This window comes from Streptomyces sp. NPDC056144 (genome assembly GCF_042264145.1).
Classification (GTDB): Bacteria; Actinomycetota; Actinomycetes; order Streptomycetales; family Streptomycetaceae; genus Streptomyces.
In genome coordinates this window covers 1-90859 of sequence record NZ_JBHJVF010000019.1, presented here as the reverse complement: position 1 = coordinate 90859, position 90859 = coordinate 1, and the positions used below count along the sequence as shown (strand labels likewise).

Here is a 90859-nt window from a genome sequence, read left to right as displayed (position 1 = left end):
CAAACGCCGGGCGGGCTGGAAAATCCAGCCCCGCCGGCGTTTGAGGCGCGGGGTCCGGGGCGGAGCCCCGAACGCTTCAGCCCGTCGGGCGTCAGTGGACCGGGGGGCCCGGGGCGGAGCCCCGAGTGCTTCAGCCCGTCCGGCGTTTGAGGACCGGGGTCCGGGGCGCGGCCCCGGCACCCCAGCCCCGCCGGCGCTTGAGGCGCGGGGTCCGGGGCAGCGCCCCGGTTTCGGGAAGGGGCGGGGTGGGGTGAAGGCCCGCCGCAGGCGCCCCGCCCCGTGCCACCAGCGTCAGCGCCCCCGCCAGCCCCGTCGCCGCCAGCGCCGGCAGCAGGACGTGGACGTCCACCAGGCCCACCAGGCCCGCGCCGAGCGCGATCGCCAGGGCGTTCGGGGCCATCACCACGGTGTGGGCGGTCGCCGCCATCCGGCCGATCGCCTCCGGCGGGGCCTCCTTCTGGACGGCTGTCATCGTGGCGATGAGGACCCAGGGCATCCCCAGGCCGATGACCGCGCTCGCGGCCAGCGCCGTCGCCTCGTACGGCAGCGCCCGTACCCCGATCGCCGTCGCGAACAGGGCCAGACCGGCGACGGCGAGGGTCCGTTCCGGCATTCTGCGGAGCAGCGGGCCGGTGAGGAGGCCCGCGAGGACGGAGCCGACGCCCTGGACCGCGTACAGCACACCGGCGTACGCGGGCGCGTGTCCGAGCCCGTCGTCGACCACCGCGTAGATCGCCGCGCCGTTCACCCCGGCGAGCAGCATGGTGAACGCGCCCGTCGCCACCAGCGGCCGCAGTGCCCGCGAGGAGCGCAGGAGCCGTACGCCCTCGGCCGTCTCCGCCCACCAGTTCCGCCGCGCGGGCGGCGTGGGGCGGGCCTCTCGTACCGGCATCAGCGCGAAGACCAGCCCCGCCAGCGCGAAGCTCGCCGCGTCGAGGAGGGCGACGGGCCCTCCGCCGTACTGGGCGAAGAGCCCCGCCGCCACCAGCGGCGCGACGAGTTTCATCGACTCGTTCGCGGTCATCCGCCACCCGTTGAGGGTGCCGAGCCGCTCCTCGTCGACGACCGTCGCCACCAGTGCCTGCTCGGCCGCCTCGTGCACGGCGCCCTGCGTCCCGTACAGCACGAGCACCGCGAAGAGCAGCCACACCCGGTCCGCCGAGTCGACCCGGAGGAGGAGGGGGAGGAGCAGGGCCATCGCGGCGTTCAGGGCGACGAGGAGGGGGCGGCGCCGGACCCGGTCCGCGAGCGTGCCGAGGAGCGGTCCGGCGAGGACCGGCGCCCAGAGGGCGAAGGCGGCGAGCGCCGCCAGACTGTCCGAACCCGTGAGGGACTTGACCCAGATCCCGGAGACCAGCCACATCGCCGTCGTCCCGAAGCCGGACACGACGATGCCTGTCAGATACCAACGCGTGAGCATGGCCGCAGCCTGGTCTCTGAGGTGGGTCCCGGGGATCGGGCACCTGCCCTAGCTCCGGGCGGCCGTCCGCTGCTCGTACCTCAGGGCCAGCCCCGTCGCCAGGGCCCCGAGCCCCTCCCACAGGCCCACGCCGAGGAAGCCGGCCGGGGCGCGCCCGGTGACGACGGCGAGGGTGAAGACCGCGCAGGTCAGGAGCCGGAAGGGGACCGTCCACCGGAAGAACGGCTTCCAGTCGGCGAGCGCGGCGAGGACGTAGTACACGCCCATGTTCAGCGCGGCCATCGACGAGGCGGTGAGGAAGACGAGGGTGTGGTCGCCGTCCGCGCGCTCACCCGTCGGTATGGGCTCGAAGCCCATGACCGTAAGGAGGGCGTCGGGGACGACCAGCCCCACCACCCCGAGTGCGCCGGCGAGCACGCCGAAGACGGCCATCGTCCAGCCGGACAGGGAGCGGGGCAGGCGCACGACGGTCCTCCGAGGAGCGGAAGCAGAGTGGAACAGCAGGGGCACGGCCCGGGATTCGCGTACGCGTGCGAATCGCGGGCCGTGCCCCTGCATATCGTGCGCGAGGGCCTTACGGCCAATCGCCCGCCCTCACCGGTCACTTCACCGCAGCGCCGCCTCCATCATCTTCTGCGCCACCGGCGCCGCCAGACCGTTGCCGCTGACCTCCGAGCGCGCCGCGCCCGAGTCCTCGATCATCACCGCGACCGCGACCTGCTTCCCGGTCGACGGGTCCTTGGCGTAGGACGTGAACCAGGCGTACGGGGTCTTGCTGTTGTTCTCGCCGTGCTGCGCCGTGCCCGTCTTTCCGCCGACCTCGGCCCCGGACACCGCCGCGTTGGTGCCGGTGCCCTTCTCCACGACGGTCTGCATCGCGCTGCGCAGCTGCTCCGCCGTCGCGGAGGAGACGACCCGGTCGGTGTCCCCGTCCTTGTACGACTGGAGCGCGTCGCCGTCCGAGTCGACGACCTGCGAGACCATGTGCGGGGCCGCGAGCAGGCCGTCGTTGGCGATCGCCGCCGAGACCATGGCCATCTGGAGCGGGGTCGCGGTCACGTCGAACTGGCCGATGCCGGTGAGCGCGGTCTGCGCCTTGTCCATGCCCGACGGGTAGACGCTCGCGTACGCGCGGACCGGGACGTCGAGCTCGTCGTCGTTGAAGCCGAACTTCTCCGCCATCGCCTTCACCTTGTCCTGCCCCAGGTCGACCGCCATCTTGGCGAAGACGTTGTTGCAGGAGTACTGGAGCGCGGTGCGGATCGTCGCGTTCTCGCAGGGCGCCGAGGGGTTCTCGTTCTTGAGGACGGTCCGCGTGTTCGGCAGCGTGTACGGGTTCGGGCTGTCCGTCGCCGTGTCCACGTTCCCGTACAGGCCGTCCTCCAGGGCTGCCGCCGCGACGACCAGCTTGAAGGTGGAGCCGGGCGGCAGCGGCTGGCGCAGGGCCCGGTTGACCATCGGCTTGTCCTCGTCGGTGTTGAGCTCCTTCCACGCGGCGCCGTCGTTCGTCCCGGAGATCGTCGACGGGTCGTACGAGGGGGTCGACACCATCGCGAGGATCCGGCCGGTCGCCGGGTCGACGGCCACGGCCGCGCCCTTCGTGGAGCCGAGCGCCTCGTAGGCGGCCTTCTGCACGGCCGGGTCGATCGTCGTGACGACCGTCCCCGGCTTCTGCTGCTCCCGCGTGACGGCGTCCACCGGGCTCTTCAGCCGGGTGTCGGTGCCGTCGAGGACGTCGGCGTAGATGCCCTCCAGCTGCGTGGCGCCGTACGCCTGCGAGCTGTACCCGGTGACCGCCGAGTAGAGCGCGCCGTCCGTGTAGGTCCGCTTGTACGCGAGATCGGATCCCTCCGTCTTCTTCGAGCCGGTGACCGGAGAACCGGCCACGACGATGTCACCGAGCGGCTGCGCGTACTGCGCGATCGTCTTCCGCCGGTTCTTCGAGTCGTCCGCGAGCGCCTTGCCTTCGTAGGCCTGCACCCAGGTGGCCCGGCCCAGGAGGGCCAGCACGAGGATGAGGACGAAGACCGACGTGTGCCTGATCGTCTTGTTCATCGCACTAAGGGGGACGAACGGGCCGGTGGCGGACGTTCCGGTTGTGTTCGGATTCTCAGGGAACCTTCATGTCCGGGGACGGGCCGCCGCGATGCCGGAAGCCGGGAATCCGGGAAGTCAGAGTGTCGGACGCGTGTGCGATCATGCGGGCCCCTGAGGGGCGAGAGACGGACGAGGCGGGAGCGGGAGCGGGACGTGGGCGGGGAACGGGAACGGGACGGGTCGTCGGTGCCCGACGAGGTCTGGGAGGAGTTCCTCCGGAGCTCCGTCGAGGGCGGGAAGGACGCGCCGAAGGAGCCGTCCGCGCGGGCCCGTGAGGTGACCGCGCGGCTGCGGAACGAGCCGCCGACGACGACGGCCTGGCGCGCCTACGAGCCCCCGCGCGCCCGGTCGCGCCGCAAGGGCTGGTACGTGGCCGGGTTCCTGGCCGCCCTCGCGCTGCTCTTCGTGGCCGTCGACCCCGGCGGCCTCGTCGGCTGGTCCTCGGGGGACGGCGGCACGGACGGCAAGCCCCTCGCGCAGGAGTCGGAGCGGCCCACGCAGGCGCCTCCCGCCGAGCCGGGCGGCCGCGCCACCCTCGCCGAGCCCTTCCGCGGCTCCCCGGCCGCACGCTGGGCCGACGGCACCGCCGGCATCACCCTGCCCGCCGCCCGGGCGACGGGGTGGATGACGAAGGACGAGGTCGGGACGGCGCTCGCGCGCACCCGCGACTTCCTCGCCGGGGCCTCCCTCGACCCGGCGGTGCTGCGCGGCGCACGCCCGACGAAGGCGATCGCCCTGATGAACCCGCACCAGCGGGACATGACGGACTTCGTGTCGGTCTCGCTCGCCACCCCGGACGAGGAGCACGACCCGCTCGTGCTCTTCAGCCGCTTCGACCCGGCGCAGGCCCGCCTCGTCGGCGACGTGGTGAAGACCCGCGGCCGGATCTCCTACCGGGAGGGCAAGCGCGGGGCGGTCGAGGTGACGGCCGACGTCACGTACGTGTACCCGGTCGCCCCGGCCGGCGGCGGCGACGAGGTCGTCCGCGTGATCGTGCGGCGCGAGACCGTCGTGAGCTGGGACGACCCGGCGAAGGTGATCACCGAGAAGGGGACCTTCAGCCTCGTGTCGTACGCCACCGACACCACGAACGGCGGCTGCGAGGACTCCACCGGCTACTTCCGGCCGCGGTTCGGCGGGGGCGGACCGGCCGCGGGTACGGGCGGCGAGGCGTCCGACCCGTACGACCGCACGGCCCCGATCACCGACGGCGGCGGGCGCTGCGGGACCGCCACGAGGTCGTGACACGGCCGCGTCGTACAGTGCGGCCATGATCGAGGACGCGGTGCCGGAGGAGTACAGGACGTCGGGGGAGTCCGCCAGGTGGGCGGTGCTCGTCGAGGAGGAGTCCACCATGCTGGGGGACACCCGGTGGGTGCTCGCCCGGCGGGAGGACGTGACGGAGGGCGGCCGGGCCGCCGCCGAGGAGCTGGCGCGGAAGCTGGCGATGGAGCACGTGCCCCGTGAGGTCCGGCCGCTGGACGGCGCGACCGCCGGGCGCAGGGTCTTCCGGGTCTCCGACGGGTCGTGGCTCGTCGATGTGCGGGGCGCCGGTTCCGCCACCGCCCTGTGCCGGATCACGACCGCCGAGCAGGTGCACGTCCAGCCGTTCGTGGCCGCGCCGAGGGAGAAGGCGGCCCCGCCCGCCAAGCCCCGCCGCCTGTTCGGGCTCGGCTGAGTCGCTCCCCGGGACCCCCGGTCAGCCCGCCCTCACGAACCCCGATTCGTACGCCACGATGACCGCCTGCGTCCGGTCGCGGGCGCCCAGTTTCGCCAGGACCGCCGCCACGTGGGTCTTCACCGTCGCCGGGCCCACGCCCAGCCGGGACGCGATCTCGGCGTTCGTGAGGCCCGTCGCCATGTGCCGCAGGACCTCCGCCTCGCGCTCGGTCAGCCGGGCCGCCCAGGCGGGGGCGGCCGGGGTGCGGCGGGCGTGCTCGGCGGCCAGGGCGCGGACGGCCGCCGGGTAGAGGAGCGAGTCGCTGCGGGCGACCAGGCGCACCGCGCCGACCAGTTCCTCCGCCGCCGCCCGCTTCAGCAGGAACCCGGCCGCGCCCGCGCGCAGCGCGTCGTACACGTAGGAGTCGTTCTCGAAGGTCGTGACCACGACGATCCGGGGCGGCTCCGGCATCGAGGCGAGGATCCGCTCGGTGGCCCGGATGCCGTCGATCTCCGGCATCCGCACGTCCATCAGGACGACGTCCGGCCGCTCCGCCCGCACCACCGACACCGCCTCGGCGCCCGTCGCCGCCTCGCCGACGACCTCCAGGTCGGGTTCCGCGTCGAGGATGACCCGCAGGGCCGTCCTGACCATCCGCTCGTCGTCGGCCAGGACGACCCGTATGGCACCCGTCGCCGCGCTCACCGGGGGATCCGCACCGCGAGCCGCCACACGCCGTCCGCCGGGCCCGCCTCGGCCGTGCCGCCGAGCAGCCGGGCCCGTTCGGCGACGCCGAGCAGGCCGCGCCCGCCGTCCGGTCGCGCGACCGGGGGCCGCTCGGGCAGGGGGTTCTCCATCGTGATCTCCACCTTCTCGGTTCCCGCCGTCAGTCGTACGGTCACGGGCGCGCCGCCCGCGTGCCGGGCCGCGTTCGTCAGGCCCTCCTGGACGATCCGGTACGCCTCGCGGGACACCGTCTCCGGTACGGAGTCCAGGGCGCCGGTCACGGTGAGGGCGACGCGCGGCCCGGCACCCCGCACCAGGGCGTCCAGGGCGTCGAGCCCCGGGCCGACGCCCATCGCCTCGCCGGTCTCCACGCCTTCCCCGCCCACCCCTTCCGAGCCTCGCCGCAGCAGGCCGAGGGCCCGGTCGAGCTCCCCGACCGTGCGCCGGGTCGTCTCCTCGATGGCGGTCAGCGCCTCCTGGACGAACTCCAGGTCCGCCGGGTCCCCCGAGGCCAGGACCCGGCGTGCCGCGCCCGCCTGGAGGGTGACCGCGCTCAGCGCGTGCCCCACGGAGTCGTGCAGTTCGCGGGCGAGCCGGTTGCGGGCCTCCGCCTCCGCCGCCCGTCGCTCGGCCGCCGCGAGCCGGTCCGCCGGGCTCGGCCCGAGCAGCCGGGGCGCCTCCCGGGCGAGGAGTGCCCCGACGGCGGCGGCGCCCGCCGCGAGCGCGAGCAGCATCAGGAGCGCCGCCGGGACCGCCGCCCACACCCACCAGGGCCGGTCGAGACCCCAGAACCGGCCGAGCTCCGACTCCCGCAGCGCCGAGGAGAACGGCAGCGCGAGGACCGACAGGGCGAACGGCGGCAGGGCGAGCGTCGCCCCGCTGACCAGCGCGCCCGCGCCCAGGTGCAGCGTGAACCAGCCGGCCGTCCTGGCCTTCGCGTCCCGCCCCCGGGCCGGGCCGTCGGCGAACCGGTCCGCCGGTACCCCGCACAGCGCCCGCGCCGCCGCCACCGACATCGGCCGGGCCAGCGGGAAGAGGGCGGTGACGGCGGCGAGCGGCAGCCCGACCGCGTACGCCCCGAACTGCACGGCGAGGCTCCCGGAGAACATCCCGGAGGTGTCGAGGAACGCCCCCATGGCCAGCGAGCCGACCATCCAGTACGGCATGAACAGGGCGCCGCCCAGGATCAGATGCAGCCAGCGCCGTCTGGCCCGCTGCCCGAGGAGCGCCCCCGTCCACCGCCTCACGCCTCGGCGCTCCGCCGCCGCAGGAAGACGGCCAGGCAGGCGGCGAGCAGGAACCCCGTGATCATCTGCCCAGCGTAGGACAGCCGTGCGAGGTCCGTGATCTTGTCGGAGACATCGCCCGACGGCTGGAGCGAGACGAGCGTCAGGTACGCGCCCCAGCAGCCGACCGCCCCCGTGGACACCCAGGCCGCGGCGAGGACGGGCCGCACGCCGAACCGGGCGGGCCCGCGCAGGACGAGGAGGAGCGTGGAGACGGCCGCGGCGACGAGGAAGACGAGCCGGACGGCCTCCAGGACCGCCTGGTCGACCGAGTCCGCCTCCGCGAGCCACCGCACCTGGAGCACCGCCGGGACGACCGAGACCACCGCGCCGGCCAGCGCCGCCGCCCGCACTCCGGGCCCGGACACCCGCGCGGACACCGCGCCGAGCCGCCCGCGCCACACACGGCCCCAGCGGTCCCGCGCGTACAGGAGGAAGAGGGTGCCGAGGGCGAGGCCCTGGAGGATGAAGCCGCCGTAGACGACCCCGAAGACCCATGGATCGAGGAAGGGCTCGCTCGGCGCGGCCGCCGGGTCGTCGGTGAGGAGACCGGCGAGGAGCTGCGCCGGGAATCCGGCCGTGATGGGGGCGAGGAGGCCGGTCGCCGCCCAGGTCGGCAGGGTGAGCAGCGGGCCCGGCACCCACGGTCCCCGCTCCCGTGTGAGCAGCACGGCGAGGGCGATGACGGCGGCGTCGGCGAGGAGGGTGAGCGTGTTGGCGACGGCCATCATCACGGGGTGGTCGAGCAGCGGGCTCCCGGCCGGGATGCCGAGCTCGCCGCCCGCGATCCAGACGGCCTTGAGCACGATGTACGGGAGGCAGGCGAGGATCGCGAGGAGGCGCAGCGCCCGGCGGGCGGCGGGGAGGAGCGGTGTCGTGGTCATGGCTCCACGCTCCCGTCCGGGACGGGGGTGCCACGTCCTGCCGGACGCCGATCCGCCTCCGCCGCGCGGGGGAGGGGCCCCTCCCCCGGGGGACGGGACGGCGCCGAATTGACCCGGAAAACAGAAGATCAATTGACCCTTCGACCGGGGTCAATGGCTGCCTAGAGTAGTGCTCATGAACGAGAACGCGACCTTCGCCCCGCTCCTGACCCGCGCCGCCACCGCCGAGACCACCGCCGACCCCAGCAGCGTGATGACGCTCCTCGCCGACTCCGACGCCACCGGCGGGCAGCTCACGAGCTACCGCTCCTCGTTCGCGAAGGGCGCGGTCGGCGCCCCCGCGCACTTCCACACCAAGGCCTCCGAGATGTTCTTCGTCCTCGGCGGCTCCCTCCAGGTGCTCGTCGGCGAGGAGTTGACCGTCCTGGAGCAGGGCGACTTCCTCCTCGTCCCGCCGCACACCCCGCACGCCTTCGCGGCGGCGCCCGGCGCCGAGGCCGACGTCCTCTTCGTCTTCACGCCCGGCATGGCCCGCTTCGACTACCTGCGGCTGCTCGGCCGGGTCATGCGCGGCGAGGCGAGCTTCGAGGAGATCAAGGCGTCCTCGGAGCAGTACGACAACCACTACGTGGACAGCCCGGTCTGGCAGGCGGCCCTCGCCGAGCGCTGACGGGCCTCGCCACGGCTCGGAGACGGCGGGTCGTCTCAGAGCCGGCGGGTCGCCAGCGTCAGCCGGTCCCGCGCGTCGAACAGCGCGTCCTTGATGGTCTGCTCGTGGGCCGGGGTGAGCCGCGCCGCCGGCACCGAACAGCTGAGCGCGTCCCGCGCCGGAGTCCGGTACGGCAGGGCGACCGCGAAGCAGCGCAGCCCGAGGGTGTTCTCCTCGCGGTCCACCGCGTAGCCCCGCTCGCGGATCGCGCGCAGCTCCCCGATGAGCTCCTCGCGCTCCGTGACCGTGTGCTCGGTCATCGCCGGCAGCGCCTCCGGGAGCAGGGCCCGTACCTGCTCGTCGGTGTGGGTGGCGAGCAGCGCCTTGCCCAGGGCCGTCGAGTGCGCGGGCAGCCGCCGCCCGACCCGGGCGAACGGCCGCAGGTGGTGCGGGGACTGGCGGGTCGACAGGTAGACCACGTTGGTGCCGTCGAGCCGCGCGAGGTGGATCGTCTCGGCGGTGTCGTCGGAGAGCCGGTCGAGCGTCGGCCGCGCCGCCGCCACGACCTCGTCGCCGTCGATGTACGAGGTCCCCACGAGCAGCGCCCGCACCCCGATCCCGTACCGCGTGCCCGTCGCGTCCGTCTCCACCCAGCCGAGCTCGACCAGGGTGCGCAGCAGCATGTACAGGCTGGACTTGGGGTAGCCGACGGCCTCCTGGACGGCGGCGAGCGAGTGCATCCCGGGGCTCCCGGCGAAGTACTCCAGCAACTCCACGGTCCGCACCGCGGACTTGACCTGTGCCCCGCCCGCGTCGGTGTTCGCGATGGCCATGCGTCCCCCCAGCCCTTGTGGAGACCGTCCGGTCGTCCATAGAGTCGCCCGCAGATCGTTCACCTACGGGAACGGCGTTCAGAATAGCGAACAGGGGTGTGACGATGGCGTCGACGGCGGCAGAACCAGTGTGGAGTGTGGACCCCCGGACGGGGAAGCCGCGCGAGCAGGTCGCGGTGGAGGCCACGGCCGAGGAGGTCGACCTCGCCGTACGGGCCGCCCACGCCGTCCGCGGCAGCCTCGCCGACCGGACCGCGCGCGCCGCCTTCCTCCGCACCGCCGCCGACCTCCTCGACGAGGCCCGCGAGCACGTCATCGAGGCGGCCGACGCCGAGAGCGCCCTCGGGCCCGTCCGCCTCACCGGCGAACTCGCCCGCACCACCGCCCAGCTGCGGTCCTTCGCCGACGTCGTCGACGAGGGCTCCTTCCTCGACATCCGGATCGACCTCCCGGACCCGGCCGCCACCCCGCCCCGGTCCGACATGCGCCGCTGGAAGATCCCGCTCGGCGTCGTCGCCGTCTACACCGCCAGCAACTTCCCGCTCGCCTTCTCCGTCCCCGGCGGCGACACCGCGAGCGCCCTCGCGGCCGGCTGCCCCGTCGTGATCAAGGCCCACCCCGACCACCCGGCGACCTCCGAGCTCTGCGCCGCCCTGCTGCGCCGGGCCGCCGTCAAGGCCGGCCTGCCCGAGGACGTCGTCGTCCTCGTCCACGGCTTCGACGCGGGCGTCGAGCTCATCCGCCACCCGCTGGTCGCGGCCGCCGGCTTCACGGGCTCGGTACGCGGCGGGCGGGCGCTCCTCGACGCCGCCAACGCCCGGCCCGTACCCATCCCCTTCCACGGCGAACTCGGCTCCCTCAACCCGGTCGTGCTCACCCCCGCCGCCGTCGCCGAGCGCGCCGAGGAGATCGGCGCGGGCCTCGCCGGGTCCATGACCCTCGGCGCGGGGCAGTTCTGCACCAAGCCCGGCTTCGTCCTCGCGCCCGAGGGCGAGGCGGGCGACCGGTTCCTCGCGGCGCTCACCGCCGGGGTCAGCGAGACCGAGCCCGCCGTCATGCTCGACCACCGCATGCGGGACGCGTTCGTCGCCGGGGTCGCCGAGCGCGCCGCGCTCGACGGCGTCCACAGCCCCGTCACGCCCGGCGCGGGCGGCGCGCACACGGTCAGCGCCGGGGTCCTCGCCGTCGCCGCCGACCGGATCACCGCCGGTGACCACCACCACCTCCTCCTGGAGGAGTGCTTCGGTCCCGTCACCGTCGTCGCCCGCTACGGCTCCCGTGCGGAGATCGGCGAGGTCCTCTCCCGCCTGCCCGGCAACCTCACCGCCACCCTCCACATCGCCGAGCAGGGCCAGGACGAGGACGCGGCCGCGCTCCTCGCCGAGCTCACCCCGCTCGCCGGACGGGTCCTCGTCAACGGCTGGCCCACCGGCGTCGCCGTCGCGGCCGCCCAGCACCACGGCGGCCCCTACCCGGCCGCCACCTCCACCAGCACCTCGGTCGGCGCCACCGCCATCGAGCGCTGGCTGCGCCCCTTCACGTACCAGTCGACTCCGCAGCAGCTGCTCCCGCCGGAGCTGCGCGACGGGAACCCGCTGGGTCTTCCGAGGCGCTGAGACCCGCCGGGATCAGGATCAGAAGCAGGATCGGACTCGGGATCAGGTCATGATCAGATTCGCGACCCCCGCCGACCTCGACGCCGTCACCGCCGTCCACGCCGCGTCGGCGCCCACCGGTCCCGAGGGGCTCGCCCGCTCCCGGGCCGGCTGGGCGGCGGCCATCGAGCACGGGCTCGCGCTCTGCGCCGTGCTGGGCGACGAGGTCGTCGGCGCCGCCGCCTGGGCCGAGCGGGGCGACGCCGTCGTCCTCACCCGGTTCCACGTGAGCCCCGCCCACCGGCGCAAGGGCATGGGCCGGCAGCTCCACACCGGCTGTGTCGACGTCTGGAACGCGGACCGGTTCACCCACGCCACCGCCGCGGTCCTCGGCGAGGACGAGCGCGCCCTGGCCTTCGGCGCGGCCCAGGACTGGTTCCCCGACCCCCGCGCCCCCCGCTCCGGCGACCGGGTCGTGCTCCGGCTCACACTGGCCGCCGCACCGGAATGAACCGGCCACCCCGGCGTGTTTCCGCCGAGGAACACCCACCGGGCCCCGCCCGGCCACCGTCGACCCTCGGAGAGAAGTCACATGCGCGTCGAGATCTGGAGCGACATCGCCTGCCCCTGGTGCTACATCGGCAAGGCACGCTTCGAGAAGGGCCTCGAGGCCTTCGCCCACCGCGACGACGTCGAGGTCGTGCACCGCTCCTTCGAGCTCGACCCGAACCGCGCCAAGGGCGACACCGGCCCCGTCCTGGAGATGCTGGCCACGAAGTACGGCCGCACCCTCGACGAGGCCCGCGCCATGGAGGCGCACGTCGCCTCCAACGCCCACTCCGAGGGCCTCGGCTACCTCGCCGACGGCCGCGACCACGGCAACACCTTCGACATCCACCGCCTGCTCCACCTCGCCAAGGAGCGCGGCCGCCAGAACGAGCTGCTCGACCTGGCCTACCGCGCCAACTTCGCCGAGGAGCGCTCCGTCTTCGAGGACGAGACCCTGGTGACCCTCGGCGTCGAGGCCGGTCTCGACGAGGCCGAGGTCCGCGCCGTCCTCGCCGACCCGACCGCCTACGCCGACGCCGTCCGCGCGGACGAGCGCGAGGCCGCCGAGCTCGGCGCCAACGGCGTCCCGTTCTTCGTCCTGGACCGCCGCTACGGCATCTCCGGCGGCCAGCCCGCCGAGGTCTTCACCCAGGCCCTCGAACAGGCCTGGCAGGGCCGCGTCCTCCAGCCGGTCGGCGGCGCGGACGAGGCCGGGGTCTGCGGCCCGGACGGCGCCTGCGAGGTCCCGCAGTCCTGACCACGTACGCCTCCGAGTACGCCTCCGACGGCTCTGACCTGCGGAGATAAGCGGACCTTGGATCTCCCCACGCGCGATTCGCGATTGACGGGCGTGCGTGGGGAATCCAGGGTGGGCCCATGGATTCCCTGCACCAGCCGCTCGGCGGAGCCGAGTTCGCGCCCACGAAGACGTATCTGAACACCTCCGTCTGCGGTCTGATGCCCCGCAGGACCGTCGAGGCCGTCACGCTCCTCGCCGGGCAGACCGCCGACGGCCGCCCCGACGGCGCGGGCGACTTCGACATCGTCGACGAGGCGCGGGCGGCCTTCGCCCGGCTCGTCCACGTCCCGCACGAGCGGGTCGCCCTCGGCAGCTCCGTCGGCGTGCACACCGGGATGATCGCCCAGTCGATGCCCGCGGGCGCCGAGATCCTCTTCCCCGAGGGCGACTTCTCCTCCCTCATCACCCCCTTCACCGTCCGCGGCGACCTCAAGGTCCGCTTCGCGCCCCTGGAAAGCCTCGCCGAGTCCGTCCGCCCCGGGACCGCGCTCGTCGGGTTCTCCGCCGTGCAGTCCTCGGACGGCCGCACCGCCGACTTCGCCGCGATAAGGGCCGCCGCGGCCGCCCACGGCGCCCGCACGCTCCTCGACGCCACGCAGTCGGCCGGCTGGCTGCCGCTCCACGCGGGGGACTGGGACTTCACCGTCGCCGGGGCCTACAAGTACCTGCTCTGCCCGCGCGGCGCGTCCTTCCTCACCGTCACCGAGGAGGCGCAGGACGCGCTGCTCGCCATCCACGCCAACTGGGTGACGGGCGAGGAGCGGTACGCCAACAGCTACGGCCCCGTCCGTGAACTCGCCCGCTCCGCCCGCCGTTTCGACGAGCCCCCGGCCTTCCTCTCGTACCACGGGGCCGCCGCCTCGCTCGCGCTCCTGGAGGAGATCGGCATCGAGACCATCGAGGCCCACAACAAGGGTCTCGCGGCCCGCTTCCGCGCCGGGCTCGTCTCCCTCGGCCACGCCCCGGTCGCGGACGACTCGACGGTCGTCGGCGTCCCCGGCCTCGGCGACCGCGCCGACGCGCTGGGCGCCGCCGGCGTGCTGATCTCCTCCCGCGCGGGCAACCTGCGGGTCTCGTTCCACCTCTACAACACGGCGGCCGACGTCGACCGGGCCCTGGACGTCCTGGCGGGCTGACCCGCGGAGCTCGTACAAGAAGAAGGGGGACGGGGCCCGTCGACCGGCCCCCGCCCCCCTCTCTGTACGAGGTGTTACGCCCAGGCCTCCGCCGCCGCGCGGCGCGCGCCCTCCAGGTCCACCGGCCGCCCGGTCTCGCCGAGCGCCGCGCCCAGGGCGGCGAGCGAGGACTGCACGGCACCCGGGGTCGCGTCGACGCCGTAGTGGTTGACCCGGATCATCTCCTTGGCGAGGGCACCGCCGCCCGCGATCAGCGGCAGCGACGGGTCCGCCGCCAGGGCCTTCGCGACCAGTTCGGAGGCGTCCACGCCCTCCGGGGAGCGCAGCGTCGTCGCGACCGGGGCCGCGTCCCGCGCCTCGTGCACGTACGGCTCAAGGCCGCCGCCCAGGGCCAGCGCGCCCGCGCGGGTCGCCGCCGCGGCCTTCGCGTGCCGGGCCATCAGCGCGTCCAGACCCTCCGTCTCGATCCGCTCCACACACGCCTCCAGAGCGAGCATCTCCAGCTGCGCCGGAGCGTGCAGGAGCGCCTTGCGGCCGCCGTCGATCCAGCGCTCCTTCCAGTCGAGGAGGGAGAGGTACGAGCGGCGCGGCGCGGCCGGGTTGGCGGCGAACCGCTCCCACGCCCGTGCGCTCACCGACACCGCCGACACACCGGCCGGACCGCCCATCGCCTTCTGCGCGCCGATGATGCACATGTCGACGCCCCACGCGTCCGGCAGCACCGGCTCCGCGCCGATCGACGCGACCGCGTCCAGGTAGAAGAGCGCGCCGTGCGCCCGGACGACCTCGCCGATCTCCGCGACCGGGTTGGTGTTGCCGGTCGCCGCCTCGGCGTGGACCAGCGACACGAAGTCGATCTCGGGGTGCTCGGCGAGCGCCCGCTCGACCTGCTCCGCCGTCACCGCCGTGTGGAAGGGCACCTCCAGGTCGACGACGGTCGCGCCGCAGTCGCGCAGCCAGTTGCCGAAGGTCTGGCCGTACGGACCGGTGACGACGTTCAGCGCGGTCGAACCGGCCCGCGCCCCGCTGCGGATGCACCCCTCCAGGGGCAGCAGCGCCTCGCCCTGGGTGATCACCACGTCCTGCTCGGTGGAGAGCAGCGCGGCCACCCGGCGCTCGATCGACGCGAAGTGCGCGGCGGTCAGCGGGGCCAGGTCCAGGAGCGGGTGTGTCACGGTCACGGCGGTGCCTTCTTCGGGGTCGGAACAGGGTCGTCACGGGGGCGAACTCCTGATCAGAGTACCCAGTGGTACGCGTGGGGCCCCTGGGGCCATCCGCACAACACCCCCACAAAAGGGACCTTCGTTCCGGTGCAACCTTCTCCGGACAGGACGAGTCCCAGTGGACGACGGACCGGGCACGGGCCCCGTCCGGCAGACCCCCGCAGCCGCCCGGAACCCTCCGACTCGGGAGCCGCTCCATGCGCAAGCACCGTTCCGCCGCCGCCCTCGCCGCGGCCGCGCTCCTCCTCCTCACCGGCGCGGGCATCGCGACCGCACCCGCCGCCTGGGCCGGTGTGCCCGGCGGCACCCGCGCCGACGACCGCAACCACGACTTCGACGGCGACGGCTTCGACGACGTCCTGATCGGCGCCCCCGGCGCGACCGTCGGCGGCAAGCGCGGCGCCGGCCTCGTCACCGTCCAGTACGGCTCGCCGAACGGCATCGACACCCGCGCCGCCACCGTCGTCAGCCAGAACACGTACGGCGTGCCCGGCGGCGCCGAGGCCGGCGACTCCTTCGGCGCGGCCGTCGCCACCGGTGACCTCGACGGAGACGGCTACGACGACGCGGTGATCGGCGCCCCCGGCGAGGACATCGGCACCCGCGCCGACGTCGGCGGAGTGATCATCCTGTGGGGCTCCCCGCACGGCCTCGTCGGCACCGAGAGCCGCTGGCTCGACAGCCTGCTCGGCCCGGTCGCGGGCGCCCGCTTCGGCTCCGCCTTCGCCGCCGCCCGGTTCACCGCGGACACCCCGGGCGACCAGCTGATCGTCCTCGACCGGCGGGCCGTGGAATGGCACCAGTTCGGCTCGGCCGACCTCCGTGTCGTCGACGCCCGCGCCCACCACGCCAGGGCCCTCGACCGGGCGGCGTTCGCCCGGGAAGGGGCGCGCACCACCGCGGCACAGGTCCGCGACCTCGTCGCCAAGTCCGCCACCACCGGCGACTACGACCGGAACGGCTACGCGGACCTGGTGGTCAGCGGTGTCACCGCCGGCGCCGAGCCCGGCCACGGCTGGTCCTGGTACCTCGCGGGCGGCCCCGACGCCCTCGACTACCGGCGGGACCTGCGGGGCGGCCCGGTCGCCGCCTCCGGGGACATCGACGGCGACGGCTACGACGACCTCGTCACCGGCGAGCCGCACAGCCCCGACGACGGCGGCGACACCATGACCGGCGGCCTCGTCGGCGTCTACAAGGGCGGACCGGGCGGCCCCGCCGGAGCCACCGGCGTAGGCACCCCGCCGCAGTGGTGGACCCAGAACTCGCCGGGCGTCCCCGGCGCCAACGAGCGCGGCGACGGCTGGGGGAGCGACCTCTCCCTCGGCGACACGAACAAGGACGGGTACGCGGACCTCGCCATCGGCGCCCCCGGGGAGGACAACGGCACGATCGCCGACGCCGGCATGGTCACCGTCCTGCGCGGCAACTCCCGCGGCCTGACCGCCACCGGCGCCGCCTCCTGGACGCAGAACTCGCCCTCCGTCCCGGGCGCGGTCGAGAGCGGCGACCGCTTCGGGGCCCAGGTCCGCCTGGTCGACCCCAACGGCGACGGCCGCTTCGGACTCCTCACCGCCGCGCCCGGCGAGGACACCGGCGACGGCTGGGTCTGGGTCCTCCCGGCCCGTACGGGAGGAGTCACCGCGACCGGCTCGTGGAACTTCAACGCGGCGTCGTTCGGCGGCCCGTACCTGGACGCCCGCTACGGCTCCGCGATCGACGAGTGAGCCCGTGTCCGGGTCCCCCCGATCGGGGGTCCCGGGCGCGCACCCGCCCTCGTACAGTGCGGACATGACTGAACACGCGGTGCTGCACGTGAAGGGGCGGGTGCTCGTCGGCCCGGAGGACGTACGCGACGAACTGTGGTGCGTCGACGGGCGGATCACCTTCGAACGGCCCGCCGCCGCGGCCGTCGCCGAGGCCGTCACCGTCGAGGGCTGGGTGCTGCCCGGCCTCGTCGACGCCCACTGCCACGTCGGTCTCGACCGGCACGGCCCGGTCGACGAGGCCACCAGTGAGAAGCAGGCCCTCACCGACCGGGACGCCGGCACCCTGCTCATCCGGGACGCGGGCTCGCCCTCCGACACCCGCTGGATCGACGCGCGCGAGGACCTCCCGAAGGTCATCCGCGCCGGCCGGCACATCGCCCGCACCCGCCGCTACATCCGCAACTACGCCCACGAGATCGAGCCCGCCGACCTCGTCGCGTACGTCGGCCGCGAGGCCCGGCGCGGCGACGGCTGGGTCAAGCTCGTCGGCGACTGGATCGACCGCGAGGCCGGCGACCTCACGGCCTGCTGGCCCCGGCCCGAGGTCCAGGCGGCCATCGCCGAGGCGCACCGGCTCGGCGCCCGTGTCACCGCGCACTGCTTCGCCGAGGACTCGCTCCGCGACCTCGTCGAGGCCGGAATCGACTGTATCGAGCACGCGACCGGCCTCACCGAGGACACCATCCCGCTCTTCGCCGAGCGGGGGGTCGCCATCGTGCCGACCCTGGTGAACATCGCGACCTTCCCGCACCTCGCCGACGGAGGCGAGGCGAAGTTCCCGCGCTGGTCGGCCCACATGCGGCGGCTGCACGAGCGGCGGTACGACACCGTCCGCTCGGCCTTCGACGCGGGCGTGCCCGTCTTCGTCGGCACCGACGCGGGCGGCTCCCTCGCGCACGGCCTGGTCGCCGAGGAGGTCGAGGAGCTGACGAAGGCCGGCATCCCGGCGCTCGACGCCCTCGCCGCCACCACCTGGTCGGCCAGGTCCTGGCTCGGCCGCCCCGGCCTGGAGGAGGGCGCTCCGGCCGACCTCGTCGTCTACGCCGAGGACCCGCGCGCCGACGTCAGGGCCCTCGCGGCGCCCCTGCGGGTGGTGGTGAACGGGCGGGTGGCGGCGTGATCTTGGCCTGATATCGCTTGGCCGTTTCGCCGCTGACAGTGACGGAGAGTCCAGCTCTAGCCTGAGCCGCGCGCGCATCTCTCATCCGCTCACACCCAGAGGGGGTACCCATGTCCGCTGTGCGAAAGACCTTCGCCGTGCTGGCCACGACCGTGCTCATGTCCATGGCGTTCGCCGGCACGAGCGAGGCCGCGACGAGCGACTGCGAGTGGTGGTTCGACCCGAGCTCGTTCTACTGCCAGAAGTACTAGGCCTGAACGCGGAACGGCCCGCCGGCGGGGACCGGCGGGCCGTTCGCGTACGTCTTCGTCCGGTCAGGCGCGGCGCAGGAACGCCAGCCGGGCCCGCTTCTCCGGGATGAAGACCTCCGGCAGGTCGACCTCGGGCAGCACGACCTCGGGGCCCAGCTCGAAACCGGCCCGCGCCATGCGGGCGATCGCCTTCTCGTTGGCGGCGTCCGGCTCGACCACGATCCGGGTGCGCTCGCGCAGGCTGAAGGCGATGAGCGCGGTGAGCAGACCGGCGGTGAAGCCGGGGCGCGGGGCGGCGCCGGGCGCGACGAGGAGGTGCACGCCGATGTCGCCCTCCTCGACCTCGTAGCACTCGCTGACCCGGTCGGCCTCGGGGTCGTACGTCTGGAAGAGCGCGGCCGGCTCGCCGTCGAGCTCCACGAGGAAGCCGTGGTGGGTGGTGAGCGAGTCCAGGTGGGCGTAGATGTCGCGGACCTGCTCGACGGTGGTGCCGTTCATGCCCCAGAAGCGGGCCCGCTCCTCGTTGACCCAGCCGTGCAGGAGCACGGCGTCGCCGTCGGGGTCGACGGGCCGGACCGTGACGGTCCCGAACCCCTCGACGGTGTGCGCGTAGAAGGTGTTCGACGTGGGGGCGGTGGTCATCCCTGCTCCTTGGTGAGGTACTGCCAGTCGGTGGTGACGGGGGCGAGCTCGCCCCGCAGCCACAGGGGGAGCTGATCGCGGTGGTGCGGGTCGCCGGGCACGCCGGAGGCGCCGAACGGCACGATCCAGCGGCTGCGTTCGCGGTCGGCGAGGTCCCAGACGTACCGCGCGGCGGAGGCGCGGGCGCTGCGGTCGGTCCAGCCGGGCACGCTCGACGTCGACAGGACGCAGTCGTGGTCGCCGGCGAGCCCCGGCCACTGGTCGTCGTCGGCGTCGGGGAGCGCCTGCCAGGGTGCGAGCCGGTGCGTCACGCCCCAGGCGGCGGGCGGTTCGCCGGCGCCGACCTCCTCCAGGGCCTCGCGGACGGTCCGCTCGACGTCCCCGGCGGGCACGGGCCCGGCCGTCAGGAGGGTCTCCAGGGCGAAGGCGACGCGCGGGCCGAGGGCCAGCCAGGGGCGGAACAGCTCGGGGTACGGGGCGGGCTCGCGCAGCGGCACGAAGGCCTCGTGCGCGGCGAGCCGCCGCACGACGGCCCCGCGCACGGCGGCGTACAGCCCGGCGTCGGCGCTGTCGGCGTCCATCCGCCGGTCCCAGGCGAGCAGCCGCGCGCGGACGGCGGAGGCGGCGGGCGAGAGACCGTCCGCGTTCCGCCCGACGGCGGCGAGGAGCGGGGCGGCCGAGGGGTTGTCGGTGTCGCCGTGCACGGCGGCGGTGGTCTCGGGCGTCCACTCCGCCGAGGCGTCGAGGAGCGCGCCGATCCGGGCGGCCCGGTGCCGGGGCGCGAACTCGACACCGAGGGGCGCGGCGAGCCCCCGGGCGTTGGCCATGACGGCGTGGCCGTCGACCTCGGCGCGGGGCAGCGGCGCGGGCTCGGGGGCCCACGCGTGCGCCGGGTCCCAGGCGGGCACGATCCGCAGGGAGTTGGTCCGGTGGCGTACGGGGACGTGGCCGGCGACCCGGTGGAGGAGCCCGCCCTCGGTGTCGGCGGCCTGCACGACGTTCACCGGCTCGACCCAGCCGTCGAGGGCGGCGTCCACGTCGGCGACGGTCCGGGCGCGCAGCAGCGCGGGCAGCACGCCGAACCCGAGCTCGCCGGTGACGCGCGGCGGGTACCGGAGAGCGACGGCGACCCACTCGGGGGCGCCCTCCGCTCCGGCTCCGCCCTCTGCTCCGGGCTCGCCGTCCGGCCCGGCTGCGTTCTCCGCTCCGGGCTCGCCGTCCGGCCCGGCTCCGTCCTCCGCTCCGGGCTGGTCGTCCGGCCCGGATGCGTTCTCCGCTCCGGGCTCGTCGTCCACGCCGATGACCACCGGACCGCGTTCCGTCTCGACGACCTCGATCACGACCGGCTCCGCGCCCGCGACCTCGATCTTCTCCGTGTGCGCGGCGGCCGGGGCCCAGCCCCCGGGGCCGTACGCCTCCACGCTCCCGTCCGGGAGCCGCCGCAGCCGCTCGCGGTACAGGTCCTGGTAGTCGGCCATGGCGTTGGTGATGGCCCAGGCCACCGACCCGGTGTGGCCGAAGTGGGCGAGGCCGGGGACGCCGGGGACGGCGAGGCCGACGACGTCGAACTCGGGGCAGGAGAGCCGGATCTGCTGGTAGACGCCGGGCGCCTCGATGAACCGGTGCGGGTCGCCCGCGACCAGGGCGGCGCCGCTCGCGGTGCGCTCGCCGGCGACCACCCAGCCGTTGGATCCGGCCGTGCCGGGCCCGTCGGTCGCGAAGAGCTCGGTCCACTCCTCGCCGAGACGGCGGGCGACCTCCTCCCGCCACAGCTTGGTGGGGAACCCGGCGAAGAGGATGTGGGTCGACAGCCAGACGGCGAGCGGGGTCCACGGCTCCCACCGTCCGGGCGCGAGGCCGGTCGTGGCGAACTCGGGCGCGCGCGAGGCCCCGTCGGCGAGGCCGTCGTTGACCCCGTCCACGTACGCCCGGAGCCACGCGGCCGCCGGGGCGTCGGTCTCCTCCAGGCGTGCGAGGCACCGGCGGGCGGTGCCGGCGAGCCGGGCGCGCCGGACGAAGGTGTCCCAGCCGAGCTCGGCGGCGCCGAGGAACGCGGCCGTGGTGCCCTGTGCCCGGTGCCGCTCGACCTCCAGCTGCCAGGCGCGGTCGCGCGCGGTGACGCGGCCCTGGGCGAAGGCGAGTTCCGCGGGGTCCGCGGCGCGCAGATGAGGGACGCCCCAGGCGTCCCGGTAGACCTCGATGCTCACGCGAGACCCCGATCCCGTCCGTGTTCCTCAGAGCAGCCTTAGGTTAGGCTGACCTAAGTAATTTACAGGAGCGCGGGGGAGGAGAACACGGTGGGGCATGGCTGGCAGGGGGCGGTCCTCAGGCTGATGCGCGGCAAGGACTTCACGTTCACCGTGACGGGCGCCGAGCAGGTCACCGAGGACTACCGCAGGGTCCACTGCACGGACGGCGGCCTGCTCGCCGCCGCCGGGGTCCACCCCACGATGTGGGTACGGCTCTGGTTCGACGACCACGGCAAGCCGCACCAGCGCGCCTACACCCTGGTCGACCCCGACCCGGCCGCCGGCACCTTCAGCCTGGAATTCGCCCTCCACGACGGCGTGGCCAGTCACTGGGCGCGCGGCTGCGCCCCCGGCGACACCGTCGACGCCACCCTCCAGGGCACCGGCTTCGAGCCGCTCGACCCGCCCCCCGCCCGGCTGCTCGTCGTCGGCGACCCGGCCTCGCTCCCCGCCGTCAACTCCCTGCTCGACGCGCACCCCGAGACCCCCGCCACCGTCTGGTTCGAGACCCAGCACGCCTCCGACGAGGCGCTCCCCTTCCGCCTCGACCCGGCGCGCCACGAGCTGCGGCCGGTGCCGCGCGAGGGTGGCGGGCTCGTCGCCCGGGTGAAGGCCGAACTGCCCGCGCTCCTGGTCCCCGGCGCGTACGTCTGGATCGCCTGCGACACGGCGACCACCCGCGGCCTCGCCGCGTACGTCCGCAAGGAGCTCGCCGTCCCCAAGGAGCGCGTCCACGCGCTCGGCTACTGGCGGGCGGACTGAGCGCGGGGGTGAGCGCGGACTGAGCGCGGGGCGTCGGGTGCCGGGTTGACGATCCGTTACCAGGCGCCGCCGCCGATCGTTCTTCCCCTTGGCCTGTGCGTCGGCTCGTGCGAAAGACGCGGGGCGTGCGGGAACGGTTGTGTCGAGAAGATTCGAAAATGAGCACGGAAACCCCCCTTTGGAGTGAACTCACGTCAGGCGACTGCCGGTTCACTCTCCGTGCGTAAAGATTCCGGTGTCTCAAGTCGCCGAGGCCGCGCGGACCCACCGTCCCCGTGGTGAGCGGCCCGGCGACGCCGTGTTCTCTTGTGGGGGTTCCACCATCTTGAACAGCAACACCTTCCGCGTGCCCGTACGCCGCACCGCCGCGGCCGCGACCGTCGCCGCCCTGGCCGCCGGTCCCGTGCTCCTCATGGCCCCGGCGGCGCACGCCACGGGCGGCGAAGGGCGGGCCACCGCCGTCGTCCTGCGGGCGGGCCTGGACGTCAAGCTCCTCGGGGAGACGGTGAAGGTGCCGCTGCGCACCTCCTTGAACGAGGTCACGGCACCCCGGTCGGAGGACGCGACCGCGCTCTCCGTGAAGGTGCAGGGTGCCGAGGGCGGCGAGCCGATCGACATCCTCGCCGCCGATGTCGCCACCTCCACGGCCACCGTCGACGAGGAGAAGTCCGAGGGGCTCGTGAACCTCGTCAAGGCGAGGGTCCATGTTCCCGGCCTTCCACTGCTCTCCCTGATCGAGGTCGAGAAGGTCACCTCCAAGGCCCTGTGCGAGGTGGGGAAGGAGCCGGTCGCCGAGTCCAACGTCCTGGGACACGTGACCGTCCTCGGCAAGAAGACCACCCTGTCCACGTCCGGGCGCACCGAGATCGCCGTGCCGGAGGTCGGCACGGTGACCCTCGACCTCTCCCGTACGTCCACGACCTCCCGTACCGCCGCGGCGACCGCCCTCGAACTCGCCGTGAAGGTCGACCCGCTGAAGCTGGGGGTCGCGGCCGTGGACGGCACCGTGACGCTCGCCGAGGCCACCTGCGAGACGCCCGAGGGCCCGGCGCCGACCGAGAAGCCCACCGCGGAACCGACCGACGAGCCCACGGAGAAGCCCAGCGAGCGGCCCTCCGAGCAGCCCTCGCCCTCCGTCAAGCCCAGCGGCGACGGCGGCGTGAAGACCAACAACGGCGGCGCCAAGCCCGCCGAGCACCTCGCCGAGACCGGCGGCAGCTCCACCACCCCGTACGTCGCCGGGGGCGCGCTCGCCCTCCTCGTCGCGGGCGGCGGCGCGCTCGCGCTCACCCGCAACCGCGCCCGCTCGCGCGGCTGACGGCCCGAGGGGGACGCGCCGGGGGGCGCCGGAGGGGGAGCGGGGGGCGCGGGACGGGCGACGGTGACGACATCGCCCGCCCCGCGCCCCCTTTCCCGGGTACGGCTGTACGGCTCAGCCGGCGAGCAGCAGCGCCTGGTCCAGGGCCTGGAGGAAACGATTCGTCGTCACCCGGTCCCGGACCGCGAGCCGCAGCCAGTTCCGGTCGAGCCCCGGGAACGTGTCACCCCTGCGGGCCGCGAAGCCGAGCAGCCGCAGCTTGTCCCGTACCGCGTCCGCCCCGTCGATCCGTATCAGGACGAACGGACCCTCCGCACCCGGCACCGTCCGCACCTCGTCGAACTCCGCCAGACCGGCGAGCAGATGCGCCCGCTCCACCCCGATCAGATGCGCCGCGTACTCCGCCTCCGCGAGCGCCGCCCGCGTCATGCACGCCTCCGCCGCCACCAGCGCCGGCGTCGACACCGGCCACAGCGGCTGCGCCCGTTCGAGCAGCGCGATCGTCTCCGGCGCGGCCAGCGCGTACCCGATCCGCAGCCCGGCGAGCCCCCAGGTCTTGGTGAGGCTCCGGAGGACGATCAGCCCCGGCACGTCCGTCCGCGAGGCCAGCGACTCCCGCTCGCCCGGAACCGCGTCCATGAAGGCCTCGTCCACGACGAGGAACCGCCCCGGGCGGGCCAGCGCGGCGATCGCGGCGGCCGGGTGCAGCACGGAGGTCGGGTTCGTGGGGTTCCCGATCACCACCAGGTCCGCGTCCTCCGGCACCGCCGCCGGGTCGAGCCGGAAACCGTCCTCCTCGCGCAGCAGCACCCGCCCCACCTCGTGCCCGGCGTCGCGCAGCGCCGCCTCCGGCTCGGTGAACTGCGGGTGCACCACCACGGGCCGCCGCACCGGCAGCGCCCGCGCGAGCAGCACGAAGGCCTCCGCCGCGCCCGCCGTGAGCAGGACCCGGTTCGCCGTCAGGTCGTGCCGCTCGGCGACGGCCGCACGCGCGGCCCGGCCGTCCGGATAGGCCGCGAGGCCGGTCAGGGAGTCGGCGATTCTTCGGCGCAGCCAGTCCGGCGGGGTGTTCGTCCGGACGTTGACCGCGAGGTCGATCAGCTTCTCGTCGCGGACCTCGGCGTCGCCGTGGTGCCGCAGGTCGTGGTTGTCGGTCCCCGAGGGAGCGGGGGAGGGGGTGTGCGAGGAAGTGTGCGTGTCCATGGCCGCCGTCGTGTGGGGGGTGGGGATGGTGGGGGTGAACAGAGTGGGGGATGAGCCGGGCTCGTCTGCGATGTACCCGTGAGCCGAGGGCAACAACCGTGCGTCCGAAGCGAGTTCGTTCGGACAAACAGGGACGCACGTGACGAGGGCGCAGGTTACGCGCCGGGTCTTCCGCTTCGGCACCCGCAGCACGGCCCGCGGCGTGGACACCGTCCCCGCCGACAGCAGCGCCGCCGCCTCCGCGACCGAGGCCGTCCCCGCCGAGGCCAGCGGCACCGACGACGGATGCGGTACGGGGACGGCCGCGAGCTCCTCCACCGTGAACCCCCGCACCGGCACCCCCAGCTCCACGGCCGCGCCCGCGATGCCCGGGTGCGCGGCCCGCGCGTCGAGCGTGGCGAGCGAGCGGACCGCCGTCCGGCTCAGCCCCGCTTCCCCGAGCACCGCGTCGACCAGGCCGAGCACCTCGTCCGCCGAGGCCCCCGAGCGGGCCCCGACGCCGAGATGCGCGCACACCGCGCCATCCGATACCAAAGGCCCATGGCTGTAGTCGTCGCGCTCGGCGCGTTCCTCATGACGCTCTTCGGCGGCTGGGTCGCCGGGCGCGTCACCGACCGCCGGCACCTCGTCCTCGGCCTCGCCGGCGGACTCATGCTCGGCGTCGTCGGACTCGACCTCCTGCCGGAGGCCCTGGAGGCCGCCGGGCGCGAGGTCTTCGGCGTCCCCGAGGCCCTGCTCCTCTTCGTCGGCGGCTTCCTCCTCGCCCACATCGTCGAGCGACTCCTCGCCGTACGCCGGGCGGGGCACGGGGTCGGCGCCGACGAGAGGGTCCCGCAGGTCGGCCTCACCGCCGCCGGCGCGATGGTCGGCCACAGCCTCATGGACGGCATCGCGCTCGGCGCCGCCTTCCAGGTCGGCGGCGGCATGGGCGCGACCGTCGCCCTCGCCGTCATCACCCACGACTTCGCCGACGGGTTCAACACCTTCACCATCACGAGCCTGTACGGCAACGCCCGCCGCAAGGCCGTCGCCATGCTCGTCGCCGACGCCGTCGCCCCGGTCGTCGGCGCCGCCTCCACGCTCCTGTTCACCCTTCCGGAGGAACTCCTCGGCGGCTATCTCGGCTTCTTCGGCGGCGTCCTGCTCTACCTCGCCGCCGCCGAGATCCTGCCCGAGGCCCACCACGAACACCCCGCCCGTTCCACCCTGCTGTGCACGGTGGCGGGCGTGGGCTTCATCTGGCTCGTGGTCGGAGCCTCCGGAGGCTGAACTCACGCGAGCGGCCCGCCGCCCGCGGAACGCCCCGCGCAGTGCGCGACGAAACGGCTCGCGGCGCCCGGCGCCCCCGCCCAGTGGGTGTGCACGTAACTCGCGTGCACCCCGCCCTGCACGAAGCCCTCGACGCGCCGCTCGGGCTGCCGCAGCCCCCACGCGGGGAGCGCGCCGGCGCCCGGCTCGATCACGGTCCGGTGGAACTCGTGCCCGCGCATCCGCGCCCCGGCGGGCGCGAGCACGCTGTCGCTGACCGCGACGGCGTCCCGGTACCCGAGCGTGAGCCGCTCCGACATCCGGGCGTCCGCGTCGAGCACCCCGCACATCGGGTTGCCGTCGAGCGACCGCGCCAGATACAGCAGCCCGGCGCACTCGGCGGCGACCGGCGCGCCCGACGCGGCGAGCTCGGCGACGGCCTTGCGCAGCGGCAGGTTGGCCGACAGCTCGGCTCCGTACATCTCGGGGAACCCGCCCCCGACGACGAGCCCCGAGGTCCCCTCGGGCAGGCTCTCGTCCCGCAGCGGATCGAAGGTGACGACCTCGGCCCCGGCGGCGGACAGCAGCTCGGCGTGCTCGGCGTACGAGAACGTGAACGCGGCCCCACCGGCGACGGCGACGACGGGCGCCGGCCCGGCGGCCACGTGCTCCGATCCCTCCGGCGTCCACGGCTCGTCGTGCAGTTCCGGAGCACTGCGCGCCAGCGCGAGCAGTGCTTCCATGTCGCACCCGGCAAGCACCTGCTCCGCCTGCGCCGCCACCGCCTCCACCGCCGCCGCCTGCCGCTCGGCGACGGGCACAAGACCCAGGTGCCGCGACGGAGTGGCGACGGCCGCCGCCCGCCGCAGCACGCCCAGCACCGGCACGCCCGACTCCCCGAGCGCCTCCCGCAGCAGGTGCTCGTGCCGGTCGGTCGCGACCTTGTTGAGGATCACGCCCCCGAGCCGCACCTCCGGGTCCCAGGACGCGAAGCCGTGCACGAGCGCCGCCACGGACCGCGACTGCGAGGACGCGTCGACGACGAGCACCACCGGCGCCTTGAGAAGCTTCGAGACCTGCGCGGTGGACGCCAGCTCGCCCTGGTCGGCGGCGCCGTCGTACAGGCCCATGACCCCCTCGACCACGGCCAGGTCGCAGCCGCGCGCCCCGTGCAGGAAGAGCGGCGCGATCCGCTCCGTACCGCACATGTACGCGTCGAGGTTGCGGCCCGGGCGGCCGGTGGCGAGCGCGTGGTAGCCCGGGTCGATGTAGTCGGGCCCGACCTTGTGCGGGGAGACGGCCAGGCCACGGCCGGCGAACGCGGCCATGAGGCCGGTCGCGACCGTGGTCTTGCCCGCGCCGGAGGACGGCGCGGCGATGACGAGACGCGCTACCACTCGATGCCCCGCTGGCCCTTCTGACCGGCGTCCATCGGGTGCTTGACCTTGGACATGTCGGTGACGAGATCGGCGAAGTCGAGGAGCTCCTGCGGAGCGTTGCGCCCCGTGATGACGACGTGCTGGGAGCCCGGACGGTCGCGGAGGACCTCGACGACCTCCTTGACGTCGATCCAGCCCCAGTGCAGGAGGTAGGCGAACTCGTCGAGGACGTAGAACTTGTACGTCTCGGCGGCGAGGTCCCGCTTGACCTGCTCCCAGCCCTGCCGCGCCTTCTCCTCGTGCGGGATCTCGCCCTCGGCGACCTCGCGCTGGATCCAGGACCAGCCCTCGCCCATCTTGTTCCAGGTGACCGTGCCGCCCTTGCCGGTCTCGCCGAGCGCCTTGAGGGCGTTCTCCTCGCCGACCTTCCACTTGGCGGACTTCACGAACTGGAACACCCCGATGGGCCAGCCCTGGTTCCAGGCGCGCAGCGCCATGCCGAACGCGGCGGTCGACTTCCCCTTGCCGACGCCCGTGTGCACCATCACGAGCGCCCGGTTGCGGCGCTGGCGGGTGGTGAGGCCGTCGTCGGGCACGACGGTCGGCTGTCCCTGCGGCATTAAGCGGCCCTCCTCATAGTCCGTTCTCCTGCCTGTACGTCCCTGACGAGCCCGGCGATCGAGTCGGCGCGCAGTTCGTCCAGGGTGACGGCGGTGCCGCCGAGTTCGCGTGCGAGTTGCCCCGCGAGCCCGAGCCGTACGGGCCCGGTCTCGCAGTCCACGACGACGCTGGCCGTGCCGTCGGCGGCGTGCAGCCGCGCGGCGCGGGCGGCGAGCCCCACCGGGTCGGCGCCGCCGCCGGTGGCCCGGCCGTCGGTCACGACGACGAGCAGCGGACGGCGCGAGGGGTCCCGCAGCCGTTCGATCCGCAGGACGTCGTGGGCCTTGAGCAGCCCGGCGGAGAGCGGCGTACGCCCTCCGGTCGGGAGCTGTTCGAGCCGGGTGGCCGCCGCGTCGACGGACGAGGTCGGCGGCAGCGCGACCTCGGCGGTACGCCCCCGGAAGGTGACGAGGCCGACCTTGTCGCGCCGCTGGTAGGCGTCGAGCAGCAGCGACAGCACGGCGCCCTTCACGGCGCTCATGCGCTGCCGGGCGGCCATCGACCCGGAGGCGTCCACGGCGAAGAGCACGAGGTTCCCCTCGCGGCCCTCCCGGGTCGCCTGCCGCAGGTCGTCCCGCCGGACGACGAGCCCGGGCCCCGACCGGCCGCGCGCCCGCTGGTGCGGGGCGGCGGCCTGGACGGTCGCGGCCAGGTGCAGCTTGGTGAGCGCGCCCCTGGGCCGCGTGGACCCGGTGGTACGGCCGTGCTCGGTACGGGCCCGGGAGCGGCGCCCGGCGGCGCCCTCGCCGAGTCCGGGCACGCTCAGCATCCTCGTACGGAAGGGCTCGGCGGCCTTGACGGCGGCACGCTCGCCGGCGCCGGGGCCGGAGCTCTGGGGGGCGGGCGACTCCTGCGGAGCCGTGCCCGTGTCCGGTACGTCCTTGGCCGGGGGCCCGTCGCTCTGCGGCGGAACCCCGCCACCGTCGGGTCCGCCACCGCCGGGACCGCCACCGCCGGGACCGCCGTCACCGGGCCCGTCCGGATCGGTCTCCGGGTCGGGCTCGGGGTCCTCCTCCGGTTCGTCGTCCCCCTTGAACTGCTCCAGGGTCTCGTCGAGCTTGTCCTCGTCGAGACCGGGCGCGTCGAAGGGGTTGCGGCGACGGCGGTGGGGGAGCGCGAGCAGCGCGGCCTGCCGCACGTCCTCCGACGTGACCTCGGTCCGCCCGTCCCAGGCGGCGAGCGCGGTGGCGGTGCGGGCCATGACGATGTCGGCGCGCATGCCGTCGACCTCGAAGGCGGCGCAGGTGGCGGCGATCTGGAGCAGCACCGCGTCCCCGAGCGTCACCTGCGGCAGCAGGGCGCGGGCGGCGACGATCCGCGCGCGCAGCGCGCTCTCCTCGCCGGCCCAGCGCGCCGCGAAGCCCGCCGGGTCGTCCTCGAACGCGAGCCGCCGCCGGACGACTTCGACCCGCTGCTCGGGCACGCGGGAGGCGGCGACCTCGACGGTGAGCCCGAACCGGTCGAGCAACTGGGGCCGCAGCTCGCCCTCTTCGGGGTTCATGGTCCCGACGAGGAGGAACCGTGCGGCGTGCCGCACGGAGACGCCCTCGCGCTCGACGTGGGAGGACCCCATGGCGGCGGCGTCCAGCAGGTGGTCGATCAGGTGGTCGCTGAGCAGGTTGACCTCGTCGACGTACAGGATGCCGCGATGGGCGGCGGCGAGGAGCCCCGGCTCGAAGGCCTTGACGCCGTCGGCGAGCGCCTTCTCGATGTCGAGCGCGCCGACGAGCCGGTCCTCGGAGGCGCCGACGGGCAGTTCGACCATGCGGGCGGCCCGCTCGTCCCCGCCGGCGGTCTCGTGCGGCCCGTCGGGGCAGCCGGGGTCGGGCGATGCGGGGTCACAGCTGAACCGGCACCCGGCGACCACGGGCACGACGGGCAGCAGCTCGGCGAGCGCCCGCACGGCGGTCGACTTGGCGGTCCCCTTCTCCCCCCGGACGAGCACACCGCCGACGGCCGGGCTGATCGCGTTCAGCAGCAGCGCGAGCCGCAGATCGTCCATGCCGACGACGGCGGTGAACGGATAGCGGGTGCTCATCGGGAGGTCCTTTCCTCAAGTGTGATCGGCCGGCGCCCCAGGGGAGCCGACAGGGCAGCGCCGCACGAAGTGCGGCCGCTGCGCGTGGGGACGGGGCCGTGCGACCCCACGGCGCACGAAGTGCCGCCGTTCGCGCCGACCACGGCGCCGAAGGCCGCCGACGGCGAGCGGCCACCCACAGGGGCCACCCGCAGGTGAGTCTCCGAGCCGCACGGGTGGTGCGGGTGGGAACCCAAGCCCGTCCGGAGGGCGGGCGCAGCCCCCGCGCGGCGAAGCCGCGCCCGAACCGCCCCGCCCGCCCACCGGCTCACGGCGCACCCGGCGGCACGAACGGCAGCCCCTCCGGGGCCCCCTCCTCGATGAGCCGCAGCAGCGCCCCCGTGTCGGCGTGCTCCTCGATCAGGTCCCCGAGCCGGTCGAGCTGCTCCTCCCGCAGGGTGCCGAAGGCCGTGTCGGGCGCCGGCACGAACCGCCGCCCGGACGCCGCCGCGACCTCCCGCAGGAACGCCCGCCGGAAGCCGTCGCTCTCCAGGGAGCCGTGCCAGTGCGTCCCCCAGACCGCCCCCACCCGGCACCCGTCGAGGAACGGTTCCCCGCCTTCGACCGTCGCGACGCCGTGGTGGATCTCGTACCCCTCGACCCGCTCCCCGAGCGCCTCTCCGACGGGCCGGGCGAGCGTCTTCTCGGGCGCGAACCGGATCCGTACGGGCAGCAGCCCGAGCCCGTCGACGACGCCCGCCCTCGACTCGACCTCGTCCTCGATCCGCTCGCCGAGCGCCTGGAAGCCGCCGCAGATGCCGAGCACCGGCCGCCCCTCGGCGGCCCGCCGCACGAGCGCGTCGGCGAGTCCCCGTTCCCGCAGCCAGGCGAGCGCCTTGACGGTGCCCCGGGTGCCGGGGACGACGACGAGGTCCGCGTCGACGAGTTCCTCGGGCCGGTCGACGAAGCGGACGACGACGCCGGGTTCGGCGGCGAGCGCGTCGACGTCGGTGAAGTTGGACATGAGCGGTACGGCGCAGACGGCGACCCGCAGGACGTCCTCGCCGACGGGCGGCGCGACGACCGACTCGCGGACGGTGCCCCGCAGGGAGACCCGGAGGCCGTCCTCCTCGTCGATGCCGAGCCCGTGCGCGTACGGGAGGACGCCGAAGGTCCGGCGCCCGGTGAGGTCGTACAGCATGTCGAGCCCGGGTTCGAGGAGCGTCACGTCGCCCCGGAACTTGTTCACGAGGTAGCCCGCGACGAGGGCCTGGTCCTCGGGCGAGAGCAGCGCCGTCGTCCCGAAGAACTGGGCGAAGACCCCGCCCCGGTCGATGTCGCCGACCACGACGACGGGCAGCTTCGCGGCCCGCGCGATGCCCATGTTGACGATGTCGGTGCGCCGCAGGTTGATCTCGGCGGGGCTGCCGGCGCCCTCGCAGATGACGGCGTCGTACGTGCTCCGCAGCTCTTCCAGGCAGGCGAGGACCGGTTCGAACAGCTCCTTCTGCCGTCCGCCGTGGTAGCCGCGGGCCGACAGTTCGCCGACGGGCTTGCCCATGAGGACGACCTGGCTTGACCGGTCGCTGCCGGGCTTGAGCAGCACGGGGTTCATGAGCGCGGTCGGCTCGACGCGCGCGGCCTGTGCCTGCATGGCCTGCGCGCGCCCGATCTCGGCGCCCTCGCGGGTCACGAAGGAGTTGAGGGACATGTTCTGTCCCTTGAACGGGGCGACCTTGATCCCCTGCCGGACCAGCCAGCGGCAGATCCCGGCGGTCACGACGCTCTTGCCCGCGTCGGACGTGGTCCCGGCGACGAGCAGTCCGCCACCCCTCGTGCGGCCACCCATCAGACAACCCTCCGCTTCAGCGCGTTCACGATCAGCCGGCCGCCCACGCAGGCGGCCAGCGAGACGGCGGTGACCCGGCGGGAGAGCCGGACCGCCCGGTCGATGTCGGCGACCTCGACGGGCCGCCCCTCCCCGTTGAGGACGGGCCGGTGCTCGACCCGTCCGCCGTACGAGAGGGTCCCCCCGAGCCGTACGCCGAGGGCGCCCGCGAAGGAGGCCTCGACGGGGCCCGCGTTGGGGCTCGGGTGCTTCGCCGCGTCGGCCCGCCAGGCCCGTACGGCTCCGCGCGGGTCGTCCCCGGCGAGCGTTGCGGCGACGGCGGTCAGCCGGGCGCCGGGCCAGCCGGCCACGTCGTCGAGGCGGGCCGAGGCCCAGCCGAAGCGGCGGTAGCGCGGGGACTTGTGGCCGACCATCGCGTCCAGGGTGTTGACGGCCCGGAAGCCGAGCAGCCCGGGGACGCCCGCGACCGCGCCCCAGAAGAGGGCGCCGATCACGGCGTCGGAGGTGTTCTCGGCGACGGACTCGACGACGGCGCGGGCCATCGCGGGACCGTCGAGGGACTGCGGGTCGCGTCCGCAGAGGTGCGGCAGCCGCTCGCGGGCCACGTCCAGGTCCCCGACGGCGAGCGCCCCGCCGATCGCGTGGGCCTCGCGCCCCAGGGTCGTACCGCCGACGACGGCCCAGACGGACGCGGCGGTGAGGGCGACGGCGGCGGCGGGCCGGTTCCGTACGGCGCGGGCGGCGAGGGCGCCGGCGGCGACGGTCGTCCCGGCGCAGACGGCGGTGTGCAGGGCGCCCCAGGCGCGGTCGTCGCGGTGCAGGCGCTGTTCGACGGCGGCGGCGGTGCGGCCGAAGAAGGCGACGGGGTGGCCCCGGCGGGGATCGCCGACGAGACGGTCGACGGCCAGCCCGAGGGCGGCTCCGTACGCGAAGGCACGGGTGGCTCTGATGCGGCCGGTCATGGCGCATGTCCTCACTCAGGGTCCGCGCCCTGGATCGACGTGACCGGCGGCGAGAGTTCCTGACTTCCGGACCCTGGGGGCCCGGTCACAGTGGCGGGACCGCGCCGGATTCGCACCGGACTTCCTCTGACTGCCGCCGTATTGGCCTCGGCAGTCCACCACGCGCCGCGAACACCCGTCAACCCACGCTTGACCTGCGACGGGTCACTGTGCGAAGCACCACAAACACGGCACCGGGCACACGGCGGACGGCCCCCACCCGAAGGTGAGGGCCGCCCGCCGTGGAGAAGGGGTGGGACCGTCAGGCGACGATCAGGTAGATGCCGTAGGCCACGGCCGCCGCGCAGAGGGCGAAGCAGGCGTAGGCGCCGGTGCGGGCGAGGGCGGCGGAGCCGCCGTTCGCCTCGGCCTCCTCCTGCTTGCCGAGGCCGACGATCCCGAGGGTGAAGAGGCCCACGAGGGCGACGGTCGCCACGAGGCTGACTCCGAAGACGGAGCCGAGAGCTGCCCAGTCGATCTTCATGTCGTTCGTTCCTTACACCGCAGCGGCGGAGGCCGGGGGGGCGGCCGGGTCCGTGGGGACCGGCGCCGGGATGGTGGTCTTGAGGTCCTCGTCCGCGACGGCGGCGACGGAACCGGCGGCCGGCGGCGGGGTGACGGCCGCGATGGCGGTGGTCACGACGCCCGCGGGCTCCTCGTCGAGGTCGTCGGCGGTGACGTTGTGGTGGTCGACCGGCTTGCGACGGGAGAGCGTCCAGATGACGCCCGAGCCGGCGACGAGAAGGACGGCGACGGCGGCGATGCCCCAGGGGCCCTGCTTGGTGAGGAACTCGGCGCCCGCGCCGACGATCGCGGCGGCCGGGAGGGTGAGGCCCCAGGCGACGAACATCCGGGTGGCGGTCGACCAGCGGACGACACCGCCCTTGCGGCCGAGGCCGGCGCCCATCACGGCACCCGAGCAGGACTGGGTGGTGGAGAGGGAGAAGCCGAGGTGAGAGGAGGCCAGGATGACCGTCGCGGCGCTGGTCTGGGCGGCGAAGCCCTGCTGCGGCTGGAGGTCGGTGAGGCCCTTGCCCATGGTGCGGATGATGCGCCAGCCGCCGAGGTAGGTGCCGAGCGCGATGGCGACACCGGCGGAGACGACGACCCACAGGGGCGGGTTCGAGCCGGGGGCCACGACACCCTGGGTGACCAGGGCGAGGGTGATGATGCCCATCGTCTTCTGGGCGTCGTTGGTGCCGTGCGCGAGGGAGACGAGACCGGCGGAGGCGATCTGGCCGGCCCGGAAGCCCTTGGCCGTGGCCTTGGCGTCGGGGTTGGCCTTGATCTTGTACGTCAGCTTCGTGGCGGCCATCGCGGCGAGGCCGGCGACGATCGGCGCGGCGACGGCCGGGATGAGGACCTTGGTGACGATCGTCGGGCCGTTGACCGCGGACCAGCCGGCGGACATGACGGCGGCGCCGATGAGGCCGCCGAAGAGGGCGTGGGAGGAGCTGGACGGCAGGCCCAGGAGCCAGGTCAGCAGGTTCCACAGGATGGCGCCCACGAGCGCCGCGAAGATCACTTCTGTGCGAATGCCCTCTTCGTTGATGATCCCGCCGGAGATCGTCTTGGCGACCTCCACGGACAGGAAGGCTCCGACGAGGTTCAGCACGGCGGACATGGCCACCGCCGTCTTGGGCTTGAGCGCACCGGTCGAGATGGTCGTGGCCATCGCGTTGGCGGTGTCGTGGAAACCGTTCGTGAAATCGAACACGAGAGCTGTCACGACCACAATGGCGAGCAGCAGCGTGATGTGTTCCATTTACCCAGGCAATCGTTTGACGTCAGTGGCTCGTCGAACGTAGGCAACCTGAGTGAACGGAAGGTGAACTGGGGCGGGCGACGTGGTGTCCCCATCCGGTGTCAAGAGATTCCGCTTCGCTCTCCGGCGGGCAAGGTGTCCACGATGCGGTCACCCTGCGACCGCCGGTAATCCTGGCCCCCAACGGTCCCGTGCGCCCCGGCCCGGCCGACCCTCCCGGCCGCCGTTCCGTTCCCTGGACGAGACCATCCGACCGGGGGACGCCGGTGAGGAGACCCTTGTCACTCGCGAGAGGCACACCGGCGGTCTCCCGGTGGCAGGCGGCCCGCACTCTGCGGACACTGGGAGCGTGCGCACGGTGACAGCGACGGCAGCGGCCGTCACGACTCTGATAGGTATCGGCGCGGCCGCGGTGGCGGCCGGTCGGTACGCCAGCGACGTCGCCCTCAAGGCGCCGTCCGGACGACCACTCCCGGGCGATCCCAAGCTGACCGTGCACGCCACGGGCCCGGACCGGATCACCCTCACCCGGAGCCTCGCCTCCCTCCGCCCCGGTACGTACGGGATGGCGGGCCACGGCCTGCACGCGGTCCTCGGCCCCGTCCTCGACCGGGCCCCGCACTCCGCGGACACCGTCGTCCGGCGGCTCGAACGCGTCGAGCTCGGCGCGATCGCCCCCGGCGTCCGGGTCAGGCTGACCCCGGCGCTCCACCGGGGCACGCCGCAGTCCGCCCTCGGGATCGCCCACGAGGACGTCGAGATCCCCGGCGAGCTCGGGCAGCTGCCGGGCTGGCTCGTGCCGGCGGCCCGCTCGACATGGGTGATCGCCCTGCACGGCCTCGGCACGACCCGCGAGCACCCGCTCAACGTCGTCCCCTTCTTCCACCGCCGCAAGATCCCCGTCCTCGTCCCCGCCTACCGAGGCGACGAGGGGGCCCCGGAGTCGCCGGACGGTCTCGCGCACCTCGGCGACTCCGAGTGGCGGGACGTCGACGCGGCGATCCGGTACGCGGTCCGGCGCGGCGCGGAGAAGGTCGTCCTGCACGGCTGGGGGACCGGCGCGTCGATGGCGCTGCGGGCCGCCGCCGAATCGGGGGTACGGGACCGGATCGCCGGCCTCGTCCTCGACTCCCCGGTCCTCGACTGGGAGGCCACGATCCGCAACCTCGCCGCGGCCCACCGCGTCCCGTCCCCCCTGCTCCCGCTCGCGGTCCGCTCGGCGGAAGGCCGGACGGGCCTCCACGGCGACCGCCTCCAGGCGGCCTCCGAACCCGGCGCCCTGAAGGTCCCGGCCCTCCTCTTCCACGGCCCGGACGACACGATCGCCCCCTGGGACCCCTCCGTCGAACTGGCCGTGCGCCGACCCGAGCTCATCACCCTCCACACCGTCCGCCAGGCGCCCCACGCCGCCATGTGGAACGCCGACCCCTCCCGCTACGAGGAAGCCCTCCGCCGCTTCCTGACCCCTCTCCTCTGATTCCGCCGGGGCGCCCGGACGGGCGTTCGCGCGCCCCTTCCCGCGGTCGATCCGACGAGACCGTGCATTCCGATTGGGCTTTCGGGCCGTCAGCGGGAAGACTGCCCCCGTGACGTCTCGAAAGCCCGATGAACCATTGGCGCGCAACTCCAGACTCCGACTCGTCCGTCCGCGGGCGCTGGCCACTGCCCGGCGGGCCGTGACGAACCGGCGGACCCGCCCGGCGCCGCGCCCGCCCGAGGGCACTCCGCCCCGCGCGGAACTCGCCCGCCAGGCCCGGCACGTCCTCGCCGACGCCGTCCGGATCGCCCGCTGGGCCGCAGCCCCCCGCGGGCCGCGCTCCCTCTCCCGCACCGGCCTGCCCCCGCGGGAACGGGCCGCGATCGAACTCGACCTGACCCCCGGCCAGGTCAAGACCGGCTGGGACCGGGCCCGGCTCGCCGGCCTCGTCGAGCTGCACGGCGACACCGCCCGCCCCGGCTGGCGACTGCACGCCTGGGACCGGGACGACTCCGCCGTCCTGCGCGGCTGGGTCGCCCTCTTCGACGCCTGGTCGCTGGTCCACCCGGCCCCCGAGGACGTCGCGCCCAGCGCCGTCGCCGAGGTCGTCGAGGCCGTCCCGCAGGTGCTCTCCCTCCTCCAGCTCTCCCAGGGCCCGGTCCCCGTTCCGGCCCTCCTCGACCTGCTCGGCCAGCGCGTCGAGGAGCTCCGCGAGGAGCGCTGCGAGGTTCCCGCGCCCGGCCAGACGCCCGGCCGGGCCCCCGAGCCGCCCACCGAACCCCCGGCCGGCCTCCCCGGCCTCCTCGACTGGGCCCTCGACGGCCTCGCCGCCGTCGGCGCGCTCACCCTCGACCCCGGCGCGGACGGCCGTCAGGCCACCCTCACCCCCCTCGGCAACTGGGCGGTCTGGGTCAAGCTGGAGCAGATCTGCGTCGCCGCGCAGAGCCCCGCCGGCAACATCGAGCAGTCCGCCGAGGACATGCTCCGCGGCTGCGCCCGGCTCACCCCGGGACCGGCCCGCGCCGAGTACCGCGCCTGGCTCGCCGCCCGCACCCTCTCCAGCGCCGTGGGCGAGCTCCTCGCCGTCGCCCGCGGCGAGGACGCCCTCCTGCGCGGCCTCGCCTTCGAGGCGCTCCGCGTCGTCGGCGCCCCCGCCGAGGCCGAGGTCCGGGCCACCGTCACCGAGCCCTCCCTCCGCCCGTACGCCCTGCTGTGGATCGCGGAGTACGAGGGAGCGGACCCCGACGACGCCCCGGAGGTCCTCACCCGCGAGGAGGCCACCTGGCTCTGGGTCGACACGGCCGCCGCCGTCGCCGACCACGGCGAGAGCGAGCTCCTCGTCCGGCACCTCGAATCCGCCGTCCAGGGCACGGTCCCGGCGCTCCTCGACGAGGTCAGGGCCGTCGGCCACCCCCGTACGGTGCAGGTTCTCGTCGCCCTGGCCGCCGCCCACCCGGACCCGGCCCTCTCGAAGGCCGTCCGCCGGGCCGCCTTCCAGGTCCACACCGGCAGCGCCTGACCGCCCGGAGCCGGGGCGCCGGACGCGCCCCGGCCGCCCCGGCGTCGCCCCGCTACTCCGCGGCGGCGCCGGGCACGTACGTCCCGAAGCTCCAGATGTTGCCCTCGGCGTCTCTCGCCAGGTAGTCCCTGGCCCCGTACTCCTGGTCCGTCGGCGGCATCAGGATCTCCACGCCGTGCGCCACCGCCCGCGCGTGGTGCCCGTCCACGTCGTCCACGTGCACGAAGACGCCCGTCGGCCCCGCGTCGGCCATCAGCTTGTCGAACTCGCTGCCGGTGCCCTTGCTGCCGAGCATCACCATGCCGTTCCCGTACGCCAGCTCGGCGTGTGCGATCCGGCCGTCCTCCGCCTCGTACACCGCGCTCGCCGTGAAGCCGAAGCCCTCCGTGAGCAGGGTGATCGCGCCCTTCGCGTCCTCGTACGACAGCGTCGGGCAGATGTGGGGTGCCTCGGCCATGACGACCACGTCCTCTCGCTCGCGTGTGACCCTGAATGTGACCTGGATCTCATCCTCGCAGCCGCCACTGACAACGGGTCCGCGACTCAGCGGAAGGTGTTGCACTGGGCCATGTCGCCGGTCTTGTACCCCTGGTAGAACCACTGCTGCCGCTGCGCCGCCGAGCCGTGCGTCCAGCTCTCCGGCGTCACCCGGCCCTGGAACTTCTCCTGGATCCGGTCGTCGCCCACCGCGGCCGCCGCGTCGAGCCCGTCGCGGATGTCCTCGTCCGTGAGCCGCGTCAGCAGCAGCCGCCCGGTCTTGTCGTCGGGGGTGGTCGTCGCGTGCCGGGCCCACACCCCGGCGTAGCAGTCCGCCTGGAGCTCGACCCGCACCGCGTTGGAGTTCGCGCCGGTCCGTCCGTCCTGGGCGCGGCTCAGCGTCCCCATCAGGTTCTGGATGTGGTGGCCGTACTCGTGCGCCACCACGTACGCCTGGGCGAAGGGCCCGCCGCTCGACCCGAACTTGGTCCGCAGCTCCTCGAAGAAGCCCAGGTCCAGGTAGACCTGCCGGTCGCCGGGGCAGTAGAAGGGGCCGACGGCCGAGCTCGCCGTGCCGCACGCGGTCCCGACCCGGTCGGTGAACATCACGGTCTGCGCGTTCGCGTACGTCCCGCCCCGGCGCGCGTACTCGCTCCGCCAGAAGTCCTGGACGCTGTTGACCACGGCGACGATCCGGCAGTCCTGGCGGGCGTTCGCGTCCGAGCCCTTCTTGCAGGTCTGGCTGACCTGCGCCGCCGAGGACGAGGTCGCCACCGGCTGGTCCTCGCCGCCCGAGGAGAGCCCGAGCTGATCGGGTCCGACCCCGAAGAGCACGCCCAGGATCAGCGCGATGAAGCCGATGATCCCGCCGCCGACGGTCGCCCGGCCGCCCGGGATGCGGCTGCTCCGGACGTCCCGTACCTCCGAGGTGTCCAGATCGGCGTCGTCGTCGAACTGCACGGTCCACCACCCTCCGCGTCACCGCTGCTCAGTGCCGCGGCAGTGGCCGCCGCCCTGCGCCGAGTATCGGATGATCCGGCACGTGCCGCCCCTTTTGAGGAGTACGGGGGGATTCGCGAGGACCGGGTCTGGCGGTGTTCCGTGCCCCACATGGCCGAAAACCAGTTGCAGGTGCCCGTTAGACTGGCCGTATGGACATTCTTCCCTGGGACCTGATCCCCTGGGACATTCTTCCCTGGGTGCATTAGCGGCGTCGAAGCCTGCCACCAGTCGTTCTTCCGCCGTTTCCCACCGCCTGGAGTCTGTCCGTGATCACCGCCACCGGCATCGAGCTGCGCGCCGGCGCCCGCGTCCTCATCGAATCCGCTTCCTTCCGCATCGCCAAGGGCGACCGCATCGGCCTCGTCGGCCGCAACGGCGCGGGGAAGACCACCCTCACCAAGTGCCTCGCGGGCGAGGGGCAGCCGGCCGCCGGCTCCATCACCCGCTCCGGCGAGGTCGGCTACCTCCCGCAGGACCCGCGCACCGGCGACCTCGACGTCCTGGCCCGCGACCGCATCCTCTCCGCCCGGGGCCTCGACACCCTCCTCAAGAAGATGCGGATGAATGAGGAGCGCATCGCCAGCGGCTCCGGCGCCACCCGCGACAAGGCCATGCGCCAGTACGAGCGCCAGGAGACCGAGTTCCTGACCAAGGGCGGGTACGCGGCCGAGGCCGAGGCCTCCACCATCGCCGCCGCCCTCGGTCTGCCCGACCGCGTCATGGGCCAGCCGCTGCACACCCTCTCCGGTGGTCAGCGCCGCCGCGTCGAGCTCGCCCGGATCCTCTTCTCGGACGCCGACACGCTCCTCCTCGACGAGCCCACCAACCACCTCGACGCCGACTCGATCGTCTGGCTGCGCGACTACCTGAAGACCTACCGCGGTGGCTTCATCGTCATCTCCCACGACGTCGACCTCGTCGAGACCGTCGTCAACAAGGTCTTCTACCTGGACGCCAACCGCTCCACGATCGACGTCTACAACATGGGCTGGAAGCTCTACCAGCAGCAGCGCGAGGCCGACGAGAAGCGCCGCAAGCGCGAGCGCCAGAACGCCGAGAAGAAGGCCGCGGCCCTCAACTCGCAGGCCGACAAGATGCGGGCCAAGGCGACCAAGACCGTCGCCGCGCAGAACATGGCCAAGCGCGCCGAGCGCCTGCTCTCCGGCCTGGAGGCCGTCCGCGTCTCCGACAAGGTCGCGAAGCTCCGCTTCCCGGAGCCCGCGCCCTGCGGCAAGACCCCGCTGACCGCCGAGGGGCTCTCCAAGTCCTACGGCTCGCTGGAGATCTTCACCGACGTCGACCTCGCGATCGACAAGGGCTCCCGCGTCGTCATCCTCGGCCTCAACGGCGCCGGCAAGACGACCCTGCTCCGCCTCCTCGGCGGCGTCGAGACGCCCGACACCGGCGAGGTCACCCCCGGCCACGGCCTGAAGCTCGGCTACTACGCCCAGGAGCACGAGACGCTCGACCCCGAGCGGACCGTCCTGGAGAACATGCGCTCGGCCGCGCCCGACCTCGATCTCGTCGAGGTCCGCAAGACGCTCGGCACCTTCCTCTTCTCCGGCGACGACGTCGACAAGCCGGCCGGGGTGCTCTCCGGTGGCGAGAAGACCCGTCTCGCCCTCGCGACCCTGGTCGTCTCCTCGGCGAACGTGCTCCTCCTCGACGAGCCGACGAACAACCTCGACCCGGCCAGCCGCGAGGAGATCCTCGGCGCCCTGCGGACGTACAAGGGCGCGGTCGTCCTCGTCACCCACGACGAGGGCGCGGTCGAGGCGCTCGACCCGGAGCGGATCATCCTGCTCCCGGACGGTGTCGAGGACCTGTGGGGCCCGGACTACGCGGACCTGGTGGCCCTCGCCTGACCCTCGCCGGGCCCTCCGAGGGCCCGGTGATCATGTGGAGCTGGATCATTCGGCTCATGGGTGATCCTTCATCTGAGTGAGGATGTCTCGTACATCCCGGCGCGGTGCTCTGCCGAATCCTTCCGGCAGACCCGCGCCGCACGTGTGTTCCCCCGACGTCGCTGACCTGGCACTTCCCGGGCCCCCTCGTCCGGAAGCGATGTCCCGCGCGCCCGGAATCGGGGACTCCGATCGTGATGAGCGCGTACGCCTCCGCAAACCGGGCGGGACGGACCTTGTCGAATGGGTGGCCAGGACGCCGGGGAGGGGTGATCATGAGAAGTCCAGAGCGCACTTCCCATGAGGAGGCACGGGTGGCCGAGACTCTGAAGAAGGGCAGCCGGGTGACCGGCGCCGCGCGCGACAAGCTCGCGGCAGACCTGAAGAAGAAGTACGACTCCGGTGCGAGCATCCGGGCGCTGGCCGAGGAAACCGGCCGCTCCTACGGATTCGTCCACCGGATGCTCAGCGAATCCGGAGTCACGCTGCGTGGACGCGGCGGAGCGACCCGGGGCAAGAAGGCGGCCTCGGTCTGACATCGGGGCGGCTCGTTCGGGCCACCGGGTCTCTCGGTGGCCACCCGGTCGACCCCCGGGTCGGCCAGGTGGTTACTGTGCAGTCACTTAGCATCCCGTTATGCAGTGCTGCACCGGAACCGGAGGCGCCCCATGACTACGCTCGACGATTCCGAGTTCGATACCGAGCTCGTGTTCGACAAGGACGGTGTACGGCTCACCGTCGAGGACGCCGTTGCCACGGTGACCCTGACCAACCCGGCGAAGCGCAACGCCCAGTCTCCCGCTCTGTGGCGGGCGTTGACGGAAGCCGGCCGGTCGTTGCCCGGCAGCGTGCGGGTCGTCGTCCTGCGCGGTGAGGGAAAATCCTTCTCCGCGGGACTCGACCGGCAGGCGTTCACGCCCGAGGGCTTCGACGGAGAGCCGTCCTTCCTCGATCTCGCACGCGGTTCCGACGAGGACCTCGACGCCGAGATCGCCGAGTACCAGGAGGCTTTCACCTGGTGGCGCCGGAGCGACCTCGTCTCCATCGCGGTCGTCCAGGGCCACGCCATCGGCGCGGGCTTCCAGCTCGCCCTCGCCTGTGATCTGCGGATCGTCGCCGAGGACGTGCAGTTCGCCATGCGCGAGACCAGCCTGGGGCTCGTCCCGGACCTGACCGGGACGCATCCGCTCGTCTCGCTCGTCGGCTACGCCCGCGCGCTGGAGATCTGCGCCACCGGCCGCTTCGTCCACGCGGAGGAGGCCGAGCGCATCGGTCTCGCCAACATCGCCGTGCCCGTCGGGGAACTCGACGCGACGGTACGGGACCTGAGCGCCGCCCTGCTCGCGGCGCCGCGCGCCGCGGTCAACGAGACCAAGGCGCTCCTCCAGGGCGTCTCCGGTCGCTCGTACGAGGAGCAGCGCGTCGCCGAGCGCGCCGCCCAGGCCCGTCGCCTGCGCGACCTCGCGGGCATCGGCGACTGACCCGCTCGCCGGAGCGGCCTTACCGCAGCTCCGAGACCAGCACCGTGACCGCCGTCGCCCCCTGGGTGGCGGCGGTCACGGCCGTCCGGACGGCCCGCGCGACCTCCAGGGGGCGGCGGCCGGCGGTCACGGCGACCTCGACCCGTACGTGACCGGGGGTGCGGCGGACCGGCGGGCCGAGCGTGTCCGTCACGCCCGCCACCCCCTCGACCCGCAGCGCCGCGAGGGCGGCCGGGTCGTCGGTGGCGGGGGAGGGTCGCCCGGACGGCGCAGCGGGGGCCCCGGCGTTCTCCGGTGCCGCGTCCAGCAGCTCCGTCACCCGCAGGTCCACCGATCCGACGACGAGCCCGAGCCCGTCCTCCGCCGCCCTCAGCAGGGCCGCGCGCAGCTCGGCGGCGAGCTCGGGCAGTGGCCGGGACCCCGCGACGGCGGCGAACCCGCCGGAGATCCGCACGGCCCCCGGCGCCGCCCCGTCCGCGTACTCCACGCCGACCCTGAGCTCACCCGGCACCGCGCCCACCACGGCCCCGGCGGCCGCCTCCAGCACGCCCCGCACCGCGCGCTCCGCGATCCACGCGTCCTCCGCCTCCGCCCCGAGCGGCAGCAGCCTGCCCGGCGCGAGGCGGTCCCGTACCGCCGCTGTCCAACCCTCAGCCGTCGTCATGACACCAGACTGCCGTATCCCCCGGGGCGGGATCGGGAAGCCGCCCTTAGTGTGGGCGAAGTACCCCGAAATATCCTGAAAGGGGCGAAACGCCATGACGGACACCGCACACTCGGACACCGGAGCGAGCGAGGAACAGCGCGAGGGGCGCCGTACCTCCGTGACCAAACGGGGCGGCGGCGACCCGGCCTCGCGGGGCCGCACCACGATCGCCGACGGCGTCGTGGAGAAGATCGCCGGTCTCGCCGCACGCGACGTCGTCGGCGTCCACGCGATGGGCAGCGGCCTCTCGCGCACCTTCGGGGCCGTACGGGACAAGGTGCCCGGCGGCGGGAAGTCGAACGTCACCAGGGGCGTGAAGGCCGAGGTCGGCGAGGTGCAGACCGCGCTCGACCTGGAGATCGTCGTCGAGTACGGCGTCTCCATCAGCGACGTCGCCGGAGCCGTACGGGAGAACGTCATCACCGCGGTGGAACGGATGACCGGCCTCGAGGTCGTCGAGGTCAACATCGCGGTGAGCGACGTGAAACTCCCGGACGAGGAGGAGGACGAACCGGAGTCGAGACTCCAGTAGGCCCGAGACTCCAGTAAGGGGACGCAATGAACATGGCGGTGGTCGGCCTGGTGGCCGGCATGGCCCTCGGTTTCGCCGGGTACTTCGGCGGCTTCGGGGCGTTTCTCCTGGTCGCGGCCCTGGGCGCGATCGGCTTCGTGGTCGGCCGCTTCCTCGACGGCGACCTCGAGTTCGGCGACCTGTTCCGGGGTCGCGAGCGCGGCGACCGGCGGCGGTGACGCGGGTGGCAGGAGACGCGGTCCGCGACCGGGGGGCGACGACGATCGCCGACCGGGTCGTCGCGAAGATCGCCGCCCAGGCGGCGCGGGAAGCCCTGGGCACCGTCCCGGCGGGCGCCTCCGCGCCGCACGCCTCGGTGGTCGTCCATCGGGACGCCGCCCGGGTCGCGGTGAGCCTCGAACTCCCCTACCCCTCCGACATCGGCCGCCAGTGCGGGGCCGTACGGGGCCGGGTCCGCACCCGGGTGGAGGACCTCGTCGGCATGGAGGTCCACGAGGTGTCCGTCCACGTGGAGCACCTGCACTCCCCGCACACCCGCAGCACCGACCCGAGGGGCCGCCTCTCATGACGACCACCCCGGACCCGGCCCCGGCACCCCCCCTCGGGACCGCGTCCCCCGACACCGTTCCCGTGCTCGCCGGTGAACCCGGCCCCGGCGGGCCCGTCCGGCGGTTCTGGGCGGTCCGGCGCGTGCCCGCGGCGATCGTCGCCGCCGTCGTGCTCGGGGCCGCCGGGCTGCTGCTCTACGACGTCGCGGCGGTGCGGGCCGAGCGGGACGCCATGGCGTGGCGGCGCGAGCTCGCCGACGCGCTGGCGACGAAACCGCTCGACAGCACCACCGTGGTCGCCGGCGCCGCCCTCGCGGTCCTGCTCGGCCTCTGGCTGCTGGTCCTCGCGGCGACCCCGGGGCTGCGCGCCGTCCTCCCCATGCGCCGCGGACACGCCGACGTGCGGGCCGGTCTCGACCGGGACGCCGCCGCGCTCGTCCTGCGCGACCGCGTCATGGAGGTCTCCGGTGTGCGGTCCGTCCGCGTGAACGTCGGCCGGTCCAAGGTCGCCGTCCGCGCGGTCTCGCACTTCCGGGACCTCGACGAGGTCCGCACCGACGTCGAGAACGTCCTCGCCACCGGGGTCGACGAACTCGGCCTCGCCCACCCGCCCGCGCTGACCGTCCGGGTCACCCGACCGCCCGAGAAGGGGTGACCCCGGTGACCGTCGTCCTCCGCCGCGTCAACCGCTTCCTGCTCGGCCTCGCCGGGCTGCTCCTCGTCCTCGGCGGCGGTGCCGTCCTCGCCGCCGCGCTCGACCTCTCGGTGCCGTCCTGGTGGCCCTGGTCGGGCCCGGACGACGTCCTGCTCTCCGCCGCCGACCGGCAGCGCTGGCGGGAGGAGGGCTGGTGGTGGCCGGTGGTCATCGCGGCCCTCGCGATCGTCGTCCTGCTCGCCCTCTGGTGGCTGCTCGTCCAGTTCCGCCGGGCCCGTCTCCGCGAGGTCGTCGTCGACACCGGCGACGGCGAGGAGGCCCTGGTCCGCGCCCGGACGCTGGAAGCGGCCCTGGAGGCCGACGCCATCGCCCAGGAGGGCGTGGCCCGGGCGAAGATCTCCCTCACGGGCCGCCGCACCGCGCCCCGGACGCGCGTCGCGCTCCTCCTGGAGCCGCACGCGGCCCCCGGAGACGCCCTGTCCGCCCTCGGCGACGAGGCCCTCGCCCACGCCCGTGCGTCCACGGGCCTCGCCACGCTTCCCACCGAGGCCCGCCTGCGGGCGGTGCGGCACCGCGCCCGCAGGGTGACCTGACAGAGCCCGTCAGAAACCGGAGCGCGCCCCGCCGTCCACCGGCAGCATCACGCCCGTCAGGTACGAGGCGGCGGGAGAGAGGAGGAAGGCGGCCGTGCGGCCGAACTCCTCCGGCGTGCCGTAGCGGCGCAGCGGGATCGTGGCCTCGTTCGCCGCGCGGGCCGCGTCCGCGTCCCCCGACAGCGCGTCGAGCGAGCGCACCCGGTCCGTGTCGATGCGGCTCGGCAGCAGCCCGACGACCCGCACCCCGCGCGGCCCCAGGTCGTTCGAGAGCGACTTGGCGAAGCCCGCGAGACCCGGCCGCAGGCCGTTCGAGATGGTCAGGCCGGGGATCGGCTCGTGCACGGAGCCGGAGAGCACGAAGCCGATGACCCCGCCCTCGGTGAGCGTCTCGGCGGCCGCGCGGGCCAGCCGTACGGCCCCGAGGAAGACGGTGCCGAAGGCCGCCGCCCACTGCTCGTCGGTGTTGTCGGCGGCGAAGCCCGGCGCCGGGCCGCCGACGCTGATCAGGATGCCGTCGAAGCCGCCGAACCGGGCCCGCGCCTCGGCGATCAGCCGGGCCGGGGTCCCCGGGTCGTCGTTGTCGGCGGCGACGCCCGCCGCACCCGCCCCGAGCTCGGCGACGGCCTCGGCGACCGTCTTCTCCTCGCGCCCGGTGACCAGCACCTTCGCGCCCTCGGCGAGCAGCGCCTCCGCCGAGGCGCGCCCGAGTCCCCGGGTGGCGCCGGTCACGACGTACACGCGGTCCTTCAGTCCAAGATCCATGGATCTATCCTGCCGGGTCCGGCTCCCCGGGAGCCAGCGCCAGCGCCGTGCCCACCAGGCCGATGTGGCTGAACGCCTGCGGGAAGTTCCCCAGCTGACGGCGGGCCACCGGGTCGTACTCCTCCGCGAGGAGACCCACGTCGTTGGTGAGGGCGACGAGCCGTTCGAACAGCTCGCGCGCCTCCGCCTCGCGCCCGGTCAGCCGCAGCGCGTCCGCCAGCCAGAACGAGCAGACGAGGAAGGTCCCCTCCTGCCCGGGCAGCCCGTCGACCGCCCCCGAGTCGACGGTGTAGCGCCGCAGGAAACCGCCGTGCGAGAGCTCCGCCCGCACCGCGTCGACCGTTCCGACCACCCGCGGGTCGTCCGGCGGAAGGAAGCCGACCCGGGGGATGAGCAGCGTGGCGGCGTCCAGCTCCCGGGAGCCGTACGACTGCGTGAACGTGTTCCGGTCGGGGTCGTACGCCTTCGCGCACACCTCCGCGTGGATCTCGTCCCGCATCGCCCGCCACCGCGCCGGGTCCCCGGGCAGGGTGGGGTCCGCCTCCAGGGTCCGTACGGCACGGTCGGCGGCGACCCAGGCCATCACCTTCGAGTGGGTGAAGTGGCGGCGCGGCCCGCGCACCTCCCACAGGCCCTCGTCGGGGTTCCGCCAGCTCGACTCCAGGAAGCCGAGCAGGCTCAGCTGGAGGTTCCAGGCGTGCCGCACGGGCGGGATGCCGGCCTCCCGCGCGAGGTGCAGGGAGTCCATGACCTCGCCGTACACGTCGAGCTGGAACTGGTCCACGGCCGCGTTCCCGGTCCGCACCGGAGCCGAGTCGGCGTACCCCCGCAGCCACGGCAGGGTCGTCTCGGGCAGCCGGCGCTCCCCGGCGGGGCCGTACATGATCTGGAGGTCCGCCGGGTCGCCGGCGACGGAGCGGAGCAGCCAGTCGCGCCAGGCGGCGGCCTCCTCGACGTATCCGGCGGCGAGCAGCACGCCGAGGGTGAGGGAGGAGTCGCGAAGCCAGCAGGCGCGGTAGTCCCAGTTCCGTACGCCGCCGAGCTCCTCCGGCAGGGAGGTGGTGGGGGCGGCGACGATCCCGCCGGTCGGGGCGTAGGTGAGCGCCTTGAGGGTGATGAGGGAGCGGAGCACGGTCTCCCGGTGGGGACCCCGGTAGGTGCAGCGGGCCGCCCAGGCCCGCCAGTCCGCGACGGAGAGCTCCAGGGCCTCGAAGGGGTCGACGAGGTCGGGGCGCGGCTCGTGGGAGGGGTGCCAGGTGAGGACGAAGGCGACCTTCTCGCCGGCGGCGACGGTGAAGGAGGAGCAGGTGGCGAACTGCTGGCCCCAGGTCTTCACGGGCGGCTCGCTGCGCAGCCAGACCGCGTCGGGTCCGGCGACGGCGACGCGGTGGCCGGCGGAGCGGCGCACCCAGGGCACGATCGAGCCGTAGTCGAAGCGGAGCCGGAGGACGGAGCTCATCTCGACGGTGCCGCTGACGCCCTCGACGATCCGCATGACGTCGGGGGCCCTGTCCCGCTGCGGCATGAAGTCGACGACCTTGACCGTGCCCGTACGGGTCTCCCAGAAGGTCTCCAGGACGAGGGTGTCCTCGACGTACCGGCGGTCGGTGCAGCTCGTGGCGCCCTTGGGGGCGATCCGCCAGTGGCCGTTGTCCTCGTCGCCGAGGAGGGCGGCGAAGCAGGCGGCCGAGTCGAAGCGGGGGAGACACAGCCAGTCGACCGATCCGTCGCGGCCGACGAGCGCGGCGGTCTGGAGGTCGCCGATGAGGGCGTAGTCGTCGATACGTTGCGTCACGCTTTGGGCTGTTCCCGGAAGCGGCCGCCGTCAATCAGGGAGCGGGGGCCACCCGGGCCTCCGCGTCCTCCTCCGCCTCCGCCGAAGCGCCCTGACCTGCCGCCGCCTCGGCGCGGTCGCGCTTCTCGCGGCGGACCAGGATCACCCAGCCGACGGGCACCCCGAGGGTGAAGAGCCACCACTGCACGGCGTACGCCATGTGCGCGCCGATCGAGTCGTGGTCGGGCTCGGCGATCTGCTCCGGCGTGCCGCCGGCCGCCCGGGGCGCGGTCTGCTCGACGTACCCGCCGAGGACCTCGCGCCCGATGAGCGCGGACTGCTGCTCGCTGCTGATGAGCATGACCTGCCGGTCCGGCAGGCCCTTGAGGTCCTTGATGCCGCTGGCGCCGGTCGTCTCGTCGGCCTTGAGGCGGCCGGTGACGGTGACCTCGCCCTTCGGGGCGGGCGGCACCTCGGGATAGGCGCGCTGGTCGGACGCGGCCGGCACCCAGCCGCGGTTCACGAGGAGGATCTTGCCGTCCTTCAGGACCAGCGGGGTCAGGACGTGCACGCCGACCCGGTCGTCGGAGGAGGTGCGGCGGCGGACGACCACCTCGTGGGCGGTGTCGAAGGTGCCGGTGGCCGTGACCTGGCGCCAGTAGTCGGCGCGCGGGACGGTGTGGCCGGGGGAGGTGAGCTCCTCGACCGGGACCGGCTTCGCCTGGAGGTTGTCCGCGATCAGGGCGTTCTGGGCGACCCGGCGTTCGTGCCGGTGGAACTGCCAGAAGCCCAGCTCGATCATCGTGGGGATGAGGACGAGGGCGACGAGGGTGAGGATCACCCACTGCCGGGACAACAGGAAGCGGTACACGCCGTCGACGGTACCTTGCGCCGAAAGGCCCCCTTGCGGCGGGTTGCCGGAGGGGGCCCGGTCTGGTCCGCATCCTGTCCAGGATCGTTTCCTCACACGCGGTCGACGATGCCCACCTTCCCTTCGGCGCGGGCGCAGTGGGCGCCGCAGTACCAACTGCCCTCGACCTCGACACCCTGGCCGATGATCTGGACCCGGCAGTGCTCACAGATGGGCGCCATGCGGTGAATGGCGCAGGAGAAGCAGTCGAAGACGTGGATCGCGCCCTGGGCGTGAACCTCGAAGGACATGCCGTAATCGTTTCCGCAGACCTCGCAACGTGCCATGCGCCACAGGGTGAGGCTCCGGCCGGGCGCGCGCCGCGTGCCACGCCCGCCCGGGCCCCGCGCGTCACCCGTCTGCCGGGGCCACGTCCCGCAGGAGCTGCGTGTAGGCCGCCTCGTCGACGACCGGCGTACCGAAGGACTTCGCCTTGAGGGTCTTGGAGGTGGGCGCGTCGGGGTCGTTCGTGACGAGGAGGCTCGTCAGCCGCGAGACGCTCGTGGCGACGTGCAGCCCGGCCTCGACCGTGCGGTCCTCCAGGAGCTCCCGGTCGACCGAGGTGTCCCCGGAGAACGCGACCCGCATGCCCTGCTTGAGCGGCCGGTCCGCCTCGTAACGCCCGGGGTTCGGATAGGGGCAGGCCGGGCGCTTGCGCGAGGGCCGCCAGCTGTTCATGCGGTACGCGGACGGGGCCCCGCCCCCGTACGAGGACTGGTGACCGACGCGCGGCCGCTCCGGTGCCGCCGAGGAGGCCCACTCCGTCAGTGGCCGGCACTCCAGCAGCGGGAGCCGGACGTTCCGCTCGGCCGCCGCGTGCAGGCTCGGCCGGAAGGCCTCGGCGAGGACGCGGGCGTCGTCGAGCGCGTTGTGCGCGCGCTGCTGGACGACGCCGAAGTGCGCGGCGAGCGTCGCGAGCTTGTGGTTGGGCAGCGGCAGCGCCAGCTCCTTGGCGAGCGCGATCGTGCACAGGCGCTGGCGGACGGGCGCGGTGGACTCGGCCCGCGCGTACTCCCTGGCGATCATCTGCCAGTCGAACATCGCGTTGTGCGCGACGAGGACCCGGCCGTCGAGGCGGGCCGCGAACTCGGCGGCGATCTCCGGGAAGAGCGGCGCGTCCCCCAGGACGTCGCTGGTCAGGCCGTGGATCCAGACCGGGCCCGGGTCGCGCTCGGGGTTGACGAGCGTGTACCAGTGGTCCTCGACGTTCCCCTGGGCGTCGAGCCGGTAGACGGCAGCGGACACTATCCGGTCGTCGCGGGCGAGGCCGGTGGTCTCCACGTCGACGACCGCGTACCCCTGTGGGTAGGCGGTCGGCCACGTCACTGCTGTCGTACGGTCGTCGGGCATAGCCCATGAGAATACGGCCCGCCACGGACACTCCCGTCCCCGGCGTCCGCTCAGGCGCCGTCCAAGGCCGCCCCGGCGCCCGCGAGCAGCCCCTCCACCAGGGCCCGTACGGACTCCGTGAAGAGCGCCTCGGTGTCGACGGGGACGGCCAGGGCCTCGGCCAGGACCGGGTCCGAACCGGTGGACGGCTCCTCGCGCCACAGCTCCTCCTCGCCCGGCGACTGGGCGGGGGACCGCTCGCGGGCGCGCTCCACGAGGACGTACCCGACGACCTGGAACTGGACCGCGCGCACCGCCCGCGCCGCGTCCGCCCCGCGCAGTCCCGCCGCGTGGGCCTCGTGGACGAGGGCCCGCTGCGCCGGCAGGAACATCCGCTCGGTCAGGCCCCGCTCGTGGACCATCGCCACCAGGTGCGGCCGCTCGCGCAGGGAGCGGCGCATCGCGCGGGCGACCGAGACCATCCGCTCGGCGGGGGTCGCGCCGTGCGGGCGGATCGTGCCGAGGTCGGTGACCGTGCGGTCGACGAGGGCGTCGAGGAGGGACTCGCGGTTGCCGACGTGCCAGTAGATCGAGGTGACCGCCGTGCCCAGCTCGGCGGCGAGCCTGCGCATGGTCAGGGCCGCCGGTCCGTGTTCCTTCACCAGTGCGGCGGCGGTGTCCAGGACCTCGTCGCGGCTGAGCGCCGAACGTGCCATCGCTTCCCCCTCAACTCCTCTGCGTGCACGGGTCTTTACCCGTCATCGGTGAGCGTGTAACTGTGTTACAGAGCCACCTGACGCCACGTCAGGTCGACTGTTGTCCAGAAGGGCGGTACGTCATGGCACGAGTACGGTACGGGGCGCGCAGCGACGCCGAGGCGGCGGCGGCCCGCGAACGGTCCGCGAAGCTCCCCGACATCTGGTCCACCGGAGTGGTCGCCGTCTGGGAGACCGACCCCGACGTCGTCGCGGCGGTCCTGCCGCCCCCGCTGAAGCCCACGGCCCGCCCGCTCGTCCGGGCCAACATCAGCCAGGTCGACCTCCCCGGCTACCCCCTCGGGGCCGGCTCCGTCGCCGTCGCCGCCGCCCACGGCGACCGCGAGGGCTGGTACCCGCTCGTCATGCCGATGACCCACGAGCGCGCCCTGATCGGCGGCCGCGAGGTCTTCGGCGAGCCGAAGAAGCTCGGCGACGTGAAGGTCGAGCGCGACGGACTCGTCGTCAACGCCTCCCTCGCCCGCCACGGCATCGCCTTCGTCGAGGTGCGCGGCGCCGTCTCCGGCGAACTGACCGCCCCCGCACCGGCCGAGAAGACCGACTTCTACTTCAAGTTCCTGCCCGCCGTCGACGGCACCGGCTTCGACGGCGACCCCGTCCTCGTCCACGTCGTCCGCAACGAGAAGGTGCGGAAGCTGGAGGCCGTCACCGGCGACGTGATCCTCCGCGAGTCCATGTACGACCCCGTCGCCGACCTCCCCGTCCGCCGGATCGTCGAGATCACCATCGGCGAGAAGACCACCGACCAGAAGGGCACGGTCGCCGAACGCGTCTCCGCCCAGGCCCTCCTCCCGTACATCCACCAGCGGTACGACGACCCGCTCCAGATCCTCGACGGACCGCCGGAGGGGAGCGCCTGATGGAACTGCGCGCAGGACAGGTAGCCGTCGTCACCGGCGCGGCGAGCGGCATCGGGCTCGCCATGGCCCGCCGCTTCGCCGCCGAAGGCCTCGCCGTCGTCCTCGGGGACGTCGAGCAGGACGCCCTCGCGGCCGCCGCCGAGGAACTGACCGAGAGCGGGGCCCAGGTCCTCGCCCGTACCGTCGACGTCTCCGACCAGGACGACGTCCGGGCCTTCGCGGACGCGGCCTACGACACCTTCGGGGCCGTCCACGTCCTCTGCAACAACGCGGGCGTCGGCTCCGGCGCCGAGGGCCGCATGTGGGAGCACGAGCCGAACGACTGGAAGTGGGCCTTCTCGGTCAACATCTGGGGCGTCTTCCACGGCATCCAGGCCTTCGTCCCCCGCATGATCGCGAGCGGCGAACCCGGCCACGTCGTCAACACCTCCAGCGGCGACGGCGGCATCGCCCCGCTCCCCACCGCCTCCGTGTACGCGGTCACCAAGGCGGCCGTCGTCACCATGACCGAGTCGCTCTACGCCCACCTCAAGGCCGAGGGCGCGAACGTCGGCGCCTCCGTCCTCTTCCCCGGCCCGCACATGCTCCGCACCGGGCTCTGGGAGTCGCACCGCAACCGCCCCGAGCGGTACGCGAAGCAGCGCCCCCGCAAGACCCCGTACCGCAGCCTCGACCAGTTCGAGGCGGCCATGAAGGAGGCCGGCAAGGAGGTCGCCTTCACCCCGGTCGAGGACGTCGCCGAGCACGTCGTCGACGGCATCCGCGCCGACCGCTTCTGGATGCTGCCGGCGAGCGAGCACAGCGACCGCCAGATCCAGGCGCGCTCCCGCTCGATGCTCGACCGCGCCAACCCGTCGTACCTGGAGAGCTTCATCCTCGACTGAGGACAGGACCGAGCTGTGAGGACACCGTGACATGACGTACGAGGACCCGTACCTGATCATCTCCTCCGACTGCCACGCCGGCCTGCCCACCGAGCAGTACCGGCCCTACCTGGACTCCCGCCACCACCGCGCCTTCGACGAGTTCCTCGCCGGGCGCGACGCCCGCCGGGAGGCGATGACCCGCCTCGGGGTGCGCAACGAGGCCTTCGCCGACAAGTGGTTCAGCGACAACGAGGAAGGCCTGCGCGGCGGCTGGGACGCGGCCCAGCGGCTCAAGGAGCTCGACGGCGACGGCGTCGCGGCCGAGGTCGTCTTCCCCGACGCGGACGCCGTCGACAGCCAGACCGCCGCCCCCTTCGGCGTCGGCCTCGGCCTCTCCGGCGACCAGGACCCCGAGCTCGGCATGGCGGGCGCGCAGGCGCACAACCGCTGGCTCGCCGAGTTCGTCGGACAGAACCCGCAGCGGCACTGCGGGGTCGCCCTGCTCCCCGTCACCGCCGAGCCCGACAAGGTCGTCGCCGAGATCCACCAGGCCAAGGAGTCCGGCCTCGGCGCGCTGATGATCCCCTCGATGTGGGTGGACAAGGCCCCGTACCACGACCGGCGTTACGACCCCGTGTGGGCCGCCGCCGCCGAGACCGGCATGCCCGTCGTCACGCACTCGGGCGCCGCACCCCGCGAGGAGTACGGCGACCACCTCGGCATCTACGTCTCCGAGGTCACCTTCTGGCCGGCCCGGCCGCTCTGGTTCCTGCTCTGGTCCGGGGTGTTCGAACGCCACCCCGGCCTGAAGTTCGGCGTCGCCGAGTCCGGCTGCTGGTGGCTGCCGAACCTCCTGTGGTTCATGGACCGGCTCTACCTGGGCGCGCACGGCGGCAAGAAGCTGTCGCCGTTCGCGGAGCTGAAGCGCCCGCCGAGCGAGTACCTCGACCGGCAGGTCTTCGTCTGCGCGACCAACACCAAGCGGCGCGAGCTGGCCCAACGGTACGAGATCGGCGTCGACAACATCCTCTGGGGCTCGGACTTCCCGCACCCCGAGGGCACCTGGCCGGCCACGCGCGCCTGGCTGCGGAACACCTTCCACGACATCCCGGTGGAGGAGACCCGGCGGATCCTCGGCCTCGCGGCGGCGGAGGTCTTCGGCTTCGACACGGCCGCGCTCGAACCGATCGCCCGCCGGATCGGCCCCACCCCGGCCGAACTGGGCCAGTCGCCCGACCAGGCGGCGGTGGAGGCGTCCTGGGCGAGGTCGAGGGAGGTGGGCCGGCACTGGCTGACGGACCACGACTTCCCGGTCCTCGGAACGAACTGAGAGGACCGTCGGGACCATGGACAGATACACCGTCATATCGGCGGACTGCCACGCGGGCGCCGACCTCCTGGACTACAGGCCGTACCTGGAGAAGAGGCACCACGACGACTTCGACGCGTGGGCGGCGACGTACGTCAACCCGTACGAGGACCTCCTCGCGGACACCGCCGACCGCAACTGGAACTCGGGGCGCAGGCTGCGCGAGCTGGAAGAGGACGGAGTCGTCGCGGAAGTCGTCTTCCCCAACACGATTCCGCCCTTCTTCCCCAAGGCGTCCCTCATGGCGCAGCCGCCGACCCGCGCCGAGTACGAGAAGCGCTGGGCCGGACTCCAGGCGCACAACCGCTGGCTGGCCGAGTTCTGCGCGGACGCCCCCGGGCGGCGGGCGGGCGTGGCGCAGATCCTCCTCAACGACGTGGACGCGGCGGTCGCGGAGATCCGCCGCACCCGCGAGGCGGGCCTGACCGGCGGCATCCTGCTCCCCGGCGTGCCCCCGGGTTCGCCGGTCCCCGAGCTCCACTCGGACACCTACGACCCGATCTGGGCGGTCTGCGCGGAGCTGGACGTCCCCGTCAACCACCACGGCGGCTCCGCGTCCCCGCCCCTGGGCGACGAGCCGGCGGCACGGGCGGTCTTCATGGTGGAGACGACGTGGTTCTCCCACCGGGCCCTGTGGCACCTGATCTTCGGCGGCGCGTTCCGCCGCCACCCGAACCTCAAACTGGTCCTCACGGAACAGGGATCGGGCTGGATCCCCGGCGTCCTGGACATGCTGGACTACTACCACGGCCGTCTGGTCTCGGCCGCGACGAAGGCGAGCACGGCCGAGTCCAAGTTCGGCGCCGGACTGGCCGCATCCATGGGCAAGGGCCCCAGCGAGGTCTGGCGGGACAACTGCTTCGTCGGCGCGAGCTTCATGCGCCCCCACGAGGTGCCGCTGCGCGAACGGATCGGCCTCGACAAGATCATGTGGGGTACGGACTACCCGCACGACGAGGGCACGACCCCGTACTCCCGCGAGGGCCTGCGCATCGCCTACGCGGGGCTGCCGAAGGAGGAGGTCGCGGCCATGGTCGGCGGCAACGCCGCCCGCGTCTACGGCTTCGACCTCGCGTTCCTCGACGGACTCGCGGCCGTCCACGGTCCGACGGTCGAGGAGATCGCCGAACCCCTCAAGGAGGTCCCGGCCGGCGCCACCAGCCCGGCCTTCGCCCTGGGCGGGTCGGTCCGCGTCTGGTGACCCGGCGGGTGCGACCCTCCTGAGGTGACCGACGCCCCTGATCCCCCCGTCCACGACGAGGCCCACGGCGGAGGCCTCGGCTCCCGTCTCAACTGGCTCCGGGCCGCCGTGCTCGGAGCCAACGACGGAGTCGTCTCCACCGCGGGCCTCGTCGTCGGAGTCGCGGGCGCCACCGAGTCCCAGGCGGCCCTCCTCACCGCCGGCCTCTCGGGCCTCCTCGCCGGCTCGATGTCGATGGCGGCGGGGGAGTACGTCTCCGTCTCCACCCAGCGCGACTCGGAGGAGGCGGCCCTGGCGCAGGAGAAACGCGAACTCCGCGAGAGCCCGGAAGCGGAACTCGCCGAACTCACCACCCTCCTCACGGCCCGCGGCCTCTCCCCGGACGTGGCCCGGGAAGCCGCCGAACAACTCACCGAACGCGACGCCCTCCGCGCCCACGCGCGCGTGGAACTCGGCATCGACCCCGACGACCTGACCAACCCCTGGCACGCGGCCTGGGCGAGCTTCCTCGCCTTCACGGTCGGCGCCCTGCTCCCCCTCCTCGCGATCGTCCTGCCGCCCGCCTCGTCCCGCCTCTGGATCACGGTCGCCTCGGTCCTGGCCGCCCTCACCCTCACCGGCTGGTGGAGCGCCCGCCTGGGCAACGCCCCGGCGGCCCGCGCGATCCTCCGCAACGTGGGAGGCGGGGCACTGGCGATGGCGGTGACGTACGCGGCGGGCTCGCTGCTGGGGGCGGCGGGCGTCTGAGGTGCGGGCCCTTGTGGGAAGGGGCTAAAAGCGGCTGACCACGGGTCTCGCATACTTGTCGGTAACCGTCCTGGCGAGCCCCGGCACCCACGCCTACCGTCGACGCCACGAGAACAACGGCACCGGAGGTCGTCGCCGCATGAGCACCACCACTGCCCCGCCCCTCGCGGCGACGGCGTCGACCGCCTCGCGCGTGCTGCTCGCGGCGTTCGCCGCCGCGGCGGCGGTGGACCTGGGGTCCCTCCTCGTCGGAGCGGACCTGGGCCACCTGCTGGCCAAGCCCCTCCTGATGCCGCTGCTCGCCGCGTACGCCGCCGTGCGAGGCGCCCCGAAGCTCCTCATATCGGCGCTGCTCCTCGGCTGGGGAGGCGACGTCTTCCTGCTCTCGGACGCGGACTGGGCCTTCCTCGTGGGGATGGGCTCGTTCGCGGCGGGCCACGTCTGCTACCTGGTCCTCTTCGGACGACGGCGTACGTCGAAGGCGCTCGGCGCGGCCTACGCGGCGGCCCTGGGAGCGACCCTCGCCCTCCTGATCCCGGACCTCCCGTCCGACCTGCGGGTCCCGGTGGCCGGCTACTCGCTCCTCCTGGCGGCGATGGCCTACCGGTCGAGCTCCCTCGGCCTCGTGGCGGGCCTGGGCGGAGCGCTCTTCCTGCTCTCCGACACCCTCATCGCGACGGGCATCGCGGGATGGCCCCAGCTGCCGGTGCCGGACTTCTGGGTCATGCTGACGTACATCGCGGCGCAGTACCTGCTGACGAGGGGAGCGCTGCGAGCAATGTACGGTGAACGTCGTACAACCGTCTGACAGCGAGGACCGTCCACCATGCGCGCCACCACCATCCACGCCCCGTTCGACATGCGGGTGGAAGACGTGCCCGACCCGGTGATCCAGGACCCCACGGACGTCGTCCTGCGCGTCCTGCGCGCCTGCATCTGCGGCAGCGACCTCTGGGCCTACCGCGGCGAGGCGGCCCGGCAGCCGGGCCAGCGAATCGGCCACGAGTTCCTCGGCGTGGTCGAGGCGGCCGGCTCCGAGGTCACCGGCTTCTCCGCCGGCGACCTCGTCGTCGCCCCCTTCGTCTGGTCCGACGGCACCTGCGACTACTGCGCCGAAGGCCTCCAGACCTCCTGCCCGCGCGGCGGCTTCTGGGGCTCGGTCGGCTCCGACGGCGGCCAGGGCGAGGCCGTACGCGTCCCCTTCGCCGACGGCACCCTCGTGAAGCTGCCCGCCGAGGCGGCCACCGACGACCACATGCTCACCGCTCTCCTCGCCCTCTCCGACGTCATGGGCACCGGCCACCACGCGGCGCTCGGCGCGGGCGTCAAGCCCGGCTCGACGGTCGCGGTCGTCGGCGACGGCGCCGTCGGCCTCTGCGGCGTCCTCGCGGCGAAGCGCCTCGGCGCGGAGCGGATCATCGCGCTGGGCCGCCACACGGCCCGCACGGACATAGCCCGCCTCTTCGGCGCGACGGACGTCGTCGCCGAGCGCGGCGAGGCGGCCGAGGCGGCCGTCCGCGAACTGACGGGCGGCCAGGGCGCGCACGGCGTCATCGAGGCCGTCGGCACCGAGCAGTCCATGCGCACGGCGGTCGCGATCACCCGCGACGGCGGCTCGATCGGCTACGTCGGCGTCCCCCACGGCAGCGGCACCGGCCTCGACCTCTCGGTCATGTTCGACCGCAACATCGCCCTGCGCGGCGGCGTCGCCCCCGTCCGCGCCTACCTCGCCGACCTCCTCCCCGACGTCCTCGAAGGCCGCCTGGACCCGTCCCCGGTCTTCGACGCCACGGTCACCCTGGAAGACGTCCCCGCCGGCTACAAGTCGATGGACGACCGCACCGCCCTGAAGGTCCTGATCAAGCCGTAACGGCCACCGACCCCGAGACCGCCACCGTCGGCCACACCCAGGCCGACGGGGACGCGGGCAAGACCGACGCCAAGGCCGTCAAGCCGCCGCCGCGCGGCCGAGGCCGCAGGCCCGGCGGGCGGAGCAGGGCCTCCGGGCGCCGGGCCGTGTGCGTTGCCGGCCTCTGAGCCTCCGGCGCCCGTGCCTCCGCCTCCGGCTCCCGCGCCCGTGCCTCCGGCCCGCGCCTCCGCCTCCCGTGCCCGTGCCCCCGCCTCCCGTGCCCGTGCCCCCGGCTCCCGCGCCCCGGCTCCCGCCTCCCGCGCCCCGGCTCCCGCCTCCCGCGCCCCGGCTCCCGCCTCCCGCGCCCCGGCTCCCGCGCCGGGGTCCCGGCGCGAAGCCGCCGGAGGCGGGCTGCTCGGCGCGGAGCGCCCGAGCTTCGGCGGGGGTCCCGGGGGCGCAGCCCCCGGGAGACACCACCTCACCCCCCTCCCGCCCCCGGCAGGGTTTCGGGAAGGGGCGGGGAGGGGGAAATCCAGCTCCGCCCCCGCAGGGCCCACCGCCCACCCGGCACCCCCCGTCACCGCGACGCCCCGCCCCTCACGCGGTCGCCCTCACACCTCCCACCCCGCCACGTCACCCCCGGCGACCCCCACCGCCCGCGCCCACCCCTCAGGCCCGCCCTCGTACGAGACCGGTGACACCGCGTGCCGCACCAGCCCGAGCGGGCTCGCCGTGTCCGTGAGGTAGCGGGCCGGCTCGTACCGGGGGAGCGCGTGGGTCAGCCAGTGGCCCGTCTGCGCGAGCGCGAGCCGTACGAGCCGCGTCCCGCCCTCCCGCTCCTGCTCCGTCAGCGCCCGCAGCACCGCCGCCGCCAGCAGGTACCCCGTCCCGTGGTCGAGCGCCTGCGCCGGCAGCGCCCCCGGCTCCTCCGCCGATCCCTCCGTGACCGCGATCCCCGTCGCCACCTGCACCAGCGAGTCGAAGCCCCGCCGCTCCGCCCACGGCCCGTAGTCGCCCCAGGCGGAGAGCCGCGCGGTGACGAGCCCCGGCCGGTCGAGGCCGAAGCGGTCGAGCGCGCCGGGCCGGTAGCCGGTGACCAGGACGTCGGCCGAGTCGAGGAGTTCGTCGAAGGTACGGCGGTCCGACGGCCGGTCCAGGTCGAGCGCCGCCGTCCGCTTGCCGACGTCCGTGTCCGCGTGCTGGTCGGGCAGTTCGGGGTTGTCCGGCGGATCGATCCGCAGCACGTCCGCCCCGAGCAGCGCGAGCGTCCGTGTCGCCACCGGCCCGGCGATCACCCGGGTCAGGTCCAGGACCCGCAGCCGTCCGGTGCGCCGCCGGGGCGCCGCGTCGTCGAGCCGTTCCCGCGTCAGCAGGGGCCGCCCAGCCACCTCTCGTCCCTGCGCGCTCGCCGCCCACTCCTCGGGCGTCCGCAGGGCCACGGCCAGGCCCCCGGCCGCGTACACCGCGGTCTCGACCTCGACGGCCTTCCGTTCGGCAATGGCCGCGGCGACCGCCTCGACCGCCTCGACCGCCTCGACCGATTCGTGGACGCCGAGCGCCGACAGCAGCGCCGCCCGGTGGTGCGGATAGTTCGCGTGCGTCCGTACCCACCCGTCCGCCGCCCGCCAGAACCGCGACAGCGGCGCGAAGTTCACGGGGACCCGCCCGTCCACCCGCAGGTGACGTTCGCTCACGAACGCGGTGGCGACGGCCCCGTCGTCGACCCGCACACGCGGCACCCCCGGTACCCCCGCCACCCCCGCGACCCGTTCCGCCGCCGCCAGCGAGCACACCGCCACGGCCGCCCGCGCGAGGTCCATCACCGGCAGCCGCGCCGGCAGCAGCCCGGAGACCCCGCCGTACTCCACGCGGTCGACGAGGGCGGGGTCTCCGCCGAGGGCCGACCACAGCGCTTCCGTGCCTGTACGCACTCCGTTGTCCATGACCGCACTATGCACAAAGGGTGGCACTGAGTGCCACCCTTTGCCTAGCTCATGCGGCCGCAGCCGCACGTACCGCTTACTTCACGGCGTCCAGCGCGTCGACGATGCCGGCGCCGTAGAAGCCGTTCTTCCACTTGCCGCCCTCGCAGACGGCGTCGATGGTGCCGTTCCCGTCGATGTCGTACGGGTTCGTGCACTCACGCTTGTCGGCCTGCACCGCGAGGAGCGCCTTGAGGGCCGCCGGGCTCGCGTACGGGTGCGTCGACTTGAGCAGCGCGAGGACGCCCGCCGCGTGCGGCGAGGCCATCGACGTGCCGGCCTTGTAGTTGTAGCCGCCGTTGACCGTGGTCGACAGGATGCGGCCGTTCACCGCCGGGGCGTCCGGCGTCTGGTACTCGGTACGGTCGCCACCGGGGGCGGCGACGTCGATGACGCCGAGACCGTAGTTGGAGTACGACGCCTTCAGGTCCTTCGCACCGGTCGCGGAGACCGTCACGACGCCCGGCAGCTGCGCCGGGTAGTCGAAGCACTCGCGCGGGTTGATGATCCGGTCACCAGGGGTGGTGTCGTTCGGGCTGCTGTTGTCGAGGATCTCGTCGGCAGCCAGGTCGAACTTGGAGTTGCCGGCCGCGGCCACATTGACCGTGCCCTTCTTCTCCGCGTACCGGGTCGCGCGGGTGACCGCCTCGATGAGGGCCTTCTGGTCCTCGTCGGTCTTGCAGGCGAACATCCACGGGTCGGTGTAGTAGCTGTTGTTCGTGATGTCGACGCCGTGCTCGGCCGCCCACACGAAGCCACAGACCACGGCCTCGGTGTAGAAGAAGCCGTCCGGGGTCGACACCTTGATGCCGGAGACCTTGACGCCCGGGGCGACACCGGTGATGCCGATGCCGTTCTTGGCGGCGGCGATGGTGCCGGCGACGTGCGTGCCGTGGTCGCTCTCGCCCGGGTTCGGGCGCCACGAGCCGGCGGTGGTGTCCGGCTTGCCGGACACGCAGTTGGCGGACGCGGCGGCGTCGAAGTTCGGCGCCAGGTCCGGGTGGGTGTCGTCGACACCCGTGTCGATGACGCCGACGGTGACGCGCTTGCTGCCGAGCGTCTTCTCGTGCGCCTTGTCGGCCTTGATGGCCGGCAGGTCCCACTGGAGGGGCTCGAGCGGGTCCTGGCCGTCCGCGGCGGTGGCCGCGGCGGCCTGGGCCTCGGCGGCGGACAGCGCCTGGGCGCCTTCGCCGACCGAGTCGTCCGACTGGACGGAGAGCGGGGCGGTGCGGGTCGCACCGGCCGACAGCACGCCGCGCGCCTGCCGGATCGTCTTCGCGAACTCGGGGTTCTGCGAGTGGACGACGATGACGCCTATCTGGTCGTACGAGATGACCACTTCGCCGCCCGCGGCGGCTATCGCCTTCCGCACCGAGTTGGCGGTCCAGCGACCACCCTCGACGTTGACGACGTACGAGAGCTGCGGCCCGTTCGTCGCCGCCACGGCGGCGGCGGGAGCGTCACTCAGTTCCGCGGCGGAGGCGGCGCCGGAGGGAAGGAAGCCGAGCGAGGCCGTGAGCGCGAGACCAGCAGGCAGAGCAAGAGCTCGGCCGCGCCTCGATCCCAGATGAGCCATGGGTTCTCCACATCATCCGATGTACTGCCCATGCGCGGGTTTGCGCGCGGGCAGGTGCATGACGAGTGAAGTTATCGCTGATCAACCCATCCCTTCAATGAGTTGAGAAGACTTCATGAAGATCTGTTCGAAGATGTCACCCGTCTGAACCATTACTCCGTGGCGTCCGTGCCGTTGGACAGGGGAGGTGCTCCGAACCGGAGCCCTGGTTTCCACACCCCCGGTGAGGCCCCCTTGACCCAGTCCTCCGTCCCCGCGTCACGAGGAGATTCCGTGGCTACCGAAGCCCCGCCGCCGCCCAGAAACGGAGCGGAGGCCGACCGCGTCCCCGGCCGGCCCACGACGGAACAGTTCGTCGAGGTCCAGCAGGGTGAGGAGTTCGGCGAACTGCGCCGCACGTACCGCTCCTTCGCCTTCCCCCTCACGATCGCGTTCATCGCCTGGTACCTGCTCTACGTGCTGCTTTCCAACTACGCGGGCGGCTTCATGGGCACCAAGCTCTTCGGCAACATCAACGTCGCACTGGTCCTGGGCCTCGGCCAGTTCGTGACGACCTTCCTCATCGCCTGGCTGTACTCGCGCCACGCGGCGAACCGTCTCGACCCCCGAGCCGAGGCGATCCGGAACCGTATGGAGGGCGACGCATGAGCACCCCCGTGACCCTCATCGCCGCGAGCGGCGCCGCCGGCAACGCCACCAGCGAGCACCGCACGCTGATCATCGCCCTCTTCGGCGCCTTCGTCATCGCCACCCTGTGCATCACCGTCTGGGCCGGCCGCCAGACCCGCAGCGCCGCCGACTTCTACGCGGGCGGCGGCCAGTTCACCGGCTTCCAGAACGGCCTGGCGATCTCCGGCGACTACATGTCCGCCGCGTCCTTCCTCGGCATCAGCGGCGCCATCGCCCTCTACGGCTACGACGGTTTCCTCTACTCGATCGGCTTCCTCGTCGCCTGGCTCGTCGCCCTCCTCCTGGTCGCCGAACCCCTGCGCAACTCCGGCCGCTTCACGATGGGCGACGTCCTCGCGTACCGCATGCGCCAGCGGCCCGTCCGCACCGCCGCCGGTACGTCCACGATCGTCGTCTCGATCTTCTACCTGCTCGCGCAGATGGCGGGCGCCGGCGTCCTCGTCTCGCTGCTCCTCGGCATCACCAGCGACGGCGGCAAGGTCGCGATCGTCGCCCTCGTCGGCGTCCTGATGATCGTCTACGTGACGATCGGGGGGATGAAGGGCACCACCTGGGTGCAGATGGTGAAGGCCGTCCTGCTCATCGCGGGCACCCTCCTCATCACCTTCCTCATCCTCCTGAAGTTCGACTTCAACCTGTCGGACCTGCTCGGCGCCGCCGCCACCAACAGCGGCAAGGGAGACGCCTTCCTGGAGCCCGGCCTCAAGTACGGCGCCACCGCCCTCTCGAAGCTGGACTTCATCTCCCTCGGCATCGCCCTCGTCCTCGGCACCGCCGGCCTGCCCCACATCCTGATCCGCTTCTACACGGTGCCGACCGCCAAGGCCGCCCGGAAGTCGGTCAACTGGGCCATCGGCATCATCGGCGCGTTCTACCTGATGACGATCGTCCTCGGCTTCGGCGCCGCCGCCCTGCTCAGCGGCGACACCATCAAGGCCTCCAACAAGGCGGGCAACACGGCCGCCCCGCTCACCGCCCTCGAAGTCGGCGGCGGCGCCGACTCCACCGGCGGCGCGATCCTCCTCGCGGTCATCTCCGCCGTCGCCTTCGCCACCATCCTCGCCGTGGTCGCCGGACTCACCCTGGCCTCCTCCTCGTCCTTCGCGCACGACATCTACGCGAACGTGATCAAGCGAGGAAAGGCCACCGAGCAGGAGGAGATGCGGGCCGCCCGCTGGTCGACCGTCCTCATCGGCATCGTGTCGATCGCGCTCGGCGCCCTCGCCCGCGACCTCAACGTCGCCGGTCTCGTCGCCCTCGCCTTCGCGGTCGCCGCCTCCGCCAACCTGCCGACGATCCTCTACTCGCTCTTCTGGAAGCGGTTCACCACCCAGGGCGCGCTCTGGTCGATCTACGGCGGACTGATCTCCTCCGTGGTCCTCGTCCTCTTCTCCCCGGTCGTCTCCGGCGGACCGGCCTCCATGTTCAAGGGTGTGGACTTCCACTGGTTCCCGCTGGAGAACCCCGGCCTCGTCTCGATCCCGCTCGGCTTCCTCCTCGGCTGGGTCGGCTCGCTCCTCTCCAAGGAGGAGCCGGACGCGGGCAAGTACGCCGAACTGGAGGTCAAGTCCCTCACCGGCGTCGGCGTGGCCGCCGCCGTCAAGCACTGACCGGGAACGGACCGTATACGTTCCGCGACCGAACGGAGGCCGCGTCGTAGAGTTCTACGACGCGGCCTCCCCGCTCCTCGTGACAATCTGGCCTGCTGCTTGTCCGAGAGCTCACGTAGGCTCGAACCAACAGCAACGACGACACCGGTTTCTCGGGGGAGGGGGCCCACAGTGCTCATCGACACCTACGGCAGGGTCGCCACCGACCTGCGCGTCTCACTCACCGACCGGTGCAATCTGCGGTGCACGTACTGCATGCCGGAAGAGGGCCTCCAGTGGCTCGCCAAGCCGGACCTGCTCACCGACGACGAGATCGTCCGGCTCATCCGCATCGCGGTCACCGACCTCGGCGTCACCGAGGTCCGCTTCACCGGCGGCGAGCCGCTGCTCCGCCCCGGCCTCGTCGGGATCGTCGAGCGCGTCGCCGCCCTTGAGCCCCGCCCCCGGATGTCCCTGACGACGAACGGCATCGGGCTCAAGCGCACCGCGACCGCCCTCAAGGCCGCGGGTCTCGACCGGGTCAACGTCTCCCTGGACACCCTGCGCCCGGACGTCTTCAAGACCCTCACCCGCCGCGACCGCCACCAGGACGTCCTCGACGGCATGGCCGCCGCGCGGGACGCCGGCCTCACCCCGGTGAAGGTCAACGCGGTCCTGATGCCCGGGCTCAACGCCGACGAGGCACCCGACCTGCTGGCCTGGGCGATCGAGGAGGGGTACGAGCTCCGCTTCATCGAGCAGATGCCGCTCGACGCCCAGCACGGCTGGAAGCGCGACGGCATGATCACCGCGGGGGACATCCTGGAATCCCTGCGCACCCGCTTCACCCTGACCGCCGAAGGCGCCGACGAGCGCGGCTCGGCCCCCGCCGAGCGCTGGGTGGTCGACGGCGGACCGCACACGGTCGGCGTGATCGCCTCCGTCACCCGCCCGTTCTGCCGGGCCTGCGACCGGACCCGCCTCACGGCCGACGGACAGGTGCGCACCTGCCTCTTCGCCACCGAGGAGACGGACCTCCGGGCCGCGCTCCGCTCGGAGGGCTCGTCCGCATCGGACGCAGCGGTCGCGGAGATCTGGAAGAAGGCCATGTGGGGCAAGAAGGCCGGCTCGGGCCTCGACGACCCGAGCTTCCTCCAGCCCGACCGCCCGATGTCAGCGATCGGCGGCTGACCCGCCGCCTTCCGCCGCGGAGGGTTCCTCCCAGGCGCTGAGCTCCACGACGTCCTTGAGGAATCCCCGTACGCCCAGGAACTGGGAGAGGTGCTCGCGGTGCTCCTCGCACGCGAGCCATGTCTTGCGCCGCTCGGGCGTGTGCAGCTTGGGGTTGTTCCACGCGAGGACCCAGACGGCGTCGGCGCGGCAGCCCTTGGCGGAACAGATCGGCTTCTCTTCGCTCACCCGATCATTGTCTAGCAACAGCGATGCCGAGCAGCCACGGGGGGAGCTGCCCGGCATCGGTCCGTCGCTCCGACGGGGGATGCGGAGCGCGTAGGCAGTATGTCACGGCACATGGGGTGCGGTGCACTGGAACTTCATGATTGATCTGAGCTTTATCTGAGGTTTCCGGCCACGGTGCGTGATCAGTTCCGGCCGTAGGAGTCGTCGCTCCCTGAGCCCTCAGCGGGCTCCGCCGCGCCGAGCGCCGGGCGGATCGGAGCCGGTACGAAGGTGGAGGGAAGGCCCGGAGCCGACTCGCGGCCCGCGTTGGCGATGACCACGGCGATGTACGGCAGCAGGACGCCGAGGGCCAGCGCCACGATCGCCACGTGCCGTTCCACGTTCCACAGCACCGCGGCGGCGATCACGGACAGTGTCCGGACCGTCATCGAGATGACGTACCGCCGCTGCCGTCCACGGACGTCGTCCGCGAGCCCCTGACGAGCCCCCGTGATCCGGAAGACCTCGGTTCCGCCGCGCTTCGGCATCGCCGTCCACCACCCACTGGTCGTGCCGGACTCTCCCCGGTCCGGACCTCGCTCCACCGTACGCCCGCCCCCACCCGCCGACGAGACCGGGGCACGGATGGCGCCGCCCGACATGCGCCGTATGGCCCAGGGGCCGAGACTGGGCCCACATGCGTACAAGGAGGCGACGATGAGTTGGTTGTGGGCGATCATCGTGGGATTCGTCCTCGGTCTGATCGCGAAGGCGATCCTGCCGGGGAAGCAGCAGATCCCGCTCTGGCTGACGACCGTGTTCGGCATTCTCGGCAGCGTGCTCGGCAACGCGGTCGCGACCTGGATCGGTGTCAACGACACCAAGGGCATCGACTGGACCCGGCACCTGCTCCAGCTGCTCGGCGCCGTCGCCGTCGTCGGTGTGGGCGACATGCTGTGGGTGTCCCTCAAGGGCAAGCAGCGAGCCTGACGAACAACGAAGGGCCCGGTACGGCGCACAGCGCGCGTACCGGGCCCTTCGCCCGTCCTGTACGGGGACTACCGGAGGACTAACCGGCGACGAACTCGATCGCCGCCAGGTTCTTCTTGCCGCGCCGCAGCACCAGCCAGCGGCCGTGCAGCAGCTCCTCGGCCGCCACCTCGGCGTCCTCGGCGGTGACCTTCACGTTGTTCACGTACGCACCGCCCTCCTTCACCGTGCGGCGCGCGCCCGACTTGCTCGGCGCGAGGCCGACCTCGGTGAACAGGTCCACGACCTGGCCGAGCTCGGTCACGCGCGCGTGCGGCAGCTCGGACAGGGCGGCGGCCAGCGTCGCCTCGTCCAGCTCCGCCAGGTCGCCCTGACCGAACAGCGCCTTGGAGGCGTTGATGACGGCCGCGCACTGCTCCGCGCCGTGCACCAGCGTCGTGAGCTCCTCGGCGAGCGCACGCTGCGCGGCGCGCGCCTGCGGCCGCTCGGCGGTCTGCGCCTCCAGCTCCTCCAGCTCCGCACGGGACTTGAAGGAGAGGATCCGCATGTACGTCGAGATGTCGCGGTCGTCCACGTTCAGCCAGAACTGGTAGAACGCGTACGGCGTCGTCATCTCCGGGTCCAGCCAGACGGCGCCGCTCTCGGTCTTGCCGAACTTGGTGCCGTCCGCCTTGACCATCAGCGGGGTGGCGAGCGCGTGCACCTCGGCGCCCGGCTCCACGCGGTGGATCAGGTCGAGCCCGGCCACCAGGTTGCCCCACTGGTCCGAGCCGCCCTGCTGGAGCGTGCAGCCGTAGCGGCGGTACAGCTCCAGGAAGTCCATGCCCTGGAGCAGCTGGTAGCTGAACTCGGTGTAGCTGATGCCCTGCTCGGACTCCAGGCGGCGGGCCACGGAGTCCTTGGTCAGCATCTTGTTGACCCGGAAGTGCTTGCCGATGTCCCGCAGGAACTCGATCGCCGACATGCCGGCGGTCCAGTCCAGGTTGTTCACCATGATCGCCGCGTTCTCCCCCTCGAAGGAGAGGTAGGGCTCGATCTGCGTGCGCAGCCGGTTCACCCAGTTCGCGATCGTCTCGGGATCGTTCAGGGTGCGCTCGGCGGTCGGCCGCGGGTCACCGATCTGCCCGGTGGCCCCGCCGACCAGCGCCAGCGGCCGGTGACCGGCCTGCTGGAGCCGGCGCACGGTGAGCACCTGGACCAGGTGACCGACGTGGAGACTGGCCGCGGTCGGGTCGAAACCGCAATAGAACGTGACGGGACCGTCCGCGAGAGCCTTGCGCAGTGCGTCCTCATCGGTGGACTGGGCGAAGAGCCCACGCCACTTCAGCTCGTCGACGATGTCCGTCACGTCGTCCGTCTCCTCATGATGTACAGGTGGAATGGTCGTCTCAGTCTAGGTGGGTCAGACCCCCTTGCTGACCGAGCTCATGTTGAAGTCCGGCACCCGCAGGGCGGGCATGGCGGTACGGGTGAACCAGTCGCTCCACTCGCGCGGCAGCGTCTTCTCGGTCCGGCCGGCCTCCGAGGCCCGCGACAGCAGGTCCACCGGCGACTCGTTGAACCGGAAGTTGTTCACCTCGCCGACGACCTCGCCGTTCTCGACGAGGTAGACGCCGTCCCGGGTCAGCCCGGTCAGCAGCAGCGTCGCCGGATCGACCTCGCGGATGTACCAGAGGCAGGTCAGCAGCAGTCCGCGCTCCGTGGAGGCCACCATCTCCTCCAGCGAGCGCTCGCCGCCGCCGTCCAGGATCAGGTTCCCCGCCTCGGGGGCCACGGGCAACCGAGTAAGTCCCGCGGTGTGCCGGGTGGTGACCAGGTGGGCCAGGCTGCCCGCCTTCACCCAGTCCACGGGACCGATCGGCAGACCGTTGTCGAAGACGGAGGAGCCGTCGCCCGAGGCGTGCGAGATCACGAACGGCGCGGACTCCAGGCCCGGCTCGTTCGGGTCGCTGCGCAGGGTCAGCGGCAGCGGCGAGAGCGTCTCGCCGAGCCGGGTGCCGCCGCCGGGCTTGGAGAAGACCGTCCGGCCCTCGACCGCGTCCCGGGCCATGGACGACCACAGCTGGTAGATCAGCAGGTCCGCGACGGCGGTCGGCGGCAGCAGCGTCTCGTACCGCCCGGCCGGCAGCTCGATACGGCGCTCCGCCCAGCCGAGCCGGACCGCGAGCTCGGCGTCGAGCTCGCCGGGGTCGACGTCCTTGAAGTCCCGCGTCGAACGACCGGCCCAGGCGGAGCGCGAGCGGTCCGGGGACTTCGCGTTCAGGTCGAGGGTGCCGTTGGGCTGGTCGTGGCGGAGCCGCAGGCCCGTGGACGTCCCCAGGTAGGTGGAGGTCATCTCGTGGTTCGCGAAGCCGTACAGCTCGCGGCCGCCGGCCCTGGCGCGGGCGAAGGCCTCGCCGAGCGCCGGAGCGAAGTCGGTGAAGACGGCGGAGGAGGTCTCGGCCGGCGCCTCGGTGAAGTCGGCGGAGACCGGCAGGCCCTCGACGAGCGGCTGCGCGTCCTCGGCGGGCCCGGCCGCCCGCGCGGCGGCCTCGGCGGCCCGGACCAGCGGCTCCAGGTCGTCGAGGGTCACGGCGGAACGCGAGACGACGCCGGACGCGGTGCCCTGCCCGCCGTCGACGGTCGCGACGACCGTGACCGTACGGCCCCGGGTGACGCCGTTCGTCGTCAGCGCGTTCCCCGCCCAGCGCAGGTTGGCGGACGACTCCTCGTCGGCGATGACGACACACCCGTCGGCACGGGACAGCTCAAGGGCCCGCTCGACGATCTCGTACGGCTTGCTGACGCGGCTCATCGACCGGCCTCCTGCGTCGTGTTCAGGCTGTGCTTGCCCGGGGGGCGACCCCCGGACCCCCGGCAAATCTGGTGGCGAACGCTCATCGACCGGCCTCCTGCGTCGTGTTCAGAATGTTGACGCCCCGGAAGAGGGCGGAGGGGCAGCCGTGCGAGACCGCGGCGACCTGGCCCGGCTGGGCCTTGCCGCAGTTGAAGGCGCCGCCGAGCACGTACGTCTGCGGGCCGCCGACCTGCTCCATCGAGCCCCAGAAGTCGGTGGTCGTCGCCTGGTACGCGACATCCCGCAGCTGCCCGGCGAGCCGGCCGTTCTCGATGCGGAAGAAGCGCTGCCCGGTGAACTGGAAGTTGTACCGCTGCATGTCGATCGACCACGAGCGGTCGCCGACCACGTAGATGCCCCGCTCGACGCCGCCGATCAGGTCCTCCGTCGAAAGACCGCCCGGATCGGGCTGGAGCGAGACGTTCGCCATCCGCTGCACCGGCACGTGCCTGGGGGAGTCGGCGTAGGCGCAGCCGTTCGACCGGCCCAGGCCGGTGAGCCGCGCGATCCGCCGGTCCGTCTGGTAGCCGACGAGCGTGCCGTCCTTCACCAGGTCCCAGCTCTGCGCCTCGACGCCCTCGTCGTCGTACCCGATCGTCGCCAGGCCGTGCTCGGCGGTCCTGTCGCCCGTCACGTTCATGACGGAGGAGCCGTACGCCAGCTTGCCCAGCTGGTCGAAGGTGGCGAAGGAGGTGCCGGCGTAGGCCGCCTCGTACCCGAGGGCCCGGTCCAGCTCGGTCGCGTGACCGATGGACTCGTGGATCGTCAGCCACAGGTTCGACGGGTCCACGACCAGGTCGTACCGCCCGGCCTCGACGCTCGGCGCCCGCATCTTCTCGGCGAGGAGCGCCGGGATCTCGTCCAGCTCCTTGTCCCAGTCCCAGCCGGTGCCGGTCAGGTACTCCCAGCCCCGTCCCGCCGGCGGCGCGATCGTCCGCATCGAGTCGAACTCACCGGTCGTCTCGTCGACGGCGACCGCCGTGAGCTGCGGGTGCAGCCGCACACGCTGCTGGGTCGTGACCGTGCCCGCCGTGTCCGCGTAGAACTTGTTCTCGTGGACGGTGAGCAGTGACGCGTCCACGTGCGCCACGCCCTCCGCCCGCAGCAGCCGCCCGCTCCAGTCGGCGAGCAGCGCGCTCTTCTCCTCGGCCGGTACGGAGAAGGGGTCGATCTCGTACGAGGAGACCCAGGTCCGCTCGGCGTGCACCGGCTCGGCGGCCAGCTCCACGCGCTCGTCCGAACCCGCCGCGGCGATCACCTTCGCCGACAGCTTGGCCATGGCCACCGCCTGCGAGGCGACCCGCGCGGCCGCGTCCATCGTCAGGTCCACCCCGGACGCGAACCCCCAGGCCCCACCGTGCACGACGCGGACCGCGTACCCGAGGTCGGTGGTGTCCGAGGAACCGGACGGTTTGGCGTCGCGCAGCCGCCAGGAGGCGCTGCGCACCCGCTCCAGGCGGAAGTCGGCGTGCTCGGCGCCGAGCGCCCGCGCCCGGGCGAGCGCCGCGTCGGCGAGCGCCCGCAGCGGCAGCGCGACGAACGAAGGGTCGATCTGGTGGACCACGAGCGGCCTCGCTCTCGGTGATCGGAAGAGGGTCGGAAGATCAAGGTGGGGCTGTTCCGGAAGTCAACCACGGGACGGCCGACCGAGTGGGCGCATCCGGCCGGACCTGTGGATAACTCGCCCCGAGACCGCTCCTGGACCGCTCCGAGGCCGCTCCCGGCCCGCTCCCGGACCCCTCCCGCACCCGCTGCGCACCGCTCCCCGAGCTGTAGGGACCCGACAGCGAGGCCCGGGCGCCACTGTCGGAGGTCGATTCCTCATGCAGCAACTACAACCGATAGGTTTTCGGGTATCAGACCGCTATCGAAAGGGTGATCCGTTGAGCCGCTCGGTTCTCGTCACCGGAGGAAACCGGGGCATCGGCCTCGCCATCGCCCGCGCGTTCGCCGAGGCCGGCGACAAGGTCGCGATCACGTACCGCTCCGGCGAGCCCCCGGCCGAGCTGGCCGATCTCGGCTGCCTGGCCGTCCGGTGCGACATCACCGACGCGGAGCAGGTGGAGCAGGCGTACAAGGAGATCGAGGAGAAGCACGGCGCGGTCGAGGTCCTCGTGGCCAACGCCGGCGTGACGAAGGACCAGCTCCTCATGCGCATGTCCGAGGAGGACTTCACGTCCGTCCTCGACACCAACCTCACCGGCACCTTCCGGGTCGTCAAGCGCGCCAACCGGGGGATGCTGCGTGCCCGGAAGGGCCGCGTCGTCCTGATCTCCTCGGTCGTCGGTCTGCTGGGCTCCGCGGGCCAGGCCAACTACGCCGCCTCCAAGGCCGGCCTGGTCGGTTTCGCCCGTTCCCTCGCGCGTGAGCTCGGCTCGCGCAACATCACGTTCAACGTCGTCGCCCCCGGCTTCGTCGACACCGCGATGACCGCGGTCCTCACCGACGAGCAGCGCGCGGGCATCGTGTCCCAGGTGCCGCTCGGCCGCTACGCGCAGCCGGAGGAGATCGCCGCGGCGGTGAAGTTCCTCGCCTCCGACGACGCCTCGTACATCACTGGAGCCGTCATCCCGGTTGACGGCGGATTGGGCATGGGTCACTGATCACATGAGCGGAATTCTCGAAGGCAAGCGCATCCTGATCACCGGTGTGCTGATGGAGTCCTCCATCGCTTTCCACGCCGCGAAGCTGGCCCAGGAGCAGGGCGCGGAGATCATCCTCACCGCCTGGCCCCGGCCCTCGCTGACCGAGCGCATCGCCAAGAAGCTCCCCAAGCCCGAGAACGTGAAGGTCCTGGAGCTCGACGTCACCAACGACGAGCACCTCGCCCGCCTCGAAGGCCTGGTCCGCGAGAACCTGGGCGACCGCCTCGACGGCGTCGTGCACTCCATCGGCTTCGCGCCGCAGGACGCCCTCGGCGGCAACTTCCTGAACACGCCGTTCGAGTCCGTCGCCACGGCCATGCACGTGTCCGCGTACTCCCTGAAGTCGCTGACCATGGCGGTCCTGCCGCTCATGTCGGAGGGCGGCTCGGTCGTCGGCCTCACCTTCGACGCGCAGTACGCCTGGCCGCAGTACGACTGGATGGGCCCGGCCAAGGCCGCTCTCGAGGCCACCAGCCGCTACATGGCGCGCGACCTCGGCAAGCAGGACATCCGCTGCAACCTGATCTCGGCGGGCCCGCTCGGCTCCATGGCCGCCAAGTCCATCCCGGGCTTCAGCGATCTGGCCGCCGTGTGGGACAGCCGTTCCCCGCTGGAGTGGGACCTCAAGGACCCGGAGCCGGCCGGCCGCGGCATCGTCGCGCTGCTCTCGGACTGGTTCCCGAAGACGACCGGCGAGATCATCCACGTCGACGGTGGTCTGCACGCGATCGGCGCCTGAGCCGACCGGCGCCCCCGCGCACACCAGGGCCCGTGCGTTCACCCATTCGGGTGGGCGTGCGGGCCCTCGGCGTTCCCCGACCCGTTCGACTCGAAAAGTCGCGCGAATCGCCCCAGACTGGTGCGGAGCGTGAGGTTCTGCTGCTGACGGGGAGGAGGTACGGGCATGCGCGCGATACGTGACGGATTCGGGGCCTTCGCCCTGGTCGCCGCTCTGCTCGCAGGAACCGCCGTCGCCGCCGAGGTGCGCGACGTGCCCGCCCCGGCCGAGGAACTCCCGGCCGGAAGCCGCTCCACCGCCCACGAGCCGGAGAGCGGCGAGCCGGAGAACTTCGGGGCCTCCTGCCGCACCGTCGTCCAGGGCTCCCGTGTCACCGCCTACTGCCAGAACCCGTATCCCGGCACCGACCGCGTCCGCCTCCACGTCGAGTGCGACCGCTGGTGGGACGTCGACACCGACAGCGCCCCCGTCGAGGTCGGCGCCGCGGACTACGCCCGGATCAGCGGCCGCTGCTGGAAGGAGGTCGGCTCCGCCTGGGTCACCCACGAGCAGGTGGAACCGGTCAGTCCGTAGCCGTAGCCGTGGCCGTAGCCGTAGCCGTAGACGTGGCCTCCGGCGGGTTCCCGCCCCCGAGACACGTGAAGGGGTACGCGGCCGCCTCCGTGCCCGCCCGCTCCGCGTCGCCCGCGCGGATCGCGTCCACCAGGCGTGCGTGGTCCATGTGGTTCTCCGGCCGCAGCTCCTGGCCCACGTCCCCGCGCAGCCACTCCCGCAGGAGATCGCCCAGGTCCGCGTACAGCTCGGTCAGGACGTCGTTGCCGGAGGCGGCGACGACCGCGTGGTGGAAGGCGGCGTCGGCCGTCACGAACCGCTCCGCCTCTCCCGACTCCCAGGCCTCCTCGCGCCGCGCGAGCAGCGCGTCGAGCTGCTTCAGGTCCCGCTCCGAGCGCCGCTCCGCCGCGAAGCGCGCGGCGGCGGACTCCAGGGTCGAGCGCAGCTCGGCGACGTGCCGGGGATCGGCGCCGGCGAACCGCCGGTGCATGACGCCCGCGAGCTCGCTGGTGGCGACGACGTACGTCCCCGAGCCCTGGCGGATGTCGAGGAGCCCGTTGTGCGCGAGCGCGCGGACCGCCTCGCGCACGGTGTTGCGGGCGACGCCCAACTGCTCGACCAGTTCGGGTTCGGTGGGGATGCGCGACCCCACCGGCCATTCGCCCGAGGTGATCTGGTTCCGCAGTTCGGCGATCACCTGATCGGAGAGACCTGCGCGCCGTGGGTGGCCGAGAGCCATGGAACACCTTCCCTTGAAGGGCGACGGAAGAGCGACTGGTTCGAGATTGGACAACCAATCATCCCATGATTCTATGATGGGGTCATGCCTGCCGAGCCGAAGACCCTCCCCACCGATACCAAGGCCCCCACCGGGTCCTCCTCCGCCCACACCCCCGTGCCCGGCGGCCCCGCCCGCTGGACCCTCGTTCTCGTCCCCCTCGGCCTGGTCCTCGCCGCCCTCAACCTGCGCCCCGCGATCACCAGCCTCGGCGCGCTCCTCGAAGAGGTCAGCGCAGGCCTGCACATGAGCGGCAGCGTCGCCGGTGTGCTCACCTCGGTCCCACCGCTCTGCTTCGCGGTCTTCGGCATCACCGCACCGCGCCTCGCCCGCCGCTTCGGCCCCGCCGCCGTCGTCTGCGCGGGCATGGCCGCGATCTTCCTCGGCCTCGTGCTCCGCCCCTTCGCCTCCGGCACGGCCGCCTTCCTCGCCGCCAGCGCCCTCGCCCTCATGGGCATCGCCGTCAGCAACGTCCTGATGCCGGTGATCGTCAAGCGGTACTTCCCCGACCGCGTCGGCACCATGACCGGCCTCTACTCGATGGCGCTCGCCCTCGGCACCTCGCTCGCGGCCGCCGCGACCGTCCCCCTGACCGAGGCCCTCGGCGGCGACTGGCGTCTCGGCCTCGGCGTCTGGGCAGCCCTTGCCGCGCTCGCCGTCCTCGCCTGGATCCCGCTCGTCGTAAGGGACAGGGGCCGGGGCCGTACGGAGCAGGTGACCGTGACGGCCCCGTCCGGCTCCTCCGCACAGGTCGCGACCGACGCCCCGCGCGTCACCCGCAGCCGCACCGCCTGGGCCCTCGGCTGCTTCTTCGGCCTCCAGGCCACGGGCGCGTACATCACCATGGGCTGGATGCCGCAGATCTTCCGCGACGCCGGCGTCCCCGCCTCCACCGCGGGCGTGCTCCTCGCCGTCACCATGGTCATGGGCGTCCCGCTCGCCTTCGTCATCCCGCGGCTCGCGACCCGCATGCGGACCCAGGGACCGATCGTCGTCGCCCTCGCCCTCTGCGGCCTCACCGGCTACACCGGCCTCTTCTTCGCCCCGGCCGCCGGAGCCTGGGCCTGGGCCGTGCTGCTCGGCATCTCCAACTGCGCCTTCCCGCTCGCCCTCACGATGATCGGGATGCGTTCGCGGACCGGCGCCGGCGTCGTCCGGCTGTCCGCCTTCGCCCAGAGCGTCGGCTACCTCATCTCGATCCCCGGCCCCCTCCTCGTCGGCGTGCTCTACCAGCACAGCGGCGGCTGGGGACTGCCCATCGCCCTCATGGGCGGCCTGATGATCCCGCAGATGATCGTGGGAACCCTCGCCGGGCGGGACCGGACGATCGAGGACGAATGCTGAGATGCGAGACTGGCTCCATGCCAGTCCTCGAACCCAATCCCCAGAACGGCCAGAAGAAGCTGCTCGTCGTGCTCGGCGCGATGCTCGGCATCACCGTGGTCATCGCCCTCATCGCCTCCTTCGCCTCCCCCTGACGGGTAGGCGAAGGTGGGGGAAACCCCCCATCCCCTAGGGGGAGAGTCTCAGGGTGAAGTGGGTGGATCACCTGATGGGCCCGGGGCCGCCCGATCCGTACGGTGAAACCAGCGTCGGAGACGGCGCGGATCTCGGTTCCCCATCCCACGGAGGCGGCCATGTCGGCCCGTTCGCACCTCAGCACCCGGCCCCTGCCGGCCGCGGTCGGCACCCGACTGCCCTGGTGGGCCCTCGCCCTCCCCGTCGCCGCCTTCCTCGTCCTCCTCTTCCTGCTCATATCGGGGCCTGGTGGGGCGCAGGCGACCGCTGGTGACCTGGGAGTCACGGGGGTCCTCGACCAACTCCGGCAAACGCTCTCTCTCTGAGTCACCGTGGGCCTTTTCGTGCAAAGCTGTTGACCATGAGCGTCGATACACCCCGCAGGATCGTGCTGCTGCGTCACGCCAAGGCCGACTGGGGCCAGGAGTCCGACCACGAGAGGCCCCTCGCCGACCGGGGCCGCAAGGACGCCCCCGTCGCCGGCCGCTGGCTCGCAGGGACCGGCATCCCGATCGACCTGGCCCTCTGCTCGACCGCCGCCCGCACACGCGAGACGTGGAAGCTGGCCGTCCCCGAACTGCCCCAGCGACCCAGGACCGTGTACGAGGACCGGATCTACGAGGCCTCGCTCGGCGAGCTCATCGCCGTGCTCAACGAGACCTCCGACGAGGTGGCGAACGTCCTCCTCATCGGCCACAACCCCGGGGTGCACGCCCTCGCCGACGCCCTCGCCGGCGACTCCGAGGACGACCTGCTGCCCCGGATGAACCGCAGCGGCTTCCCGACCTCCGCCATCGCCGTCCTCACCTTCACCGGCAGCTGGAAGTCGGTGGAGCACGGCGTCGGCCGGCTCGTGGACTTCTGGACGCCGCACGCCTGACGTTCCCGGGGTACGGGAAGGGCCCGGCCGTCCACGGACGACCGGGCCCTTCCTCGTACGGACGACGTGCCGACGACGTGCCGACGACTCAGTGCAGCAGGTCCTCGCCGCCGTCGGCGACCTCGACCTCTTCGCGCGTGATCCCCAGCAGGTACAGCACGGTGTCCAGGAACGGCACGTTCACCGCCGTGTGGGCGGCCTCGCGCACCACGGGCTTGGCGTTGAAGGCGACACCGAGCCCGGCCGCGTTCAGCATGTCCAGGTCGTTCGCCCCGTCGCCGATGGCCACCGTCTGCGCCAGCGGCACCCCCGCCTCCTGGGCGAAGCGACGCAGCAACCGCGCCTTGCCCGCGCGGTCGACGATCTCGCCGGTCACCCGCCCGGTGAGCTTCCCGTCCACGATCTCCAGGGTGTTGGCGGAGGCGAAGTCGAGCCCGAGCCGCTCCTTCAGGTCATCGGTGACCTGGGTGAACCCGCCGGAGACGACACCCACCTGGTAGCCGAGCCGCTTGAGCGTACGGATCAGGGTCCGGGCTCCCGGCGTCAGCCGTACCTCCGCGCGGACCTTGTCGACCACCGAGGCGTCGAGGCCCGCGAGCAGCTCCACGCGCGCGTGGAGGGACTGCTCGAAGTCCAGCTCGCCGCGCATCGCCGCCGCCGTCACCTCGGCGACCTTGTCCTCGCACCCCGCGTGCGCCGCGAAGAGCTCGATGACCTCGTCCTGGATCAGCGTCGAGTCGACGTCCATGACGACGAGCCGCTGCGCCCGCCGGTGCAGCCCGGCCGAGACCACGGCCACGTCCACCCCGATGGTGTGGGCCTCGGTCGCGAGCGAGGTCCGCAGCGGCTCGGTCTCGCACCCGGAGACGGCGAACTCCACGGCGGTCACCGGGTACTTCGCGAGACGGAAGATACGGTCGATGTTGCCGCCGGCCTCCGCGATCCTGGCCGCTATGGCCGCCGTCTGCTCGGCCGTCAGCGGGTTGCCGAGCACGGTGACGTGCGAGCGGCCCTCACCGCGCGGGCGGTTGTCACCCGTACCGGAGATGATCTCGGCCTGGAGCTTCAGGGACTCGGCCCAGCTGTGGATGGTCGCCCGCAGTTCGCCCTGCGAGGCGACGGTCGGCTCGGTGACGAGCGCGCACAGGACGAGGCGGCCGCGGGAGACCACCTGCTCGATGTCCACGACGTCGACGGAGTAGGCGGCGAGGGTGTCGAAGAGCCCGGCGGTGATCCCGGGCCGGTCCTTCCCGAAGATCTTGACGAGAAGGGTGGGAAGGTCTGAGGTCTGCGATGCGCTCATGGTGGTTCCACCGTATCGGGCACCGCGTGCCACCCGGCCCCCCGTCCCGCCCAGCGGACACCCGACTGGCCGGTGAACTCGCCGTACACCTCTTCCAGCAGCCCGACTTCCGGAGACGGGACCGGGCCTGAAATAGTTCCCCAGGATGATTCGCCATCCCTGGACTCCCGAAGACGGGGGGACATCGGGGGACAAGTAGTGGGGCATGGAGTGCCAGAACTCGTACTGGAATTGAACGGCAGGACCTGGACGCTCGATCCGTCCCGGTCGTACACCCTGGGCAGGGACCCGCAGGGTGACCTGGTCATCGACGACGCCAGGGTCTCGTGGCGGCACGCCACCATCAGCTGGGGCGGCCGGAGCTGGGTCATCGAGGACCACGGCTCCACCAACGGCACCTTCGTCCAGGGGCAGCGGATCCACCAGCTGGAGATCGGCCCCGGCTCGGCCGTCCACCTGGGCAACGCGACCGACGGCCCGCGGCTGAATCTCGCCGCCGCCGGCGCCCCTGCCCCGCAGCGGGCCCAGCAGCCGGCCCCGCACCAGGCCCCCGCCCACCAGGGCGCCCCGGCCCAGGCCGGCGCCCAGGCCGAATGGGCCGCGCACCAGCCGCAGCAGCACCAGCCGCCGCAGCCGCACCAGCAGCAGGGCTGGCAGCAGAACCCGCAGCAGGCGCAGCCGCACCTCCCGCAGCAGCAGGGCGGCCCCCAGGCCCCCCACGCGCCGCAGGGTTCCCCGGCTCCCCAGGGCTCCCCGGTTCCTCAGGGGCAGGGCGGCGCCTCGGGGGCGTCGTCGGCCTACGCGGACCGCAGCCCCACCACGTTCCACCAGCTGGCCCTCGGTCACGTCATGCGCATCGGCCGTGCCCTGGAGAACGAACTGGTCGTCTCCGACCTCCAGGTCTCCCGGAACCACGCCGAGTTCCACGCCACGCCCGACGGCCGCTTCGAGATCCGCGACCTCGGCTCGCACAACGGCACGTACGTCAACGGCCAGCCGATCCCCAAGGGCGGCACCGCCCTCCTCGGCCCGCAGGACATCGTCGGCGTCGGCCACTCGACGTTCCGGATCGTCGGGGGTCAGCTGGAAGAGTTCGTCGACACCGGTTCCGTCTCCTTCTCGGCCCGCCACCTCACGGTCACCGTCGACGGCGGCAAGCAGATCCTCAAGGACGTCACCTTCGGCGTCCCCGAGAAGTCGCTGATCGGCGTCATCGGCCCGTCCGGCTCCGGCAAGTCCACCCTCCTCAAGGCGCTGACCGGCTACCGCCCGGCCAACGAGGGCGACGTCCTCTACGACAACCGCAGCCTCTACAAGCAGTTCGCCGAGCTGCGCCAGCGCATCGGTCTGGTCCCGCAGGACGACATCCTGCACAAGGAGCTGACCGTCGTGAAGGCGCTCCGCTACGCGGCCAAGCTACGCTTCCCCGGCGACACCGCCGAGGCCGAGCGCGAGGCCCGCATCGACGAGGTCCTGCGCGAGCTCAAGCTCGACATCCACAAGGAGAAGAAGGTCACCTCCCTCTCCGGTGGCCAGCGCAAGCGCGTCTCCGTCGCCCTGGAGCTCCTCACCAAGCCCTCGCTGATCTTCCTGGACGAGCCGACCTCCGGCCTCGACCCGGGCATGGACCGCGACGTCATGCAGCTGCTCCGCGGCCTCGCGGACGACGGCCGCACGGTCCTCGTCGTCACCCACTCGGTCGCCGAGCTGGGCCTGTGCGACAAGCTCCTCGTCATGGCCCCCGGCGGCTCGGTGGCGTACTTCGGTCCGCCGGAGGAGGCGCTGAACTTCTTCGGCTACTCCACCTGGGCCGACGTCTTCTCCGCCTTCGAGAACTACCGCGACTACGACTGGGCGGGCCGCTGGAAGGGCTCGCAGCACTACCAGATGTACGCCGCCGAGATCGACGCCGTCGCCGCGCAGCCCGTCCAGATGCCGCAGCAGGCGATGGCCAGGCCGCCGAAGCCGCAGGGCTGGGGCTCCCAGCTGTGGACCCTGATCCGCCGCTACGTCTCCGTCATCGCCTCCGACAAGGGCTTCATGGCCCTGATGGTGATCCTGCCGGCCGTCCTCGGCGCCGTCTCCGTCGTCATCCCCGCCGACTTCGGCCTCGGCAGACCCACGCCGCCGTCCCGCTTCAACGGCGACGCCGGCACGATCATGCTGATCCTCGCGGTCGGCATGTGCTTCTCCGGCGCGGCCAACTCGGTCCGTGAGCTGATCAAGGAGCGGGTCATCTACGAGCGGGAACGCGCCGTCGGCCTCTCCCGCTCCGCGTACCTGATGTCCAAGGTCATCGTCCTCGGCCTGATCACGGCCTTCCAGGGCGTGATCATCTGCGGCATCGGCTTCTCCACGCGCGCGCTGCCCGAAGAGGGCCTGTTCATGCCGCCGGCCGTCGAGCTCTGCGTCCAGGTCATCGCCCTCGGCCTGACCTCGATGATGGTCGGCCTGGTCATCTCCGCCCTGGTGAAGACCGCCGAGAAGACCATGCCGCTGCTGGTCATGTTCGCGATCATCCAGGTCGTCTTCACCGGCATCCTCTTCCAGGTGTACGGCTCGCCGGGCCTGGAGCAGTTCGCCTGGCTCATGCCCTCCCGCTGGGGCATCGCCGGCGCCGGCACCACCCTGGACCTGGCCGTCCTCATGCCGCCGTGGGACCACAAGGACCCCACGAACACCGACCCGCTGTGGGAGCACACGGTCGGCCAGTGGAGCCTGGACCTCGGCATCCAGCTGCTGATGGCCACGGTCTGCTGCGTCCTCGTGGCCCGGCTGCTGCGCCGCCACGAGCCCGAGGTCATGCGCAAGTAACGACCGAGGCCGTACGTACGCCGAAGGGCGGCGCCCCGCGCGGGGGTGCCGCCCTTCGGCGTACAGCGGACCAGGTGTGATCAGTACGCGCTGTTGACGTTGTCGATCGAGCCGTAGCGGTCGGCCGCGTAGTTGGCGGCGGCGACGATGTTGGCGACCGGGTCGTACTGGTCGAACTTGGTGCCGGGCACGTGGTACGCCTTGAAGGTCGGGTAGATGACCTGGAGCAGACCCTTGGACGGGATGCCGTTCATGGCGTTCACGTCCCAGTTGTTGATGGCGTACGGGTTGCCGCTGGACTCGCGCATGATGTTCTTGTGCAGGCCGTTGTAGCTGCCCGGGATGTTGTGCTTGTCCATGATGAACAGCGCCTCGCGGATCCAGCCGTCGAGGTTGTTCGCGAACACCGGGGTGCGGGCGACGGAGCGGCTCGCGGCGGTCTTCTCGGCGGCGCGCTTCTTCGCGTCGGCCTTCGCCTTCGCGGCGGCCTTGGCCCGCGCGTCCGCCTTGGCCTTGGCCGCGGCCTTCGCCTTGGCGGCGGCCTTGGCCTGCGCGTCGGCCTTCGCCTTGGCGTCCGCCTTGGCCTTGGCGGCGGCCTTGGCCTTCGCCGCGGCCTCCTGCTGGGCCTTCAGGCCCACGGCGGTGTGCTGCTCGGTGAGGCTGGTGGCCAGCGCCTTCGCCTGCGGGCTGGCGGCGTCGTACGACCAGGCGACCTGCTGCGTACCGGCGGCGAGGGCCACCGGCTCGGTCTCGGTGGAACCGTTGCCCTGGACGAGGGAGAACGTGAGGGCCGCGGCGCTCAGGGCGGCGACACCGGCGATCGAGGCCTTCTGGGTCTTCTTCAGACCACGACTGTGGCCAGGGGTCTTCGCAGTCATGCTCGGCTACCTCTTCGAATCGCTGGGGGTCGCTCCGCCGGGGCGGCGCTGCGCCTGCTGGGCGGCGACGGGGGCAATTCTTAGCGGCAGCAAAAAGCCGTGGCAAAGGTGTGACGTACGATCCGGGATAGTGGATCAGGGACTCGTGCACGACCCACCGAACGGCCGCTACGACCCCGCCACCCCATGGATTCCGCCCTCCGGGGTTCCACTAGGCGCCTTCGTAAGTGATGTGCGTCCTATGCGCGGGCTCACATCGGCCACGTAACGAACTCACCGACCGTTGCGGCAGCAACGCACACGGTGAGAGTCCGTACTCCTCCGGTAGGAGAGGGACCGGCGGGCCCTACGACCTAGGTCCCGCGACCCCCACCCGGCGGTCCCCGGACGGATACGGACGGTCACACCCCGCCGGTACGGTGACCACATGAGCCACCGACCCGGCTCCGGCCTCGCCGCCGTGAGCACCGCACTCCTCGCGATGAGCCGCCGCCTGGAGGTCCGCGACGTCCTCAAGACGATCGTCGCCTCCGCCCGCGAGCTCCTCGACGCCGAGTACGCGGCCCTGGGCGTCCCCGACGACCACGGCGGCTTCGCCCAGTTCGTCGTCGACGGCGTCAGCGACGCCCAGTGGAAGGCGATCGGCCCCCTGCCCCGCCAGCACGGCATCCTCGACGCGATGCTCCACCAGGCCCGCCCCGAGCGTCTCGCCGACGTCCGCGAGGACCCCCGCTTCGGGGGCTGGCCGGCCGCCCACCCCGAGATGTCCGACTTCCTCGGCCTCCCCGTCAGGGACGGCGACGAGATCCTCGCCGCCCTCTTCCTCGCCAACAAGAGAGGACCCAAGAGCGACGGGGAGGGCGGCTTCACCGCCGAGGACGAGGAACTGCTCGGCATCCTCGCCCAGCACGCGGCCATCGCCCTCACCAACGCCCGTCTGTACGAGCGCAGCCGCGAGCTCACCATCGCCGAGGAGCGCTCCCGCCTCGCCCACGAGCTGCACGACGCCGTCAGCCAGAAGCTCTTCTCGCTCCGCCTGACCGCCCAGGCCGCCGCCGCCCTCGTCGACCGCGACCCGGCCCGCGCCAAGGGCGAGCTCCAGCAGGTCGCCGCCCTCGCCGCCGAGGCCGCCGACGAGCTGCGCGCCGCCGTCGTCGAGCTGCGCCCCGCCGCGCTCGACGAGGACGGCCTCGTCCACACCCTGCGCACCCAGATCCAGGTCATGGACCGCGCCCACACCGCCCGGGTCACCTTCGAGAGCGCGGGCGTGCGCGCCCTGCCCGCCGCCCAGGAGGAGGCCGTCCTCCGCGTCGCCCAGGAAGCCCTGCACAACGCCCTGCGCCACGCCGACGCGGAGCGCGTCACCGTCGCCCTCACCCGCAGCGGCCAGGGCGCCCGGCTCACCGTCACCGACGACGGCAAGGGCTTCGACCCACGTACGGTCCGCAGCGCCGGACGCCACCTCGGCCTGGTCTCCATGCGCGACCGGGCGAGCGGCGTCGGCGGCGCCCTCACCGTGACCTCGGCCCCGGGCGAGGGCACCACGATCGAGATGGAGGTTCCCGGTGGCTGACAAGCCGATCCGTGTCCTGCTGGTCGACGACCACCAGGTCGTCCGCCGAGGTCTGCGCACCTTCCTGGAGGTGCAGGACGACATAGAGGTGGTGGGGGAGGCCGCCGACGGAGCCGAGGGCGTGGCCCTGGTGGAGGAGCTCCGCCCGGACGTGGTCCTCATGGACGTGAAGATGCCCGGCATGGACGGCGTCGAGGCGCTCAAGCGGCTCCGTGAGCTCGCCAACCCGGCCAGGGTCCTGATCGTCACCAGCTTCACCGAGCAGCGCACGGTCGTCCCCGCGCTTCGCGCCGGCGCCTCCGGATACGTCTACAAGGACATCGACCCCGACGCCCTGGCCGGCGCCATCCGCTCCGTCCACGCGGGGCACGTCCTGCTCCAGCCCGAGGTCGCCGACGCCCTCCTCAGCCAGGACGACACCCCCAGCGGTACGGGACGGGGCTCGGTCCTCACGGAGCGCGAGCGCGAGGTCCTCGGCCTCATCGCGGACGGCCGCTCCAACCGCGAGATCGCCCGCGCGCTCGTCCTCTCCGAGAAGACGGTCAAGACGCACGTCTCGAACATCCTCATGAAGCTCGACCTGTCCGACCGCACCCAGGCCGCCCTCTGGGCCGTCCGGCACGGCCTCACCGACTGACGCGCCCCCTGTGCGCCGGGGCGCACGACCGTTCAGTACTTCATACGGTCGTGTGTACATCCCCCGTTCGGCGCAACCGGACGGGGGCGGCGGCGTTCTCCATGGCGTGCTGCGGCGGACCTGCCGCAGCGATGACCAGGAGGATGTACCAAGTGAAGAACCTCAAGAAGGCCGCTGCCCTCACCATGGTCGCCGGTGGCATCGTCGCCGCCGGTGCGGGTGTCGCCTCCGCCCACGGCGCCGAGGCCACGGGCAAGGCCCTCAACTCGCCGGGCGTCGGCTCCGGCAACCTGGTGCAGGTCCCGGTCCACGTCCCCGTGAACGTCTCCGGCAACACGGTCAACGTGATCGGCCTGCTCAACCCGGCCTTCGGCAACGGCGCCGTCAACGCCTGACCCCCCAAGCAAACCGGCCCCCGGGCGATCCCCGGGGGCCGGTCCTTTTGTGGGTGGGCCGGCCGGTTGTGGGCAGTCGTTCCGCAGGGCGGAACGGGTGGGCACAACCCCTTAGGGCGTCGCCCGTCCCCGCACCCCCACCCGACGCGCGTCCCTGGCCCCCGAGCCCCGACCCCCAAGGGACCAGCAACCCATACAGGACCAGGCGGGCCTAGGGCCCAAGGCTCAGGCGAGGTCAGGCAGGGCCAGGAACGCGGGACCAGGGGGCAGGCCCCGAGGCCTCCCGACCCGCAAGGGTCAGACCCCCCGCCCCCGCTCCCTCTCCTCCACGTACGCGTTGTACGCGGCGACCTGCGCCCGTCGAGCCACCCGCTCCACCGGCCGCAGCGCCTCCCCCCGCGCCGCCATTTCGGACGCGCTCACCGCGCCCCCGTGCCCGTTCCCGTACGCCAGGTCCACCATCAGACCCACCCGCTGGGCCAGCTCGAGGACCCGCACCGCCCGCGGCGGATACCCGGGGGCCAGGACCTCGCGCCCCACCTCCGCCCGCGCCCGGTACGCCTCGCGCGCCGCCTCCGCCGCCGGCCCCGACGCCGCCACGTCCAGCCGCGTCAGTACCGCCGTCGCGTCCCGCAGCGCCTCCGCGAGCTCCCGCTCCGCCTCGCTGAGCGACGGTACGTCCGCGGGGGGCGCCTCCCGCACCGCGAGGCAGCGCCAGACGACCTCGACGTGCACGTCACCCGCGGGACCCGCCTCCGAGACCTCCGGCACGAGCCCGTACGGCGCGCCGAAGCCCACCACCGCCTCCTCCGCCTCCAACGCGCGCGCGTTGAAGTCCGGCGGCCCGCTCAACCCGAGCGGATGCCCCGGCGCCGGTAGCGCGACACGCCACCCGGTCACCCCGAGCCGCCGCAGCCGCCCGAGGGCCAGCGTCAGCCCCACCGGCCCCGCCTCACCCGGCAGCCCCTCGACGCGGTGCACCGCGTCATCCCCGACAATCGCCAGCGCCGCGTCGTCCGGCGACACCGCCCCGGCCAGCAGGGCATTGCCCCAGGCGGCCAGGCGTCCTGAACGTGGTTCGACAAGCATTCCCCAAGACTAGGGCGCGTGCGGCGGGCCCAAACGAAGCCCTACGGACCGGCCCGCCCGCTCGATAACGTAGGTTTTCCCCTGGACGCCGCGCCCATCGGCGCAAGGCGACGACACGACTCGACCGCAAGGGGAGACAACGCGCTCATGAGCGATGTACTGGAGCTGGTGGACGTATCCGTGGTCCGCGACGGACGGGCTCTGGTGGACGAGGTCTCCTGGTCGGTCAAGGAAGGCGAGCGCTGGGTCATCCTCGGACCCAACGGCGCCGGCAAGACGACCCTTCTGAACATCGCCTCCAGCTACCTCTTCCCCACCAAGGGCACCGCCCACATCCTGGGCGAGCAGCTGGGCGGCGTCGGCACCGACGTCTTCGAGCTCCGCCCCCGGATCGGCGTGGCCGGCATCGCGATGGCGGAGAAGCTGCCCAAGCGGCAGACCGTCCTCCAGACCGTCCTCACCGCCGCGTACGGCATGACGGCGACCTGGCAGGAGGACTACGACCCGGTCGACGAGCAGCGCGCCAAGGCCTTCCTCGACCGCCTCGGCATGAGCGACTACCTGGACCGCAAGTTCGGGACCCTCTCCGAGGGCGAGCGCAAGCGCACCCTGATCGCCCGCGCGATGATGACCGACCCCGAGCTCCTCCTCCTCGACGAGCCCGCCGCCGGCCTCGACCTCGGTGGCCGCGAGGACCTCGTCCGCCGTCTCGGCCGCCTCGCCCGGGACCCGTACGCCCCCTCCATGATCATGGTCACGCACCACGTCGAGGAGATCGCGCCCGGCTTCACCCACGTCCTGATGATCCGCCAGGGCAAGGTCCTCGCCGCCGGCCCCGTGGAGATGGAACTCACCTCCCGCAACCTCTCGCACTGCTTCGGCCTCCCGCTCGTCGTCGAGCGCGTCGGCGACCGCTGGACCGCGCACGGCCTGCCGCTGAAGTGACCCGCCCGGGGGACCGGCGACCCGCACAGCCGCCAGAACCCCCACAGCCGCCGCCATAACAGCGGCGCGCGCCAACTTCCGCGCCCTGTCACGGAACAGCCCCACCGCCCTACCATTGACCACGTGGACATCGACGCGTGGGTCTGGTGGTTGATCGGCGCGGTGGGGCTCGGCATTCCGCTGGTCCTGACCGCGATGCCGGAGTTCGGCATGCTGTCCGTAGGCGCCGTCGCGGGCGCGGTCACCGCCGCACTCGGCTTCGGTGCCGTCGCCCAGGTCGTCGTCTTCGCCGTCGTCTCGACGGCCCTCGTCGCCGTCGTCCGCCCGATCGCCGCACGCCACCGCCACGACCGGCCCCGACTCGCCACCGGCGTCGAGGCCTTGAAGGGCCGTCAGGCCGTCGTCCTGGAAAGGGTCGACAGCGACGGCGGCCGCGTGAAGCTCGCCGGCGAGGTCTGGTCCGCCCGGACCTTCGACACCGGTCAGACCTTCGAACCGGGCGAGCGGGTCGACGTGGTGGAGATCGACGGCGCCACGGCCGTGGTCATGTGACGGAACCGCACCCATTGGCCGAACCTCACCCATGACGTTCCGCCGTCTGGGAAACTGGATCATCGAAAGCAACCCGGCAGTCAACCGGCAGCGAAGGGTACGGGGAACACGATGTCAGCAGTCATCATCGTCCTGATCATTCTGGTGGTGCTCGTCTTCATCGCCCTGATCAAGACGATCCAGGTCATCCCGCAGGCCAGCGCGGCGATCGTGGAGCGCTTCGGCCGCTACACTCGCACGCTGAACGCCGGTCTGAACATCGTCGTCCCGTTCATCGACACGATCCGCAACCGCATCGACCTCCGCGAGCAGGTCGTCCCCTTCCCGCCCCAGCCGGTCATCACCCAGGACAACCTCGTCGTCAACATCGACACGGTCATCTACTACCAGGTGACCGACGCCAGGGCCGCGACCTACGAGATCGCCAGCTACATCCAGGCGATCGAGCAGCTCACCGTCACCACCCTGCGCAACATCATCGGCGGCATGGACCTGGAGCGGACCCTCACCTCCCGCGAGGACATCAACGTCGCCCTGCGCGGCGTCCTGGACGAGGCCACCGGCAAGTGGGGCATCCGCGTCAACCGCGTCGAGCTCAAGGCGATCGAGCCGCCGACCTCCATCCAGGACTCGATGGAGAAGCAGATGCGCGCCGAGCGCGACAAGCGCGCCGCGATCCTCACCGCCGAGGGCACCCGCCAGTCCCAGATCCTCACGGCCGAGGGCGAGAAGCAGTCCGCGATCCTCCGCGCCGAGGGCGAGGCCAAGGCCGCCGCGCTCCGAGCCGAGGGCGAGGCCCAGGCCGTCCGTACGGTCTTCGAGGCCATCCACGCCGGTGACCCGGACCAGAAGCTCCTCTCGTACCAGTACCTCCAGATGCTCCCGAAGATCGCCGAGGGCGACGCCAACAAGCTCTGGATCGTGCCCAGCGAGATCGGCGACGCCCTCAAGGGCCTCTCCGGCGCCTTCGGCAACCTCGGCGGCGGCGTGCCCGGTTTCAACACCAAGGACGGCGTCCCGTCCGCCAGGCGAGAAGAACCCCAGGTCGACTGACGCGTACACGCACATCTCCTGCATGATCAGTGCGAGCCCCTCGACTCCGACGACCTCGGGGCGGGGAGGCGAACCACTGACCCTGTAAGGAGATGGCGTTGTCCATCTGGGAAGCCCTGGCAGTCTTCGCCGCCGGCATCGGAGCCGGCACCATCAACACGATCGTCGGATCGGGAACGCTGATCACGTTCCCGGTCCTCCTCGCGACCGGACTCCCTCCGATCACCGCGAACGTCTCCAACGCCCTCGGCCTCGTCCCCGGCTCCATCAGCGGAGCCATCGGCTACCGCCGCGAACTCGCGGGCCAGAAGAGCCGCATCCTGCGCCTCGGCGGCGTGGCCCTCGTCGGCGGCCTCATCGGCGCGATCCTCCTCCTCGCCCTGCCGTCCGACGCCTTCGACGCGATCGTCCCCGTCCTCATCGGCCTCGCGCTGGTCCTCGTCCTCCTCCAGCCCCGCATCGCCGCCGCCGTCCAGCGCCGCCGCGAACAGACCGGCACCGAGGCCCACCCCGACGGCGGCCCCGTCCTCCTCGTCGGCCTCCTCCTCGCCAGCATGTACGGCGGCTACTTCGGTGCCGCCCAGGGAGTCCTCTACCTCTCCCTCATGGGCCTGCTGCTCCACGACACCCTGCAGCGGATCAACGCCGTCAAGAACATCCTCGGCGCCCTGGTCAACGGCGTCGCCGCCGTGTTCTTCCTCTTCGTCGCCGAGTTCGACTGGACGGCCGTCCTCCTCATCGCCGTCGGCTCCACCATCGGCGGACAGATCGGCGCCAAGGTCGGCCGCAAGCTTCCGCCGACGGTCCTGCGCGGAGTGATCATCGCCGTCGGCATCGTCGCGATCCTCCAACTGACCCTCAAGTAGCGGGCGTACGCGAAAGGGCCCGCCCCCTGACACAGGAGGCGGGCCCCTTTCCGTACCCGTTACGCCGCCGAGTCGCCGGCCAGCCACTGCGGCAGCGCCGACCGCTCACTCGACCTCATCGCGAGCAGCATCGCGTCCGCCGGCGTCGGCACGAACGGCTCGTGCAGCAACGGCATCCCCGCCTGCTCCGGCGTCCGGTCGGCCTTGCGGTGGTTGTCCTCGGCGCAGGAGGCGACCGTGTTCAGCCAGCTGTCCCCACCACCCTGCGCCCGCGGCACGACATGGTCCACGGTCGTCGCCCGCTGCCCGCAGTACGCGCACCGGTGTTGGTCCCGTATCAACACCCCGCGCCTCGACCACGGCGCGTGTCTTCGGAACGGCACCCGCACGTACCGGCAGAGCCTGATCACCCGCGGCACCGGAAGATCGACGGCGGCACCCCGCATCCGCAGATCGGGATGGGCCTGCTCGACGACGGCCTTGTCCGTCAGGACAAGCACCACCGCACGGTTGAGAGTGACCGTCGACAGCGGCTCGAAGCTCGCGTTCAGTACCAGCGTGTCCCGCATTGTGCCCACCTCCCGTGTGCCGGCCCCGCCCCGGAGCAGGGCGTGGAGCCTGGATCAACGATGGCCGGGCCGGCCGGGGTCGGACAACGCAATTTCCCGCGCAACAAAAGATGCCCGCTTCTGATCTCTCCAAGACCAGAAGCGGGCAAACAACAAACGAACGATCAGACCGCCGCGGGAGCCGCGTACTCGCCGATCAGCTGGGCACGCCCCAGCGTGTGGAACCGCAGGTTGAAACCGATCGCCGCCGGCGACGTGTCCGCGTCGGGGCCGAGCTTCTCGCTGTCCACCGCGTACACCGTGAAGACGTACCGGTGCGCCGGGTCCCCGGGCGGGGGAGCGGCGCCACCGAAGTCCCGCGACCCGTAGTCGTTCCGCACGTGCACGGCACCGGCCGGCAGGCCGGGGAACGATCCGGACCCGGCACCCACGGGCAGCTCCGTGACCTCCACGGGGATGTCGATCAGCGACCAGTGCCAGAACCCGCTGCCCGTAGGGGCGTCCGGGTCGAAACAGGTGACGGCGAAACTCCGGGTCCCCTCGGGGAACCCCTCCCACCGCAGGTGCGGAGAGGTGTTCCCCTCCGCGTACACCTGGGCGTCCTTCAGCACCCCGCCCGGCGCGATGTCGTCGCTCACCACGGTGAACGCGGCCACCGGCGGGTGGAAGTCATGAGGAAGCGGGGCCCGCTTAGCCTCGGTCACGTCGAGTACCTCCCGAATCGTCCGTCAACGCTGGCGCTGTCGAGCCTAGAGCCAGTTGCGACGGCCGCCGACCTCGGCGAGCCACTGGTTGAGGTACGCCGACCAGTCGGTGGCGTGGAAGTCGTTCAGCCCCACCTTGAAGGCACGGAAGGAGTCGCTGCCCTCACCGAAGAGACCCGGCTTCTTGTCCATCTCCAGGACGACGTCCATCTCGTGCTCGTCGGCGATGAAGCTGACCTCGACCTGGTTCAGCCCGCGGTACTGCTGCGGCGCGAAGAACTCGATCTCCTGGTAGAAGGGCAGCTTCTGCCGGGTGCCCCGGATGTGCCCGCGCTCCATGTCCGCGCTCTTGAAGCGGAAGCCCAGGTTGATGAAGGCGTCCAGGATCGCCTGCTGCGCCGGCAGCGGGTGCACGTTGATCGGGTCCAGGTCACCGGAGTCCACCGCACGGGCGATCTCCAGCTCGGTCGTCACACCGATGTCCATGCCGCGCAGCTGCTGACCGGCGACCGTCGTCACCGGCGTCTCCCACGGGATCTCCAGACCGAACGGCACCACGTGCACGGCCCCGGCCTTCACCTCGAAGGCACCGCCCAGACGCACCTTGACGAACTCGATGTCCTGCTTGTGCTCCTGGTCACCGCCCTCGACCTCGACCCGGGCCTGGAGCCCGACCGAGAGCCCCTCGATCTGCTGGTCGACGCTGCCGCCCTGAATACGGACCTCGCCCTGGACGACACCGCCCGGAACGACGTTCGCCTCGGTGAGCACGGTCTCCACGGTGGCCCCACCGGAGCCCAGGCTCGCGAGCAGCTTCTTGAATCCCATGACTTCCACTCCTTCTCGGTACTGCCCCTACATACGCGCGACGACGGTAGCCGGTTCCCCGCCGCCCGCCACTACCCTCGGACGCCATGAGCGAGAGCCCCGGCCGTACGCCCCTCCCGCGGTCCTTCTTCGACCGCCCCGTCCTGGAAGTGGCCCCCGATCTCCTGGGCCGCACCCTCGTCCGCAATACACCCGAAGGCCGTATAGAGGTGCGCCTCACCGAGGTGGAGGCGTACGCCGGCGCGATCGACCCCGGCTCGCACGCCTTCCGCGGCCGCACCGCGCGCAACCACGTCATGTTCGGCCCACCCGGACACGCGTACGTCTACTTCACGTACGGCATGTGGCACTGCCTGAACCTGGTCTGCGGCCCCGAGGGCGAGGCGAGCGGGGTCCTCCTGCGCGCCGGCGAGATCCTGACGGGCGCCGAGCAGGCCCGCCCCCGCCGTCGCTCGGCCCGCAACGACAAGGAGCTGGCCAAGGGCCCCGCCCGCCTGGCCACCGCCCTGGACGTCACCCTCTCCCTCAACGGCACCGACACCTGCGCCGACGAGAACGCCCCCCTCGCCCTCCTCACGGGCACCCCACCCACCCGCGACCTCGTCGAGAACGGCCCCCGAACGGGTGTGGGCGGCGACGGCGCTCCCCACCCCTGGCGCTACTGGATCACCGGCGACCCCACCGTCAGCCCCTACCGCCCCCACACTCCCAGGAAGCGCCCCCTTGACTCGGGGAAGCGACTCGTCTAACGTAGCCCGAGCAACTGGTCACGGGCCTGCTTATCGAGCACCCCGCAGCCGCCACCCACTACACACGATGATTCCCCAAACGGGGCTTATTTCGGCATGCCGGAATTCGAATCGAAACCCTCGATTATGAGGCGCCGAGAAAATCAGCTAACGTAGTGGACACGCCGAAAGGCCCCCGGAGTGAAAACAAAAGGGACCGGAAAGCGCCGAGGAAATCGGATCGGAAAGATCTGATAGAGTCGGAAACGAAGGAAGCGCCCGGAGGGCCTGGAAACAGGAACAAAGGAAGCGTCCGCACCTT

The 90859-nt window shown here is 72.9% G+C and carries 91 protein-coding genes and 1 riboswitch; of the genes, 50 read left to right on the top strand and 41 right to left on the bottom strand.

What is annotated here, in order from left to right:
* Nucleotides 1-130: 130 nt before the first annotated feature.
* The 3 genes from ACFC0Z_RS34320 to ACFC0Z_RS34310 all read right to left on the bottom strand — a co-directional run bounded on the left by ACFC0Z_RS34320 (nt 131) and on the right by ACFC0Z_RS34310 (nt 3475).
* Nucleotides 131-1420, bottom strand: a complete 1290-nt coding sequence (locus ACFC0Z_RS34320) for an MFS transporter (RefSeq protein WP_376446557.1) — start codon at nt 1418-1420, stop codon at nt 131-133.
* A 48-nt stretch (nt 1421-1468) separates the two neighbouring features.
* Nucleotides 1469-1852 (bottom strand): hypothetical protein, encoded by a 384-nt coding sequence (locus ACFC0Z_RS34315; protein WP_376446566.1) that lies wholly within the window; start codon nt 1850-1852, stop codon nt 1469-1471.
* 174 nt (nt 1853-2026) lie between these two features.
* Nucleotides 2027-3475, bottom strand: a complete 1449-nt coding sequence (locus ACFC0Z_RS34310; protein WP_376446554.1) for a peptidoglycan D,D-transpeptidase FtsI family protein — start codon at nt 3473-3475, stop codon at nt 2027-2029.
* 195 nt (nt 3476-3670) lie between these two features.
* Here ACFC0Z_RS34310 and ACFC0Z_RS34305 point away from each other — a divergent pair, with 195 nt between their 5' ends.
* Together ACFC0Z_RS34305 and ACFC0Z_RS34300 are read left to right on the top strand one after the other, a co-directional pair.
* On the top strand, nt 3671-4762 hold the full coding sequence (locus ACFC0Z_RS34305) for a hypothetical protein (RefSeq protein WP_376446551.1): 1092 nt from the start codon (nt 3671-3673) through the stop codon (nt 4760-4762).
* Nucleotides 4763-4787: 25 nt separating this feature from the next.
* Entirely contained in the window at nt 4788-5195 is a 408-nt protein-coding gene (locus ACFC0Z_RS34300; RefSeq protein ID WP_376446548.1) for a hypothetical protein, read from the top strand.
* Nucleotides 5196-5216: 21 nt separating this feature from the next.
* Here ACFC0Z_RS34300 and ACFC0Z_RS34295 read toward each other — a convergent pair whose 3' ends face one another.
* From ACFC0Z_RS34295 to ACFC0Z_RS34285, 3 genes are read right to left on the bottom strand one after another with little or no spacing between them, the layout of a single operon-like run.
* Entirely contained in the window at nt 5217-5831 is a 615-nt protein-coding gene (locus ACFC0Z_RS34295) for a response regulator (protein ID WP_376446563.1), read from the bottom strand.
* 47 nt (nt 5832-5878) lie between these two features.
* Nucleotides 5879-7150, bottom strand: a complete 1272-nt coding sequence (locus ACFC0Z_RS34290; RefSeq protein WP_376446545.1) for a sensor histidine kinase — start codon at nt 7148-7150, stop codon at nt 5879-5881.
* Nucleotides 7147-8073 (bottom strand): hypothetical protein, encoded by a 927-nt coding sequence (locus ACFC0Z_RS34285; protein ID WP_376446543.1) that lies wholly within the window; start codon nt 8071-8073, stop codon nt 7147-7149. The genes ACFC0Z_RS34290 and ACFC0Z_RS34285 overlap by 4 nt, the downstream gene beginning before the upstream one ends.
* 175 nt (nt 8074-8248) lie before the next feature.
* Between ACFC0Z_RS34285 and ACFC0Z_RS34280 the strand changes: the two genes are divergently transcribed.
* On the top strand, nt 8249-8743 hold the full coding sequence (locus ACFC0Z_RS34280; RefSeq protein WP_376446540.1) for a cupin domain-containing protein: 495 nt from the start codon (nt 8249-8251) through the stop codon (nt 8741-8743).
* Nucleotides 8744-8778: 35 nt separating this feature from the next.
* Here the strand turns inward: ACFC0Z_RS34280 and ACFC0Z_RS34275 are convergent, their stop codons facing one another.
* Nucleotides 8779-9555 carry an IclR family transcriptional regulator gene (locus ACFC0Z_RS34275; protein ID WP_376446537.1) on the bottom strand — a complete coding sequence of 259 codons (777 nt, stop codon included), beginning with the start codon at nt 9553-9555 and terminating at the stop codon, nt 8779-8781.
* 104 nt (nt 9556-9659) lie between these two features.
* On the opposite strand from ACFC0Z_RS34275, the gene ACFC0Z_RS34270 reads away from it, so the two are divergent.
* The 4 genes from ACFC0Z_RS34270 (at nt 9660) to ACFC0Z_RS34255 (ending at nt 13634) form a co-directional block, all read left to right on the top strand.
* Entirely contained in the window at nt 9660-11171 is a 1512-nt protein-coding gene (locus ACFC0Z_RS34270; protein WP_376446534.1) for an aldehyde dehydrogenase (NADP(+)), read from the top strand.
* A 49-nt stretch (nt 11172-11220) separates the two neighbouring features.
* The gene (locus ACFC0Z_RS34265; RefSeq protein ID WP_376446531.1) at nt 11221-11661 is read left to right on the top strand and encodes a GNAT family N-acetyltransferase; all 441 of its coding nucleotides are present in this window, start codon (nt 11221-11223) and stop codon (nt 11659-11661) included.
* 81 nt (nt 11662-11742) lie between these two features.
* Nucleotides 11743-12456: a DsbA family oxidoreductase gene (locus tag ACFC0Z_RS34260; protein ID WP_376446529.1), complete on the top strand. Its 714-nt coding sequence runs from the start codon at nt 11743-11745 to the stop codon at nt 12454-12456.
* Between the two features lie 119 nt (nt 12457-12575).
* Complete coding sequence (locus ACFC0Z_RS34255) at nt 12576-13634, top strand: aminotransferase class V-fold PLP-dependent enzyme (protein ID WP_376446527.1); 1059 nt, start codon at nt 12576-12578, stop codon at nt 13632-13634.
* A gap of 74 nt (nt 13635-13708) precedes the next feature.
* Here the strand turns inward: ACFC0Z_RS34255 and ACFC0Z_RS34250 are convergent, their stop codons facing one another.
* A complete protein-coding gene (locus ACFC0Z_RS34250; RefSeq protein ID WP_376446560.1) occupies nt 13709-14809 on the bottom strand; it encodes a pyridoxal-phosphate-dependent aminotransferase family protein in 1101 nt (366 codons plus the stop codon).
* 245 nt (nt 14810-15054) lie between these two features.
* Between ACFC0Z_RS34250 and ACFC0Z_RS34245 the strand changes: the two genes are divergently transcribed.
* The 3 genes from ACFC0Z_RS34245 (at nt 15055) to ACFC0Z_RS34235 (ending at nt 17997) form a co-directional block, all read left to right on the top strand.
* The gene (locus ACFC0Z_RS34245; protein ID WP_376446524.1) at nt 15055-16584 is read left to right on the top strand and encodes an esterase; all 1530 of its coding nucleotides are present in this window, start codon (nt 15055-15057) and stop codon (nt 16582-16584) included.
* A 64-nt stretch (nt 16585-16648) separates the two neighbouring features.
* Nucleotides 16649-17746, top strand: coding sequence for an amidohydrolase family protein (locus ACFC0Z_RS34240; RefSeq protein WP_376446521.1), 1098 nt, complete (start codon nt 16649-16651; stop codon nt 17744-17746).
* Between the two features lie 110 nt (nt 17747-17856).
* The gene (locus ACFC0Z_RS34235) at nt 17857-17997 is read left to right on the top strand and encodes a hypothetical protein (RefSeq protein WP_376446519.1); all 141 of its coding nucleotides are present in this window, start codon (nt 17857-17859) and stop codon (nt 17995-17997) included.
* 63 nt (nt 17998-18060) lie between these two features.
* On the opposite strand, the gene ACFC0Z_RS34230 is transcribed toward ACFC0Z_RS34235, so the two are convergent.
* Together ACFC0Z_RS34230 and ACFC0Z_RS34225 are read right to left on the bottom strand one after the other, a co-directional pair.
* A complete protein-coding gene (locus tag ACFC0Z_RS34230) occupies nt 18061-18639 on the bottom strand; it encodes a GNAT family N-acetyltransferase (protein WP_376446517.1) in 579 nt (192 codons plus the stop codon).
* The gene (locus ACFC0Z_RS34225; protein ID WP_376446514.1) at nt 18636-20846 is read right to left on the bottom strand and encodes a penicillin acylase family protein; all 2211 of its coding nucleotides are present in this window, start codon (nt 20844-20846) and stop codon (nt 18636-18638) included. Before ACFC0Z_RS34225 ends, ACFC0Z_RS34230 begins: the two co-directional genes overlap by 4 nt.
* A 90-nt stretch (nt 20847-20936) precedes the next feature.
* Here ACFC0Z_RS34225 and ACFC0Z_RS34220 point away from each other — a divergent pair, with 90 nt between their 5' ends.
* Together ACFC0Z_RS34220 and ACFC0Z_RS34215 are read left to right on the top strand one after the other, a co-directional pair.
* Nucleotides 20937-21650 carry a siderophore-interacting protein gene (locus ACFC0Z_RS34220; protein ID WP_376446512.1) on the top strand — a complete coding sequence of 238 codons (714 nt, stop codon included), beginning with the start codon at nt 20937-20939 and terminating at the stop codon, nt 21648-21650.
* A 325-nt stretch (nt 21651-21975) separates the two neighbouring features.
* Nucleotides 21976-22968 carry an SCO1860 family LAETG-anchored protein gene (locus ACFC0Z_RS34215; RefSeq protein ID WP_376446509.1) on the top strand — a complete coding sequence of 331 codons (993 nt, stop codon included), beginning with the start codon at nt 21976-21978 and terminating at the stop codon, nt 22966-22968.
* Between the two features lie 114 nt (nt 22969-23082).
* Here the strand turns inward: ACFC0Z_RS34215 and cobC are convergent, their stop codons facing one another.
* A complete protein-coding gene (gene cobC, locus ACFC0Z_RS34210; RefSeq protein WP_376446506.1) occupies nt 23083-24687 on the bottom strand; it encodes an Rv2231c family pyridoxal phosphate-dependent protein CobC in 1605 nt (534 codons plus the stop codon).
* A 24-nt stretch (nt 24688-24711) separates the two neighbouring features.
* Here cobC and ACFC0Z_RS34205 point away from each other — a divergent pair, with 24 nt between their 5' ends.
* Complete coding sequence (locus ACFC0Z_RS34205) at nt 24712-25440, top strand: ZIP family metal transporter (RefSeq protein ID WP_376446505.1); 729 nt, start codon at nt 24712-24714, stop codon at nt 25438-25440.
* A 2-nt stretch (nt 25441-25442) separates the two neighbouring features.
* Here ACFC0Z_RS34205 and ACFC0Z_RS34200 read toward each other — a convergent pair whose 3' ends face one another.
* The 7 genes from ACFC0Z_RS34200 to ACFC0Z_RS34170 all read right to left on the bottom strand — a co-directional run bounded on the left by ACFC0Z_RS34200 (nt 25443) and on the right by ACFC0Z_RS34170 (nt 34090).
* A complete protein-coding gene (locus ACFC0Z_RS34200) occupies nt 25443-26816 on the bottom strand; it encodes a cobyrinate a,c-diamide synthase (RefSeq protein WP_376446503.1) in 1374 nt (457 codons plus the stop codon).
* Nucleotides 26810-27418 carry a cob(I)yrinic acid a,c-diamide adenosyltransferase gene (gene cobO / locus ACFC0Z_RS34195; protein ID WP_376446500.1) on the bottom strand — a complete coding sequence of 203 codons (609 nt, stop codon included), beginning with the start codon at nt 27416-27418 and terminating at the stop codon, nt 26810-26812. The genes ACFC0Z_RS34200 and cobO overlap by 7 nt, the downstream gene beginning before the upstream one ends.
* Nucleotides 27418-29496 carry a putative cobaltochelatase gene (locus tag ACFC0Z_RS34190; protein WP_376446497.1) on the bottom strand — a complete coding sequence of 693 codons (2079 nt, stop codon included), beginning with the start codon at nt 29494-29496 and terminating at the stop codon, nt 27418-27420. The genes cobO and ACFC0Z_RS34190 overlap by 1 nt, the downstream gene beginning before the upstream one ends.
* A gap of 307 nt (nt 29497-29803) precedes the next feature.
* Nucleotides 29804-31324 (bottom strand): cobyric acid synthase, encoded by a 1521-nt coding sequence (locus tag ACFC0Z_RS34185; RefSeq protein WP_376446495.1) that lies wholly within the window; start codon nt 31322-31324, stop codon nt 29804-29806.
* Nucleotides 31324-32286 carry a cobalamin biosynthesis protein gene (locus ACFC0Z_RS34180; RefSeq protein WP_376446493.1) on the bottom strand — a complete coding sequence of 321 codons (963 nt, stop codon included), beginning with the start codon at nt 32284-32286 and terminating at the stop codon, nt 31324-31326. Before ACFC0Z_RS34180 ends, ACFC0Z_RS34185 begins: the two co-directional genes overlap by 1 nt.
* 32 nt (nt 32287-32318) lie before the next feature.
* Nucleotides 32319-32462, bottom strand: a riboswitch (cobalamin riboswitch).
* A 125-nt stretch (nt 32463-32587) separates the two neighbouring features.
* Nucleotides 32588-32809: a hypothetical protein gene (locus ACFC0Z_RS34175; protein ID WP_376446490.1), complete on the bottom strand. Its 222-nt coding sequence runs from the start codon at nt 32807-32809 to the stop codon at nt 32588-32590.
* 12 nt (nt 32810-32821) lie between these two features.
* Complete coding sequence (locus ACFC0Z_RS34170) at nt 32822-34090, bottom strand: anion permease (RefSeq protein WP_376446488.1); 1269 nt, start codon at nt 34088-34090, stop codon at nt 32822-32824.
* Between the two features lie 349 nt (nt 34091-34439).
* Here ACFC0Z_RS34170 and ACFC0Z_RS34165 point away from each other — a divergent pair, with 349 nt between their 5' ends.
* Together ACFC0Z_RS34165 and ACFC0Z_RS34160 are read left to right on the top strand one after the other, a co-directional pair.
* Nucleotides 34440-35567: an alpha/beta hydrolase gene (locus ACFC0Z_RS34165; RefSeq protein WP_376446485.1), complete on the top strand. Its 1128-nt coding sequence runs from the start codon at nt 34440-34442 to the stop codon at nt 35565-35567.
* A 109-nt stretch (nt 35568-35676) separates the two neighbouring features.
* Entirely contained in the window at nt 35677-37086 is a 1410-nt protein-coding gene (locus tag ACFC0Z_RS34160; protein WP_376446483.1) for a hypothetical protein, read from the top strand.
* A gap of 52 nt (nt 37087-37138) precedes the next feature.
* Here the strand turns inward: ACFC0Z_RS34160 and ACFC0Z_RS34155 are convergent, their stop codons facing one another.
* Together ACFC0Z_RS34155 and ACFC0Z_RS34150 are read right to left on the bottom strand one after the other, a co-directional pair.
* Entirely contained in the window at nt 37139-37543 is a 405-nt protein-coding gene (locus tag ACFC0Z_RS34155) for a VOC family protein (RefSeq protein WP_376446481.1), read from the bottom strand.
* 86 nt (nt 37544-37629) lie between these two features.
* Nucleotides 37630-38523: a neutral zinc metallopeptidase gene (locus tag ACFC0Z_RS34150; RefSeq protein WP_376446479.1), complete on the bottom strand. Its 894-nt coding sequence runs from the start codon at nt 38521-38523 to the stop codon at nt 37630-37632.
* Between the two features lie 308 nt (nt 38524-38831).
* On the opposite strand from ACFC0Z_RS34150, the gene ACFC0Z_RS34145 reads away from it, so the two are divergent.
* The 3 genes from ACFC0Z_RS34145 to ACFC0Z_RS34135 all read left to right on the top strand — a co-directional run bounded on the left by ACFC0Z_RS34145 (nt 38832) and on the right by ACFC0Z_RS34135 (nt 41950).
* The gene (locus tag ACFC0Z_RS34145; RefSeq protein WP_376446476.1) at nt 38832-40430 is read left to right on the top strand and encodes an ABC-F family ATP-binding cassette domain-containing protein; all 1599 of its coding nucleotides are present in this window, start codon (nt 38832-38834) and stop codon (nt 40428-40430) included.
* 353 nt (nt 40431-40783) lie between these two features.
* Entirely contained in the window at nt 40784-41005 is a 222-nt protein-coding gene (locus tag ACFC0Z_RS34140; RefSeq protein WP_024756249.1) for a helix-turn-helix domain-containing protein, read from the top strand.
* A gap of 132 nt (nt 41006-41137) precedes the next feature.
* Nucleotides 41138-41950 (top strand): enoyl-CoA hydratase/isomerase family protein, encoded by an 813-nt coding sequence (locus tag ACFC0Z_RS34135; protein WP_376446474.1) that lies wholly within the window; start codon nt 41138-41140, stop codon nt 41948-41950.
* A 19-nt stretch (nt 41951-41969) separates the two neighbouring features.
* On the opposite strand, the gene ACFC0Z_RS34130 is transcribed toward ACFC0Z_RS34135, so the two are convergent.
* Nucleotides 41970-42614, bottom strand: a complete 645-nt coding sequence (locus tag ACFC0Z_RS34130; RefSeq protein ID WP_376446471.1) for a hypothetical protein — start codon at nt 42612-42614, stop codon at nt 41970-41972.
* A 94-nt stretch (nt 42615-42708) separates the two neighbouring features.
* On the opposite strand from ACFC0Z_RS34130, the gene ACFC0Z_RS34125 reads away from it, so the two are divergent.
* Genes ACFC0Z_RS34125 through amaP form a run of 5 tightly spaced genes read left to right on the top strand, consistent with a single transcriptional unit; the run spans nt 42709 to nt 44984 of the window.
* Complete coding sequence (locus tag ACFC0Z_RS34125) at nt 42709-43188, top strand: Asp23/Gls24 family envelope stress response protein (protein ID WP_376446468.1); 480 nt, start codon at nt 42709-42711, stop codon at nt 43186-43188.
* Nucleotides 43189-43214: 26 nt separating this feature from the next.
* Nucleotides 43215-43406 (top strand): hypothetical protein, encoded by a 192-nt coding sequence (locus ACFC0Z_RS34120; RefSeq protein ID WP_376446465.1) that lies wholly within the window; start codon nt 43215-43217, stop codon nt 43404-43406.
* Entirely contained in the window at nt 43403-43756 is a 354-nt protein-coding gene (locus tag ACFC0Z_RS34115; RefSeq protein ID WP_376446462.1) for an Asp23/Gls24 family envelope stress response protein, read from the top strand. The genes ACFC0Z_RS34120 and ACFC0Z_RS34115 overlap by 4 nt, the downstream gene beginning before the upstream one ends.
* A complete protein-coding gene (locus ACFC0Z_RS34110) occupies nt 43753-44391 on the top strand; it encodes a DUF6286 domain-containing protein (RefSeq protein ID WP_376446459.1) in 639 nt (212 codons plus the stop codon). Before ACFC0Z_RS34115 ends, ACFC0Z_RS34110 begins: the two co-directional genes overlap by 4 nt.
* A 5-nt stretch (nt 44392-44396) precedes the next feature.
* The gene (gene amaP / locus ACFC0Z_RS34105; protein ID WP_376446456.1) at nt 44397-44984 is read left to right on the top strand and encodes an alkaline shock response membrane anchor protein AmaP; all 588 of its coding nucleotides are present in this window, start codon (nt 44397-44399) and stop codon (nt 44982-44984) included.
* A gap of 9 nt (nt 44985-44993) precedes the next feature.
* On the opposite strand, the gene ACFC0Z_RS34100 is transcribed toward amaP, so the two are convergent.
* From ACFC0Z_RS34100 to ACFC0Z_RS34075, 6 genes are all read right to left on the bottom strand, one after another.
* Complete coding sequence (locus tag ACFC0Z_RS34100; RefSeq protein WP_376446453.1) at nt 44994-45749, bottom strand: SDR family oxidoreductase; 756 nt, start codon at nt 45747-45749, stop codon at nt 44994-44996.
* A 4-nt stretch (nt 45750-45753) separates the two neighbouring features.
* On the bottom strand, nt 45754-47544 hold the full coding sequence (locus ACFC0Z_RS34095; protein ID WP_376446450.1) for a glycoside hydrolase family 15 protein: 1791 nt from the start codon (nt 47542-47544) through the stop codon (nt 45754-45756).
* A 34-nt stretch (nt 47545-47578) separates the two neighbouring features.
* Nucleotides 47579-48394 (bottom strand): SURF1 family protein, encoded by an 816-nt coding sequence (locus tag ACFC0Z_RS34090; protein WP_376446447.1) that lies wholly within the window; start codon nt 48392-48394, stop codon nt 47579-47581.
* Nucleotides 48395-48486: 92 nt separating this feature from the next.
* Entirely contained in the window at nt 48487-48720 is a 234-nt protein-coding gene (locus ACFC0Z_RS34085) for a hypothetical protein (RefSeq protein WP_360812238.1), read from the bottom strand.
* 64 nt (nt 48721-48784) lie between these two features.
* Complete coding sequence (locus ACFC0Z_RS34080) at nt 48785-49783, bottom strand: DEDDh family exonuclease (RefSeq protein ID WP_376446444.1); 999 nt, start codon at nt 49781-49783, stop codon at nt 48785-48787.
* Between the two features lie 50 nt (nt 49784-49833).
* Nucleotides 49834-50478: a TetR/AcrR family transcriptional regulator gene (locus ACFC0Z_RS34075; protein ID WP_376446441.1), complete on the bottom strand. Its 645-nt coding sequence runs from the start codon at nt 50476-50478 to the stop codon at nt 49834-49836.
* A gap of 122 nt (nt 50479-50600) precedes the next feature.
* Here ACFC0Z_RS34075 and ACFC0Z_RS34070 point away from each other — a divergent pair, with 122 nt between their 5' ends.
* The 7 genes from ACFC0Z_RS34070 to ACFC0Z_RS34040 all read left to right on the top strand — a co-directional run bounded on the left by ACFC0Z_RS34070 (nt 50601) and on the right by ACFC0Z_RS34040 (nt 57451).
* On the top strand, nt 50601-51398 hold the full coding sequence (locus ACFC0Z_RS34070; protein WP_376446438.1) for an acetoacetate decarboxylase family protein: 798 nt from the start codon (nt 50601-50603) through the stop codon (nt 51396-51398).
* Nucleotides 51398-52282: an SDR family NAD(P)-dependent oxidoreductase gene (locus ACFC0Z_RS34065; RefSeq protein WP_376446435.1), complete on the top strand. Its 885-nt coding sequence runs from the start codon at nt 51398-51400 to the stop codon at nt 52280-52282. Before ACFC0Z_RS34070 ends, ACFC0Z_RS34065 begins: the two co-directional genes overlap by 1 nt.
* A gap of 31 nt (nt 52283-52313) precedes the next feature.
* Nucleotides 52314-53594 (top strand): amidohydrolase family protein, encoded by a 1281-nt coding sequence (locus ACFC0Z_RS34060; protein WP_376446432.1) that lies wholly within the window; start codon nt 52314-52316, stop codon nt 53592-53594.
* A gap of 16 nt (nt 53595-53610) precedes the next feature.
* Nucleotides 53611-54834 carry an amidohydrolase family protein gene (locus ACFC0Z_RS34055; protein WP_376446429.1) on the top strand — a complete coding sequence of 408 codons (1224 nt, stop codon included), beginning with the start codon at nt 53611-53613 and terminating at the stop codon, nt 54832-54834.
* Nucleotides 54835-54858: 24 nt separating this feature from the next.
* Nucleotides 54859-55581, top strand: a complete 723-nt coding sequence (locus ACFC0Z_RS34050) for a VIT family protein (protein ID WP_376446426.1) — start codon at nt 54859-54861, stop codon at nt 55579-55581.
* 139 nt (nt 55582-55720) lie between these two features.
* On the top strand, nt 55721-56389 hold the full coding sequence (locus ACFC0Z_RS34045; RefSeq protein WP_376446424.1) for a lysoplasmalogenase: 669 nt from the start codon (nt 55721-55723) through the stop codon (nt 56387-56389).
* 18 nt (nt 56390-56407) lie between these two features.
* Nucleotides 56408-57451: a zinc-dependent alcohol dehydrogenase family protein gene (locus ACFC0Z_RS34040; RefSeq protein ID WP_376446421.1), complete on the top strand. Its 1044-nt coding sequence runs from the start codon at nt 56408-56410 to the stop codon at nt 57449-57451.
* 590 nt (nt 57452-58041) lie between these two features.
* Here ACFC0Z_RS34040 and ACFC0Z_RS34035 read toward each other — a convergent pair.
* Nucleotides 58042-59373, bottom strand: a complete 1332-nt coding sequence (locus tag ACFC0Z_RS34035) for a CoA transferase (RefSeq protein ID WP_376446418.1) — start codon at nt 59371-59373, stop codon at nt 58042-58044.
* 76 nt (nt 59374-59449) lie between these two features.
* A complete protein-coding gene (locus ACFC0Z_RS34030) occupies nt 59450-60988 on the bottom strand; it encodes a S8 family serine peptidase (protein WP_376446415.1) in 1539 nt (512 codons plus the stop codon).
* Nucleotides 60989-61261: 273 nt separating this feature from the next.
* On the opposite strand from ACFC0Z_RS34030, the gene ACFC0Z_RS34025 reads away from it, so the two are divergent.
* From ACFC0Z_RS34025 to moaA, 3 genes are all read left to right on the top strand, one after another.
* The gene (locus ACFC0Z_RS34025; protein WP_376446414.1) at nt 61262-61636 is read left to right on the top strand and encodes a DUF485 domain-containing protein; all 375 of its coding nucleotides are present in this window, start codon (nt 61262-61264) and stop codon (nt 61634-61636) included.
* Entirely contained in the window at nt 61633-63288 is a 1656-nt protein-coding gene (locus ACFC0Z_RS34020) for a cation acetate symporter (protein ID WP_376446412.1), read from the top strand. The genes ACFC0Z_RS34025 and ACFC0Z_RS34020 overlap by 4 nt, the downstream gene beginning before the upstream one ends.
* 171 nt (nt 63289-63459) lie before the next feature.
* Complete coding sequence (moaA, locus tag ACFC0Z_RS34015) at nt 63460-64458, top strand: GTP 3',8-cyclase MoaA (RefSeq protein WP_376446410.1); 999 nt, start codon at nt 63460-63462, stop codon at nt 64456-64458.
* On the opposite strand, the gene ACFC0Z_RS34010 is transcribed toward moaA, so the two are convergent.
* Both ACFC0Z_RS34010 and ACFC0Z_RS34005 read right to left on the bottom strand, forming a co-directional pair.
* A complete protein-coding gene (locus ACFC0Z_RS34010) occupies nt 64441-64743 on the bottom strand; it encodes a hypothetical protein (RefSeq protein ID WP_376446407.1) in 303 nt (100 codons plus the stop codon). The two genes, moaA and ACFC0Z_RS34010, sit on opposite strands and share 18 nt — an antisense overlap.
* A gap of 125 nt (nt 64744-64868) precedes the next feature.
* Complete coding sequence (locus ACFC0Z_RS34005; protein ID WP_376446404.1) at nt 64869-65213, bottom strand: DUF3099 domain-containing protein; 345 nt, start codon at nt 65211-65213, stop codon at nt 64869-64871.
* A 169-nt stretch (nt 65214-65382) separates the two neighbouring features.
* Here ACFC0Z_RS34005 and ACFC0Z_RS34000 point away from each other — a divergent pair, with 169 nt between their 5' ends.
* Nucleotides 65383-65655 (top strand): GlsB/YeaQ/YmgE family stress response membrane protein, encoded by a 273-nt coding sequence (locus tag ACFC0Z_RS34000; protein WP_376446402.1) that lies wholly within the window; start codon nt 65383-65385, stop codon nt 65653-65655.
* A 79-nt stretch (nt 65656-65734) separates the two neighbouring features.
* Here the strand turns inward: ACFC0Z_RS34000 and tyrS are convergent, their stop codons facing one another.
* The 3 genes from tyrS to ACFC0Z_RS33985 all read right to left on the bottom strand — a co-directional run bounded on the left by tyrS (nt 65735) and on the right by ACFC0Z_RS33985 (nt 70055).
* On the bottom strand, nt 65735-67003 hold the full coding sequence (tyrS, locus tag ACFC0Z_RS33995) for a tyrosine--tRNA ligase (protein ID WP_376446399.1): 1269 nt from the start codon (nt 67001-67003) through the stop codon (nt 65735-65737).
* A gap of 54 nt (nt 67004-67057) precedes the next feature.
* Nucleotides 67058-68449 carry a metallopeptidase TldD-related protein gene (locus ACFC0Z_RS33990; protein ID WP_376446396.1) on the bottom strand — a complete coding sequence of 464 codons (1392 nt, stop codon included), beginning with the start codon at nt 68447-68449 and terminating at the stop codon, nt 67058-67060.
* A gap of 82 nt (nt 68450-68531) precedes the next feature.
* Nucleotides 68532-70055, bottom strand: coding sequence for a TldD/PmbA family protein (locus ACFC0Z_RS33985; protein WP_376446393.1), 1524 nt, complete (start codon nt 70053-70055; stop codon nt 68532-68534).
* Nucleotides 70056-70374: 319 nt separating this feature from the next.
* On the opposite strand from ACFC0Z_RS33985, the gene fabG reads away from it, so the two are divergent.
* From fabG to ACFC0Z_RS33970, 3 genes are all read left to right on the top strand, one after another.
* Nucleotides 70375-71094: a 3-oxoacyl-[acyl-carrier-protein] reductase gene (fabG, locus tag ACFC0Z_RS33980; RefSeq protein ID WP_376446390.1), complete on the top strand. Its 720-nt coding sequence runs from the start codon at nt 70375-70377 to the stop codon at nt 71092-71094.
* 4 nt (nt 71095-71098) lie between these two features.
* Nucleotides 71099-71875, top strand: coding sequence for an enoyl-ACP reductase FabI (gene fabI, locus ACFC0Z_RS33975; RefSeq protein WP_376446387.1), 777 nt, complete (start codon nt 71099-71101; stop codon nt 71873-71875).
* A 165-nt stretch (nt 71876-72040) separates the two neighbouring features.
* Nucleotides 72041-72448, top strand: coding sequence for a hypothetical protein (locus ACFC0Z_RS33970; protein ID WP_376446385.1), 408 nt, complete (start codon nt 72041-72043; stop codon nt 72446-72448).
* Here the strand turns inward: ACFC0Z_RS33970 and ACFC0Z_RS33965 are convergent.
* On the bottom strand, nt 72438-73166 hold the full coding sequence (locus tag ACFC0Z_RS33965) for a FadR/GntR family transcriptional regulator (protein ID WP_376446382.1): 729 nt from the start codon (nt 73164-73166) through the stop codon (nt 72438-72440). The two genes, ACFC0Z_RS33970 and ACFC0Z_RS33965, sit on opposite strands and share 11 nt — an antisense overlap.
* 84 nt (nt 73167-73250) lie before the next feature.
* Between ACFC0Z_RS33965 and ACFC0Z_RS33960 the strand changes: the two genes are divergently transcribed.
* From ACFC0Z_RS33960 to ACFC0Z_RS33945, 4 genes are all read left to right on the top strand, one after another.
* A complete protein-coding gene (locus ACFC0Z_RS33960) occupies nt 73251-74549 on the top strand; it encodes a CynX/NimT family MFS transporter (RefSeq protein ID WP_376446379.1) in 1299 nt (432 codons plus the stop codon).
* Between the two features lie 17 nt (nt 74550-74566).
* Nucleotides 74567-74683 carry an SGM_5486 family transporter-associated protein gene (locus ACFC0Z_RS33955; RefSeq protein ID WP_360812186.1) on the top strand — a complete coding sequence of 39 codons (117 nt, stop codon included), beginning with the start codon at nt 74567-74569 and terminating at the stop codon, nt 74681-74683.
* Between the two features lie 159 nt (nt 74684-74842).
* Nucleotides 74843-75049, top strand: a complete 207-nt coding sequence (locus ACFC0Z_RS33950) for a hypothetical protein (RefSeq protein WP_376446376.1) — start codon at nt 74843-74845, stop codon at nt 75047-75049.
* A gap of 35 nt (nt 75050-75084) precedes the next feature.
* Complete coding sequence (locus ACFC0Z_RS33945; RefSeq protein WP_376446373.1) at nt 75085-75603, top strand: histidine phosphatase family protein; 519 nt, start codon at nt 75085-75087, stop codon at nt 75601-75603.
* Between the two features lie 88 nt (nt 75604-75691).
* On the opposite strand, the gene serB is transcribed toward ACFC0Z_RS33945, so the two are convergent.
* Complete coding sequence (gene serB / locus ACFC0Z_RS33940) at nt 75692-76906, bottom strand: phosphoserine phosphatase SerB (RefSeq protein ID WP_376446371.1); 1215 nt, start codon at nt 76904-76906, stop codon at nt 75692-75694.
* 198 nt (nt 76907-77104) lie between these two features.
* Here serB and ACFC0Z_RS33935 point away from each other — a divergent pair, with 198 nt between their 5' ends.
* Nucleotides 77105-79720, top strand: a complete 2616-nt coding sequence (locus ACFC0Z_RS33935) for an FHA domain-containing protein (RefSeq protein WP_376446368.1) — start codon at nt 77105-77107, stop codon at nt 79718-79720.
* Between the two features lie 80 nt (nt 79721-79800).
* On the opposite strand, the gene ACFC0Z_RS33930 is transcribed toward ACFC0Z_RS33935, so the two are convergent.
* Complete coding sequence (locus ACFC0Z_RS33930; protein ID WP_376446365.1) at nt 79801-80598, bottom strand: transglycosylase SLT domain-containing protein; 798 nt, start codon at nt 80596-80598, stop codon at nt 79801-79803.
* Between the two features lie 427 nt (nt 80599-81025).
* On the opposite strand from ACFC0Z_RS33930, the gene ACFC0Z_RS33925 reads away from it, so the two are divergent.
* The 3 genes from ACFC0Z_RS33925 (at nt 81026) to ACFC0Z_RS33915 (ending at nt 83203) form a co-directional block, all read left to right on the top strand.
* Nucleotides 81026-82171 carry a GAF domain-containing sensor histidine kinase gene (locus ACFC0Z_RS33925; RefSeq protein ID WP_376446363.1) on the top strand — a complete coding sequence of 382 codons (1146 nt, stop codon included), beginning with the start codon at nt 81026-81028 and terminating at the stop codon, nt 82169-82171.
* A complete protein-coding gene (locus tag ACFC0Z_RS33920; protein WP_376446360.1) occupies nt 82164-82808 on the top strand; it encodes a response regulator in 645 nt (214 codons plus the stop codon). The genes ACFC0Z_RS33925 and ACFC0Z_RS33920 overlap by 8 nt, the downstream gene beginning before the upstream one ends.
* 152 nt (nt 82809-82960) lie before the next feature.
* Nucleotides 82961-83203: a chaplin gene (locus ACFC0Z_RS33915; protein ID WP_376446357.1), complete on the top strand. Its 243-nt coding sequence runs from the start codon at nt 82961-82963 to the stop codon at nt 83201-83203.
* A 297-nt stretch (nt 83204-83500) separates the two neighbouring features.
* On the opposite strand, the gene ACFC0Z_RS33910 is transcribed toward ACFC0Z_RS33915, so the two are convergent.
* Nucleotides 83501-84292 carry a hypothetical protein gene (locus tag ACFC0Z_RS33910; RefSeq protein ID WP_376446355.1) on the bottom strand — a complete coding sequence of 264 codons (792 nt, stop codon included), beginning with the start codon at nt 84290-84292 and terminating at the stop codon, nt 83501-83503.
* Nucleotides 84293-84439: 147 nt separating this feature from the next.
* Here ACFC0Z_RS33910 and ACFC0Z_RS33905 point away from each other — a divergent pair, with 147 nt between their 5' ends.
* The 4 genes from ACFC0Z_RS33905 (at nt 84440) to ACFC0Z_RS33890 (ending at nt 87708) form a co-directional block, all read left to right on the top strand.
* Nucleotides 84440-85237 carry an ABC transporter ATP-binding protein gene (locus tag ACFC0Z_RS33905; RefSeq protein ID WP_376446352.1) on the top strand — a complete coding sequence of 266 codons (798 nt, stop codon included), beginning with the start codon at nt 84440-84442 and terminating at the stop codon, nt 85235-85237.
* A gap of 123 nt (nt 85238-85360) precedes the next feature.
* The gene (locus ACFC0Z_RS33900) at nt 85361-85789 is read left to right on the top strand and encodes an NfeD family protein (protein WP_376446351.1); all 429 of its coding nucleotides are present in this window, start codon (nt 85361-85363) and stop codon (nt 85787-85789) included.
* Nucleotides 85790-85900: 111 nt separating this feature from the next.
* Nucleotides 85901-86842: an SPFH domain-containing protein gene (locus tag ACFC0Z_RS33895; RefSeq protein ID WP_376446348.1), complete on the top strand. Its 942-nt coding sequence runs from the start codon at nt 85901-85903 to the stop codon at nt 86840-86842.
* A gap of 92 nt (nt 86843-86934) precedes the next feature.
* Nucleotides 86935-87708: a sulfite exporter TauE/SafE family protein gene (locus ACFC0Z_RS33890; protein WP_376446345.1), complete on the top strand. Its 774-nt coding sequence runs from the start codon at nt 86935-86937 to the stop codon at nt 87706-87708.
* A gap of 59 nt (nt 87709-87767) precedes the next feature.
* Here ACFC0Z_RS33890 and ACFC0Z_RS33885 read toward each other — a convergent pair whose 3' ends face one another.
* The 3 genes from ACFC0Z_RS33885 to ACFC0Z_RS33875 all read right to left on the bottom strand — a co-directional run bounded on the left by ACFC0Z_RS33885 (nt 87768) and on the right by ACFC0Z_RS33875 (nt 89809).
* Nucleotides 87768-88277 (bottom strand): HNH endonuclease, encoded by a 510-nt coding sequence (locus ACFC0Z_RS33885; protein WP_376446342.1) that lies wholly within the window; start codon nt 88275-88277, stop codon nt 87768-87770.
* Between the two features lie 164 nt (nt 88278-88441).
* Nucleotides 88442-88981: a YbhB/YbcL family Raf kinase inhibitor-like protein gene (locus ACFC0Z_RS33880; RefSeq protein WP_376446340.1), complete on the bottom strand. Its 540-nt coding sequence runs from the start codon at nt 88979-88981 to the stop codon at nt 88442-88444.
* Between the two features lie 45 nt (nt 88982-89026).
* Nucleotides 89027-89809 (bottom strand): sporulation protein, encoded by a 783-nt coding sequence (locus ACFC0Z_RS33875; protein ID WP_376446337.1) that lies wholly within the window; start codon nt 89807-89809, stop codon nt 89027-89029.
* An 86-nt stretch (nt 89810-89895) separates the two neighbouring features.
* Here ACFC0Z_RS33875 and ACFC0Z_RS33870 point away from each other — a divergent pair, with 86 nt between their 5' ends.
* On the top strand, nt 89896-90558 hold the full coding sequence (locus ACFC0Z_RS33870; RefSeq protein ID WP_376446334.1) for a DNA-3-methyladenine glycosylase: 663 nt from the start codon (nt 89896-89898) through the stop codon (nt 90556-90558).
* Nucleotides 90559-90859: the final 301 nt, after the last annotated feature.

What these genes read in the sequence shown, in the direction of transcription:
- ACFC0Z_RS33950 (WP_376446376.1), top strand. Translation starts at nt 74,843, where the DNA reads ATGTCGGCCCGTTCGCACCTCAGCACCCGGCCCCTGCCGGCCGCGGTC.
- ACFC0Z_RS34055 (WP_376446429.1), top strand. Translation starts at nt 53,611, where the DNA reads ATGGACAGATACACCGTCATATCGGCGGACTGCCACGCGGGCGCCGAC.
- ACFC0Z_RS33970 (WP_376446385.1), top strand. Translation starts at nt 72,041, where the DNA reads ATGCGCGCGATACGTGACGGATTCGGGGCCTTCGCCCTGGTCGCCGCT.
- ACFC0Z_RS34135 (WP_376446474.1), top strand. Translation starts at nt 41,138, where the DNA reads ATGACTACGCTCGACGATTCCGAGTTCGATACCGAGCTCGTGTTCGAC.
- ACFC0Z_RS34020 (WP_376446412.1), top strand. Translation starts at nt 61,633, where the DNA reads ATGAGCACCCCCGTGACCCTCATCGCCGCGAGCGGCGCCGCCGGCAAC.
- ACFC0Z_RS33870 (WP_376446334.1), top strand. Translation starts at nt 89,896, where the DNA reads ATGAGCGAGAGCCCCGGCCGTACGCCCCTCCCGCGGTCCTTCTTCGAC.
- ACFC0Z_RS34295 (WP_376446563.1), bottom strand. Translation starts at nt 5,831, where the DNA reads ATGGTCAGGACGGCCCTGCGGGTCATCCTCGACGCGGAACCCGACCTG.
- ACFC0Z_RS34265 (WP_376446531.1), top strand. Translation starts at nt 11,221, where the DNA reads ATGATCAGATTCGCGACCCCCGCCGACCTCGACGCCGTCACCGCCGTC.
- ACFC0Z_RS34230 (WP_376446517.1), bottom strand. Translation starts at nt 18,639, where the DNA reads ATGACCACCGCCCCCACGTCGAACACCTTCTACGCGCACACCGTCGAG.
- ACFC0Z_RS33885 (WP_376446342.1), bottom strand. Translation starts at nt 88,277, where the DNA reads ATGCGGGACACGCTGGTACTGAACGCGAGCTTCGAGCCGCTGTCGACG.
- ACFC0Z_RS34040 (WP_376446421.1), top strand. Translation starts at nt 56,408, where the DNA reads ATGCGCGCCACCACCATCCACGCCCCGTTCGACATGCGGGTGGAAGAC.
- ACFC0Z_RS34235 (WP_376446519.1), top strand. Translation starts at nt 17,857, where the DNA reads ATGTCCGCTGTGCGAAAGACCTTCGCCGTGCTGGCCACGACCGTGCTC.
- ACFC0Z_RS34320 (WP_376446557.1), bottom strand. Translation starts at nt 1,420, where the DNA reads ATGCTCACGCGTTGGTATCTGACAGGCATCGTCGTGTCCGGCTTCGGG.
- ACFC0Z_RS34180 (WP_376446493.1), bottom strand. Translation starts at nt 32,286, where the DNA reads ATGACCGGCCGCATCAGAGCCACCCGTGCCTTCGCGTACGGAGCCGCC.
- ACFC0Z_RS33965 (WP_376446382.1), bottom strand. Translation starts at nt 73,166, where the DNA reads ATGGCTCTCGGCCACCCACGGCGCGCAGGTCTCTCCGATCAGGTGATC.
- ACFC0Z_RS34060 (WP_376446432.1), top strand. Translation starts at nt 52,314, where the DNA reads ATGACGTACGAGGACCCGTACCTGATCATCTCCTCCGACTGCCACGCC.
- serB (WP_376446371.1), bottom strand. Translation starts at nt 76,906, where the DNA reads ATGAGCGCATCGCAGACCTCAGACCTTCCCACCCTTCTCGTCAAGATC.
- ACFC0Z_RS34285 (WP_376446543.1), bottom strand. Translation starts at nt 8,073, where the DNA reads ATGACCACGACACCGCTCCTCCCCGCCGCCCGCCGGGCGCTGCGCCTC.
- ACFC0Z_RS34030 (WP_376446415.1), bottom strand. Translation starts at nt 60,988, where the DNA reads ATGGCTCATCTGGGATCGAGGCGCGGCCGAGCTCTTGCTCTGCCTGCT.
- ACFC0Z_RS33930 (WP_376446365.1), bottom strand. Translation starts at nt 80,598, where the DNA reads ATGACTGCGAAGACCCCTGGCCACAGTCGTGGTCTGAAGAAGACCCAG.
- ACFC0Z_RS33925 (WP_376446363.1), top strand. Translation starts at nt 81,026, where the DNA reads ATGAGCCACCGACCCGGCTCCGGCCTCGCCGCCGTGAGCACCGCACTC.
- ACFC0Z_RS33960 (WP_376446379.1), top strand. Translation starts at nt 73,251, where the DNA reads ATGCCTGCCGAGCCGAAGACCCTCCCCACCGATACCAAGGCCCCCACC.
- ACFC0Z_RS34070 (WP_376446438.1), top strand. Translation starts at nt 50,601, where the DNA reads ATGGCACGAGTACGGTACGGGGCGCGCAGCGACGCCGAGGCGGCGGCG.
- ACFC0Z_RS34120 (WP_376446465.1), top strand. Translation starts at nt 43,215, where the DNA reads ATGAACATGGCGGTGGTCGGCCTGGTGGCCGGCATGGCCCTCGGTTTC.
- ACFC0Z_RS34045 (WP_376446424.1), top strand. Translation starts at nt 55,721, where the DNA reads ATGAGCACCACCACTGCCCCGCCCCTCGCGGCGACGGCGTCGACCGCC.
- ACFC0Z_RS34130 (WP_376446471.1), bottom strand. Translation starts at nt 42,614, where the DNA reads ATGACGACGGCTGAGGGTTGGACAGCGGCGGTACGGGACCGCCTCGCG.
- ACFC0Z_RS34000 (WP_376446402.1), top strand. Translation starts at nt 65,383, where the DNA reads ATGAGTTGGTTGTGGGCGATCATCGTGGGATTCGTCCTCGGTCTGATC.
- ACFC0Z_RS33890 (WP_376446345.1), top strand. Translation starts at nt 86,935, where the DNA reads ATGGCGTTGTCCATCTGGGAAGCCCTGGCAGTCTTCGCCGCCGGCATC.
- ACFC0Z_RS33895 (WP_376446348.1), top strand. Translation starts at nt 85,901, where the DNA reads ATGTCAGCAGTCATCATCGTCCTGATCATTCTGGTGGTGCTCGTCTTC.
- ACFC0Z_RS34315 (WP_376446566.1), bottom strand. Translation starts at nt 1,852, where the DNA reads ATGGCCGTCTTCGGCGTGCTCGCCGGCGCACTCGGGGTGGTGGGGCTG.
- ACFC0Z_RS34155 (WP_376446481.1), bottom strand. Translation starts at nt 37,543, where the DNA reads ATGGCCGAGGCACCCCACATCTGCCCGACGCTGTCGTACGAGGACGCG.
- ACFC0Z_RS34065 (WP_376446435.1), top strand. Translation starts at nt 51,398, where the DNA reads ATGGAACTGCGCGCAGGACAGGTAGCCGTCGTCACCGGCGCGGCGAGC.
- ACFC0Z_RS33945 (WP_376446373.1), top strand. Translation starts at nt 75,085, where the DNA reads ATGAGCGTCGATACACCCCGCAGGATCGTGCTGCTGCGTCACGCCAAG.
- ACFC0Z_RS34240 (WP_376446521.1), top strand. Translation starts at nt 16,649, where the DNA reads ATGACTGAACACGCGGTGCTGCACGTGAAGGGGCGGGTGCTCGTCGGC.
- ACFC0Z_RS34125 (WP_376446468.1), top strand. Translation starts at nt 42,709, where the DNA reads ATGACGGACACCGCACACTCGGACACCGGAGCGAGCGAGGAACAGCGC.
- ACFC0Z_RS33955 (WP_360812186.1), top strand. Translation starts at nt 74,567, where the DNA reads ATGCCAGTCCTCGAACCCAATCCCCAGAACGGCCAGAAGAAGCTGCTC.
- ACFC0Z_RS34175 (WP_376446490.1), bottom strand. Translation starts at nt 32,809, where the DNA reads ATGAAGATCGACTGGGCAGCTCTCGGCTCCGTCTTCGGAGTCAGCCTC.
- ACFC0Z_RS33905 (WP_376446352.1), top strand. Translation starts at nt 84,440, where the DNA reads ATGAGCGATGTACTGGAGCTGGTGGACGTATCCGTGGTCCGCGACGGA.
- ACFC0Z_RS34035 (WP_376446418.1), bottom strand. Translation starts at nt 59,373, where the DNA reads ATGGACAACGGAGTGCGTACAGGCACGGAAGCGCTGTGGTCGGCCCTC.
- ACFC0Z_RS34300 (WP_376446548.1), top strand. Translation starts at nt 4,788, where the DNA reads ATGATCGAGGACGCGGTGCCGGAGGAGTACAGGACGTCGGGGGAGTCC.
- ACFC0Z_RS34100 (WP_376446453.1), bottom strand. Translation starts at nt 45,749, where the DNA reads ATGGATCTTGGACTGAAGGACCGCGTGTACGTCGTGACCGGCGCCACC.
- ACFC0Z_RS34085 (WP_360812238.1), bottom strand. Translation starts at nt 48,720, where the DNA reads ATGGCACGTTGCGAGGTCTGCGGAAACGATTACGGCATGTCCTTCGAG.
- ACFC0Z_RS34245 (WP_376446524.1), top strand. Translation starts at nt 15,055, where the DNA reads ATGCGCAAGCACCGTTCCGCCGCCGCCCTCGCCGCGGCCGCGCTCCTC.
- ACFC0Z_RS34270 (WP_376446534.1), top strand. Translation starts at nt 9,660, where the DNA reads ATGGCGTCGACGGCGGCAGAACCAGTGTGGAGTGTGGACCCCCGGACG.
- fabI (WP_376446387.1), top strand. Translation starts at nt 71,099, where the DNA reads ATGAGCGGAATTCTCGAAGGCAAGCGCATCCTGATCACCGGTGTGCTG.
- ACFC0Z_RS34005 (WP_376446404.1), bottom strand. Translation starts at nt 65,213, where the DNA reads ATGCCGAAGCGCGGCGGAACCGAGGTCTTCCGGATCACGGGGGCTCGT.
- ACFC0Z_RS34010 (WP_376446407.1), bottom strand. Translation starts at nt 64,743, where the DNA reads ATGCCGGGCAGCTCCCCCCGTGGCTGCTCGGCATCGCTGTTGCTAGAC.
- ACFC0Z_RS34310 (WP_376446554.1), bottom strand. Translation starts at nt 3,475, where the DNA reads ATGAACAAGACGATCAGGCACACGTCGGTCTTCGTCCTCATCCTCGTG.
- ACFC0Z_RS34205 (WP_376446505.1), top strand. Translation starts at nt 24,712, where the DNA reads ATGGCTGTAGTCGTCGCGCTCGGCGCGTTCCTCATGACGCTCTTCGGC.
- ACFC0Z_RS34190 (WP_376446497.1), bottom strand. Translation starts at nt 29,496, where the DNA reads ATGAGCACCCGCTATCCGTTCACCGCCGTCGTCGGCATGGACGATCTG.
- ACFC0Z_RS34170 (WP_376446488.1), bottom strand. Translation starts at nt 34,090, where the DNA reads ATGGAACACATCACGCTGCTGCTCGCCATTGTGGTCGTGACAGCTCTC.
- ACFC0Z_RS34280 (WP_376446540.1), top strand. Translation starts at nt 8,249, where the DNA reads ATGAACGAGAACGCGACCTTCGCCCCGCTCCTGACCCGCGCCGCCACC.
- cobO (WP_376446500.1), bottom strand. Translation starts at nt 27,418, where the DNA reads ATGCCGCAGGGACAGCCGACCGTCGTGCCCGACGACGGCCTCACCACC.
- ACFC0Z_RS33910 (WP_376446355.1), bottom strand. Translation starts at nt 84,292, where the DNA reads ATGCTTGTCGAACCACGTTCAGGACGCCTGGCCGCCTGGGGCAATGCC.
- ACFC0Z_RS34110 (WP_376446459.1), top strand. Translation starts at nt 43,753, where the DNA reads ATGACGACCACCCCGGACCCGGCCCCGGCACCCCCCCTCGGGACCGCG.
- ACFC0Z_RS33875 (WP_376446337.1), bottom strand. Translation starts at nt 89,809, where the DNA reads ATGGGATTCAAGAAGCTGCTCGCGAGCCTGGGCTCCGGTGGGGCCACC.
- ACFC0Z_RS34275 (WP_376446537.1), bottom strand. Translation starts at nt 9,555, where the DNA reads ATGGCCATCGCGAACACCGACGCGGGCGGGGCACAGGTCAAGTCCGCG.
- ACFC0Z_RS34075 (WP_376446441.1), bottom strand. Translation starts at nt 50,478, where the DNA reads ATGGCACGTTCGGCGCTCAGCCGCGACGAGGTCCTGGACACCGCCGCC.
- ACFC0Z_RS34255 (WP_376446527.1), top strand. Translation starts at nt 12,576, where the DNA reads ATGGATTCCCTGCACCAGCCGCTCGGCGGAGCCGAGTTCGCGCCCACG.
- ACFC0Z_RS34080 (WP_376446444.1), bottom strand. Translation starts at nt 49,783, where the DNA reads ATGCCCGACGACCGTACGACAGCAGTGACGTGGCCGACCGCCTACCCA.
- ACFC0Z_RS33990 (WP_376446396.1), bottom strand. Translation starts at nt 68,449, where the DNA reads ATGAGCCGCGTCAGCAAGCCGTACGAGATCGTCGAGCGGGCCCTTGAG.
- ACFC0Z_RS34260 (WP_376446529.1), top strand. Translation starts at nt 11,743, where the DNA reads ATGCGCGTCGAGATCTGGAGCGACATCGCCTGCCCCTGGTGCTACATC.
- ACFC0Z_RS34185 (WP_376446495.1), bottom strand. Translation starts at nt 31,324, where the DNA reads ATGGGTGGCCGCACGAGGGGTGGCGGACTGCTCGTCGCCGGGACCACG.